Annotated in this window: 110 protein-coding genes, 1 pseudogene, 1 riboswitch and 1 other annotated feature (1 of these 113 running past the window's edge); of the genes and pseudogenes, 28 read left to right on the top strand and 83 right to left on the bottom strand. The window is 50.6% G+C overall.

Going from position 1 to position 115,343, the window contains the following annotated elements:
• The 3 genes in view from FFM82_RS03730 to pth are tightly spaced (at most 19 nt apart) and all read right to left on the bottom strand, a layout consistent with a single transcriptional unit that may run on beyond the window.
• On the bottom strand, positions 1–288 hold the 5' end (the start) of the coding sequence (locus FFM82_RS03730) for a polysaccharide biosynthesis protein (protein WP_137644528.1). It extends 1,317 nt beyond the left edge of the window; only the first 288 of its 1,605 coding nucleotides appear in the window; the start codon lies at positions 286–288; the stop codon falls past the left edge of the window.
• Between the two features lie 19 nt (positions 289–307).
• On the bottom strand, positions 308–3,844 hold the full coding sequence (mfd, locus tag FFM82_RS03725) for a transcription-repair coupling factor (RefSeq protein WP_137644527.1): 3,537 nt from the start codon (positions 3,842–3,844) through the stop codon (positions 308–310).
• A 13-nt stretch (positions 3,845–3,857) separates the two neighbouring features.
• Positions 3,858–4,415, bottom strand: coding sequence for an aminoacyl-tRNA hydrolase (pth, locus tag FFM82_RS03720; protein ID WP_137644526.1), 558 nt, complete (start codon positions 4,413–4,415; stop codon positions 3,858–3,860).
• 429 nt (positions 4,416–4,844) lie between these two features.
• Here pth and FFM82_RS03715 point away from each other — a divergent pair, with 429 nt between their 5' ends.
• The 5 genes from FFM82_RS03715 to FFM82_RS03695 all read left to right on the top strand — a co-directional run bounded on the left by FFM82_RS03715 (position 4,845) and on the right by FFM82_RS03695 (position 9,447).
• Entirely contained in the window at positions 4,845–5,807 is a 963-nt protein-coding gene (locus tag FFM82_RS03715) for an L-lactate dehydrogenase (protein ID WP_137644525.1), read from the top strand.
• A gap of 139 nt (positions 5,808–5,946) precedes the next feature.
• Positions 5,947–7,341: a L,D-transpeptidase family protein gene (locus tag FFM82_RS03710; protein ID WP_137644524.1), complete on the top strand. Its 1,395-nt coding sequence runs from the start codon at positions 5,947–5,949 to the stop codon at positions 7,339–7,341.
• Positions 7,342–7,497: 156 nt separating this feature from the next.
• Positions 7,498–8,136 carry a cyclic di-AMP binding protein CbpA gene (gene cbpA, locus FFM82_RS03705; RefSeq protein ID WP_137644523.1) on the top strand — a complete coding sequence of 213 codons (639 nt, stop codon included), beginning with the start codon at positions 7,498–7,500 and terminating at the stop codon, positions 8,134–8,136.
• A gap of 184 nt (positions 8,137–8,320) precedes the next feature.
• The gene (locus tag FFM82_RS03700; protein ID WP_017866964.1) at positions 8,321–8,578 is read left to right on the top strand and encodes a transposase; all 258 of its coding nucleotides are present in this window, start codon (positions 8,321–8,323) and stop codon (positions 8,576–8,578) included.
• A complete protein-coding gene (locus FFM82_RS03695; RefSeq protein ID WP_105782191.1) occupies positions 8,563–9,447 on the top strand; it encodes an IS3 family transposase in 885 nt (294 codons plus the stop codon). The genes FFM82_RS03700 and FFM82_RS03695 overlap by 16 nt, the downstream gene beginning before the upstream one ends.
• Before the next feature lie 1,610 nt (positions 9,448–11,057).
• Here the strand turns inward: FFM82_RS03695 and FFM82_RS03690 are convergent.
• The 20 genes and pseudogenes from FFM82_RS03690 to FFM82_RS03595 all read right to left on the bottom strand — a co-directional run bounded on the left by FFM82_RS03690 (position 11,058) and on the right by FFM82_RS03595 (position 32,493).
• Complete coding sequence (locus FFM82_RS03690) at positions 11,058–11,564, bottom strand: QueT transporter family protein (RefSeq protein WP_137644522.1); 507 nt, start codon at positions 11,562–11,564, stop codon at positions 11,058–11,060.
• Positions 11,565–11,572: 8 nt separating this feature from the next.
• A riboswitch (PreQ1 riboswitch) is annotated at positions 11,573–11,617 on the bottom strand.
• A gap of 180 nt (positions 11,618–11,797) precedes the next feature.
• Complete coding sequence (locus FFM82_RS03685; protein WP_137644521.1) at positions 11,798–12,193, bottom strand: type II toxin-antitoxin system PemK/MazF family toxin; 396 nt, start codon at positions 12,191–12,193, stop codon at positions 11,798–11,800.
• A 227-nt stretch (positions 12,194–12,420) separates the two neighbouring features.
• Positions 12,421–13,548 (bottom strand): alanine racemase, encoded by a 1,128-nt coding sequence (alr, locus tag FFM82_RS03680; RefSeq protein ID WP_137644520.1) that lies wholly within the window; start codon positions 13,546–13,548, stop codon positions 12,421–12,423.
• Positions 13,548–13,910, bottom strand: a complete 363-nt coding sequence (acpS, locus tag FFM82_RS03675; RefSeq protein WP_137644519.1) for a holo-ACP synthase — start codon at positions 13,908–13,910, stop codon at positions 13,548–13,550. The genes alr and acpS overlap by 1 nt, the downstream gene beginning before the upstream one ends.
• 229 nt (positions 13,911–14,139) lie before the next feature.
• A complete protein-coding gene (cshA, locus tag FFM82_RS03670; RefSeq protein WP_137644518.1) occupies positions 14,140–15,717 on the bottom strand; it encodes a degradosome RNA helicase CshA in 1,578 nt (525 codons plus the stop codon).
• A 253-nt stretch (positions 15,718–15,970) separates the two neighbouring features.
• Positions 15,971–17,359 carry a UDP-N-acetylmuramoyl-tripeptide--D-alanyl-D-alanine ligase gene (locus FFM82_RS03665; RefSeq protein WP_137644517.1) on the bottom strand — a complete coding sequence of 463 codons (1,389 nt, stop codon included), beginning with the start codon at positions 17,357–17,359 and terminating at the stop codon, positions 15,971–15,973.
• A gap of 612 nt (positions 17,360–17,971) precedes the next feature.
• Positions 17,972–18,760, bottom strand: coding sequence for a hypothetical protein (locus FFM82_RS03660; protein ID WP_170178193.1), 789 nt, complete (start codon positions 18,758–18,760; stop codon positions 17,972–17,974).
• Between the two features lie 60 nt (positions 18,761–18,820).
• Positions 18,821–19,720, bottom strand: coding sequence for a zinc metalloprotease HtpX (gene htpX / locus FFM82_RS03655; RefSeq protein ID WP_137644515.1), 900 nt, complete (start codon positions 19,718–19,720; stop codon positions 18,821–18,823).
• 11 nt (positions 19,721–19,731) lie between these two features.
• On the bottom strand, positions 19,732–20,292 hold the full coding sequence (locus tag FFM82_RS03650) for a LemA family protein (protein WP_137644514.1): 561 nt from the start codon (positions 20,290–20,292) through the stop codon (positions 19,732–19,734).
• Positions 20,293–20,397: 105 nt separating this feature from the next.
• Positions 20,398–21,102, bottom strand: a complete 705-nt coding sequence (locus FFM82_RS03645) for a class A sortase (RefSeq protein ID WP_137644513.1) — start codon at positions 21,100–21,102, stop codon at positions 20,398–20,400.
• A gap of 195 nt (positions 21,103–21,297) precedes the next feature.
• The gene (vprA, locus tag FFM82_RS03640) at positions 21,298–22,752 is read right to left on the bottom strand and encodes a vinyl phenol reductase (RefSeq protein ID WP_137644512.1); all 1,455 of its coding nucleotides are present in this window, start codon (positions 22,750–22,752) and stop codon (positions 21,298–21,300) included.
• A gap of 13 nt (positions 22,753–22,765) precedes the next feature.
• Complete coding sequence (locus FFM82_RS03635) at positions 22,766–23,500, bottom strand: SDR family NAD(P)-dependent oxidoreductase (RefSeq protein WP_137644511.1); 735 nt, start codon at positions 23,498–23,500, stop codon at positions 22,766–22,768.
• A gap of 2 nt (positions 23,501–23,502) precedes the next feature.
• Entirely contained in the window at positions 23,503–24,996 is a 1,494-nt protein-coding gene (locus FFM82_RS03630) for an FAD-binding protein (protein WP_137644510.1), read from the bottom strand.
• 84 nt (positions 24,997–25,080) lie between these two features.
• Positions 25,081–25,959: a LysR family transcriptional regulator gene (locus tag FFM82_RS03625; RefSeq protein ID WP_137644509.1), complete on the bottom strand. Its 879-nt coding sequence runs from the start codon at positions 25,957–25,959 to the stop codon at positions 25,081–25,083.
• A 462-nt stretch (positions 25,960–26,421) separates the two neighbouring features.
• Positions 26,422–26,667, bottom strand: coding sequence for a type B 50S ribosomal protein L31 (locus FFM82_RS03620; RefSeq protein ID WP_125072381.1), 246 nt, complete (start codon positions 26,665–26,667; stop codon positions 26,422–26,424).
• A gap of 108 nt (positions 26,668–26,775) precedes the next feature.
• Positions 26,776–28,068: pseudogene (gene rho / locus FFM82_RS03615) on the bottom strand (transcription termination factor Rho).
• A 30-nt stretch (positions 28,069–28,098) separates the two neighbouring features.
• Positions 28,099–29,379 (bottom strand): UDP-N-acetylglucosamine 1-carboxyvinyltransferase, encoded by a 1,281-nt coding sequence (murA, locus tag FFM82_RS03610; protein WP_137644508.1) that lies wholly within the window; start codon positions 29,377–29,379, stop codon positions 28,099–28,101.
• Positions 29,380–29,619: 240 nt separating this feature from the next.
• Positions 29,620–31,230: a CTP synthase gene (gene pyrG, locus FFM82_RS03605; protein ID WP_137644507.1), complete on the bottom strand. Its 1,611-nt coding sequence runs from the start codon at positions 31,228–31,230 to the stop codon at positions 29,620–29,622.
• 172 nt (positions 31,231–31,402) lie between these two features.
• Positions 31,403–32,008, bottom strand: a complete 606-nt coding sequence (gene rpoE, locus FFM82_RS03600; protein ID WP_137644506.1) for a DNA-directed RNA polymerase subunit delta — start codon at positions 32,006–32,008, stop codon at positions 31,403–31,405.
• Between the two features lie 44 nt (positions 32,009–32,052).
• Positions 32,053–32,493: a YwiB family protein gene (locus FFM82_RS03595; RefSeq protein ID WP_137644505.1), complete on the bottom strand. Its 441-nt coding sequence runs from the start codon at positions 32,491–32,493 to the stop codon at positions 32,053–32,055.
• Between the two features lie 220 nt (positions 32,494–32,713).
• On the opposite strand from FFM82_RS03595, the gene FFM82_RS03590 reads away from it, so the two are divergent.
• From FFM82_RS03590 to yidA, 3 genes are read left to right on the top strand one after another with little or no spacing between them, the layout of a single operon-like run.
• Positions 32,714–33,526: a lipoate--protein ligase family protein gene (locus tag FFM82_RS03590; RefSeq protein ID WP_225425607.1), complete on the top strand. Its 813-nt coding sequence runs from the start codon at positions 32,714–32,716 to the stop codon at positions 33,524–33,526.
• Between the two features lie 18 nt (positions 33,527–33,544).
• Positions 33,545–34,897: an HD domain-containing protein gene (locus FFM82_RS03585; protein ID WP_137644504.1), complete on the top strand. Its 1,353-nt coding sequence runs from the start codon at positions 33,545–33,547 to the stop codon at positions 34,895–34,897.
• Positions 34,898–34,916: 19 nt separating this feature from the next.
• Positions 34,917–35,726, top strand: a complete 810-nt coding sequence (yidA, locus tag FFM82_RS03580; protein ID WP_137644503.1) for a sugar-phosphatase — start codon at positions 34,917–34,919, stop codon at positions 35,724–35,726.
• Between the two features lie 77 nt (positions 35,727–35,803).
• On the opposite strand, the gene FFM82_RS03575 is transcribed toward yidA, so the two are convergent.
• From FFM82_RS03575 to FFM82_RS03385, 39 genes are all read right to left on the bottom strand, one after another.
• Positions 35,804–36,769: a hypothetical protein gene (locus FFM82_RS03575; protein ID WP_137644502.1), complete on the bottom strand. Its 966-nt coding sequence runs from the start codon at positions 36,767–36,769 to the stop codon at positions 35,804–35,806.
• A gap of 86 nt (positions 36,770–36,855) precedes the next feature.
• Positions 36,856–37,872 carry a YdcF family protein gene (locus tag FFM82_RS03570; RefSeq protein ID WP_137644501.1) on the bottom strand — a complete coding sequence of 339 codons (1,017 nt, stop codon included), beginning with the start codon at positions 37,870–37,872 and terminating at the stop codon, positions 36,856–36,858.
• A gap of 115 nt (positions 37,873–37,987) precedes the next feature.
• Positions 37,988–38,968, bottom strand: a complete 981-nt coding sequence (locus FFM82_RS03565) for a ribose-phosphate diphosphokinase (RefSeq protein ID WP_137644500.1) — start codon at positions 38,966–38,968, stop codon at positions 37,988–37,990.
• A gap of 621 nt (positions 38,969–39,589) precedes the next feature.
• On the bottom strand, positions 39,590–40,972 hold the full coding sequence (glmU, locus tag FFM82_RS03560) for a bifunctional UDP-N-acetylglucosamine diphosphorylase/glucosamine-1-phosphate N-acetyltransferase GlmU (protein ID WP_137644499.1): 1,383 nt from the start codon (positions 40,970–40,972) through the stop codon (positions 39,590–39,592).
• A 67-nt stretch (positions 40,973–41,039) separates the two neighbouring features.
• Positions 41,040–41,876 carry a pur operon repressor gene (gene purR / locus FFM82_RS03555; RefSeq protein WP_137644498.1) on the bottom strand — a complete coding sequence of 279 codons (837 nt, stop codon included), beginning with the start codon at positions 41,874–41,876 and terminating at the stop codon, positions 41,040–41,042.
• A 209-nt stretch (positions 41,877–42,085) separates the two neighbouring features.
• Positions 42,086–42,883 (bottom strand): metal ABC transporter permease, encoded by a 798-nt coding sequence (locus FFM82_RS03550; protein WP_170178195.1) that lies wholly within the window; start codon positions 42,881–42,883, stop codon positions 42,086–42,088.
• A complete protein-coding gene (locus FFM82_RS03545; RefSeq protein WP_137644496.1) occupies positions 42,876–43,577 on the bottom strand; it encodes a metal ABC transporter ATP-binding protein in 702 nt (233 codons plus the stop codon). The genes FFM82_RS03550 and FFM82_RS03545 overlap by 8 nt, the downstream gene beginning before the upstream one ends.
• 139 nt (positions 43,578–43,716) lie before the next feature.
• Positions 43,717–44,544, bottom strand: a complete 828-nt coding sequence (locus FFM82_RS03540; protein WP_137644495.1) for a glycosyltransferase family 8 protein — start codon at positions 44,542–44,544, stop codon at positions 43,717–43,719.
• Positions 44,545–44,569: 25 nt separating this feature from the next.
• Entirely contained in the window at positions 44,570–45,514 is a 945-nt protein-coding gene (locus FFM82_RS03535; RefSeq protein WP_137644494.1) for an alpha/beta hydrolase, read from the bottom strand.
• A gap of 141 nt (positions 45,515–45,655) precedes the next feature.
• Positions 45,656–46,522, bottom strand: coding sequence for a 4-(cytidine 5'-diphospho)-2-C-methyl-D-erythritol kinase (ispE, locus tag FFM82_RS03530; protein ID WP_137644493.1), 867 nt, complete (start codon positions 46,520–46,522; stop codon positions 45,656–45,658).
• Between the two features lie 131 nt (positions 46,523–46,653).
• Positions 46,654–46,905, bottom strand: coding sequence for a Veg family protein (locus FFM82_RS03525; protein WP_137644492.1), 252 nt, complete (start codon positions 46,903–46,905; stop codon positions 46,654–46,656).
• Positions 46,906–47,008: 103 nt separating this feature from the next.
• Positions 47,009–47,896, bottom strand: a complete 888-nt coding sequence (rsmA, locus tag FFM82_RS03520; protein WP_137644491.1) for a 16S rRNA (adenine(1518)-N(6)/adenine(1519)-N(6))-dimethyltransferase RsmA — start codon at positions 47,894–47,896, stop codon at positions 47,009–47,011.
• The gene (rnmV, locus tag FFM82_RS03515) at positions 47,893–48,459 is read right to left on the bottom strand and encodes a ribonuclease M5 (protein WP_137644490.1); all 567 of its coding nucleotides are present in this window, start codon (positions 48,457–48,459) and stop codon (positions 47,893–47,895) included. The genes rsmA and rnmV overlap by 4 nt, the downstream gene beginning before the upstream one ends.
• Positions 48,446–49,222: a TatD family hydrolase gene (locus FFM82_RS03510; protein WP_137644489.1), complete on the bottom strand. Its 777-nt coding sequence runs from the start codon at positions 49,220–49,222 to the stop codon at positions 48,446–48,448. The genes rnmV and FFM82_RS03510 overlap by 14 nt, the downstream gene beginning before the upstream one ends.
• Before the next feature lie 354 nt (positions 49,223–49,576).
• Complete coding sequence (locus FFM82_RS03505; RefSeq protein WP_137644488.1) at positions 49,577–50,767, bottom strand: multidrug effflux MFS transporter; 1,191 nt, start codon at positions 50,765–50,767, stop codon at positions 49,577–49,579.
• Between the two features lie 195 nt (positions 50,768–50,962).
• Positions 50,963–53,014, bottom strand: coding sequence for a methionine--tRNA ligase (metG, locus tag FFM82_RS03500; RefSeq protein ID WP_137644487.1), 2,052 nt, complete (start codon positions 53,012–53,014; stop codon positions 50,963–50,965).
• 187 nt (positions 53,015–53,201) lie between these two features.
• Positions 53,202–54,083, bottom strand: a complete 882-nt coding sequence (gene citG, locus FFM82_RS03495) for a triphosphoribosyl-dephospho-CoA synthase CitG (protein ID WP_137644539.1) — start codon at positions 54,081–54,083, stop codon at positions 53,202–53,204.
• Position 54,084: 1 nt separating this feature from the next.
• Positions 54,085–54,780 carry a GntR family transcriptional regulator gene (locus tag FFM82_RS03490; protein WP_137644486.1) on the bottom strand — a complete coding sequence of 232 codons (696 nt, stop codon included), beginning with the start codon at positions 54,778–54,780 and terminating at the stop codon, positions 54,085–54,087.
• 175 nt (positions 54,781–54,955) lie between these two features.
• Entirely contained in the window at positions 54,956–56,359 is a 1,404-nt protein-coding gene (locus FFM82_RS03485) for an oxaloacetate decarboxylase subunit alpha (RefSeq protein WP_137644485.1), read from the bottom strand.
• On the bottom strand, positions 56,356–56,904 hold the full coding sequence (gene citX, locus FFM82_RS03480; RefSeq protein WP_137644484.1) for a citrate lyase holo-[acyl-carrier protein] synthase: 549 nt from the start codon (positions 56,902–56,904) through the stop codon (positions 56,356–56,358). Before citX ends, FFM82_RS03485 begins: the two co-directional genes overlap by 4 nt.
• Entirely contained in the window at positions 56,897–58,429 is a 1,533-nt protein-coding gene (citF, locus tag FFM82_RS03475; protein ID WP_137644483.1) for a citrate lyase subunit alpha, read from the bottom strand. The genes citX and citF overlap by 8 nt, the downstream gene beginning before the upstream one ends.
• Before the next feature lie 2 nt (positions 58,430–58,431).
• Entirely contained in the window at positions 58,432–59,310 is an 879-nt protein-coding gene (gene citE / locus FFM82_RS03470; RefSeq protein ID WP_137644482.1) for a citrate (pro-3S)-lyase subunit beta, read from the bottom strand.
• Complete coding sequence (gene citD / locus FFM82_RS03465) at positions 59,298–59,603, bottom strand: citrate lyase acyl carrier protein (protein ID WP_137644481.1); 306 nt, start codon at positions 59,601–59,603, stop codon at positions 59,298–59,300. Before citD ends, citE begins: the two co-directional genes overlap by 13 nt.
• Positions 59,593–60,594: a [citrate (pro-3S)-lyase] ligase gene (citC, locus tag FFM82_RS03460; protein ID WP_137644480.1), complete on the bottom strand. Its 1,002-nt coding sequence runs from the start codon at positions 60,592–60,594 to the stop codon at positions 59,593–59,595. Before citC ends, citD begins: the two co-directional genes overlap by 11 nt.
• Positions 60,595–60,601: 7 nt before the next feature.
• Entirely contained in the window at positions 60,602–60,724 is a 123-nt protein-coding gene (locus FFM82_RS13845; RefSeq protein WP_137644479.1) for an OadG-related small transporter subunit, read from the bottom strand.
• Between the two features lie 15 nt (positions 60,725–60,739).
• The gene (locus tag FFM82_RS03450; RefSeq protein WP_137644478.1) at positions 60,740–61,861 is read right to left on the bottom strand and encodes a sodium ion-translocating decarboxylase subunit beta; all 1,122 of its coding nucleotides are present in this window, start codon (positions 61,859–61,861) and stop codon (positions 60,740–60,742) included.
• 13 nt (positions 61,862–61,874) lie between these two features.
• Positions 61,875–62,267, bottom strand: coding sequence for an acetyl-CoA carboxylase biotin carboxyl carrier protein subunit (locus tag FFM82_RS03445; RefSeq protein WP_137644477.1), 393 nt, complete (start codon positions 62,265–62,267; stop codon positions 61,875–61,877).
• Positions 62,268–62,269: 2 nt separating this feature from the next.
• A complete protein-coding gene (locus FFM82_RS03440) occupies positions 62,270–62,611 on the bottom strand; it encodes a hypothetical protein (protein ID WP_137644476.1) in 342 nt (113 codons plus the stop codon).
• Between the two features lie 34 nt (positions 62,612–62,645).
• The gene (locus FFM82_RS03435; protein ID WP_137644475.1) at positions 62,646–63,992 is read right to left on the bottom strand and encodes a CitMHS family transporter; all 1,347 of its coding nucleotides are present in this window, start codon (positions 63,990–63,992) and stop codon (positions 62,646–62,648) included.
• Between the two features lie 310 nt (positions 63,993–64,302).
• Positions 64,303–64,530: a hypothetical protein gene (locus FFM82_RS03430; RefSeq protein ID WP_137644474.1), complete on the bottom strand. Its 228-nt coding sequence runs from the start codon at positions 64,528–64,530 to the stop codon at positions 64,303–64,305.
• 143 nt (positions 64,531–64,673) lie between these two features.
• Complete coding sequence (locus FFM82_RS03425; RefSeq protein WP_137644473.1) at positions 64,674–65,516, bottom strand: DUF72 domain-containing protein; 843 nt, start codon at positions 65,514–65,516, stop codon at positions 64,674–64,676.
• Entirely contained in the window at positions 65,513–66,211 is a 699-nt protein-coding gene (locus tag FFM82_RS03420) for an NAD-dependent protein deacylase (RefSeq protein WP_137644472.1), read from the bottom strand. Before FFM82_RS03420 ends, FFM82_RS03425 begins: the two co-directional genes overlap by 4 nt.
• Positions 66,212–66,229: 18 nt before the next feature.
• Complete coding sequence (locus FFM82_RS03415; protein WP_137644471.1) at positions 66,230–67,189, bottom strand: IpaB/EvcA family protein; 960 nt, start codon at positions 67,187–67,189, stop codon at positions 66,230–66,232.
• Positions 67,182–68,456, bottom strand: coding sequence for a hydroxymethylglutaryl-CoA reductase, degradative (locus tag FFM82_RS03410; protein WP_137644470.1), 1,275 nt, complete (start codon positions 68,454–68,456; stop codon positions 67,182–67,184). The genes FFM82_RS03415 and FFM82_RS03410 overlap by 8 nt, the downstream gene beginning before the upstream one ends.
• Positions 68,457–68,478: 22 nt before the next feature.
• Positions 68,479–69,402: a Ppx/GppA family phosphatase gene (locus tag FFM82_RS03405; protein ID WP_137644469.1), complete on the bottom strand. Its 924-nt coding sequence runs from the start codon at positions 69,400–69,402 to the stop codon at positions 68,479–68,481.
• Between the two features lie 182 nt (positions 69,403–69,584).
• Positions 69,585–70,583, bottom strand: coding sequence for a tRNA dihydrouridine synthase (locus tag FFM82_RS03400; RefSeq protein ID WP_137644468.1), 999 nt, complete (start codon positions 70,581–70,583; stop codon positions 69,585–69,587).
• A 153-nt stretch (positions 70,584–70,736) separates the two neighbouring features.
• Entirely contained in the window at positions 70,737–71,753 is a 1,017-nt protein-coding gene (gene trpS / locus FFM82_RS03395; protein ID WP_137644467.1) for a tryptophan--tRNA ligase, read from the bottom strand.
• A 303-nt stretch (positions 71,754–72,056) separates the two neighbouring features.
• Complete coding sequence (locus tag FFM82_RS03390; RefSeq protein WP_137644466.1) at positions 72,057–73,226, bottom strand: pyridoxal phosphate-dependent aminotransferase; 1,170 nt, start codon at positions 73,224–73,226, stop codon at positions 72,057–72,059.
• A gap of 25 nt (positions 73,227–73,251) precedes the next feature.
• Complete coding sequence (locus tag FFM82_RS03385; RefSeq protein ID WP_137644465.1) at positions 73,252–74,028, bottom strand: carbon-nitrogen family hydrolase; 777 nt, start codon at positions 74,026–74,028, stop codon at positions 73,252–73,254.
• Between the two features lie 179 nt (positions 74,029–74,207).
• Between FFM82_RS03385 and helD the strand changes: the two genes are divergently transcribed.
• Complete coding sequence (gene helD / locus FFM82_RS03380) at positions 74,208–76,517, top strand: RNA polymerase recycling motor HelD (protein ID WP_137644464.1); 2,310 nt, start codon at positions 74,208–74,210, stop codon at positions 76,515–76,517.
• A 91-nt stretch (positions 76,518–76,608) separates the two neighbouring features.
• Here helD and FFM82_RS03375 read toward each other — a convergent pair whose 3' ends face one another.
• From FFM82_RS03375 to FFM82_RS03365, 3 genes are all read right to left on the bottom strand, one after another.
• A complete protein-coding gene (locus tag FFM82_RS03375) occupies positions 76,609–77,805 on the bottom strand; it encodes a cation:proton antiporter (RefSeq protein ID WP_371852232.1) in 1,197 nt (398 codons plus the stop codon).
• A gap of 71 nt (positions 77,806–77,876) precedes the next feature.
• Positions 77,877–79,247, bottom strand: a complete 1,371-nt coding sequence (gene brnQ, locus FFM82_RS03370; RefSeq protein ID WP_137644463.1) for a branched-chain amino acid transport system II carrier protein — start codon at positions 79,245–79,247, stop codon at positions 77,877–77,879.
• A 148-nt stretch (positions 79,248–79,395) separates the two neighbouring features.
• Positions 79,396–79,635 (bottom strand) — a binding site (T-box leader).
• A 71-nt stretch (positions 79,636–79,706) separates the two neighbouring features.
• Complete coding sequence (locus tag FFM82_RS03365; RefSeq protein ID WP_137644462.1) at positions 79,707–80,522, bottom strand: Cof-type HAD-IIB family hydrolase; 816 nt, start codon at positions 80,520–80,522, stop codon at positions 79,707–79,709.
• A gap of 146 nt (positions 80,523–80,668) precedes the next feature.
• Here FFM82_RS03365 and FFM82_RS13695 point away from each other — a divergent pair, with 146 nt between their 5' ends.
• From FFM82_RS13695 to FFM82_RS13680, 5 genes are all read left to right on the top strand, one after another.
• Complete coding sequence (locus FFM82_RS13695) at positions 80,669–81,136, top strand: cupin domain-containing protein (RefSeq protein WP_225425603.1); 468 nt, start codon at positions 80,669–80,671, stop codon at positions 81,134–81,136.
• 74 nt (positions 81,137–81,210) lie between these two features.
• Entirely contained in the window at positions 81,211–81,531 is a 321-nt protein-coding gene (locus FFM82_RS13690) for a helix-turn-helix transcriptional regulator (RefSeq protein WP_225425602.1), read from the top strand.
• A 70-nt stretch (positions 81,532–81,601) separates the two neighbouring features.
• Entirely contained in the window at positions 81,602–82,393 is a 792-nt protein-coding gene (locus FFM82_RS03355; protein WP_137644461.1) for a Cof-type HAD-IIB family hydrolase, read from the top strand.
• Positions 82,386–82,991 (top strand): MFS transporter, encoded by a 606-nt coding sequence (locus tag FFM82_RS13685; protein ID WP_225425600.1) that lies wholly within the window; start codon positions 82,386–82,388, stop codon positions 82,989–82,991. Before FFM82_RS03355 ends, FFM82_RS13685 begins: the two co-directional genes overlap by 8 nt.
• Positions 82,992–83,093: 102 nt before the next feature.
• Positions 83,094–83,528, top strand: coding sequence for an MFS transporter (locus FFM82_RS13680; protein WP_225425598.1), 435 nt, complete (start codon positions 83,094–83,096; stop codon positions 83,526–83,528).
• A gap of 198 nt (positions 83,529–83,726) precedes the next feature.
• Here the strand turns inward: FFM82_RS13680 and FFM82_RS03345 are convergent, their stop codons facing one another.
• Both FFM82_RS03345 and FFM82_RS03340 read right to left on the bottom strand, forming a co-directional pair.
• A complete protein-coding gene (locus FFM82_RS03345) occupies positions 83,727–84,593 on the bottom strand; it encodes an aldo/keto reductase (protein WP_137644460.1) in 867 nt (288 codons plus the stop codon).
• A gap of 12 nt (positions 84,594–84,605) precedes the next feature.
• A complete protein-coding gene (locus FFM82_RS03340; RefSeq protein WP_137644459.1) occupies positions 84,606–85,472 on the bottom strand; it encodes an aldo/keto reductase in 867 nt (288 codons plus the stop codon).
• A gap of 121 nt (positions 85,473–85,593) precedes the next feature.
• Here FFM82_RS03340 and FFM82_RS03335 point away from each other — a divergent pair, with 121 nt between their 5' ends.
• Positions 85,594–86,466 (top strand): LysR family transcriptional regulator, encoded by an 873-nt coding sequence (locus tag FFM82_RS03335; RefSeq protein ID WP_137644458.1) that lies wholly within the window; start codon positions 85,594–85,596, stop codon positions 86,464–86,466.
• Between the two features lie 235 nt (positions 86,467–86,701).
• Here FFM82_RS03335 and FFM82_RS03330 read toward each other — a convergent pair whose 3' ends face one another.
• The 3 genes from FFM82_RS03330 to FFM82_RS03320 all read right to left on the bottom strand — a co-directional run bounded on the left by FFM82_RS03330 (position 86,702) and on the right by FFM82_RS03320 (position 90,612).
• A complete protein-coding gene (locus FFM82_RS03330) occupies positions 86,702–88,036 on the bottom strand; it encodes a dihydrolipoyl dehydrogenase family protein (protein ID WP_137644457.1) in 1,335 nt (444 codons plus the stop codon).
• An 80-nt stretch (positions 88,037–88,116) separates the two neighbouring features.
• Positions 88,117–89,085, bottom strand: a complete 969-nt coding sequence (locus FFM82_RS03325; protein ID WP_137644456.1) for an ABC transporter ATP-binding protein — start codon at positions 89,083–89,085, stop codon at positions 88,117–88,119.
• A complete protein-coding gene (locus FFM82_RS03320; protein WP_137644455.1) occupies positions 89,086–90,612 on the bottom strand; it encodes an ABC transporter permease/substrate-binding protein in 1,527 nt (508 codons plus the stop codon).
• 549 nt (positions 90,613–91,161) lie between these two features.
• On the opposite strand from FFM82_RS03320, the gene FFM82_RS03315 reads away from it, so the two are divergent.
• From FFM82_RS03315 to FFM82_RS03290, 6 genes are read left to right on the top strand one after another with little or no spacing between them, the layout of a single operon-like run.
• Positions 91,162–92,832: a peptide ABC transporter substrate-binding protein gene (locus FFM82_RS03315; protein ID WP_137644454.1), complete on the top strand. Its 1,671-nt coding sequence runs from the start codon at positions 91,162–91,164 to the stop codon at positions 92,830–92,832.
• A 20-nt stretch (positions 92,833–92,852) separates the two neighbouring features.
• The gene (locus tag FFM82_RS03310; protein ID WP_137644453.1) at positions 92,853–93,803 is read left to right on the top strand and encodes an ABC transporter permease; all 951 of its coding nucleotides are present in this window, start codon (positions 92,853–92,855) and stop codon (positions 93,801–93,803) included.
• Between the two features lie 12 nt (positions 93,804–93,815).
• Entirely contained in the window at positions 93,816–94,751 is a 936-nt protein-coding gene (locus FFM82_RS03305; RefSeq protein WP_137644452.1) for an ABC transporter permease, read from the top strand.
• Entirely contained in the window at positions 94,720–94,986 is a 267-nt protein-coding gene (locus FFM82_RS03300; protein ID WP_137644451.1) for a hypothetical protein, read from the top strand. The genes FFM82_RS03305 and FFM82_RS03300 overlap by 32 nt, the downstream gene beginning before the upstream one ends.
• Positions 94,987–94,997: 11 nt before the next feature.
• Positions 94,998–96,050 (top strand): ABC transporter ATP-binding protein, encoded by a 1,053-nt coding sequence (locus FFM82_RS03295; RefSeq protein ID WP_137644450.1) that lies wholly within the window; start codon positions 94,998–95,000, stop codon positions 96,048–96,050.
• Entirely contained in the window at positions 96,043–96,912 is an 870-nt protein-coding gene (locus FFM82_RS03290; RefSeq protein ID WP_137644449.1) for an ABC transporter ATP-binding protein, read from the top strand. Before FFM82_RS03295 ends, FFM82_RS03290 begins: the two co-directional genes overlap by 8 nt.
• 64 nt (positions 96,913–96,976) lie before the next feature.
• Here the strand turns inward: FFM82_RS03290 and FFM82_RS03285 are convergent, their stop codons facing one another.
• Complete coding sequence (locus FFM82_RS03285) at positions 96,977–97,888, bottom strand: oxidoreductase (RefSeq protein WP_137644448.1); 912 nt, start codon at positions 97,886–97,888, stop codon at positions 96,977–96,979.
• A 133-nt stretch (positions 97,889–98,021) separates the two neighbouring features.
• Between FFM82_RS03285 and rihC the strand changes: the two genes are divergently transcribed.
• Complete coding sequence (rihC, locus tag FFM82_RS03280) at positions 98,022–98,933, top strand: ribonucleoside hydrolase RihC (RefSeq protein ID WP_137644447.1); 912 nt, start codon at positions 98,022–98,024, stop codon at positions 98,931–98,933.
• A 67-nt stretch (positions 98,934–99,000) separates the two neighbouring features.
• Here the strand turns inward: rihC and FFM82_RS13840 are convergent, their stop codons facing one another.
• From FFM82_RS13840 to FFM82_RS03265, 3 genes are all read right to left on the bottom strand, one after another.
• Entirely contained in the window at positions 99,001–99,534 is a 534-nt protein-coding gene (locus FFM82_RS13840; RefSeq protein WP_137644446.1) for an acetyl-CoA carboxylase biotin carboxyl carrier protein, read from the bottom strand.
• Positions 99,535–99,637: 103 nt separating this feature from the next.
• Positions 99,638–99,958, bottom strand: a complete 321-nt coding sequence (locus tag FFM82_RS03270; protein ID WP_225425596.1) for a hypothetical protein — start codon at positions 99,956–99,958, stop codon at positions 99,638–99,640.
• A 156-nt stretch (positions 99,959–100,114) separates the two neighbouring features.
• Positions 100,115–100,579, bottom strand: a complete 465-nt coding sequence (locus FFM82_RS03265; RefSeq protein ID WP_137644444.1) for an RrF2 family transcriptional regulator — start codon at positions 100,577–100,579, stop codon at positions 100,115–100,117.
• Positions 100,580–100,685: 106 nt separating this feature from the next.
• Between FFM82_RS03265 and FFM82_RS03260 the strand changes: the two genes are divergently transcribed.
• Positions 100,686–101,876, top strand: coding sequence for a DUF2075 domain-containing protein (locus tag FFM82_RS03260; protein ID WP_137644443.1), 1,191 nt, complete (start codon positions 100,686–100,688; stop codon positions 101,874–101,876).
• A gap of 30 nt (positions 101,877–101,906) precedes the next feature.
• On the top strand, positions 101,907–102,416 hold the full coding sequence (locus FFM82_RS03255) for a YbhB/YbcL family Raf kinase inhibitor-like protein (RefSeq protein WP_137644442.1): 510 nt from the start codon (positions 101,907–101,909) through the stop codon (positions 102,414–102,416).
• A 350-nt stretch (positions 102,417–102,766) separates the two neighbouring features.
• Here the strand turns inward: FFM82_RS03255 and FFM82_RS03250 are convergent, their stop codons facing one another.
• From FFM82_RS03250 to FFM82_RS03240, 3 genes are all read right to left on the bottom strand, one after another.
• Entirely contained in the window at positions 102,767–103,135 is a 369-nt protein-coding gene (locus FFM82_RS03250; protein ID WP_137644441.1) for a DUF1304 domain-containing protein, read from the bottom strand.
• A gap of 131 nt (positions 103,136–103,266) precedes the next feature.
• Positions 103,267–104,772: a multicopper oxidase family protein gene (locus tag FFM82_RS03245; protein ID WP_137644440.1), complete on the bottom strand. Its 1,506-nt coding sequence runs from the start codon at positions 104,770–104,772 to the stop codon at positions 103,267–103,269.
• A gap of 244 nt (positions 104,773–105,016) precedes the next feature.
• Entirely contained in the window at positions 105,017–105,580 is a 564-nt protein-coding gene (locus tag FFM82_RS03240; protein WP_137644439.1) for a M57 family metalloprotease, read from the bottom strand.
• Between the two features lie 174 nt (positions 105,581–105,754).
• On the opposite strand from FFM82_RS03240, the gene rpiA reads away from it, so the two are divergent.
• Positions 105,755–106,468 carry a ribose 5-phosphate isomerase A gene (rpiA, locus tag FFM82_RS03235; RefSeq protein ID WP_225425594.1) on the top strand — a complete coding sequence of 238 codons (714 nt, stop codon included), beginning with the start codon at positions 105,755–105,757 and terminating at the stop codon, positions 106,466–106,468.
• Positions 106,469–106,529: 61 nt separating this feature from the next.
• Here rpiA and FFM82_RS03230 read toward each other — a convergent pair whose 3' ends face one another.
• Complete coding sequence (locus FFM82_RS03230; protein ID WP_137644438.1) at positions 106,530–107,846, bottom strand: ammonium transporter; 1,317 nt, start codon at positions 107,844–107,846, stop codon at positions 106,530–106,532.
• A gap of 364 nt (positions 107,847–108,210) precedes the next feature.
• Here FFM82_RS03230 and FFM82_RS03225 point away from each other — a divergent pair, with 364 nt between their 5' ends.
• The 3 genes from FFM82_RS03225 to FFM82_RS03215 all read left to right on the top strand — a co-directional run bounded on the left by FFM82_RS03225 (position 108,211) and on the right by FFM82_RS03215 (position 110,925).
• Positions 108,211–109,167: an L-lactate dehydrogenase gene (locus FFM82_RS03225; protein WP_137644437.1), complete on the top strand. Its 957-nt coding sequence runs from the start codon at positions 108,211–108,213 to the stop codon at positions 109,165–109,167.
• 120 nt (positions 109,168–109,287) lie between these two features.
• Entirely contained in the window at positions 109,288–109,554 is a 267-nt protein-coding gene (locus FFM82_RS03220; protein WP_137644436.1) for a hypothetical protein, read from the top strand.
• Positions 109,555–109,758: 204 nt separating this feature from the next.
• Positions 109,759–110,925, top strand: a complete 1,167-nt coding sequence (locus tag FFM82_RS03215) for a hypothetical protein (RefSeq protein WP_137644435.1) — start codon at positions 109,759–109,761, stop codon at positions 110,923–110,925.
• Positions 110,926–111,011: 86 nt separating this feature from the next.
• On the opposite strand, the gene FFM82_RS03210 is transcribed toward FFM82_RS03215, so the two are convergent.
• From FFM82_RS03210 to FFM82_RS03190, 5 genes are all read right to left on the bottom strand, one after another.
• Positions 111,012–111,986, bottom strand: a complete 975-nt coding sequence (locus tag FFM82_RS03210) for a biotin--[acetyl-CoA-carboxylase] ligase (protein WP_137644434.1) — start codon at positions 111,984–111,986, stop codon at positions 111,012–111,014.
• An 11-nt stretch (positions 111,987–111,997) separates the two neighbouring features.
• Positions 111,998–112,561, bottom strand: a complete 564-nt coding sequence (locus FFM82_RS03205) for a biotin transporter BioY (protein WP_137644433.1) — start codon at positions 112,559–112,561, stop codon at positions 111,998–112,000.
• Between the two features lie 133 nt (positions 112,562–112,694).
• Complete coding sequence (locus tag FFM82_RS03200) at positions 112,695–112,943, bottom strand: hypothetical protein (protein WP_137644432.1); 249 nt, start codon at positions 112,941–112,943, stop codon at positions 112,695–112,697.
• Positions 112,944–113,003: 60 nt separating this feature from the next.
• Positions 113,004–114,431: a C69 family dipeptidase gene (locus FFM82_RS03195; protein ID WP_137644537.1), complete on the bottom strand. Its 1,428-nt coding sequence runs from the start codon at positions 114,429–114,431 to the stop codon at positions 113,004–113,006.
• A 471-nt stretch (positions 114,432–114,902) separates the two neighbouring features.
• A partial coding sequence (locus FFM82_RS03190) for a transposase (RefSeq protein WP_137644431.1) occupies positions 114,903–115,343 on the bottom strand: 441 nt, incomplete at its 5' end.

Raw genomic sequence — 115,343 nt, 5'->3', positions numbered from 1 at the left:
TGACAGTCCGCTTAAAATGTGAAAGGCCCGGCGCGTGACCAGTGACTTACTCGTCGCGTCCGGTTGTTCAGCAACTAGTTTTGAAATGAAGTTCGGAAAGCCGTTCAGTGCGAACGTCATCCCGATGCCATAAATCGGGTAAATTTGTTGGTAAACGTAAAAACCGGTGTTACCAACCATATTTTGCAGTGGAATCCGGTATACCGCACTCAAAATCTTGGCCACTAACGACGAAATCGAGAGAATTAGGGCACCCCGGAACACAGTGTTCAGGTGATCTTTTGGCATAGCAAATCCCTTCTACCGATCACTTGACCGGTGTACTGACGGTCGTGGCTGCCGGCGTTAAGATCTTACCAAGCTGGTCCACAAACTGAGTCAGTTGATCCAACCACTCCTGCGGCTGCATTTGTGGCTGAATCACTAATTTAACCTTCATTTTATCATCATCAATGCCGACTGTCGCTCGTAATTTCGTTTTTGCGAGGGCTTTAAAAATATCTTTAGTATCCAACTTAGCCGTTCCCTGCTTGGATAAAGTTAGGTTCAGATTGTCATCGTCGCGTTGAATCTTTTCAATCAGCGCATCGTCTGCCAACATCTTCAACTTACCAACCGCCAACAGACTGGCCACTTCTTGCGGGTAATCGCCGAAACGATCCATTAAATCATCCTGAACTTCGAGGTACTGGTCATTATTTTCTAACTGGCGAATCCGCTTATAAATTTCAATCTTTTGCCGTTCATCTTCAATATACTCGGACGGTAGGTAGGCTTCGATGCCCAGTTCAATCGTGGCATCCGTCTTGACCTTGGCCTGCTGCCCGCGTTTCTTAGCGACGGCTTCCGAAAGCATCTGAGTATACAGGTCGTAGCCGACCGAATCGATAAAGCCGTGTTGTTGTTTACCTAATAGGTTCCCGGCACCCCGAATTGATAAGTCGCGCATCGCGATTTTAAAACCGGAACCCAGTTCGGTAAAGTCCTTAATGGCTTGGAGCCGCTTTTCACCGACTTCGGTTAACACCTTGTTTTGTTGGTACGTAAAGTAGGCGTAGGCGACCCGACTGCTCCGACCGATCCGGCCCCGGAGTTGGTAAAGCTGGGACAGGCCCATTCGGTCCGCGTTTTCCACGAACAGGGTGTTCACGTTCGGAATATCGACCCCGGTTTCAATGATGGTCGTCGTCACCAACACGTCGTACTCACCACGAATGAAGTCGTATAAAATCCCCTCCAATTGTGATTCCGGCATTTGACCGTCAATGTGGGCGACCGCGGCGTCCGGTACCAGCGCCTTGATTTGGGCAACGACCTTATCAATGTCATGAACCCGGTTATGCAGGTAAAAGACCTGGCCGTTTCGCTGCATTTCGCGTTCGATACCTTCCTTGATCACGCCGTAGTTTTGCTCCATCACGTAAGTTTGGATCGGGTAACGGTTGGTCGGTGGCGTTTCAATGACGGAGAGGTCCCGTACCCCCAGCATTGACATGTGTAGCGTCCGTGGAATCGGCGTCGCCGTTAACGTCAACACATCAACGCTGGCCTTCAACGCTTTTAACCGTTCCTTATGTTTAACCCCAAAGCGTTGCTCTTCATCAATAATCAGTAAACCTAAATCAGCAAAGCTAACGTCCTTAGACAGCAGCCGGTGGGTACCGACCACGATATCTAGTTCGCCATCTTTCAACTGCTGAACGGTTTCCTTCATTTCTTTAGCCGTCCGAAAGCGTGATAACATACCGACGTTGACCGGGTAGCCTTCAAACCGGTTCAACATCGTTTCGTAATGTTGTTGGGCTAAAATCGTGGTCGGTACAAGGAAGGCAACCTGCTTGCCCGCTTCGATTGCCTTAAAAGCGGCACGCAACGCCACTTCCGTCTTACCATAACCCACGTCACCAACTAGTAAGCGATCCATTGGCTTTGGCCGCTCCATATCATGCTTAATTTCATTAATACTGCGCAGCTGATCCGGTGTTTCGGCGTACGGAAACTCGTTATCGAAATCATCCTGATAGCTGTCATCTTCCGGAAAGGCGTACCCCTTCTCAGCTTCACGCTTGGCATAAAGGTCGACTAACTCGTCAGCAATGTCTTCAATCTTCGCCGCAACTTTACGCTTGGCCTTCGTCCATTCCGTTCCACCAAGCTTGTTGATGTGGGGTGTTTTGGATTCCGACGAGACGTACTTCTGCACCAGGTTCAGTTGGGTGACCGGAATGAAAATCTTAGCGTTGTTTTGATACGCAATCGTAATGTAGTCTTGGTGCACACCATCGACTTCCAGCGTCTGCATACCAACGTACTTCCCAATCCCGTGGTTGACGTGCACAACAAAGTCGCCCGGTTTCAAGTCGGTATAACTCTTCAACCGTTCCGCGTTCGCTAACGTTTGACGGCGGGGGCGTTTCTTAGCTACCTTCTTAAACATTTCCTGTTCCGTAATCACCACGAGGTGGCCATCCGGGAACTCAAAACCGTTTTGTAAACTGCCCTGAACAATCTGTACGACCCCGGTCTGCAAATTTTCCGCCTTGGTCATCACGGCCTCAATTTCAAAGTCATCCAAGGTGTTGCTGACCTTCGTTAACCGTTCCGCTTCGGAAACCATCAAAACGACGGTTTGCTTTAGCTTCCGCCAGCGGTCCAGTTCAGTCTTCAGCGTCGGCAATTGCCCGAAGAATTCCTGCATCGGTCGGGTCCGCACGTTCGTTACCTGCGCGAAGCGAACGTTCCCGATTCCCTTTTGAAACAGCGCCATCAGGACCTGCGCGTGTTGGTCATCACGTAACAAGTCGCGCATTTCGTTTCCATAAGTCGCCGTGGATAAGACGCGGTGGTGACTGAGCTGGTCAGTCACCCAGTCGGCTTCCTGAGTCAGCAACTGCTGTTCGCTATCCAGAATTCGTGAATAATCGTCAAACACGACAACGCCGTCAGCCGCAACGTAATCAAAAATACTGGTTTTACGATCGTACAGGTAATTGCCGTACAAAAGCAAGTCGTTGCCGATAATCCCTTTTTCCATGTCTGCCAGCGGTTGCGCGAGGTTGTCGGCTAAGGTTTGCTTATCGGCCGCTTTCAATTTCTTGCTTTCGGTTGCCATGGCAGCCCTTAGGCGTTCAGCTCCCGCCCGTAACATGTCGGCCGTTAAAATAAAGTCAGTTGCCGGCAGCACCGTATAAGCGTCCAAATTTTGTACCGAACGCTGAGTCGCCGGATCAAAATACTTCAACGTATCAATTTCCGTATCAAATAGATCGAGCCGTAACGGGTAGTCCGCGTCTAACGGGTAAATATCCATGATTGACCCGCGGACCGCGTAGTCGCCCGGTCGCGCCACCAGCTGTTCCTTAACGTAGCCCATATCGTGCAGACGCACTTGTAAGTCGGCGAGATCAACGTCGCCACCAACTTTTAAGTCGATCCGAGCCGCTTTAAATTGCGCCACCGGTGGTAGGAACCGCCGGGCACCCGATACCGAGGTCACCACGATGGCCGGCGTATCGCGCAACAGTGCGTTAACCGCCTGAACCCGTTGTGCCCGGTATTCCGGTGAACTGGTGGCAATTTCCGACGCCATCATTTCTTCCGCCGGAAACAGGTAAACCTGGTCGTCGGCCAATAAGCTATTTAAGTCATCCACTAACTGACTGGCGTGAAACAGGTTATCCGTCACGATCAATAGTGAATGCGTTAGTTGATGAAATAAAGCCGTTAAATAAACCGTCCGTGCGGAGCCGTTTAGCCCCGTGATCAACTGGCGACTCTTCGGACTAATTCCCGCTAAAATCGTTTGAAAATCCGGCGTCTGTTCAATAATCGCCTCAATATTCATGTGACGTCCTCCCTTAGTTATATTGATTCATGACCGCCGCAAAGTCGTCGCCGGCTAGCCAAGCGGAGACCGCCGCAACCGCCGTCGTTTCTGCGTCCTCAAAGTGCGGCTTTTCGGTGGCTGAAAACTGTCCCAGCACGTAATTGACTACGCTCATCTTTTGGGGGTGATCAATGCCGACCTTGGCGCGCTTAAACTTTTGGTCGCCCACGTGGGCAATAATACTCTTAATACCATTATGACCGCCCGCGGACCCCTTTTGTTTTAGCCGAACTTTGCCCAGAGGTAAGTCCAGGTCGTCGTGGATGACTAGTAAGTCGCTTAAGTCGACGTCGTAATAAGCCATCAACGGACCAACCGCACGGCCTGATTCATTCATATAAGTTGACGGTTTGACCAGCATAACCTTTTCTCCGTCTTTAAAAACCGTTGCGACCTCCGCTTCAAACTTACTCGTTTGAAAAGTTGCGTTTAATTGTTCGGCAAGCTTATCAACAATCATAAAGCCCACGTTATGCCGGGTACCCGCGTATTTTTGTCCAATGTTTCCTAAACCCACGATCATTTTCATTCGTTCGTTAAACTCCCATAATTTGATTTTTGCATAGCAAACAGGCCGAACCGGGGGACTTCCCCGATTCGGCAACCTGCCGTAGCCTGTTCATCGCACCAAACACTGCTCGAAGTTGCACTACGGCGCATTCTGCAGCGTATTCGAAGTGCAATCAGTATACCACAATCACCGCCTTAACACTTACTATTTGAACGACCACCACCCTAGCAGCCTAACCGGTATTCAAACGGCCGATTCAAATATAACCAACGGTTTCAAGTCGTTGTCTTCGCCTTTTCAGAAAAGCTTTGAAATTACAACAATTTATTTCAGTCAATAATGAAAGCGCATTAAAAATCACCCAAAAACCCAAGACTAATTAACGTTGTTCATGATATAATGAGCATGTTGAATAAACAAATTTTCGTTACGAGAGGATGACTTATTTTGTCAAGCATGCCAAATCATCAAAAAGTTGTGTTAGTCGGCGACGGCGCCGTTGGTTCTAGCTACGCATTTGCCATGGCACAACAAGGAATTGCTGAAGAATTTGTAATTGTCGACGTTATTAAAGATCGGACGTTGGGTGACGCCCTCGACCTTGAAGACGCTCAAGCTTTCACCGCTCCCAAGAAGATTTATTCCGGTGAATATTCCGATTGCAAGGACGCCGACTTAGTTGTGATCACTGCCGGTGCACCACAAAAACCGGGTGAATCACGTTTAGACCTCGTAAACAAGAACTTAAACATTTTATCTTCCATCGTTAAGCCAATCGTGGACTCCGGCTTCGACGGTATTTTCTTAGTAGCCGCTAACCCAGTTGACATCTTGACTTACGCTACTTGGAAGTTCTCTGGCTTCCCTAAGGACCGCGTTATCGGTTCCGGGACTTCACTGGACAGCTCTCGTCTGCGGGTTGCTTTAGGTAAGAAGTTCAACGTTGACCCACGTTCCGTTGATGCTTACATCATGGGTGAACACGGGGACTCCGAATTTGCGGCTTACTCAACCGCCACTATCGGGACCCAGCCAATCGCTCAAATCGCTAAGGAAAACGGCGTAACCGACCAAGACTTAGCCGACCTAGAAGACGGCGTTCGTAACAAAGCTTACGACATCATCAACAAGAAGGGCGCAACGTTCTATGGTATCGGGACTGCCTTAATGCGGATCTCAAAGGCGATTTTACGTGATGAAAACGCCATTTTACCAGTTGGTGCCTACATGGACGGCCAATACGGCTTGAACGATATTTATATCGGGACACCAGCCGTTATTGGTGGTAAAGGCTTAACTAAGATTATCGAATCACCACTTTCAGCCGACGAATTGAAGAAGATGCAAGACTCCGCCGCAACCTTAAAGAAGGTCTTAAACGACGGTTTAGCAGCATTGGAAAACAAATAACGGTTTGAACGGAGGGCTCTCTTGCAGGGCCCTTTTATTTTACCCGAATTTCAATTATCTTCCCGTCCTTGCCGTTTGCACTTCATCCCATTCTGTTATAAGGTGAGAACATCAAAAACAAACGGAGGCCAACACTATCATGACACATAAACGCGGGCTCATTATCGGCGGCAGTATCGTCGGCGTTCTCGCTATCGCGTACGTTGCCACCAGCCTAATCTGGCAAGGCCAACGTACTTTCTTGCCAAACACCACGGTGGCCGGCGTTAATATCAGTGGTAAAACCGCTGATCAAGCCGCCACTTCAGTGAACCACGCCCTTGAGCACCGGACTTATCACGTGACCGAAAGTGGCCAAACGACCTATCAATTCACAAGTAAATCTGCGGGAATTTCCATCAACACCAAAAAAGAACTGAACCAACTCGCGCAACAGCAAAACTATTGGCGCTGGCCATTGTCGTTAGTTGCAACCGCCCAGGCTGATGAAACGGCTCCCGTCGGTCAATTAACGATTAATAAAACCAGCCTGAACAACTTACTGGCAACCATCACCAAGAAGGCTAACGCCACTAAGCGGACTAAGACGGTCAACGCTAAGTTAGTTTATAAAAATAACGGTGTCCAAATTCAAAAAGAAGTTCAGGGAACTGAACTCAGTCAACCCAAGCTCAAAAAGGTTGTGACCACCGCACTGAGCGAGGGTAAAAGCCAAATTCAACTTAAAGACGCTTACGTTACGCCGACCGTCACCAGTAAGAGCACCAGCTTAAAGACGGCCCGGACCCAGGCCCAGAAGTATGCGGGTGAAACCATCACCTACCACATCAACGGTCATAAGGTAAAGGTTCCGCACACGACGATTCTAAATTGGCTGACGGTCGCTAAAGACGGCGCCGTTTCCCTAAATCACGACCAAATCCTAAGTTACGTTAACAAACTTGATGCCAAGTACCGGACCTACCATACGACCCGGACGTTCAAAAGCACCAAGCGTGGGACCGTTAAAATTAGCGGTGGCTTCTACGGCTGGTCGATCAAAGCTAACGCCGAAGCCAAGGCCCTTGCTAAACAGATCAAGGCCGGCAAGGATTTCAACCGTACGCCACTAATTAGCGGCTCCGGCTACAACGATCACGGTACCGACATCGGCAACACCTACATCGAAGTTGACAAGGTCAACCAACACATGTGGGTCTACGTGGACGGTAAGGTCAAAGTTTCCACCGACGTTGTGACCGGTAAACCGGGTAAACATGCCACTACGACCGGCGTTTGGGACGTTTGGAGTAAACAACAAAACACGACCCTGAAAGGCCAAAACGACAACGGTTCAAACTACGCCCAACCCGTTTCCTACTGGATGCCGTTCGACGACACCGGCCAGGGTATCCACGATTCCTCTTGGCAACCGCGTTACGGTGGCACTTGGTACAAAACGCACGGCTCGCACGGTTGCGTTAACACGCCACCATCAGTCATGGCAAAAGTCTACGCGGCGGTACCAACCGGAACTCCCGTTGTTATTTTCTAATTAATTTTTAACCTTAACAAAAGCCAGTCCAAAGTCATTTGGACCGGCTTTTTTATTGACTTCATCGCGATTTACCACTCAAATCACTGCGAACTTTTAGCGGTTTTATGGTATCATTTATTAAAACAAACTAATAAGTCTGGGGGATTACTCGCCATGTTATTAAAAACAATTGTTAAACCCAAGGAACGCTTAACAACGGTCACGGCCGACTCAACCTTGGAAGAAGCCTTACAAGTCTTAGAAGATTCCGGCTTCCGGTGTGTCCCGATTTTAGATGAAACCGGTCATATTTTCCGCGGTAACATTTACAAAATGCATATTTATCGTCATAAATCGCGTGGTGGCGACATGTCACTACCCGTCACGTCGCTCCTCAAAAATGCCACTAAAACCATTCAATTAGACGCCGCCTTCTACAACGTCTTTTTCTCAATCAAGGACTTGCCTTACATCGCCGTCCTTGACGAACACGGCTACTTCTACGGGATCCTAACGCATACCCGCCTACTGGACATGCTCTCACAATCCTGGAACGTCAACGTCGGTAGCTACGTCCTCACCGTCGTCTCCATTGGTGAACGTGGCGACCTCGCCGCCATGGCCAAAATCATCACGAAATACACCTCGATTGCCGGTTGCCTAACGCTTGACGTTCAAGCCGGCACCCTCGGCCACCGAACATTATTCACCCTTCCGGAAGACGTTGACACCGAAAAACTCAAACGCATCACGGACAACCTCAACCGCAAACAATTCAAAGTCATCGAAGTTGAAGACTTACAAGCAGAATAGGTTCTTTTCTTAGTACGTTGCTTTAGCAACGTACTTTTTTATTGCCAGTGTCTAACCTTATTGATGAGAACCAGTGTGAAAACTCGCTGCCAACAACATTAAGTCATGTTTGGACATAGTGAAGGTAGTATGAAATCATGGACACGATTTAGTATAATTCCATAATAGGAAGGATTGTGTTTTTATGACCAAGAAAAAGTACTCAGTAGATTTTAGAAAAATGATTGTCAAGCTGTACCAGGATGGCGCCCCGGTAGCTGATCTTACAGACGAATATGGTGTATCAAATGTAACTATTTACAAATGGATTAATCTATATAAAGAAGACAAAGGAAGTGGAATTTCCAAATCAGATGTTTTAGCGTTGCAAAAACGTTTGAAACAGCTAGAAAGTGAGAATGACATCTTAAAAAAAGCCTTAACCATATTCGCCAAAAAGTAAACCCAGATGACTGGCAGACAGCCGTTGATATTAATTTGAAGCACCATAGTATCAAAGAAACCTGTAAAGTACTCTCAGTTCCACGCTCAACTTACTATGAACATCAGCAGAATCATGTATCGCCACAAGCCAAGCGTCGTAAGACACTTAGCCAGTCGATTAAACGCATTTACTTTAATTCTAGACGTATCTACGGGGCACCTAAAATTCTAAAAGCGTTACAAAAAGAAGGTAAGACTGCCAGTATTAAGCTAGTTCAACGATTAATGCGCCAAATGGGGTTAAAATCAATCACGCGCAAGAAGTGGCATTATCAACAAACTAATGATATTGATGCGACTGATTATTCAAATATACTCGCGCAAGATTTTCGTACAACCAGTCCAAATCAAAAGTGGTGTGCAGACATAACTTATATTCACACCAAAGCCAATGGCTGGTGTTATTTATCAAGCATTCAGGATTTATATTCACGTAAAATCATTGCCCATAAAATCAGCCGTCATATGACTGCTGATCTTGTGATCAGCACTTTTCAACAAGCCTTTGAAACTAGAAAGACGACTAATAACTTAATTGTGCATACCGATCTGGGTAGCCAGTACCGCAGTGCTGGCTTTGAACAGATCTTAGCGCAACACCATATTCGCCATTCTTATAGCAAGCGTGGCTGTCCCTATGACAATTCATGTTTGGAATCATTTCACGCCAGTTTGAAAAAAGAAGAGGTTTACCAACACCATTATCAGGATTTTGAAGAAGCAAATGCTGCAATATTCAGCTACATTGAGAGCTTTTATAACAGTGCTCGAATTCACAGTAGCATTGATTATTTAACTCCAAATGAAAAGGAAAAATTAGTCGCTTAAATTATACATAAAATGTGTCCAGATTCTTGACCTAAATCCATAGTGTTACTAAATTGAAGAAAAACAGAACTTAATTATTTAAGTTTAGCTCGATTCCGAGTTAGTTTTTCTTGCCAGCCCTCCGGTCAGCGGGAATCAGTCCGGAACGCGGTGGCCTCGGGGTCAAGCCCAAACTTCAGGTCTTAACCACTGGGCTTTCACTAACTCGCCAAAAACCGGCGACCAAGTGAAACTTCACCGCTGGGACCGTTTCCGCTTTCCCTGCAGGCTTTAATTAGTCGTTGGCGGGCGTTAGATTTCATTGATGAGAATTGGTGAAAAACTCGCTGTTAAATCTAGCTGTCAGGGACACAATATTAGACGTACTAAACAGATGGGTAACGTCACTTCATCCTAGTGGTTGGTAATCGCTTCGAAGTTAGTAAACACTTGTCAGCCTTCCAGTCAGCGGGAATCAGTCCGGAACGCGGTGGCCTCGGGGTTAAGCCCACAACCCAGGTCTTAACCACCGGGCTTTCACTAACTCGCCAAAAACCGGCGACCAAGTGAAACTTCACCGCTGGGACTGTTCCCGCTTTCCCTCCAAGCTTAAGTTGGTCGTTGGCAGGCATTAGTAAGTTAATTTGTATGAATAGATTGCGTTAGGTCGGTAATTGATTATTGAATGGGGGTCACTACTTAGAAAATCAAGAATTTTAGGATCTATCCGTTCAGAATTACTAATTCAAGTTATCTGTTAATGAACGACATCGCTAACTGAGCGACTGGTTCATTAAATCTAACGCGTTATTAGATATAATGCTGTAATTTAGGTCCCGGAGCCCTTCGAAACATGGCTGTGAAGTTGTTGTTGGTCGCCGTCTTTTGGCGACTTACAACAAAGCCGTCTTGGGAGACGATTCGGGGTGTGAATCGGCTTCCGAGCGTGCCCACAGCCTTGCTTTCGTGCAGGCGGAGCGGACCGGCATACTAAGACTATTTGTAATAATAATTTTATGATTGATTTGCATTAAGAAAAGCTTTTCAGCATATGTATGTTGTGTTTTTGAAACGAATGATTATCAAATCAGATGCTCTACTTAGGTCCCGGAGCCCTTCGAAACATGGCTGTGATATTGTTGTTAGTCGCCGTCTTTTGGGCGACTTACAACAAGGCCGTCTTGGGAGACGATTCGGGGTGTGAATCGGCTTCCGAGCGTGCCCACAGCCTTGCTTTCGTGACGGCGGAGCGGACCGGCATACTAAGACCATTTGTAAAAATAATTTTATTACCGATTTGCATTAAGAAAAGCTTTTCAGCATATGTATGTTGTGTCTTTGAAACAATTGGTTATCAAATTAGATGCTGTCCCGGAGCCCTTCGAAACATGGCTGTGAGGTTGTTGTTGGTCGCCGTTTTTGGGCGACTTACAACAAGGCCGTCTTGGGAGACGATTCGGGTTGTGAATCGGCTTCCGAGCGTGCCCACAGCCTTGCTTTCGTGACGGCGGAGCGGACCGATCTACTAATCAAATTTGATTTATGTCGTCAGCGTCTACCCGCTCAAGTAATAAAAAATCCTAACCTAAAAGTTAATAGGCTAGGATGCTTCTAAAACAATTTAAATTTGGTTAACCGATTCGGTCACTAAAGTGCATAACCCGGTCAAGCGCGTACATGATTGGCGCGGTAATCGTCATGATGATGAGTTCGGATAACGCGGTGGTTAAGTAGGTTGGCCAAAAGGCGACGCCGCTGCTCATTAAGGTGATCATAATGGCAATCATAAACATCGAAATGGTGAACAGGAAGATGTTCAGAACCATGCGTTGCCAAACGGTTTTTAACTTCGGGGCAATCCAAGTTAGGATTAATAGGGCTAATAATGATTGCCCGCCCCCGAATAAAACGTTAAGTAGGCTGGCACCGGGGCCAAACGCATCGAACAGGACGACTCCGCCGACGATTCCCCAGATATATTTTCGGTTAAACACCGCGAGATGGTTCAAGCCTTCCGAAACGCGAAACTGAATCGCGCCGGACGCTAGGCTGAACGCGGCTGGGCCGAGGCATAGGACTACGTACATCGCCGCCACGAGGGCGTTGATGATCCACGGCCGGATTTTTGATTGCGTCATGTTGTTAGTTCCTCCTAGTTTTTTAACGTGGGATGGTTACGAACCACGTTGTGAAAATACAAAACGGCTTTCATCGTAGCACGCCGCGTCCCAAACCACAAGCAAAAATCCGTTAAAAACGCGCCAAGTCGGTTGTCAATACAACTAACTTGGCGCGTTTGGCGTTATTGTGAATCGGCTATCACACCGAAATGATTTGATTTATGTAAATTGATTATTTCCCCATCAATTAACTATGGTTGCAACGTTCGTTGAGTGTGCCTGCGATTGGTCCGGTCAGCTAAACCGATACTGATCTGTAAAGCATTATCCACCCGGCGCATCGTTTGCTCATCTAGGTGAGTCACCCGGTCCTTTAAGCGTTGTTTGTCGATTGTCCGAACCTGCTCGAGTAACACGACTGAATTTTTTTCAATCCCCGTATGTGCCGCGTTAATGTTCACGTGCGTGGGCATTTTGGCTTTTTGAACCTTAGCCGTGATGGCCGCAACGATTACCGTTGGACTGTAATGGTTACCCACGTTGTTTTGAACGATTAACACCGGGCGCATGCCGCCCTGTTCAGACCCCACAACTGGTGATAAATCCGCGTAAAAGATATCACCACGCTTAATATCAGCTGCGGCCATCGCCTCATCTCCCTTTATACTGACACCCATAGTTACTCCTAGTTATCCCATCGTAACTGTGACTATGCTTGTCATTCATGATAGCATGAATTCTCCACTTTTAGCAACCGTTTACTAATTTTGGCTAATCAGTTGATTATTAACTTAAGCGAATTATTCCGTTTTTCTTAGAATGCGTTGACGATAATAAAAAACGACTCCCGTTACCGAGAGCCGTACTTTAAGTCTTAATCAAGGTAAACCCGCGGAACCCGCGGGGCTAACCCACACGCAATTTCATAGTGAATTGTGCCACAGTAGTCGGCGACGTCTTGTAAACTAATCGTCCGGTCACCGTCCGTGCCGACTAACGTCACTTTGGTGCCTACCGGGACTTCGTGTGGTAAGCGGACCATCAGTTGGTCCATGCAGACCCGACCAACGATTTCACAAAACTGACCGTTAACTAACACGTGAAATCCTTGCAACCGACGTTCATAACCGTCAGCGTAACCAATCGGTACCGTACCGATCCATTCATCCTGTGCTGCGGTATAGGTCGCGCCGTAACTAACCGACTGACCCTTCGCCAACCGTTTGACGAAGGTCAACTGGGCAGTCAATGACAAGGCTGGTTGCAACTTGTACGGGGCACTTAAGGCTGTGCCGGACGGATTTAGCCCGTACAGCGCCACCCCAAAGCGCACAACGTTGCCGTTGCAAGCCTGGTGCCACAAGCTCGTCGCCGAGTTTGAAACGTGGACGTAGCGCGGTAACTCGCCGATTACCGCGATCAACTTTTTCCAAACAGCCAGTTGGTGCATGAAATAAGTGTCATCGGACTGATCCGCGGTGGCAAAGTGAGTGAAGATGCCTTCAAAATCAAACAGCGTGTTGGCTTGTCGCAATTGCGCAACGGTTGCAGCTAAGTCGGCCGGCTGTTGGAATCCGATCCGGCCCATACCAGCATCCAGTGCCAGGTGGACCCGCAACGGAATTTTGACGTTATTCGCTGCCAAAACTGCGCTAGCTTGATTTAACCATTCCTGACTACCCACGGCAACCGAAATTCGTTTTTCGGCAATTAACGCGGCGTATTCCGGTTCGGTGATGCCCAAAACCAAAATCGGTTCGGTCAACCCGGCTGCCCGTAACGCTAAGGCTTCGTCCAAAATAGCAACGCAAAAGCCGGTAGCCCCAGCCTGCTTCGCTGCTTGCGCAACTTGAATGATCCCGTGACCGTAACCGTTGGCCTTAACGACCGCCCACAGTTCGGTCAGCGCATCTTTCCGTTGCATTTCCTGCTGAATATTATTCTTAATTGCCTGCAGGTCAACCGTGACCTGCGTGTGGCGGTGTTCCCCAATAACAACCATCACATTTTGCCTCTTTCCAAGATTACTTGTGTCATTACTAACTGGTCGGTGTGCGAAATCGACACCCAGCCCGGCCCATCGAACGGGTGGCGGGTTAACGCCGGCTTACCGAGCTGATCATCTAATATTTCAATGTCGTGAAAGCCGACCGCGGCGCCGATGCCGGTACCAAAGGCCTTACTGTACGCTTCCTTAGCTGAAAACCGGCCGGCTAAAAATTCAGCGCGCCGGCGACCTTGGTACCGATTGAACACCGCTAGTTCCGCCGGTGTTAAAACCTTTTGCGGTAATCGTAATCCCGCGGCTAACATTTCTTGAATACGATTGATTTCCGTTAAATCGATCCCGGTGCCATAAATCATGCTCGCGCCGCCTTTCATCGTGTCTGATATTTCCAATTTACCACAGCTTCCGGGGCGATAAAAGGAAAACCAGCACGCAATCTTTTCACGTTGGCGTGAAGGTTCGTTATCTTCGACCGGTGCCCCCATAGTTTACCATTTAACGGCAACAAAAAAGCCGAGCCAACGCTCGACTTTTTATTATCAACACACCATTTCTGGAGTTAATTTGTCATGTATCCGCTAAAACCTAGTCATTCGTCCGAATGGTGTAGCTCCGCTTACTGCTTTGCTTACGGCCTTCGTCATGATTACGGTTGTTGCTGCGGTTATCATCACGGGAACGACCCTTGTAACCGTTACTCTTACGGTCACCGCGACCATTGCGATCACGGCCATTCCGGTCACGGTTACGGCCGTGTGAATACCCGCCGCGTCCATGACTATTATTATTGCGGTTACGGTTACCACGGTAGCCACCGCGACGGTTACCGCCGCCCTTATGGCGTGGTAACGGCCGTTCTGGCGTAATTTTAACGGGAACGGCACTGGCGTCGTCCTTCGTCAATTCGTTCAGTAACGCTGCAACTAAGTCGGTGGCATCGTACTTACGTAAGAGTTCCGCCGCTTGGTCCGCGTACTTATCAGTTGAGGTCTTCGCAACTAACGTATCAACGTCTGATTCAGCAGCAGCCAACTGGCCCGCAAAGGCTTCGGCTTCTGTTGGTGGCTTCAATGGTAACATCCGCTTCTTGGTCAACTTTTCGATGACCCGCAAATATTCCATTTCGTTAGGCGTTACGAACGTTAAGGAAACCCCTTTATGTCCGGCACGCCCCGTCCGACCAATCCGGTGAACATAACTGTCCGGATCTTGCGGAATATCGTAGTTGTAAACGTGGGTCACACCGGAAACGTCCAGTCCCCGGGCAGCAACGTCGGTCGCAACTAGGATATCTAACTTACCAGCCTTGAATTGGCGCATGATTTGCGTCCGGCGTTGTTGACTTAAATCACCATGGATACCGGCAGCGTTATAACCACGCGCTTCCAGTCCCTTTGATAATTCGTCGACCCGCCGCTTCGTCCGACCAAAGACGATGGTTAATTCTGGCGCCTGAACGTCGAACAACCGAGTCATAATATCGAACTTTTCGTATTCTTTAGCTTTAACGTAATATTGATCAACCGTATCAGCGGTCATTTCTTTTGATTTAATTTTAACGTGGTGCGGTTCCTTCATGAACTGAACCCCGATGCGCTTGATTTCTGGCGGCATCGTTGCGGAGAACAGCATCGTTTGCCGTTCATTCGGCACCTGTTTGATAATGGATTCAATGTCTTCCAAGAATCCCATGTTAAGCATTTCGTCCGCTTCGTCTAAGACGAGCATTTGAACATGATCTAACTTAACGGTTCCACGCCGAATGTGGTCGAGTAACCGGCCCGGCGTCCCAACGATCACTTGGGGATTTTGTTTTAAGTTTCTAATTTGGCGGCGAATGTCAGCCCCGCCATAGACAACCTGTACCTTTGCCCGTTCGTCTTTACCCAAACGGAAGATTTCTTCCTGCGTTTGGATGGCTAATTCACGCGTTGGTGAAATAACGAGGGCCTGAATATTATGGTTGCTAAAATCCAACCGTTGTAGGATTGGCAATGCAAACGCGGCGGTCTTCCCGGTCCCGGTTTGAGCTTGGCCAATGACGTCTTTTCCGTCTAAAACCATCGGAATGGTTTCGGCTTGGATGGGCGTTGCTTCTTCGTAACCGGCCCGCTGAACTGCTTTAAGTAGGCTATCGGTTAAGCCTAGTTCTGTAAACTTCAAATATGTTTCCTCCTAAGGATGACACCATGGGATTACTGACAGCTAGGAAAAAATCCGTTCCCCGTAAGGCGCTATCATGTAAGCCAACGGTCTGACTTTCAAATGGTACAACTGGATTATCATACACCGGTTATTATAAATAAGCAAGAAAGACCCCGGGCGCAACTGGTCGATTCTAGTGATCCGCTCCGTTTTGTGAGCGTCACCAATACCGACTTAGCGCACGGCGTCTTCCGTGAAAAGCCTTTAAAATTTATTTTTCATCGTTTGCTTGTAACGCTTGTAAAACGTTCTCGAGGTGAATGCCGTGGCTCCCCTTCAAAAGAACCTGATCGTCCGCTTGAACCTCAGCCCGTAAATCCGTGATCAACTGTTCTTGTTGATCAGTTGGGTAGTAATGGATCGCGTCCGCTGGGTATTGCGATTGCAACGCGGTTGCTAGGGCCTGCATGTGTTGCCCATTCAGGTAAACACTTTGAATCGTTTCTGGATGCAATTCACTGGCTAAACTGACGTGTAACGTGTCAGATTGTTCACCCAGTTCCAGCATATCCCCCAGTACGACGATTCGATGACCCTTGGTTGGAACGGCGGCGAAGGCCGCCAACACACGGCGAGCCGCCGTCGGGTTAGAGTTATACACGTCGCTCAGAATGGCCTCACCCTGCGCACCGGTCAACCACTCCGTCCGGTTTTCCGTCGGCACGAAGCTTGCCAACGCAGTCCGCGCCGGAGTTGAACGAACGTGGAACGTATCGGCAACCAGCAAAGCTGCCAAAGCGTTATTCACGTTATACGCACCCATCATCGGAATCGTGTAGGCTTCTTCCGGCCACAAACTAGCTTTGAATTGTGTTTGCGCCCGACTCGTCGTTACTTCACTACCCGTTAACGTATCATCGTCAGTCATTCCGAACGTCCGTTGCCGTTGACTAACTTTTTCAGCCCGTTCACGCAACAATGGTTCGTCGCCGTTATAGATGAAGGTCCCGTCAGCTTTTAAGCCGTGCACAATTTCCATCTTTGCATCGGCAATTTTATCGCGGGTGCCGAAAAATTCAATGTGGGCTTCACCGATCATGGTAATCACCGCAATATCCGGTTCAACCAAGCGGCTTAAGAAGTCCAGTTCGCCGAAGTGGTCCATGCCCATTTCAACAACGACGACTTCCGTATTCGGTTCCATGCTCAATAGCGTAATCGGCACCCCGATTTGGTTATTAAAATTAGCGTGCGTCTTCGTCACGTTGAACTGGGTGCTAAGCAAACTAGCAATCATATCCTTAGTCGTCGTCTTACCGTTACTACCGGTAACCGCTACGACCTTCGGGTTAATCTTCTGCAAATAATATTTACCAAGCGCTTGCAACGCCTTTAACGTATCCGCGACCATGATCACCGGTAAATCACTGGGAGCACTCTCCGCATGGTCGTCCGCCCATAAGGTTGCAACCGCACCGTGGTCAATCGCACTTTGGATAAATTGGTGGCCGTCGTGTTCGCCGGCAAGCGGGACAAATAAATCGCCCGCCTGCAACTTACGACTATCAAAAGCCACCCCCGTCACGTTGACATCGGGCCAAGCCTGTTCAGCATTACTTGCCTGAACCGCCTTGGCAATTTCGGTAACCTGCATCTTCATATTGATTTATACGCTCCATTCGCGGTTCCCGTTTCGGGTAACCCAATTTTGACTATGGTCTATTTTCTCAAATCATAGCAACTTACTTTTTGCTACGCGCATAAAAATTATACCACTTTACCCGCTTGGGGGCACTAGGCCGAACAAATCGCGGCCGATCACCACCGCTCATCGCTGCGCTGACTTGTCAGTTCAACTTTGAAACTACAGCGCGTGCCAAAAGTCGGGAAGTCGATACGCGTAGCGGGCTGACTTTCGGTGCCTGTTTCGACGATGCCTGTTTGGAAATGAAAGGGAGCCGTGACTTTTGCCACGGCCCCATGTACTTTTATTGATTGATGGTTGAAACGTGTTCAGGACGACTGACACCTGCGCCTGCTACGCTAACCCAACAACGCAAAGCCCGCGTCATTGCAAGCGAGCCGAAACGTGTTCCCCGAAGCAACCCCCTGCGCTTGCTACGCGGGTCATTGCACAAGCCACAACCTCTGTTTGCCGAAACGTGTTCAGGACGACTGACACCTGTGCCTGCTACGCTAACCCAACAACGCAAAGCCCGCGTCATTGGGTTAGCTAGGCAGTGCTCGGTATCAACCCGTCGCCCTTCACACTCTACAACTTTTCCTCAAACGCCGCCTTATCTTGGACCCGCAACGCCCACTTGCCGGTGGACAGGTTGAACGCCAGGGTGCCCACGTTATGCGTGCAGCGCATCTCTTCGTGGCGACCCGGATCAAAGACCTCAATGTCGTCATTAACCAATTCCGTATGAACCGGCACCAATAACTGTCGCTGGCGGACCATCGCTTGATCAAAATAGATGAACAAGCCATCCGCCATCAACTTAACTAACTGCTTTAAAATCGCTTCCGGTACCCGCGGCACGCTTAACGAGCGCATGAACATCCGCCGGCCGCGGTAAGCCGCTAACGTATGGCGGATAATCGCCGCGTTTAACACGTGGCTAAACGCCGAGATGTAGTAAAAGTAAACTTTAATGCCACCGTTACGCTGTTGCAAAAAGACGTAGTGGTTGCGCAACTTATAATTGAACGGCGAGCGAATCGGCCGGTTCATGTGTCCCAAATATAACAGTTCCGCAATTTCCGTCGCCGTTAGAAAATCCAAATCGCCAACCTCATCGTAATCCAGCCACTTAATTGGTAACGGGTGACTTTGTAACAGATAACGCCGAATCTCATTTTCTTCGTTGATAACGTTCAAACCGGTATGGGCGTTAACGGCGTGTTCATCGTCATCCACCCCCACGAGTGACACAATGTTGGCGGGTAACCGCTTGATGCCGTGCACAAAATCACTCTGGTCAATGCCGTAAGCGAAGACCAGATTATCAAGTTTTTCTAAATTGGCGTAAATATATCTGCGTTGCAACCGTCTCACTCTTTCAACTGTCTATTTAGTTCCATTATAAGCTGTTATTAAACAATTCACAGTTTTTTATTACATCTTTTTTAACCGCGCGATTCGATCGGCCATCGGCGGGTGGGTATCAAATAAATGGGTCCACGATTTCTTAGCCTTAAAGGGATCCGAGATGTACAGCGCCGCGCTACTCGGGTCGGCGGCCTTCATCGGCTGACTATCATCGATTTTTTCGAGTGCGTTGATCAACCCCAGCGGATTACGGGTCAGTTCAACGGCACTAGCATCCGCTAAGTACTCGCGGTTCCGCGACAGTGCGAGCTGCACGAGACTGCCAGCTAACGGTGCGAGCACGATCACAACGACGGCTAACACCATTAACAACGCTTGAACCCCGTTGCCATCGCGGTCATCATCGTCGCGACCACGGCCACCGCCCCACCAAAAGGCGTTCATGCCCCAGTTGACCAAAAGACTAATGGCGGCGGTCAGCGCTAGCGCGACCGTTTGGAGGCGGATGTCGTAGTTACGAACGTGACTCATTTCGTGACCGATCACGCCCTCCATTTCTTCACGGTTTAAGCGGGCCTGAATCCCCGTCGTGACCGCAACGGCCGCGTGCTTGGGGTTATTCCCAGTCGCAAAGGCGTTGGGACTGTCATCATCAATGATAAAGACCCGCGGCATCGGCACTTTGGCCACTAACGCCATGTCTTCAACGGTGTGCCAAAGTTCCGGGTCGTCTTCCGCTGAGTGCAGTTCGCGGGCGTGGTTCATGTTCATCACTAAGTCGGTCGCCTGGCCAAGCATGATGATCATGTAAAACGCGGCGGTCAGAATTGCAACGAACAGTCCGGCCAGCACGCTGTTAAAAAAAACGTACCCGAGTGCCATCCCAATTATGGCAATTAATACGACAAAAGCGGCCATCACGACTAGCGTGTGCCGCTTGTTGCGGGCAATTTGCTCAAATAACATGGGCGTAACCTCTAATCTTCAAAAGAAACGTTCGGTGCGGCTTTTTCCGCTTCCGGTACCGTTAAAAATTCAACGGCTTGGAAATGATGGATATTGGCAATTAAGTTGGACGGAAATTGCTGTAACTTCATGTTGTAACTAGCCGCACTGGAATTGAATAACTGCCGTGAATAGGCAATCTTATTTTCCGTATTAGTTAGTTCTTCCATTAATTTACCGAATTCCTGGTTTGCCTTTAAATCCGGGTAGCTTTCCGCCAGTGCAAAAATCGATTTCAACGAATTGGTCAGCTGGTCGGAAACGGCCATTGCTTGTTGGTGGTCACCACTCGGAACGTCAACTAACTGGTTCCGTAGCGCGACTACCTGTGCCAAAGTACTCTTTTCATGTTTCGCGTATCCCTTGACCGTATTGACTAAGTTCGGAATTAAATCCGTCCGTCGTTTCAGCTGAACGTCAATCTGACTCCAAGCTTCCTGAGTATACATCCGGGCTTTTACCAACCCGTTATAAATAACGACGTAGATCGCAACGATAACTAAGATGACCGCGACAATAATTAAGCCAATCATCAAGTAGACCCCCTCATATTGTTAACCTTGGGTATAAACACCAATTACATCCATTGTACCGTGAACGGTAGTCATAATACACCGTTAGCGGTAAATGTAACATTGTTAATATTTGTTATTAAAATGACTCGAAAAGGCCTTTTGAACCTTCTTGGGCGCCTGTTTAAACGACCATTTTTCCACGTAAGTCCCGCGAATCATTAAGCGACCGGCACCGGTCTTATCGCAGGTAATCAGCGTTAACAACTTTTTACCCGGAACGTCGTTAATGACTTGCACGGCGGTCGCCTCAATAAATTTACGTTCAGTCGTTTTATATGCATAAATTGACTTGGCGTCCGACAGGTACATCATCTGGCCGACCTTACTCTTATAGTACAGTGGGCTGAACAACGCCCCGTGCTTGATCATGTGGTGGCCCGCTAAGGTGTAGTTGCCGCTCCCCATCTTTTGATCCTGCTTCATCGTCCCGGCGGCCAGCGCTAACGTTTCGTTGCTAACGCCGTTACCGATTGGTAAGTACAGGTCGATACTTGGAATTGCAATCGACCCGATCACGTGAATCGAATTCTTATTCATCCGGGCCTTTGCGACCGTTTGAAAGTCCAGTGATTTAACTTTAGAGAAGTTAAAGTCACCCTTCTTCTTGGCATTTTGTTTGACCGTCTTTTCGGTCACTGTTGGCGAATAGGAACTCACCAGCCAACTCTTGATCTGTTCATTAAAAATCAATGCTAACGATAGTGCAATTAGCAGTACAAATAATATCCGGCCCAACCATTTTAGCCCGGAACGCTTCTTTGCCGGCATGAACCCGCCTCCCATAACGTTTACCGTCCGCACTCACGAACGTCTACCGTAAATATACCTTAATTCGCCGGCCGTGGAAAGTCCAAAACTCGGAAAGTTGATTAATTTATCCGCTATAACGGTTAACCCCTTGCTGCGTTTAGCGCACAAAAAAACGGGTGCCGTTGCCAGCTCCCGTTTTTTCTCAAATTCAACTTAATTAGTAACTGCTTGCTTGGTCAATAAACTGGCCACCGCGTTACGGCCCGAATAAACCGCGTAGCCCGCGGTACTCCCAGGCAGCGTGACCGCGTAAGTGTCGCCGACCAGCATACCAGCCGCGTCGTTACCGGCGGCGAACAAGCCGCTAACCGGGTAACCGTGATCATTTAGCACGGCGTTTTGGTGATCGACCCGTAAGCCACCAAGGGCGCAGGCCATCCCGACTCCCAGTTCGACCGCGTAAAACGGTCCGGTCGTGACCGGTGTTAGGTAGGCCGCAGCCTTGCCAAAGTCACTGTCAACTCCGGCCGCCACCAACTGATTATAGTGGGCCACCGTTGCGGGCAAGTCTGCTAAGTGCAATTGTCTTGCTAAGGCATCCAGACTGTCGGCTTTGGTCAGGTACTTCGCACCCGCGGCTAACTTATCCGTCAGTTCGTCCTTTAACTGGTCGAACTTATCCGGCGAAACTGGCGAGTTACCGACTTCTTTATAAAGACCAACGTCCGTTAGGTGGTCAACGGCGGCTTGGTCCAAGATTGAATAGACCCGGGACTGCGTCAGAATCGCACCACCGGCATGGCACATGTTGTCGTTCACGTCCTCGTTAATGAAGCGTTCCCCGCGCTCGTTGACCCAGAGAATGGCTTCCTGGGTTGCCGCGGCGGCCACTTGTGACGCCATGTGAACGAACGGCGGGTTAATGCGGTCGTAAATCGCGCCACCGCCGTACTGAATCGCACCCATTTGATAGTGGGCGGCCCCGGCTTGCCAGGCCAATTGCATCCCATCACCGGTCGACTTACCGTCACTCACTGACAATAGTCGGTTCGAAAACGGGGTCCGTTGCTTGATTAGGTCTGGGTTATCAACGTAGCCCCCGGTTGCTAATAGGACGGCCGAAGTACTCAGGTCGCGTTGCTGACCGGTCGCTTCACTCTTAACGACTAAGCCGCTGACGTGGCCATCGGTCATCAGAACCCGTTGGGCGCTCAGACTGGTGACGATTTCAGTACCGTGCGTTGTCGCTTGATCGATCAAGGCTTGTACGGCCGCGTGCCCACCGCCTTCAAAGGTGTGGATCGTTGGCCAACTCTTTCCTTGAGCGCCGACTTTACTGAATTTGATGCCCAATCCTTGTAGCCAATCAATGGTCTCACCGGAATGGTCAATGAACTGTTTTAAATGTGGTGCACTGGCTTCGTAGTGTGAATAGTTCAATTCGTCTTGCAATAACTGCGTTTTATCGACGCGAATGTCAGCCGCTCGTTGCAACTGACTGTCAACGCCCATCGCTCCTTCAACGTAGTTCCCGTCACCACCAAGCGACCGGCCCTTTTCGATGACCAGGGTCGTTAGCCCATTTTCACGAGCACTGACCGCCGCGGCGAACCCGGATAAGCCGGCCCCGACAATGATCAAATCATACTGTTTATTTGCTGGAAACATGCGCTCACCCCGCTTATTTCAAACCGACGGAAACCCCGCCATCACTAAGGATCGTTTGTCCAGTCATGAACGTGGCCTCGCTAGCCACGAAGACGAAGACTTTCGCCACTTCGTCTGCCGTTTCGTACCGCTTCATTGGGACGGTCGGTAAAATCTTATCGAGGAACCCACCTTCGTTGAGCGGTGTCTTGGTCAGGCCCGGAGCGACACAGTTAACGCGAATGTTCTTATCGGCGTAATCAACGGCGGCCGCCTGAGTCATCCCCATAATTCCGTTCTTAGCGGCGTTATAAGCACCCATGCCACCAGGATTATAAATACTGCCGAGGGCGCCGGTATTAACGATCGAGCCAAAGCCCTGCTTTAAGAACACCTTAATTTCAGCACGCATGCACTTAAAGGTGCCGCGCAGATCCAAGTTAATAGTGTCGTCGAAGTCCTTGTCCGACAGTTCGGCAAACGGCTTTAAAACGCCGCCACCGGCATTATTGACCACGTAATCGATGCGGCCAAAGTCGGTCATAATTTGGTCTAAGCCGCTTTGAATGCTGTCGTTATCCATGACGTTCAATACCAAGCCCTTGATTTTACCCGGGTACTTGGCTGCCAAACCAGCCGCGGCGTCACTGACTTTCGGATTATAATCGGTCAACGCGACGTCGGCCCCCTGCTTAGCAAAAGCTTCACTGATGGCAAAACCGATTCCCTGTGCGGCACCCGTAACAACTGCAACTTTATCCTTTAACATCATTATGCCTCCACGCTTTCTTGTTTCAAACTCTTAACGGCTTCCTTGGCCGCAATCCAACCGGATACGAACGCGAACCCGTTCGCGATTCCTTCGTAACTCGGATAACCGTCCGAGTACAAGCCGTTGACGTTATTACCCACTAGGTAAATGTCCTTGATTGGCAACCCGGTTTTACCGACCGCCTGACAATTTCGGTCAACGTTGACCCCGTCTAGGGTCCCCAGAATGGCACAGTGTTCAACGATGGCGTAAATCGGTCCGTCGTCTACGGTGAATTGCAAAGCGTCCGCCGCCTTCAAGAAGACCGCGTCGTCCTTGGATTCGACCGCTTGGTTATAAACCTTCAGGCTCCGCCGTAACGCGGCCAATGGCAACCCGAGCTTAGCGGCTAAGTCAGCCACCGACGTCCCCTTAACGACTTCGCCGCTCGTCATCGCCGCATCAAAGTCTTTTTGAATATTCGGCAACGGGCCAACGGTCGTCTTCGGGGTCTCACCGACGTCGCAAAACTGGCGTTCGAAGGTGTCTTCCATCGCGACCTCTTGGGTCCTGAACTGGTCCAGCGTCTTCTGGTCGACTAAAACGTAGTACTGACCACCAACGTTGTGCGCCGCGTTCGCCCACATCGCAAAATCGTACACGACGTTTTCGTCAACGAAACGGTTGGCCGTTTGATCGACCCACAGTAACGGTAAGTTGGTGAGCGTTTCAACGCTGCTATCACGCCGCATCGGGTTAATTGAGAGACTCGGCGCACAACCGTGGGCAAAGAGCACCGGGTTATGGTCAGTGTTGGCACCCAGCTTAGCGGCTAACCGGATTCCGGTACCGTCGGCCTTACGTTCACCTAAGTTCAACAACGCCGCGTTATCCGCGTACTTCGCCGCCATCATTTCCGGACTACCACAGTAACCACCGTCCGCAAAGATTACCTTCTTAGCGGCGATGCGGGTCCGGTTGCCATCCGCATCTTCGTCAATCACGGCCTTGAGCCCGTCGTCGTATTCAACGTCGACGGCGGCCATCCCGGTCAGGACCTGGTTACCGGCAGCGCGAAACTTATCCGGTAACTTATCCCAGTTGGTCATTTTTTTCTTAAAATCGTTGAACTTATGGTAAACCAGCGGATCATTCAAGTGCGCTTTCTGTTCACTTTGTTCAACCGTAACGGGAAGCCCCATCTCCGCTAACCGGTCAATATTTTCACCAGATTCCTTTAAGAACCGGGCTAACAACTCTCCGTTAACGAAGAAATGGTTATAGTCCGTTAAGCCTTTAAAGGCGTCCGCGTATCCGTACGCCACGTGCTTGGCCCTTTGCTGCTTGGAATTAATGGCAAACACGCCGTGGGCACCGAACTTACCGGCACCGCCGACCTGTTCCCCACGTTCGAGTAAAATAAACGGGGTCCCCTGTTGATAAAGTTCAAAACCAGCGGAAATTCCGGCTGACCCGGACCCGACGATCACAACCGTTGTTGATAGCGCTTTCATGTTTATGTCCACCTTTCCGTAATCCAATTCGCTTCTACACTTACATTGTATGATGAATCACAAATTGGTGCTAACACATAAAAGTTATGACCGATAAGTTTTAGTTATCGTCCGGGTCGCAATCCGTTCTAAATCGCGTGAATTGGCGCTGGATAAAGCTAAGACTACTAAAAATGCGTCTTTTAAGTGACGTGGCGAGTATCTGTATATCCGTTCACAACCGGCCGGGATTTGAAAGTTCTCCGGTACCATCGTGACGCCACCCTTAAAATTAACGCTCAGGCAGGCCGCCGCAAAGCTGTTGACGCCTTCGATTTGGTGGTAGTCCCACTGATCTTGACGGTACGTTTTGAGCATCGCCGTCTGAATGTCCGAAATGCCGGTCGATTGCCAGTATTGCAAGTACAGCGAGCTTTGCTTGGCTAGCGTCTTCAAGTCGTCGGCGGCCGCCACTTGGTCAGCGTTAAAGAGCAGGTCAAAGCTAATTCGGTGGAGCGGTAATACCTTGACCTTTGCGTTATTCAAAAAGGCTAGTTCAAAGCCCACCAATAAATCGTAGTAGCCCTTCACTAAGCGACTCACACTGTTATCCAGCGTTTCTTCGTCAAAACTAACCTGGTATTCAGTAGGTAACCCACTGGCAAAGGTTGCCGCGTCACTACCCAACCCTTGTAAAAAATGGATCCGCAGTAACCGGTCCGGGTTGATGTCCGGGTGGCGCCAAATTTCAGAGTAAGCAGTTAAAATTTCAACCGCACGTTTATAAAACTCCCGGCCGACCGGCGTTAAGTCAAACTGCCCCGCCGAGCGGACTAACAACCGCTGTCCCAGTTCGCCTTCCAGCTTACTAATGGCGGTACTAACGGCCGTTTCCGAGACGTAATTCTTCTTGGCGGCCGAAATAAAGCCACGCGTCTGAACAACATCAATAAAGTATTTAACCGGCATTAAGTTATAATTCATTGATCAAGCTCCCCCCTAAACTGCAATGTTCATTTAGTATTACCTTTAGTGTCGCATAATTTCAGGTCCCCCGAAAGCGCCAATTGGGGGCCACCACTTAAATAACTGGCTGGGATACTTTGCGGAACTAAATTTACGAGTTCTATCAATATACGAAATAGATGATTTAGGTATATATTTAATGGGGGTACGCATCTTGCGGGGGAGCTACTCAAAAAAAATTAAAAAGGGGGGGCATAATTGTGTTGGATAAACTCGGAGAATTCTTTGAGCTAATTGGTTCAATTTTTCAGCTTATTTTTTACTTACTAATTGCCGCCGTGTGTTTTGGCGTCGCCGGTGTTTTCATGTGGCTACTCGTCACCATCTTACATAGTTTATAAGTTAAGACAACTATCGAGCCGCACGAAGCGCACAAAAAAAGTCGCCCAGTCAACCTGGACGACTTTTTGAATCGTATGCTTATTTGAGACCGTATTTCTTGTTGAAACGATCGACCGCACCATCGGCTTTGGTAAACTTTTGCTTACCAGTGTAGAATGGATGTGAGTCTGAAGTAATTTCAACCCGGATCAATGGGTAAGTGTTACCGTCTTCCCATTCAACAGTTTCGTCAGACGTTGCCGTTGAACCAGAGAGGAACTTGAAACCAGTCGTTGAGTCTTGGAACACAACTTCGTGGTAATCTGGATGGATTCCTTTTTGCATTGTATTACGCTCCTTTGCCCTGAATCATTTGCTGAAACAGAGATTATCATTGTTTTAATCAACGGGTAACATCTTATCATGAACCCACTTTACTAGTCAAGCTGAATTCTAGCGGTGCCCGCGCCGAACGGACTGACCGGCAAGCTTGAGCGTCGCTAATCGCTTTAAAAAATCGGCATTGGTTTTGGTGGCGTTCAACAAGTTCAAAAGCTGCTCGGTATAGTCCAGTGCGGAACCGGTCATCGAGCGGCGAACTTGCCAGACGGGTGCTAACTGCGCCTTTGGAATCAGCAACTCTTCCTTGCGGGTACCGGACTGCTTAAGGTCCAGTGCCGGGAAGACCCGCCGTTCAGCCAGTTCACGGGATAATTGTAACTCGGAGTTCCCGGTCCCCTTAAATTCTTCGTAAATCATGTCATCCATCCGGCTGCCGGTATCGACTAAGGCGGTTCCTAAAATTGTCAGGCTCCCACCCTCTTCAATATTGCGGGCCGAACCGAAGAACCGTTTGGGTTTATAAAACGCGGCGGGATCGACCCCACCGGATAACGTCCGGCCACTCGATGGAATCACTAAGTTATACGCCCGGGTCAACCGGGTAATTGAATCCAGTAGGATAATGACGTCCTGCTTATCCTCAACAAGCCGCCGCGCGCGTTCCAAAACCAGTTCGGCAACCCGGACATGATTTTGCGGTTGCTGATCGAACGTCGAGCTGACCACTTCGCCCTTGATCGAGCGTTCCAAGTCAGTCACCTCTTCCGGCCGTTCATCAATCAATAACATAATTAACTTCGCGTCCGGATAATTGGTCATGATACCGTTGGCAATATTTTTGAGTAAGGTCGTCTTCCCGGCTTTCGGTGGTGCCACGATCAGGCCCCGTTGACCAAAGCCAATCGGGACGAAGGTGTCAATCAAGCGGGTCGCCGCTACTGACCGCGTCGTGGTCAGCTTGATTTGGCGTTCTGGGTATAACGGTGTTAAGGCCGGAAAGTGCGGCCGTTGCTTGGCCTCGTTGGGGTCCTTACCATTGACCGTCCCGACCCGCATCAGACCGTAATAGCGTTCCTTAGGTTTCGGCGGTCGCGCCTGACCAACCACAAAATCACCGTTCCGTAACCCGAAGCGGTGAATCTGTGACTGTTAGATGTAAACGTCTTCCTGCGACGGCCCGTAGTTAATTGGCCGCAGAAAACCGAAGCCCTCTTGGCTGACAATTTCCAAGACGCCTTCCATCTGCACGAAACCACGTTTTTTATCCTGGGCGCGTAAAACGGCCAGTGACAATTCCTTCTTATTCATCTGTGAATAGTAAGCAATTTTATAATCACGAGCGAACGCGTAAATCTCCTTTAGCGTCTTACGCTCAAGGTCGTGCATGGTTAAAATTTTTTCCATAAATACAGTTCTTTCTCACTAGTGTTCAGACTAGCTTTCAGGAATTTCTTCGTCGGCAGCAATTTCAACGTCGGCGCCAAGGGTGTGCAACTTATCGATCACCCGGTCGTACCCCCGTAAAATGTTGTCGGCGCGTGAAATTTCAGTCGTTCCGGTTGCGGACAGCCCGGCAATCATCAGGGCGGCGCCGGACCGGATTTCTCCCGCCTCAACGTGGGTGCCCTGCAAATGCGCGGAATGGCCCACTACGATCAGGTTGTCCTGGACGTGGATGTCGGCGCCCATTTTGCGTAACTGATCAATGTGCTGGGTCCGTTGCGGGTAAATCGTATCGATGACGATACTGTTGCCAGTCGCCCGTAAGAGTAACGGCGTGATGGGCTGTTGCAGGTCGGTCGCAAAACCGGGGTAAGTCCCCGTTTTGATCCGAACCGGTCCCAATTCATTGGACTTCGGCACAAAGATACTATCTTCGTTAATTTGTAAGTCGACGCCCATTTCAATCATTTTAGCCGTAAAGGATTCCATGTGTTCGGGAATCACGTTCTTCAACAGCACGCCGTCACCGACCGAAGCGGCTAACGATAAGTAGGTTCCGGTTTCGATTCGATCCGGAATGATCGTGTGGGTCGCCCGTGAATGTAACGCCGGCACCCCTTCGATTCGAATCACGTCGGTGCCGGCACCGCGAATTTTAGCCCCCATGTTGTTCAAGAAAGTGGCTAAATCAATAATTTCGGGTTCCTTTGCGGCGTTTTCAATCGTGGTATTACCGTGGGCCTTGACCGCAGCCAAGATAATGTTGATCGTCGCCCCAACGGAAACGACGTCTAAAAAGATACGGGCGCCGTGCAGGCCTTCCGTCCCCGTTGAAATAAAAACGGAGTCGTTTTCTTCAACCACGTTAGCACCTAAGGCCTTAAAGCCCTTAATGTGTTGGTCGATCGGCCGGGGCCCAATGTTATCCCCACCGGGGAAGGTCACGGTCGCGCGGTTGAAGCGCCCTAGTAATGCGCCCATAAAGTAGTAGGAAGCCCGCAAGCTTTTAATTGCGTGGCTTGGTAATTCGGATTCTTTAATATGCGTTGGATCAATTGTTAAAACATCATTTTCAAAAGTGGAAGGGACGTTCATCGATTCAAGGATAATTCTCAGGTTGTGAACGTCGAGAATGTGCGGAACGGTGTCAAATCGGACCGGAGTGTCTGCGAGAATCGCAGCAGGAATCAGTGCGACGGTACTATTTTTTGCGCCACCGATCGTTAATTCCCCAGAAAGTCGTTTTCCGCCATGGATAATCATTTTTTTCATAACATAACTTTCCTCGCTAAATAAGTGTCACACTGTATCATACAATCATTAACCATAATAAAGAATGTCATGCAAAAAAACAACCGAAATCAGGAAACTGTAATCTTTTTGCGCCATAAAATCATGAACTTAATCCATTAAACCGCTTTCAAGAAGAAAGTGCACGGATTTACACATATTTTCGACTAAAAAAAGGACCTTCGTTACAAAACGAAGGTCCCTCACTTTACTTACAGTTGCTTATTTTTCTTTACCAGTTGCGTTGGCCGCGTCGATGAAGGCTTTGAACAACCCTTCCGGACGGTTCGGCCGTGACAAGAACTCTGGGTGGTATTGGGAAGCTACGAAGAACCGCTTCTTCGGTAATTCGATAACTTCGACCAACCGGTTGTCCGGTGACGTCCCGGAGAAGACCATGCCCTTAGCGGCAAAGGCTTCACGGTACTTGTTGTTGAACTCGTAACGGTGACGGTGCCGTTCCATGACAACTTCTTCGTTGTTATAGGCCGCAGCGGCTACCGAACCCGGCTTCAACTTGCAAGGGTAGGCCCCCAACCGTTGGGTGCCGCCCATGTCTTCAACGTCTTCTTGATCAGCCATCAAGTCAATGATGTTGTCCGGCGTATCCGGATCGATTTCAGCCGAGTTGGCGTCCTTCAATCCAAGCACGTTACGGGCAAATTCCACGCTGGCCATTTGCATCCCTAGGCAGATCCCTAAGAACGGCACGTCGTTTTCACGGGCATAGCGGATCGCCGTAATCTTACCTTCGATCCCACGGTCACCAAAGCCACCCGGTACCAAGATTCCGTCGGCGTCGCCTAACAAGTCCTGCACGTTTTCCGGCGTGACGTCTTCGGCGGAGATCTTCTTCAAGTCGATTTCCGCATCGTCGGTGTAGCCGGCGTGCTTCAACGCTTCGGTCACGGAAATGTAGGCATCTTGCAAGGCCACGTACTTCCCGACCAGGGCAATCTTGATGACCCGCTTGAGGTGTTGCACGTGGTGTTCTAATTCAACCCAGTCGCTCATGTCGGCCTTTGGCGCTTCGATTTCGAAGTGGTCCAACACGATTTGGTCCATGTGTTGCTTTTGAACGTTCAACGGAATCGAGTAAATCGTCTTAACGTCTAAGGATTCAATGACCGCTTCCGGTTCAACGTCACAGAAGGACGCGATCTTGTTCCGCATTTCGCGGGTGATTGGCATTTCAGTCCGCACAACTAGCATGTTCGGCTGAATCCCGTAACTCCGCAATTCCTTAACTGAGTGTTGGGTCGGTTTCGTCTTCATTTCACCGGCAGCCCGTAAGTACGGGATCAAGGTCGTGTGAATGTAGAACACGTTGTCGGAACCTAAGTCACTCTTCATTTGGCGTAAGGCTTCGATGAATGGTAGCGATTCGATATCGCCGACCGTCCCGCCGATTTCAGTGATCACGATGTCGGAGTCGGTCGTTGTCCCGGCCCGCATGATTTTTTCCTTAATGGCGTTGGTGATGTGTGGAATGACTTGCACCGTTGCGCCTAAGTAGTCTCCCCGTCGTTCCTTTTGTAGAACTTCTGAATAAATCTTCCCCGTCGTAACGTTTGAGTATTTGTTCAAGTTGATGTCAATAAACCGTTCGTAGTGTCCTAAGTCCAAATCGGTTTCCGTACCATCATCCGTTACGAAGACTTCACCGTGCTGATAAGGACTCATCGTACCAGGATCAACGTTGATGTATGGATCAAACTTTTGAATGGTGACTTTCAAGCCCCGGTTCTTCAATAAACGTCCTAACGAAGCTGCGACGATACCCTTACCAATTGACGAAACAACGCCACCAGTTACAAAAATATATTTGGTCATGTGATAACTCCTTAAAGATTTATTTCGTGGGGTTTTACTAAATAAAGAAAGCTCCCTATTCATTAAGAATAGGGAGCGAATTACGTTCGTTTGTCTCGGATATTTCTACCAGAGAGCCCAAATAAGATAATACAAGGAGATTGGCCGTTCGTCAAGCTAAAATCTCGCGAGCTTACTTATTTTCGTCTTCGTCATCGTCGTCGTAATCGTCATCATCATCGTTTAATTCTGATAACTGGCCTTCGATGCCGTCTGGTAATGATTCGTCAGCGGCGTCATCGTCACTGTCATCGACCCCGGCTAATTCGTCGTACTTGTTAGAAGCTTCCGAATCGTCATCGTCGTCGTTTTGATCATCATCTTCATAATTATCATCATCTTCGGGATCATCGTCGTCGTAATCGATCACGTCGTCGTCATCCCCAGCGTCAGCCAAGAAGGCGTTAACTTTCTTACGCTTCTTACGCTTTGGCCGGTCTTCGTCTTCATCATCATCGGTATGAATAACGGCTTCGTCAATGGATTCGAATGGGTACCATGCACGCAGGCCCCACATATTGTCACCGAGCGAAATGAAACTACCGTCGATGTTCAGATCGGTATAAAATTGTGATAAACGCTCCCGAATTTCTTCGTCGCTTTTACCTAAATATGATTGCACAGCGTTGGTTAGATCGGCGAAAGCCATCACGTCACCATGTTGTGATAAGATCGCGTGCGCAACCTCGATTAAAGATAATTCGGACTTCTTTTGTCCATCAAATTGTTTAAGTTCCAAACTGGTGCACGTCCTTTCCACAGTTTACAGTTCATCATACCAAATCAGGCAGTGAATTGCAATCGCAACTTGTAGTTACCAATTAGTTGCTCGCCCGCGTATAAATCGTAGTTAACGTTTACTTCACCAGAGAATGGCCGTTCGCGTAACCGTACCTGTAACATTGGCGTCACCGTTTCGACCGGTAAGATGCCCATCGGGGTCTGGTAGTGGGCGCGGACGCGTTTACCGTTTGAAAAATGCAAGCGTAAGCGATTCTCCGCACTCCGGGTCAACACCACGTCACCGTTGCGGGCCAGTTTAATCGTGACCGGCACCGGGTCGGTCGTCTCATCATTAACTTCTTTATACCGTAAGTAAAAGGCGCCCCCCATCTGCACGAGTTGGCCGTCCACGTCCAGCGCGTAATTTGCCGTATCACCGTCTTGACGCGCCTGCGTTTCCAAGTGAATGGCAACGGGTACGCCGGTTGTTAAATCATCCATGAATTTTTCCTCCTACCGCACGGTCAGGTGAACACCGCACGTTCAATTCCCAAGTTGTTCACCGGATGGACCGCAACGGTTCCACCCGTCAACTTCCCTTCAATTATAAGCCATTCGCCTTAAAATAACTAAAAAATCCCCCATCCCCGCCAAAACCTGCGCAGCGCCCGCTTTTCGAGTATAATTAGCAGTGAAATTGAGTTTGAACGGGGTGAATCACTTGTCGCAACCAACCATTGCTACACTAAGTCAACATTACGAACCAGCAGCGATGCTGGATAGCTTCGCCTATACGAACGCCTTACTCTGGCTGACGGCCAAGCGTCAACAACCGATCGTCCACTTCTGGCAGTTGGACCAAACCGTCATTTTAGGCTTACTTGATCAGCAACTACCGCAGTTAGCAAGCGGCTTAACAACGCTCCACCAAGCCGGCTACCAGTCGCTCCTGCGCAACTCCGGCGGGCTCGCGGTGGTCGCCGACGCCGGTGTTTTGAACGTCTCACTATTCTTACCGGCTAGTCGGAATGATTACGCCATCACCGAGGCCTACCAATTAATGGTCGATTACGTCCAGGCGGTCTGGCCACAACTGCCGATCATCACCGGTGAAATCAAACGATCGTACTGCCCCGGTGATTACGACCTCAGTATCAACGGTCAAAAAATCGCCGGGATGTCACAGCGTCGCACCGAAAACGCGCTCGTCATTATGTTATACGTCAGCGTGAACGGTGATCAGGCCGACCGTAGCCGGTTAATTCACGACTTTTACCAAACCGGCTTGAACGGTACCACCGACGACCGCTTTCCGGTTGTCGACCCGGCCGTCATGACGACCGTGGCCGCACAACTCGACCAACCAGTGAGCGTGCGCGCGACCGAGCAAGCTTTCATGACCGCGTTAGCCCGCCACGGGGCCGTCGATACGCGTAGCTTACCGCTAGTGACCGAGGAACCCGAATTTCAGGCGCACTTAAAGCGCGCTTACCAACAAATGCAACGCCGCCAAGAACGGCTTCCTAAACCATAACGGAACGGAGGACTTTGATTGACTTACCAACAACAACTTTTACCCATGGAAAAGGTCTTTCGTGACCCGGTCCACGACTACGTCTACGTCCAACACCAAGTTATTTTAGACTTGATCAACACGTCTGAATTCCAACGGTTGCGCCGAATCAAACAACTCGGAACGACCTCCTTGACCTTTCATGGCGCGGAACACTCCCGCTTCGGCCACTGCTTAGGCGTTTACGAAATCACCCGCCGGATTTGCGATAATTTCGAACGCAACTACCCGTCTAAAGTAACCGGCGACGGTGGTTGGGACGATCACGAACGGCTCGTCGCGTTATGTGCCGCGCTACTGCACGACATTGGTCACGGCCCGTATTCACATACTTTTGAACACATTTTTCACACCGACCACGAAGCGCTGACCGCGCAGATTATCACCTCGCCGGCGACCGAAGTCAACCAGGTGCTGCGTAAGGTAGCTCCCGACTTCCCGCAACAAGTTGCCGCGGTCATTCAAAAAACGTACCCGAACCCGCAAGTCGTTCAGATGATTTCTAGTCAAATTGATGCCGACCGGATGGACTACCTGCTCCGCGACTCCTACTTTACCGGGACCAACTACGGGAATTTCGATTTAACCCGAATTTTGCGGGTGATGCGTCCTTACAAGGGCGGTATCACCTTCGCCATGGAAGGCATGCACGCGGTCGAGGACTACATCGTTAGCCGGTTTCAAATGTACATGCAGGTTTACTTCCACCCGGTCTCCCGCTCAATGGAGGTCATCTTAGACCACCTGCTCGAACGGGCGAACGTCCTGTACCAGAGTCACGCGGCCGATGCCGAAGCCACGCCGCACATGCTACTGCCATTCTTCAATAACAACTTTACGTTACAGGACTACCTGCGACTCGACGACGGCGTGCTGAACACCTACTTCAACCACTGGCGCGATAGTCGTGACCAGATTCTAGCCGACCTTGCGACCCGCTTCCTAGACCGGCGGCCGCTGAAGTCCGCCCGCGTCGACCAGCTGACCCAACCGTTACTGCCGGACCTACGCCGGTTAATCGAACAAGCCGGTTTTGACAGCCACTACTATACCGACACCAACGACAGCTACGACTTGCCGTACGACGCCTACGATCCGAAAATGAAGAAACCGCGGACCCAGATCGAGTTGATGCAAAAGGACGGTTCACTACTCGAGTTGTCGACCGTTAGTGACCTCGTTCGCGCAATCACCGGTAAGGTGTCCGGTGACCAACGATTCTTCTTCCCGAAGGAAATGTTGAGTACCCAGGCCGAAAACGACCTTTTCAAACCGGTTTATCAAGATTTCCAACGTTACATTTTAAACGACCGCCTCATTTTACCAAAATAAATTTGGAGGAATTTTTAACATGTCAATCAAGCTCATTGCCATCGACATGGATGGCACCCTACTTAACGAACATAGTGAACTGAACCCGGCCACCATTGCGGCCATCCACGAAGCGCAACGCCAAGGCATCTACGTCGTTATCTGTACCGGTCGGCCGCTCAGCGGCGTCACGCCGTTCTTAGACCAGCTTAAGCTCAGTGGCGACGACAGTTACGTCATCACCTTTAACGGCGCCATGGCCCAAACCGTGACTGGTAAAGTGGTCACCAGCCTACCGCTATCCCACGAAGACTACATCGATATCGAGTCGTTGACCCGGAAGCTCAACGTGCACTGCCACGTCGAAAGCGAAAACCACATTTACACGGCTAACCGCAACATCAGCCCGTACACGATTAACGAAAGCTCGTTAGTCAACATGGCGATTCGTTACCGGACACCGGAAGAAATGCGTCCCGACCGACCACTGGTCAAAGCCATGATCATCGACCACCCGGACATCTTGGAAGCGGCGATTGCCAAGATTCCAGCTGCTTTCCACGACCGCTTCCACATCGTGCGTTCAGCCCCCTACTACTTAGAAGTCCTCAATAAGCAGGCAAGCAAGGGCCGCACGCTGGCCGACCTCGCCAAGCTGCTGAACATCAGCGCCGACGAAACCATGGCGATCGGCGATCAGGGGAACGACTTGAGCATGATCGAATACGCCACTAACAGCGTTGCAATGGGCAACGCCATTCCCGAAGTGAAGCAAAAGGCCAAATACGAAACTAGGACCAACGTTGAAGACGGGGTTGCGTACGCGATCCGAACGTGGGCGTTGAACTAGTTGAAAGGTCAAAAAAGAGCCGTTCTGCAATCCACACTGGATTCACAGAACGACTCTTTTAATTTTTGAATAACCGGTTATTCAAACGCACCGGTCTTACTGTTTTGCTTGGTAACCTTGCCACTATTCGGATAGTAGCGGTACTGCGTCGCATTCTGGTCAGTCGCGGTGGCCGAAATTTGGTAATAGTCTTCGGTCTGACCGGTTAAGTTAAACAACGTGTCACTGGCAAATTGTTTACCGGAGGCCGCTTGAAAATCACGGATAACGCTAGCGGTCGACGGGGCCGATTCACTTTCGACACTACTACTTGCTGAACTAGTTGCGGTCGAACTCGATGACGAGGACGACGCTGACGAACTAGCTGAACTCGAAGTTGATGATTGACTCGCAGAACTAGTACTAGTTGACGATGAAGCGGCCGGACTGTCAACCGTTGAACCGGTCTCCGAAGAACTCGTCGATTGCGACGCTTCGTAGTTCATAATCGCCTGTTTCATCGTGGTCGACTTCTTTTGCAACTGTTTAATAACCGGGTGACTGGCGGCCAACCCGTCCAACTTATCAATCGCCGTCTTGGCGGCGTTCAAGTCGTGCACGCTTAACGCATCGCGGGCGCTATTATAGTACCCGTTTGCGACTTTAACCGCTTGGTACTGTTGATCAAGTTTACGCCGGGCGTTGATAAACGCCGCGCCGGTCGTTCCCTGATAGTTGCGTAATGTTTGAAAATAAGTTTTCGCAACGCTCAGTTCGTTTCGATTTAAAGCCTGTTCGGCCTGCCGGTAATACTTCAATCCGGTGACTAAATTCTTCGTATCATTATTCGGTTTCGCTGCTTGGGCAAGCGTCTTTTGCGCTGCCGAGATTTTTTGTTGCGAAATTTGCTGATCAGCTTTTGCTAGAACGCCGGCCGAAGTCTTGGCCGTCGTTATGGAACTCGGCGACCCACTGGCAGCGCTATTCGCACAGCCGGATAACGTAGCCAAGCCGAATAAGAGAACCAACAGCAAGGCCCAAGGTGCTCGATAGGCATGATCCACGGCAAATCCCTCCTTTTACTCCGTCCATTATAACATTATTACGGGTAAAACTAAGCGATATTCCCGGAGCCCCAATCGAACGCTACTCACCGAACTAACAGCCAGCCGTACAAGCCGGTCAGGACGATCACCGCTATGAAATTCGTCCAGCGATACATGACGATTAAGGCTAAGTATTCCCGAAACATGGCAAACGGTAGGTAGTAGAACGGCGTCCGCGCACCAATCCCCGTTAAGTTTAAATGTAACTGCCGCGCAAAGATGTTCGCCCGCAAAACGTGGTAGCCATTCGTCACAAAAACGGCGCGGTATAGTGGCTGCCGTTGAACAAGTAACCGGTGGCTAAAGATCAAGTTTTCGCGGGTCGTGGTCGACTGATTTTCTTCTAAAATCGCGTCGCGTGGGACCCCGATGGCCATCAAGTACCGGCGCATCGCGGTACTTTCCGCAACCACTTCGTCGGCCCCCTGACCACCTGACACAACAATAACAAGTCGTTGATGATATTTCGTTCGCTGGCGGTGATAGAGTTTCGCCGCCGCTTTTAACCGGTAACTCAAACTACGAGTCGGGCGCCCGTCCGGCATTAGGCCGGCTCCTAACACAATGATGGCATCGAGTTGGTGTCGCCAGCCGAGCCGGGTCGTAACGCAAACCACCAAGTAGGCCAAAAAACTAAAGACAAAAAAGGCCGTTAACAAAAAGGCTAGTCCCAATAATTGCCATAAACGCTCATCTTGCCAACTGGAAAAATTAAGGGCCGCTAACGTTAACATACCAATTAGCAGGATTCCAACAATAGCCAACAAACTATAATGAAAGTGCCAGCCCTCTTTACGAATCAGGCGGTAACTATAACGCACAAAGCTAATCGCAACGATTAGCGTCACTAGTGGTAACAAACCGTACGCCAAAATTTTTAGTCCAACAATCAGCAGCTGCCAGAGCGGGTCCGCCTGGGCACTAAACGCTCGGTAAGCCGCAATCAACAGGCCCACGACCGCCACAATGCCAAGGTGTCCAATTACCCAATGACGGCGGTCACTTAGTTGCAAAGTTAACATGCTAGCCAGTGCCAGACTACCGATATAAAACCAATCCAACGCATCACCCCACTTTCTTCGTTAACTTTATTGTACCCATTTTGATGCCATTCGGCACCTACTGCATACCAAAAAAGTCGCGTGAGCAACCCCACGCGACACTTGAATAACTTGTTTAGTTTTCTTCGTTATGGAAACGGTTCTTGAATAACGGACTAACTGGTTTATTTTCGTGGATGAATTTAATGGCTTGACCCATCAATTGCCCAACGGAAACTTGGTCGATCTTCGCAATTTGCTTTTCAGCTGGTAACGCAATCGAGTCGGTCACGATTAACTTCTTGATCGGTGACTTTTCGATTCGTTCAATCGCTGGACCAGAAAGAACTGGGTGGGTACAACTTGCGTAGACTTCGGTAGCACCAGCGTCAACTAAGGCTTGCGCCCCTAACGTAATGGTACCGGCCGTATCAATCATGTCATCAATCATGATCGCCCGTTTGCCCTTAACGTCCCCAATAATGTTCATCACTTCGGCAACGTTCGCCCGCGGACGACGCTTATCAATGATGGCAATTGGTGCCTTCAAGAATTCCGCTAACTTACGTGCTCGCGTCACACCACCATGGTCAGGCGAAACGACAACCGCGTCTTCGTCCAAATGGTGATTTAAGAAGTAGTCAGCCAGTAGTGGCGCACCCATTAAGTGGTCTAATGGAATGTCGAAGAAACCTTGGATTTGGGCCGCGTGTAAATCAAGCGCTAAGATTCGGGTCGCGCCGGCTGTTTCCAGCATATTCGCAACTAACTTAGCGGTGATTGGTTCGCGGGAACGCGCTTTACGGTCTTGACGAGCATAACCGTAGTACGGAATAACCACGTTAATGGTTTTCGCACTTGCACGCCGTAACGCATCAATCATGATCAACAATTCCATCAAATTATCATTAACCGGAGCGGAAGTTGATTGAATGATGTACACTTGGTCACCACGAATACTTTCCTCAATGTTAATGCGAATTTCGCCATCACTAAAGCGATCGACCGAAGTTTTACCTAACTTAACCCCAACGGCGTCCGCAATTTTTTCTGCCAATGGTTTATTTGAATTCAAAGCAAAAATCTTTAACTTTGGATCAAAATACTGTTCTGACATAATTTCCTCCATTCGAAAATTTATTACTTACTAAATAATAGGCATTTTAGCGCCGAAAATCAAGCCCCATAGCGGTTATAAAATGCATCAGACTGGGCTGGAAGCACGACCGATAGCGCCAAGGCGCATATTCCGGTAAAAAAATTAAAGTTTCGTGAGTCCGACCGTTTTAAAATTCGGGTTTAACGTAAAAGCAGTCATTCTAGGCCTGTTAGCGCTCCCAGTCCCAATCTGGCTAAAACACCCGTCTAACCCAGCGGAGACACTTTCAATGTCACAATTCAGAAAAATGAACCCGAACTTTCAAGCCGATTTCAGCAAAAAACAGCGTTCCGAGTTGGGAACGCCGTTTTGAAGTAGTATTTTTAACCGATTCAGTTGTCTGCGCTTGCTTGGCTGTTGTGCCGAAACGTGTTCGCCCAAGCTAATACCTGCGCTTGCTACGCTAAGTAGCCATTGCAAAAACCGCAATAACTACTTAGCTGCATAGCCGAAACGTGTTCGTGCCAGCCATGCCCTTCCGGTTAGCTACGCCACCAGCACCATGCACACCCCGCATAATGCTGATGGCTAGGCTAATCCTCAGGGCAAAACCGGCCGGAGCTCACACTCTTTTATCCTCTACTCATTTTCCTTCTCATGCAGCAGCTTTTTCCAGTAATCCGGCTTATTAGTCTGACGCGCACGGGCGATTGCCATGTCGTGGAAGTCGACGTCGTCGGTAATCGTCGAGCCCGCAGCGATGAACGAGTGGTCCGCCACCTCAACCGGCGCAATAATGTTAGAGTTACTGCCGACAAAGGCCGAATCGCCAACGTTGGTGTGGTGCTTGTTAACGCCGTCGTAGTTAACGAAGACGACCCCACAACCGACGTTGATATCCTTACCCAAGGTTGCGTCACCAACGTAAGTCAGGTGACCAACCTTGGTGCGGGCACCAATTTGAGCCTTCTTAACTTCCACAAAGTTCCCTAAGTGGACGTGTTCGCCAATTTCAGCTTGTGGCCGCAAATGACTGTACGGACCAATGTTACTGTCCGCGTGCATGATCGAGTCTTCCAAGAAGGAGGCCGTCACACGAACCCGGTCTTCAATCACCATGTCATGAATTTCCGAGTGGGCTCCGATAAAACAATCTTCACCAATCGTGGTGTTGCCCTTAATCAGGACACCGGGTTCGATGATGGTATCGGCCCCAATCTTAATGCCGGCATCAATGTACGTACTATCCGGGTCAATGATTGAAACCCCGTTCTCCATGTGGGCGTCGTTGATCCGCTTTTGCATCACCTTAGTGGCTTGCGCTAACGCCGCCCGGGTGTTTACGCCCATTGATTCGTCAAAGTCGGCCATCTTGTAAGCTGCCACGACGTCGCCCTGGTCCTTCATAATTTGAATAACGTCGGTCAGGTAATATTCACCCTGGGCGTTATCGTTGGTGACTTCGTGTAAGGCAGCGAATAACTTTTGGTTATCGAAGCAGTAAACCCCGGTGTTAATTTCGTGGATTTCCTGTTCTTCCTTAGTGGCATCCTTTTGTTCAACGATTTTTTCAACGATTCCCAAGTGGTTACGAACGACCCGTCCGTAGCCCTGTGGGTCCGGGGCAACCGACGTCAAAATCGTACCGGCCGCGCCCTTTGCTTGATGATATTCAAATAATTCTTCGAACGTTTCCGCGCGGAACAACGGGGTGTCACCACTGACGATCAACGTCATGCCGTCAGCGTCCTTTAACAGGGGTTCTGCTTGGAGTACGGCGTGGCCGGTCCCCAGCTGTTCTTTTTGTTCCGCGTACTTAGTGCGGTCACCGAGTGCCGCTTCAACGTCGGCGGCACCGTGGCCAACCACCGTCACGATGTTGTTCATGTTCGTTGCTTCAACCTGGGTCAACACGTGGTCGACCATCGATTTACCACAAACCTTGTGCAATACCTTAACTAGCTTCGATTTCATCCGGGTCCCTTTACCAGCGGCCATGATGATTGCGTTCTTAGTTGTCATTACGATTTATCCCCTTAGCTATCAGATACTCCCATGATACCAAAAAATTGGTATGGTTTACACTAACCTAAAGTTCCGCACCGAAAACTTTTTCTAAATAGTTCCCAGCAACGACTTTAATCGCCTTATCACTATCGTTAACGTTGGTGACCCGGAGTAAAGAGGTATAGTCGTCAATCAAGCGGTTGCCCGTGAAGGCGGCTTCGGCAAAGACGGTAATACCGATTAAGTTGGCGTCGAATTCCTCGATCAGGGTCTTCATCCCGTTGATTGTTCCGCCGCCCTTCATGAAGTCGTCCACGATCAACACGTTGGCGCCTTCCGTCAAACTACGTTTAGAAAGCTCCATTTTCTTAATGCGTTCCGAAGAGCCGGAAACGTAGTTCACACTAACGGTCGAACCTTCGGTAATTTTGGAGTCGTTGCGCACGATCACGAACGGCACGTCCAAGTAGGTCGCCACGCTTTGCGCAATCGGGATTCCCTTAGTTGCGACCGTCATCACGGCATCGATCCGTTGGTTCAAATACTGGGTCGCGATTACCCGACCAACTTGGCGTAAAATGTCCGGTTGACCTAAAATGTCAGACAAGTAAACGTAACCTCCAGGTAGGACCCGGCTCTTATCGGCCACTTTTTCCGCCATTTCTTCGATGAAGGCCTGGGCCTCTTCCTTTAAGATGTACGGAATAAACCGGGCCCCACCGGCAGCACCGGGAATGGTTTCCAAAATCCCAGTTCCCCGCGACTGGAAGACCTTTTTCAGAATTGTTAAATCTTCGCTGATCGAAGACTTCGCCGATTGGTAACGATCCGCAAAAAACGTTAATGAGACTAACGTATGGGGACGTTCCAACAAATAACGGGTCATATCGATTAAACGTTCGCTTCTACGTACTTTCATGTTTCCACCTCAACCTAAATCATCTTTAATAAAGTCTATGCAAAATGATAACACAAACGTTCGGAAATAAGGTAACTATTTAACATCTTTTTCCGAAATAGTCGGAATTTCTTAATATTTGGTCAAAAAACACGCTAGCAAACGACGAATCAGCTTTAAAATGAGAACAATAAAAAAAGTGTTAGGAATTTAATCCCAACACTTATTTTTTAACTACCAACGTGTACCCGTTGATACGTTAACGCCGCAAAGTAGAACAGGCACTCGATCGACGCAATGAAGAAGCTGACGGGCAGGTTCGTTAGGTAGCTCAGGTATAAGCCAATCCACACCCCGGCGAGTGCAAAGCCGATAGCGAGAAAAATCATCTTACTAACGGTATGCACGAAGTAGCGGGCAGCCGCAGCCGGTAAGGTCAGTAAGATAAAAATCAGTAAGGACCCCACAATTTGAGCCGCCACACTGACACTCATCGCGACTAACACTAAGAAAACGACCGAAATGGCCGTTGTCCACAAGCCACTGACCCGCGCACCGATGGCGTCAAACGAATCGAATTTTAACGGTCGGTAAAGTCCGAGCATTACGAGTAACACGATTCCGGATAACACGGCGACCCGCACCACGTCAGCGGCCGCGATCCCGATGACGCTCCCGAACAAGATGCTCGTCGCGTAACTGGACGTCTGGTTCGATAGTGAGAGAAATAGGATGCCTAGGCCGATAAACAGCGCGGAAATTGCCGAAATCGATGCTTCTCGCCGCGACTGTTTCACACTCATTTGGCCAACAATCACCGAACTAATAACGGTAAAGATCAGCATCCCACTGAGCGCCGTCCAACCCATGAAAATCCCGAAGGCGGCGCCGGCAAAGCCAATTTCGGATAACGTATGGGTTAGAAACGATAAGTTACGGGCAATTACGAAGACCCCGATCGTTCCACAAATAATGGCGATAAACGTTCCGGCAAGGTAGGCGTTGCGCATGAACGCCAGACTAAACATTGCTAACATTGCTAGCCTCCTTCAACTGTTCAACCGACATGTCCGCGACTTGGCCAAATTCCTGTTGACCTGGTCGCAAAGCGAGGTAATGCTTAGCGTAACGCTTCGCTAATGGCAAGTCATGGGTTACAAAGAAGACCGTAATGGCACTGGTTTGGTTCAAATTCTCAACTAAGTCGAGCAACTCGTACTTCATCTCGTTATCCAAACTGGCGGTGGATTCATCCAAAATTAGCAGTTGTGGTTCTTGAACAATGGCCTGGGCCAGGTAAGCGCGCTGCTTTTCACCACCGGACGCCATGCCGAGCGGCCGCTGCCGAATTTTTTTCAGATTCGTCACCGCTAAGGCCGTGTCGACCTGGCGCCGTTCCGCTTTAGACAACCACGGCCGCCAGCCCCGTAAATTAAGGCTAACGAAGTCTTCAATCGTCAACGGATATTCCTGATCCAAGTTACGAAATTGCGGGACGTAGCCCACTTTAATGGCTTTTTTATTCGGATAATAGCGAATTTGACCGGCAACCGGTTTGACCAACCCGAGTAAGGCCCGAATAAGGGTGGTCTTACCAACACCGTTTTCTCCGATCACAGCGAGAAAATCGCCCCGCTGCATGTCAAAATTCAAATCTTTAAACACCTGGTTATTCGGAAATGCGATCCCAAGGTGTTGGACGGCAATTAAGGGTTCCGTCATTTTTCTACCCCCATCTTTTCAAGTAAATAGTAATGATTACTGTTTTAGTTTACCTGAAAGTCACTATTTGTCAATAGCCGCGCCGTTAACCATGAAAAAACGCCGCTCCAAAACGAATCGTTTTAGAACGGCGAACAACCTAAGCTAAAAAGCGGTCAACTTGTTGCTGGTAATTCAAAAATAGGCTAGTGAACTTACTATCACTCGTGGCATCCCACGGCTTCGGCGTACCACAGTAATGCAGGATTACGGTGTGCGCCATCACCCAGTGAATGTCGTGCTGGGTCAAATTACGGGTCTGATAAATCAGGTACTTACGGGTATCATAATTCCAAACTTCCTCGTCAATTTCCATAATGGCTTCGCCATACAGGAAGTTTAAGATGTCCTGATCCGGCAAAATCAACGAATCGTGGTAAGTTTCAATCGCTTCCGTAATGTCCGCCAAGCGAATTTTTTCTCTGGCCTGGTCAACGTCAATCACCAACACACCGGAGTTAAAATAGCTCGTGTTCGTCCCTAAGCGCAGTTGATTAACACTGTCGACTAGCTTGGTCACGCCGCGGTGCGCCGAAGCGGCCAACATCTTCCCCTGAAGGTCCAGTTGCCACAGCGGCGTAATGTCGTTGATAACGATAATATCCGGATCAAGGTAAATCACCCGGTGAACGTCCTTTGGCAACACCTGTCCGCAAAGTAAACGGAAATACATTGCCGGTGGGTAGCGCTTGATCAACGCCGGCTGGTCGGTCAAATCAATCTTGACCGGCAACGCGGTCAGTTGCCAACCGAGGCCGTCGGTTAAAGCCCGTACCGACGCAATTTGAGCGTCCGTCAACTTTTCGTGGACTAGCCAGACGTGTACGACTTGCCGCCGGTTATTGGCGTATAACGACCACAGCATCACCTTTAGCGGCGGTAAGTAGCCCGCGTCCAGCGTGACTAACAAATTAATTGGTTCCGTCATTATTTCATCCCCCACTTCTCCATACTTATCCCAGCCCAACTTCGTCACTTAAGAACTCGGTCACGACGTCGCGGTAACGATCCGGATGGGTCCGAATCGCTTGAACGTGGGCGGCGTCCGGGTCAACGTAGAGTTCCTTTTGTTGCGGCAACTGGTCGTACAGTTGGCGCGCATTCCGCACCGGCACGGTTTGATCACGCGCCCCGTGAATCATTAGAATCGGCAGGCCGCCCGTCGCCACCTGGCGTAACATCAAGCCGTCCTTGAACCCGTACCCGGCGCGCCGCTGCGCAATTTGGTTGGCGACCGGCATGATCGGGTACGCCGGTAAGTGGAACCGGTGGCGGACCCGGTACTTCGCTTCATCGTAAAGGTCGGCGTAGCCACTATCTTCAATAACGGCTTTAATGTTGGCCGGCAGGGCCTCACCACTCGTCGCCATCACCGTTGCCGCCCCCATGGAAATCCCCATCAGGACAATGTCCACGTTGGTACCCAGACGGTCAACGGCGAGGTTCAGCCACTGCTGATAATCGTGGCGGTCTAGCCAGCCGTAGCCGATGGTCGTCCCCTCACTTTCACCAAATGAGCGGGCGTCCGGCATCAAGACGTCGTAACCTAAGTCCATAAATAACCGCGCGTACGGCACCATCTGCTCACGCGAGTGGCCGAGCCCGTGCGCTAAAATTGCTAACCGACCGTGCGCCTGCGGGTTGGGTAAGTAGCTGGCAACCAACCTCAAGCCGTCAAACGAGCGGACGGTCCACCGTTCCTGCTCATGATGGTCATACCAGAAATTTTCTAATTCCGTATTTTCCTCACGCGACCGTTGCCGCCCGCGCAGTTTCTGGTCAGGGCTAACGTGCATCGCCGCGTGGTAGGCTACCAGCCCACCAATCAACGTCCCGGCATAGGCGGTCACGCCCGCCACGCCAGCTAATCCTAACCCTAACTTCGTTGTTCGTTTCACACTGACCACCCCATTTCAACTCAATTTAAGCATAACCGCACGCTAAAAGCGCGTAAAGGTGCTTCCCGTTTCATTTTACCAAATAATGTAACCGCTTTAAAATCCAACTAAAAAAGAAGCCAGCCGCGTGCCAGCTTCAGGTTAGTGATCAGCCAAGTTGACCGGCCGAACCAGGTAGACTTCCCGGCAAAATCCCTTCAACGAGTTATAGACCCGCTGCGCCCGCGATTGCTTGCGACAGACCCCAAAGACGGTCGGGCCGGTCCCACTCATCTGGGCGGCGTCCGCGCCGAAGTTCAGGAGTTGTTGCTTAATCTGGGTAATCTCCGGGTGGCGCTTGGCCGTAATCGGCTCCAACACGTTCCCCATGTGGGCGAAAATTTCACCGGCGTCCCCGTGCTGAATACCAGCCAGTAGCTGGTCAATATCGGGATGCGCCGTCAACTGCGCGTAGTTGACCTGCCGTAAAATATTGGGTGTCGAAACACTGATTTTGGGTTTGGCCAGCACAATCCACATTGGTGGTAGCTTGGGTAACGGCGTCACAATCTCACCCTTACCAGTTACGTGGGCCGTCTGACTATAAACGCAGTACGGCACGTCCGAATCGATTTTCAGCCCTAAACGTGCCAGGGTCGCTAAGTCTAAATCCAGGTGCCACATCAGGTTCAATCCGCGCAAGACCGCGGCGGCGTCGGACGAGCCCCCACCCAATCCGGCGGCAACCGGAATCACTTTTTTAATGGTGATGCGAACCCCCCGTTCAACGTGACAGTACCGTTTTAACACGCTCACCGCTTGAAAAGCCAGGTTGCGCCGGTCATTCGGTAAAAAGCCGCTGTCGGTGACGACTTCAATGCGGTTGGTCGCCAAGTCTTCCAACTGAACGTAATCCGCCAAATCGACCGAAGTCATAACTATGTTCCATTCCTTGTCACCGTTGCGGTGTTCAAATAAAGTGTCCAGCCCCAAATTAATTTTTGCCGGAGCTTTTTCAACGATTTGCACGCGTTCGCACCCTCTTCCATGACCGCGATAAACCGGGTCGTAAGCTTACTTTGATACAATTATACTAATATCAAGGCAAAATAAAAAGACCTTGCTGGGGGTCTTAATATTATGTGTTCACGTGGTGCGAACTATGCTTCTGTTTTTTCGTCTTCAAAGGCGATTTGAACGTTCTTTGTCAACACGTCAGTATAACTATAGGAGACCCGTTCAAATGCGTTTTCCTGTTGATCTAAATCCACAACGAATACGGAACGGTAGGTTTCTTTTAAGACACCGTGGCGTTCCGTCGTTTTCTTGCGACCCGCTTGGGCGACGACCTTCATTCGTTGGCCGATCCGGGAGTCGAGTTTGTCTTTAATTGCAGCTAGTGAAATTGGCATTCAGAATCCTCCTCATGAAAGACATGATACTAGCTTTTCACAAAAAAGTCAATATTATATCACAAGGTTTTCCGATGTGCAACAATTTTATAGCTTTGTCACTCTAAAGTAAGTCCGCCTGGTGGAGCGCATCCGTTAAGGTAATAAATTCGTCGACGGTCAGCCGTTCCGCACGAATTTTAGGATCAATCCCGGCAGTGTCCAATGCCGTTTGAATCGCGTTTTTAGTTTCCGCTTGCTTACCAAAAAGGCTTTGCAAATTATTCCATAAATTCTTCCGGCGGTGCGCAAAGCCCGCCTTGACCACTTTAAAGAAGGCGGCTTCGTCAAACGGAACGTGGGTCCGTGGTGGCAATGCCGTTAACTTCACGATTGCGGAATCGACGTTCGGGGCCGGCACGAAAACGCTACGCGGCACGACCATCGCCAACTCGGCAGCCATCCGGTACTGAACGGCAATCGTTAACGCACCGTACGCCTTGGTACCCGGTTCAGCGGATAAGCGGTCGGCCACTTCTTTTTGCATCATTACCACGATGTTTTCAAAGGCCACGTCCCCCGCTAATAAGTTCATTAAAATCGGCGTCGTAATGTAATATGGTAGGTTTGCGACCAACTTAAGCGGACGTTCATTGTCTAAATGTTCAGCGACCATCGCGGTTAAGTCGGTCTTCAAAATATCCTGGTTGATAATTTCAACGTTATCGTAGTCGGCTAGGGTCTCATCCAAAATCGGTAGTAAGCGGTCATCGATTTCAAACGCTAATACCTGGTGGGCGGCGCGGGCTAAATATTCGGTTAGGGCACCGATTCCGGGGCCGATTTCAATCACGTTATCGTCCTGACTAATGTCGGCCGTAAACACGATGTTGTGGAGCACGTTTTGGTCGGTCAGGAAGTTCTGCCCGAGGCTCTTCTTCACTTGCAGGCCGTACGTGTTCATAATGGCCCGGGTGCGGGCGGGGTTTGCAATGTCTAATTCTTTGCTCATTTGTTCTCCTCTGTTGTTAACTGGTCCACGGCCCGCCAAAAATCAGCCGGTTGAACCTGAAACAATTGTAGTCGTTTCGGTAACTGCTTACCGTTCACGTAGCCGATTTTTAGCAATTCGCCCAACTGTTCGCGTCGTTGTCGGGCTTGGGGGCCGGCCAATAGGCCCGCCTTGATCAGGTCAGCGCGGCTGATTAAGGTGGCCGGTTCGTCCACCCGCTCCGTATACAGATTGGCTAAGGCCGTACGCAGTGCTTCCGGGCTGGCGTGTTCGACTCCTAGGCTACCACCGGCCTTGGTCGGTACACCGGCCTGGCGTGGTAGGAAGGCGTGTTTGACGCCCGGTACCCGGGCAGAAATGATTTTGCGAATCCGTTCGCCGGAAAAGTCCGGGTCGGTAAAGACGATCACGCCACGACTTGCTTGGAGCTGTTGGATATGGTTCAGGGTTTCTTCAGAAATCGCTGAGCCGTTGGTTTCTAGCGTATCGGCATCCACGGCCAACGCGAGGCGTTTCGTGTCGTCCTTGCCTTCAACAACGATTACTTCCTTAATTTTCTTCAATCTTAAATAAGTCCTCTGCATTTTGATAAGTTTGCGTCGCAATTGCGTCCGGAGTGGTTCCGCGTAGTTTCGCCACGGCTTCCACCACGTAACGGGTGTAGGCCGGCTGGTTTTGCTTGCCACGGTACGGTTCCGGCGTTAAGTACGGTGCGTCAGTTTCGACTAATAGGCGGTCTAACGGGGTCGCACGTACGGAATCGTGCACCTCGTGGGCGTTCTTAAACGAGGCCACACCGCTGTACGAAATGTGCATTCCGAGGTCCAAGAAACGCTTCAACCATTCGGGATCACCGTTAAAGCTATGCATGACCCCGCCGGTATCGCGAATATCGGCCGCCTTTAAAATCTTGTAAGTGTCTTCGAAGGCGTCGCGGTTATGCACCGAAATCGGTATCCCCATTTCCTTGGCAATCGCCACCTGGCGGGCAAACACCCGCCGCTGAGTATCTTGCGGTGACGTATCCCAATGGTAGTCTAATCCGATCTCACCGAGCGCGACCACTTTTGGTCGTTGAAGTTGCTCAACTAATACCTTTTCGGTTTCTTTCGTATAATTCTTAGAATCTTCCGGGTGCCAGCCGACGATGGCGACCAACTCGGGATACGTTTCGGCCAACTTGATGGCGTCGGCGTTAAGTTGGGTATTCGAGCCGACGATGGCCATCCGGACAACGTCGAGGTCGCGGGCTTGCTCGAGGAAGCGCGGGACCGCTTGGATAAACTCTTCACTATTTAAATGGGTATGGGAATCAAAAATGCGCATAATGGAACCCCTTTTCGACTTTTGTTATCTTAGTTGATTTTAACATGAGAAGCAAGAGTGGGACAGTGAGCGGTTAGGTACCGAGCATAGCCTAGCTTTCTGTTTCATGCGAATTGTGCATGGGGCAGAAAGCGTAGCTAGGCACAGGGACCTGCTCACTGGCCCACGTTTCGGCTATTCAAAACAGGCGAATTGTGCATGGGGCTGGTGGCGTCCCTACGCGCAGGACTTTGCTGGCTGCCCCACGTTTCGACCATTCCGCAACGGACGAACTATGATGTACGGAGCCACCTTGGTTTTCCCAAAGAAAAAAACCGGTCGCTAACAAAACAACCAGTTTTTCATTTTACTCATTTAACCTTCATGAGCCAAGCTTTTCAAATACAGCCACCCATAAACCGCGCTCATCGTTAAGCAAATTCCAAGGATATAGGCTGGTAACGTCACAATGCTACCGTTGTGTAACCAACTCATCAAATAAGTTAAACCGCTGACCAATAAATAGTAGCCGAGGCTAAACCAACCGCTAGCACTGCCCATCACCGCTTCATACCCGACCAACGCTCGGTTCAGCGCGTTCGGTAAGGTAATATTTAAGCCTAAAAACACCATGAATAGGCTAACTAGCATCGGCCCCACTAACCCGAAATACGCCGCTACGATTAAACCACCAGCTGACAAACTACTGAGTAGCAAACCGTCAAACATAATTCTCATCGGGTCCCAAAAGCTGGCTAGCCAGCTCACCAACAACGCACCACCCAAACTGGCCGCCGCCAAGAGCAACCCAAGGCTACCATATTGAACAGCGCTAAAGCCAAACCGCGCTTCAAAAATAAACGGCGCTTCAGCGTAATAACTAAACAAGATACCATTGATACCACTAATAAGTAAGCCGTAAGTCCATACAACCGGATCGCATACTAGTCGGCCAATCACCCGCTTTTGTTGCCCCCAATCCGCAACCCTAACCGTTTCTGGTCGGGTTTCGGGTAAGCACACGGTTGCGTAGCCTAAACAGGCTAGCGCCATTAAAACTAGCACCGTAAATACGTGATGATAACCAAGATAACTTTCAACACTACCACCAATTAGCGGGCCAAGCGCAGGCGCGAGTGCCATCGCAGCACTCACCCTAGCGAACACTTGCGTCCCCCTCACGCCGGAAAAGCTTTCCCGCATAATCGTTTGCGTCACCACTGACCCGGCACTGGCACCAAAGGCTTGAATCAACCGGCAACCCAGCAACCAGGTGAAGTTAGGGCTCACTAACAGTCCGATATTACCCGCTAAATAAATAAGTAGTCCCGCCAACATTGCTGGTCGCCGGCCACGGTAATCAGCCAACTGTCCCCAAAACAGTACGCCAATCGCGAAAGCACCGAAGTAACTACTCATGGTTAACTGACTACGTCCCGCGCTAACTTGCAACGACCGACTCAGGGCCGGTAAGATCGGCGTAAAAATCGACTCACTGATTTGCGGAAACCCAACTAAAGTGACTAATAATGGTAAAGATGGAACTTGTTTTTGGACGTTTTTCATTTAATTAATACTCCTAAATCAAATTAATTTGCGGAAAAACGTCCTTTTCCTTCTACGGCCACACACACTAATATTTGTTCATAAATCACGTGCCGTCACCCCATTTCTGTTCTCTCAACTCTACGAGAATTCCCGCTACTTGTCAAAAGACAAAAAAGAGCAACTCAATCCTGAGCTGCCCCTCAACCATTTCAATTATGAAATCAACGAACCGTTCGCCATGCTTTCTGGAACGGTAATCAATTGAACCTTACCGTCGTGTTCCGCAGAAAGTAACATGCCTTGGCTCATTTCGCCGCGCATCTTGCGGGGTTTCAAGTTACCAACGATAATGACTTTCTTACCGATCAGGTTTTCCGGTTCCGGATACCATTCGGCAATTCCCGAAAGGATCTGGCGGTGATCGGAGTCACCCGCGTCTAACCGGAATTGTAAGAGTTTGTCGGCACCTTTAACCTTTTGAACCGTTACAACTTCGGCAACTTTCAGTTCGACCTTGTCAAAATCATCGATTGAAATCTCTGACTTGGTTAAATTGAGGTCCGTTTGGGCCGGATCCCAACCATGTTCAACTTCTGCTTCGTGCTTGGCCTCTGCCATTGCTTTACGTCCTTTCTGCTTATCTGACTTCGTCATTTTTGCTTTTAAGAAACTAACTTCTTCGTCCATGTCGACCCGTGGGAAAATTGGCGTTCCCTTGGCAACCACTTGGGCACCAGCCGGTAAATCACTCATCTTCAAACCGGCAATGGCCAAGTCGTTAACGTCCAACCCAAGTTGGTTGAAGATTTCCTTTGGTGCGTGGGTCATGATCGGGCTGATCAAGCTGGCGATGACCCGTAAACTAGCGGCCAGGTGCGCCATGACGCTGGCTAACTTCGCCACGTCTTCGGCAGCGTCGCTCTTGGCTAATTGCCACGGGGCCGTTTCGTCAATGTACTTGTTCGTCCGACTGACTAATTTCCAAACTTCACCCAGTGCGTTGGATAAGTGTAACGCGTCCATGTCGGCGTTGTAAGCGTCGATTGTGGCCGCTGCCGTTTGTTCTAAGTCGGCATCAAAGTCGGTCACCCCGGACTTGAAAGCCGGAAGCTTGCCGTCTTCGTACTTATTGATCATGGCGACCGTCCGGTTCAATAAGTTCCCCAGGTCGTTAGCCAGGTCGTAGTTGACCCGTGCCACGAAGTCTTCGGGGGTGAACGAACCGTCGTTTCCGTAAGGCATCGCCTTAATCAAGTAGTAGCGCATGGCGTCTAAGCCGTAACGTTCAACCAGCGTTTCCGGATAGATGACGTTGCCCTTCGACTTCGACATTTTATCATCACTCATCAACAGCCAGCCGTGACCGAAGACCTTCTTCGGCAACGGTAACCCGAGGGCGTGTAAAATAATCGGCCAGTAAATCGTGTGGAAACGCACGATTTCCTTACCGACCATTTGAACGTCGGCCGGCCAGAACTTGTTGAAGAGCGCTTCGCTATCGCCGGTCGCATAACCGAGCGCGGTGATATAGTTGATCAACGCGTCGATCCAGACGTAGATCACGTGCTTCGGATCATCCTTGACCGGGACCCCCCAAGTAAAGCTGGTCCGGGTCACGGCCAGGTCTTCCAAGCCCGGCTTGATGAAGTTATTGATCATTTCGTTCATCCGGTTAGCAGGTTCGATAAAGTCCGGGTGCTGCTTATAATAGTCTAGCAGCCAGTCGGCGTACTTACTCATTTTAAAGAAGTACGATTGTTCCTTAACCAGTTCGACCTCGTGCCCACTTGGCGCCTTGCCACCGATTACCTTACCGTTATCATCACGGTAAACTTCGGCTAACTGGGTTTCGGTAAAGTACTCTTCGTCGTCAACTGAATACCAACCTTCGTATTCGCCTAGATAAATGTCACCGCTCTTTAATAAGCGGTCAAAGATTTCTTGGACGGCCCGTTCGTGGTAATCATCGGTCGTGCGGATAAACTTATCGTTGGAAATTTCCAGTAACTTCCATAAGTCCTTAATCTGCTTGGCCATCCCGTCCACGTAGGACTTCGGGTCGGTGCCGAGCTTTTCAGCCTTTTCTTCAATTTTCAAGCCGTGTTCATCCGTCCCGGTCAGGAAGAAGACATCGTAACCCATCGCCCGTTTGTAACGTGCCAGCGTATCACACGCAATCGTGGTGTAGGAGTTACCGATGTGGAGTTTCCCCGAAGGATAGTAAATCGGCGTCGTAATGTAAAATGTTGGTTTCGTTTCTGCCATGACGTAAATTCCCTTCAAACTTGTTTATCGTTCAATCACGAATCAATCGATATGCCATATTGACTCCAGACGCCGTAACATCCGGCTACTATGGTCATATTTACACACTAAGTGCAGTGTATAAACTCTTTTTCATTGTATCATACTTCCCCCGGTGATTAGGAACAGATGAGAGCAAAAAACTTGCCTAGAACGCAACTTTTCTAAGCAAGTTTAAATCTAACTGCTGGAGGTGGTCAAAGAAGACGCTGAGGGCGAGCAAGTCGGCGGTCCCGCCCGGACTAAGGTGCCAGTCGATCAGTTGGTGGTCAAAGTGGACCAACGCCGCGCGTAACTGGTCACCGTCGGCTAATTGCCGCTCTAGCAACTCCTGGGCGACCCGTTGCACCCGCAGGAGGCCTTCGCGACCGCCGCGGTGCAGTAAGTTGCCGTCTTCTAAGTTAGCGATTAAATAGACCATTAAACGTAAGTAACGGTCGCTTTCCGGCAACTGCTGGTGGCGCGCTAAAAACGGTAGCGCTAACTGGCGTAACGCCGGGTACCCAGCCTCGGCTTCACCGCGAACGCCTAACACCCCGTACTTCATGTAGAGTTGTTCGCCGTAGGATAAGTGGACCTTCTGCTTGATTTTTGCGAAATCCTGACTGGCGAAGCCGCGGGTCATGGTCTGAACGGTCTCAAAGACCGGCGCAAAGTTAGTTTGTTGCAGGGTCGCTAACGATTGGCGCTGGCTGCACCATCCGAGTGCTCCCAACAACACCGCGTAAGAAAAGTTGGCGCCCTTGTGCGTGTTCACCTGGTCAGTCGCCCGCATCATTGCCCGTTCGCCCTCGGCACCGACTTGCCGTAAGGCCTTAAATAACGGCTTAACGGCCGTCGCTTGTTGACCAAGAGCAACGTACTGGTGTAAGTACGGCGTCAACGCCGACACGCTGGTTAAAAATAACGGGTAGTCCATGTCGTCGTGCGCACCGTTCGAAAACGGGTCGACGAGTCCCGGCTTCGGTGCCAGCGCGACTTCGGTTAGTAGCGACTGCCGAGCTAAACCGGCAATGTCAATCGTAGTCAAACTAGTCAAGGTCGTGGGCCCTCATTTCTTTAATAATAAATTGCAGTGATTGGCCGAGGTGTTCACGAATAATAAGGTTGATCTGCACTTCATCGTGATTGACCATCGCCTGGTAGATGCGCCAGTGTTCTTGCAGCGCTAACGCCCGCCGTTCCCGCGACGTAATCGCAATATCGCGGAAATAAACCAAGTAGGCTTGTAACTTGAACACAATCGTGACCAGGTGCGGCATGTCACAGTGTTGATAGATGAACTGGTTAAAGTCTGAAAAGTACTCGACCACCGTCGTATCGGGAACCTGGCCCAACTCGGCCTGGGTCCGCTCCAGTAAATTCTTTAAAGTTTCAAAATCATCCTCGCTCATCCGCGCCATCGCCTTGCGCGTTGCCAAGGTATCCAACTCCTTACGAATGTCGTAAATCTCGTAGGCGTCCTTGATGGTAATCCCCTTCACGATGGTGCTAGCTCCCGGCATACTCTCCACTAAGTTCTCCGCCGCTAACCGTTGAATCGCGTAACGAATTGGTGTCCGGCTAACGTTAAGTTCTTCCGCAAACTTCTTCTCGTTAATCCGGCTCCCCGCGGGAATCTCGCCTAGGATGATGGTCTTGCGAAAGGCCTCTAACACTAGTTCTTTAAGCGGCTTATTCTGTTTGAGATCTAAATTATTCGCAACTGCTTTGACAATCCCATCCATGCTTCTCACTCCCGTTTTTCCCTATTTCTCCTATTATAACAAATATGTATGCGGTACCAGTAATTTTAATGATAAATTACTGAGAACCGTTAAAAAATTTGACCCAATCACTCGACACAAAGCAGCCGCCCGGAACGACGGTTCCGCGCGGCTACTTGACTATGATTAACTTAAATTACTTGGTATCCGCCGCAAAACTTAAATCAATGTTTTGAACGGGAACGTCGTAGAAACGGTCTTCACGCCGGCCTAAGAAGTCAAGTCCCTGATCCGGGAACAACCCGTAAATCAAGACGTCTTCCATGCTGTGCGCGTACTGCTTAATGTCCGCTTCAAATTGTGGTAACTGCGGTGCGATCGAGTCGGCTGGTCGACTGGTAATCGGCTTTTCGTCGCCGATAATCTTCTTGACCATTTCCGGTGCGATGGCTACCGGTGGTCGACCGTATAGGCCGCGAACGTAATCCTTAATTTCGTTAGGAATCAACTTGTAACGTTCACCACTCATCACGTTCATCAACGCCTGGGTCCCAACCATTTGTGACAACGGCGTTACAAGTGGTGGGAAGCCGAGGTCGGCCCGAACCTTTGGCACTTCGTCCAAGACTTGTTCGTATAAGTCTTCCTGACCCGCGTCTTTTAATTGGGCTAGCAGGTTGGATAACATTCCGCCCGGCACTTGGTACCGAAGTGACTTCGGTTGAACGTCCATCACTTTCGGATTCAAGCCGCCGTCTTCACGGAAGCGGTCACGAATTGGCGCGAAGTATTCGGCGATTTCAGCCGCCAAAGTTGCGTCAACGTCCACGTCGTAGCCTAAGTCGCGTAACGCCACCAGCATTGATTCAGTAGCTGGTTGACTAGTCCCACCAGCGAATGGTGAGCTAGCCGTGTCAATAATGTCGGCACCGGCTTCGACCGCCTTAATGTAGGTCATGTCGGCGATCCCACTCGTGGCGTGGGTGTGGACTTCAATCGGAATACTCAAACTAGCTTTAAGCTCGCTGACCAGGTCAAAGGCCCGTTGGGGAGTCAAAATCCCGGCCATATCCTTAATACATAGTGAGTCGGCCCCCATCGTTTCCATTTCCTTAGCTAACTTCACGTAGTAAGGAATCGTGTGGAACTCACTAGTCGTGTATGAAATGGTCATTTGGGCGTGACCACCGTACTTCTTAGTTGCCGCCAAGGCGGTCTCTAAATTTCGGGTATCGTTCAACGCGTCGAACATCCGAATGATGTCGATTCCGTTTTCAATTGACTTCTTAACGAAGGTTTCTACCACGTCATCGGCGTAGTTCTTATACCCTAAAATATTTTGACCGCGGAGCAACATTTGTAACTTCGTGTGTTTAACGTGTTTACGGATGGTTCTCAACCGTTCCCACGGATCCTCGTTCAAGTACCGTAAGCATGAATCGAAGGTTGCCCCGCCCCATACTTCCATGGAGTGGTACCCCGCATGATCCATCTTATCTAAAATCGGTAACATATCACTAATCGGCATCCGCGTTGCGATCAAACTTTGCTGACCATCCCGTAGGACCGTTTCCATAATGCCTACTTTTTGCTTACTCATACTTTCCGCCACCCTTCAGCAATAATTTCGTCCACAACGCGCTGCATTTCTTCTAAGCTATGCGCTCGCGAGCGACTGCAGACCTTCGCGTCGCCACCACAGACGATGCACTTCCGCCGTGGTAACCCGAGTCCTTCACGACTGACGTGGTGCAGGTCATCATCGACCCAGGTCATCACGTCTAAATCACAGAGTGGGCCGAACTTACTACTTTGTTCGAACGCCACCAAGTCGCGCTTAACCGTTTCAGCCGGTGCGTCAACGACGACGTAAAATTCAAAGCCGGTATCACGTGGAAAGCTCGCCGCTGCGAGGACTGCGCTATCGTACTGATTGATAATCCCGTTGGCAACCGCTTGATACTTCAACGTCAAGTGGGTCCCGGTCTTAATTGGACCAGGAATCCGAGTTGACGACCAAATCAAAGTGGCGTTGGGATACGCACTCAGGATGGTCCGTTGCTGATTGGCGCGCCAATCCCGCGTCTGCAGCATCGCCATCAACTCAATTTCGGGACCATCTAAATTTTCAAATTGGCTAGACATTCTTAACAACGTCGATCAGGGAGCCATCCCGGTATTCGATCAACGCAACGACTTTATCACCGTAATGAATCTTTGCGGGGGTACCGGTGATGGCATAGGCCTTTTCTTTTAATTCTTCAATGGTAAATTGTGGGACCTTCATGTCCTTGAACATTTCAATTAAGTCTGGCCGGTTCGGGTTAATCGCAACCCCGAGTTCGGTAACGACAACGTCGACACTTTCACCAGGCGTAACGACCGTTTGGACGTCATCCACGATGGTTGGGATGCGGCCACGGACAATCGGTGCGACCACGATGCTCATCTTGCAGGCAGCACTGGTGTCGGAGTGACCACCGGAAGCACCCCGTAAGACACCGTCGGAACCGGTAATAACGTTAACGTTGAAGTTGGTATCAACTTCCAATGCAGACAGGATGGCAACGTCTAATTGGTTAATGAACGAGCCCTTGCTGAGTGGCGAAGCGTAACTTTCAGCGTCGATTTCGTAATGGTCCGGATTTTCAGCCATGGAAACGGCGGACGGGTGGTCGAAGTCTTGCACGTCGATCAACTTGTCAACTAAGCCTTCTTTTTGTAATTCAACCATCGCGTTCGTAATCCCACCGAGAGCGAAGCTGGCCTTAACGTCTTCGTCGATCATCGCTTTACGTAAGAACCGGCTAACGGCTAAGGCCGCACCACCACTACCCGTTTGGAACGAGAAGCCGTTCTTGAAGTAGCTGGATTCCGTAATCACTTTAGCGGCGTATTCGGCAATCAATAATTCCTTCGGGTTCTTCGTAAAGCGGGTCGCACCCTTGGCAATCCCACTAGGATCACCAATCGCATCAACCTTAACCACGTAGTCCACGTCAGTTTGTGGAATACTGATTGGCGTGTTCGGGTAAGGGACCAGCGTATCGGTTACGGCAACCACTTGGTCAGCGTACTTGGCGTCGATCATGGCGTAACCGAGAGAACCACAAGTGGCGTTCCCCTTAGTCCCGTTGATGTTCCCGTATTCGTCCGAACTTGGCGCACCAATGAAGGCCACGTCAATGTGGATGTCACCCCGGGCAATCGCACGAGCCCGACCACCGTGGGAGCGGATCACAACCGGGTTGTCCATAATCCCTTCGGAAATGGCCGCCCCGACTTTGTCTCGCAACCCACTGGACGTAATGTTGGTAACAACGCCGTTTTTAATGTGGTCGATCAATGGTGCGTGCACGTTGGCAATTGAACTAGGTGCGATTGAAATGTTCTTGATGCCCATCTTAGCGATTTCATCAAGAACCATGTTCATGACGTAGTCCCCTTCACGGAAGTGGTGGTGGAACGAAATCGTCATGCCGTCCTTTAAGCCGGTCTTAACAATGGCGTCGTGAATGCTGTCAACCATCTTACTGTCATGCGGCGTAATTGGTTTAATCGGCCGTTTAACAGCTTCGTAAGGTTTAACGTTAGTGAATTCACCAGCGTAAACGCCGTATTGTTTTGCGTACTTATCAGGAATTTCCCGTTTTACTTGATTAACACTCATTTCTAATCGACCTCCATGTTCGTTGCTTTGGCCAACGCTAAGACCCGTTGTGCCCGTTCTACGATTGGTTTGTCAACCATTTGTCCGTTGACCGCGATAACCCCGGAGCCCTTAGCTTCGGCTTCGCGAATTCCGGCCATCATTTCTTGTGCCTTTTGCACTTCTTCAACTGATGGGGCGTAGATGCCGTTAATAACTGGAATTTGACGCGGGTTGATCACCGACTTACCGTCAAAACCAAGTTGCTTGATCAAGTTAGTTTCGTGGCGTAAGCCTTCTTCGTTATCCACGTCGGAGTAAACCGTATCAATGGCGGCAATCCCGGCTGCCCGGGCTGAATGTAAGATGTAGTTACGGGCGAACGATAATTCGGCGCCGTCCGGGTAACGCTTCGTCTTTTGACTCGTGACGTAGTCTTCGGCCCCGAGGGCGATCCCGATCATCCGTGACGATGCCTTGGCAATTTCACGGGCATTCAGCACCCCTTCAGCGGATTCGATGGCGGCCATCATGTGGGTCGTCCCAACCGGAATATCGTACTTCTTTTCAACCGCGGTAATGACTTCATCGACGTCGACAATGTCTTGGGCGGTTTCGGTCTTTGGTAACCGAACGACGTTGATGCCACCGAGTACCATGGCTTCAATATCTTGCTTCCCGCCAGCGCTCAGCGCGTTGACCCGGACCACCGTTTCAACACTAGAGTAGTCGAAGGTCTTCAGTGCGGAGTAAACTAAGATCCGCGCCGTGTCCTTTTCCTTCAGTGAAACGGCATCTTCCAAGTCAAACATAATTGAGTCGGCACCGTATAAAACGGCATCCCGCAACATTGCTGGGTTAGCACCCGGCACAAACATCATCGTTCTTCTTAATCGTTCCATGAGTTGATGGCCTCCCATTCGTAGTCTGATTCGCCCCGAAGCCGGTAAGCAGCCGCAATCGTGCGGGCCTTGATCGTGCAGTCAAGCGCACCCTTGTCAACGGCTTCAACTTTAACGTTATCAATTGATAGCTTTTGCAAGATATCCTTGATCAACGCGTTGATGTGGTCGCCAAATTGTTTTTTGACGTTACTGTCTAATTCAACTTCAATCCCACTGTCGTTAGGCTTCAACGTAATCATAATGTCGCTTGATTCCGTCGTCCCAGCCGTGGCCGTTTGTTTAACTGTCATGGTTAACACTCCTTAAATTTTTAAAAGTTGATGTTGGTACTAATTGTTGGACGGTTTCCCAATCGTCCCGTTTGAGCGCCTGACGCACCGTAGTGGCACTGACCGGCTGCTGATTTTCAGTTAGTCGATCAATGACGGTCAACTGTAAGTGCCCGGCAAACGCTTGGGCCATCTGGTCGTTATAAACCGCCGTGACCGCCGAGTTCGGTTCCGAACCGACAAAGCGGTGTTTTAAGTCCAATACCGGCGCGACCCGTTGCAAGAAGACTTGCGCGTCCAGTTGGGCCTGTTCCGCCGCCACCTTCAAGTCCGCCTGATCCTTCAGGAAGTAGGACGGGAAGGTCGCGTTGGAAACCAGGTAATGGTCGGTGGTCAAAACGACCACGTTCTTAAGGTCCGCCACTCCGGCTTGCACCATTTTCAAGCGCGCGGCCGTATCGAATAACGAGCGGTCTTCGGAAACGACTAGCACGTACAACACGTCACAAGTTTGCAACGCCTGCTGTACTAAGTAACGGTGCCCGTTGGTGAACGGGTTGGCGTTCATCACGATGGCCCCGGCTTGCTGACTGGGACGCTTGGCCCGCTTAAGCTTTGCTTGGAAAGTCTCAATGTCCGGGTACCCCCGTTCCAGTAAGCAAATGTGCGTCGTTTCAGCGATAGCTTTAAACCCGAGCGCCTTGAAATAGGTGGCGGTGCACGGTTTGGTGTAAACGTAAGCTTGTTCAAAACGGTCGGCCGTTAAGCGTTCTAACAGCGCACCGGTAATTTTAGCTAATAAATTGTTATGCTTGGCGGTATCCGCAACGGCAACCAGCTTAATAATGTTTTGGTACGTCGAGCCGGTCGCAATCAACTGTCCCTGGTCATAGATCCCAACGGTGTAATCTACCTGTTCGTCGGCAACCAGGCCAGCCTGAGTTAGTAGCGCTTGCCACGCCTTCTTTGCCGAAGCGTTAATGTCCAGCCACAGTCGTGTTACTTCCATTATCTCCGCCTCACTTTGCAGGTAATAACTTCAATAGTAGCTTTGCTACCAGGTAAATGATGAAGAGGACCAGGAAGACGCCGCCCATCCCAAACCCCATCAATTCAAACGCAACTTCTAGATTGTTCAGCATGTGTCTGTCTCCCTTCTACATGAAGAATGATAACAAGAGGCCACCGGCAATAACCGAACCGATTTGCCCAGAAACGTTGGCACCAACCGCGTACATTAAGACGAAGTTCTTAGGATCTTCATCCGATGCCATCTTTTGAATCACCCGACTAGACATTGGGAAGGCTGAAATCCCAGCCGCCCCAATCATTGGGTTGATCTTTTCTTTCCGGAATAAGTTCAGTAACTTGGCGAAGAGCACCCCACCAATTGAGTCCATCACGAAGGCAACTAACCCAAAGGCGATGATCATCAAGGTCTGGAGGTTCAAGAATTGGTCAGCTTGCAACTTAACGGAAATCGTTAACCCTAACAGGATGCTGACAATGTTGACTAATTCGTTTTGCGCCGTAGCCGATAAGCGGTCCAGCACTCCACATTCACGCAGTAAGTTCCCGAACATCAGGAACCCAACCAACGGTAACGAAATTGGGGCAATAAACCCGGCTAAAATCGTGACAATAATTGGGAACAAGATCTTGGTCGTCTTCGAAACACTTTCGGCTTTGTAAGTCATCCGAATTTGACGTTCCTTCTTGGTCGTGACGGCCTTGATGGCAGCTGGTTGAATAATTGGAACCAGCGCCATGTAGGAGTACGCCGCGACGGTGATCGGCCCCAGTAAGTTTTGCGCTAACTGGTTCGAAACGAAGATGGCGGTTGGACCATCGGCCGCCCCGATAATCCCGATTGAAGCGGCTTCCTTGATATCAAAGCCAAAGAGTACCGCAACAATAATAACGAAGAAGATCCCGAATTGAGCGGCCGCCCCGAACAGTAACATGAACGGGTTCTGCAGCAACGGTCCGAAGTCGATCATCGCCCCGATCCCGATAAAAATCAGGAGCGGGAACAGTTCCGTGTTGATCCCGGCTTTGAATAAGATATCCAAAACCCCTTCGGCCTTCGTACCGCCGACCATTTGCGTTAAGACCCCGGTTTGCGGGAAGTTAACGAGGATCGAGCCTAACCCCATTGGAATCAGCAGGGTCGGTTCGTATTCCTTTTTAATCCCCAGATAAATCAAGATACCGCCAATTAGCATCATGACAATCTGGCCAAAGGTAATCGATGTAATTCCTTGAATCAGCGTTTCCACATTGCTACCCCTTTCAGCTAATTGTAATTAGCGCGTCACCCGCGTTAACGGTGTCATTTTTATTGACGAATAATTCCTTAACGGTCCCGGCCTTGTTAGCCACGATTTCATTTTCCATCTTCATCGCTTCAAGCACTAACAATGGTTGGTTTTCCTTAACTTGGTCACCAGGTGCCACCAAAATCTTGATGATTGTCCCAGGCATTGGGGCGCTCATTGCGTTGGCCGTGTCCCCGGTTGGTTGTGGGGCCGCAGCTGGTTGTGGTGCGGCTGCCGGCGCTTCAGAAGCGGGTGCTGGCGCTGCTGCTACGGCTGGTGCCGGGGCTGGCGCTGGGGTTCCCCCGATTTCTTCCATTTCAACTTGGTATTCCTTACCATCAATGGTAATTTTAAATTTCCGTAACATTATTACTGGTCAACTCGCTTTCTGATTGATTTAACGACGAACTTTCCGTCGCCGACCGTGGTGGCACAACTGCTAGCAATCACGCTAACTAACTGCGCTTCCGGATTTTGCACGTACAGATGCTTTAACACTAACTGGCTGTCCGTGGCTTGCGTGGCGGTAACACTAGCGGCAATTAACGCCGGCACCACGTTTTGCTTCGGATCAACTTCAACGTATAACGGCACGTCTTCCCACTGCGGGGTCGCCGGCGTCGCCGTTTGCGCTGTGGTTGCGGGTTGCGCCGCTACTTCGGGCTCGGCCGCAGCCGACTTGTGAAAGAGCCGTTGCCAAAAACTAGCCATGGGTATTCACTTCCTCTTCAAATTAATGCGTGGCTCATTGTGGAATGTAGAACGGCATGTGACCGGTCAAGAGAATCGTCACAACGAAGATGGCGAAGACCCCGAGCGCGTACTTAGCCGTTTCCTTTTGCCAAGCACCCATGTCCAAACCAGTTAAACGGAGTAACAGGTAAATGAAGGCAACTAACGGACTTAACAAGTGGAACGCTTGACCCATTAAGGAAGCTAAGGCCATTTCCATATTAGTAAAGCCGTATGCGTGACCCGCTTGTGCCAAGACTGGCAATACCCCGAAGTAGAACCCGTCGTTTGACAGGAAGAACGTCCCGGGTGCGGAAATCACGGCAATCACGAGTCCCCAGAAACCAGCTAATTGGTGTGGGATGATTTGAGTAAAGCTCTTTGCCAGTGCGGTGGCCATCCCAGTTCCTTGGAAGAGTCCCATGAAGACCCCGGCAGCGAAAACTAAGATAACAACTTGCACGGCGTCCCCACCGTTAGCACCAATTCGTTTGGATTGGTCCTTCAGCTTTGGGTAGTTGACCATCAACGCGATACAAGTACCAACTAAGAAAAGCAACAATGGTGGCATTTCCAACGCTTTAACGAAGGAGCCGGCAACTAACCATGCAATTAAGATGATCGTTAAGATCCCGTTGAACGCGAAGTTCTTCGGCCGCCGCATTGCAGCGGTTTCGGGGTCGGTCACTTCGATCATGGCGTCAATTTCATCCTTGGTTAAGTTCTTAATCCCAAGGCGTTTCCGTTCACGCTTACCCATTGACCGGGCAACGACGAAGATAACGTAGAGTAACGCTAAGATCATCCCTGGTAAAACGTAAGCTAAGATGCTGGCATCAACGTGTAACACGGCCATTGCCCGGGCGGTTGGACCACCCCATGGCAGTAAATTCATGATCGTGTTTTGTAAGATAACCAAAACCCCTAAGTCCATCATCCGCATGTGCAACTTCTTGTAGATCGGAATGAAGGCTGAACAACAAATCAAGGTGGTCGTGGTCCCATCACCGTTCAAAGAAACGGCGGCGGCTACGACGGCGGTTGCCATCAGCACCTTCATTGGGTCACCCTTGGCGAAGTAAATCATCCGCTTGGTGATCGGGTCAAATAACCCGGCGTCCAACATAATGGAGAAATAAAGAATGGCAAATAATAACATGATCCCGGTGTTGGCCGTCGTCTTAATACCCTCTAAGACAAAGTCCCCAATGGTTCCTTTATTGGCAACTCCCGCAACCATCGCAATAATTCCGAATACGAGTGGTACGAGTACTAAGGCCGTAAACGGTGACATGATCTTCTTCATGATGATAAACATGAAGACGATGATCATTGCGTAGGCAATTATTGTTAATAGCATGGTTTCAACTCCTTTAAATTTATGATTCCATGATAACGTGGTGAAACCGCTTTTTCTAGGCGTTTTGTGCAGAAGAACACAGAAAGAACACTTTTACAACCAATTACACTTAAGAGATGTTCGTTGCTTAAACAGCGTTATAACACTGTTTATCAAACCATTATCTAAAACTTAATAATTATATATCCGCTTTCATTGCTCATTTATACACATTAGTCGTCAAAAAAAGGATCCGGTCCCCTGACCGAATCCTTTTTAAGTTTGATAATATGGTGGTTTACCAATCACCAAATTTATCATCCTTTAATTGTTAGAGCAATTTCTGATAATGATCATCCGTTATCTTGCCCTGAAAGTGAGCGTCTTCTAACTTGTTAAACTTTTCTGCTAAATAATAAGCCGTCAAGTACAGTGTCAACTTACGTTTGACAATTGCTTCGGGATCCAGGTCATCCGAGACCTGGTGCGATTTTACAATCATGTCAGCGAATTTACGTTGGTCTAGCTTTAAATTATGATTATCATGGTCCTTTGCCATGTTAATAACCCCCTCTGCTTAAGCGACTGTGCACAGTTCAAGATTAACATATTTTGGCGAATTTTCGGGTTTTAAGATTGTTCTTTTCCTGTTTTTATATAAAAAACACACATAAAAAACATTATATTTTTTATATCGAAATCCTAAAATAAATCAAGTTGTTGCGGACCTAAATCACCGAACGAAATTCCCAGCAAAGCTTTTAATTGTAACGCGTTATCGGCGGCGTCCCCGCCCGAGTTATTATTAAAAATCACACAAACTTCTTCGGTCTGGGGTGCCAACTGCTCAACCACGGTTTTAAAGTCGTTCAGTTCCTGGTCGCTATAACGGTAGAGGGTTCGCTGACCGCGCCAGTCCGGTCCCTTATTCGACCAGCCCTTCTGGTTGCGACCGTGTAGCCGTAGCAACGCGAGTTTCGGGCTGGTCACGACCGGTTCGAAGGTCACGCCGTCATTTAGCGCGTGCGGTTCATCCACAACCACGTGGGCAACGCCCAAATCACGCAAGAAGTCGAACACCGCGTCCTTCACGCCCGGCTGGTACCAGCTTTGATTCCGGAACTCAACGGCAATCGGGACCCCCGGCAACCAATCGACCATTCGCTGTAAATAATGAAAATTGCGGTTCGACCGCTCAAAGAACGGTGGAAACTGAAACAGCACCGCTTTTAACTGCTGGTGTTGAATCAACGGTTTCAACATTGCCCGGTACTCGCGGTAGGCGGTCTTCAGCGCGTCCATTGAAAGCCCCTCGTCCTGCGTATTATGCAGGGTCATCACCTGATTGGCCTTTAAGATGAATTGAAAACGAGCGGGTACGGCCTTCTGCCACTTTGCAACCGTCGTCACCCGCGGGATGCCGTAAAACGGCGTGTCGACTTCCACGACCGGCAACACCCCCGAATACTCGGTCAGCGTCAGCTTATCGGTTCCGCCCAATAAGCTCGGGTGTTCACTCCACGTTGTTAACCCGATCGTAATCATGATAAGGTCACGTTTTCGAAGAACTCAACCGCGTTTTGTTGGACCATCGTGAAGTCGAACGGCAGTTGGAGCGGTTCCTCGTTGATGGCCATCACCCGCGCCTGCGGGTTCCGGTAGTCGATCAAGCCGGCAAACGGGTAGACCCGAAACGAGGTCCCACAGATGACAACTAGGTCGGCCGCCTGTAAGAACGCTAATGACCGTTGAATGCTTTCCTGAGCAATCCCTTCGTCGTACAGGACAACGTTGGGTCGCAAGTAACCGTGGTCAGTCGCGTGGTACGGTGATTTTAAATAATCCGCCCACGGTACTGACTGACCGCAAGCCGTACAATAGATGTGATACAGGTTACCGTGAAATTCGACCAAGTTTTTGGTGCCGGCAACGTTATACAAATTGTCAATATTTTGGGTGATCACGCTGGCACGTCCCTGCTGAGTAAGGGCCGCCATTTTCTCGTGGATCACGTTGGGTTTTGCGTCCGGATAATATAAATTATCTTGTAAATACTGGTAAAAATCTTGGGGATGTTCCGCCAAAAAAGCGTGGCTTAAATAGTATTCCGCGTTATGGTGCTGCGTATACAAGCCGTTTTTGGAACGGTAATCCGGAATACCGGACGGGGTCGAAACCCCCGCACCGGTCATAAAAACAATGTGTTGGCTCTGATTTAGTAATTCTTGTGCATCAACCATCTGCCAAGCCCCCTAACCTTAACGTAACGTGTATGGTAAGTTCATTTCTTCAAATAATTGTTTAACCGTCTTAGCGTAAGTTTCCTTGAAAAAGGCGTCGCTATGCTTCTGGGCCGGTGCTGATAAGACAAAGGCGTTCTGACGGTCGCCCTTGTTCAAGCCGATGTAAGCGCGGGTGTGTTTCTTCTTATCCAACATGTCCGAATGATAAATATCGAACAGTTGGCGCACTTCTAAACGCTGTTGGCGTTCACTAAAGACGTTCTGCACGGTCACAAATTCGCTGCCGTGTAACATTGGTAAGTGCCAAGCGGTCATTTGCTCATCGAACGCTTTGAACAACTTCACCACGGCCCGACGCATTGCGAACGGCGTATCGACCGCCTTTTCACAAATTACCGCGAACAAGTCCTGGGCAGCTGGAAAGGCCTTCGGGTAATTATCGGCTAACTTCGCCGTTAACTGTGGCGTTAACTGACCGTCAAAGAAAACCAGGAGGTCGGTCAGGGTCAGTAACCGTAACGTCATCATGGCGTCATCCTTACCAGCTTCTTCGGGGTCGATGGTTGCCTCGACCCCCTTAACGTATAACTCGGCGATGTTATCATCAATTAGGTCGTGTTGCCGCTGCTTTTTCACAACTAGCACGTGGCTAACCATGTCGTACAGTTCGGTGGCGATTGCCATCAACTGTTCGTCTAACCGTTGATCACGGGTGGTTAAATTAAAGGTGATCTGCGGAAAACCTTGTAATAACAACAATAAGTGGAGTAACTCGTGGGACGCCGTGTAGTTAGGCGCCGTAACGTCGTTGACCATCACCGTCAGATCACCGTCGTGCAACGCTTGTTGGGCCTGGTCGTGGCGGACGTACCCCGCCTTGTCCGTCCCAAACTTCACGGTAATGTTCCCTGGAAACAGGCTGTTGGCGGTCGCTAATAAATCGGTTACGGTTGCGTTTAATTGTGGTTCAGTCATTGGTCTCTTCCTTTGTTTGGCGCAGCGCGGTGATCAGCCGTTGGGTGGTCGCTAAGTCTTGCTGCGGTGCTAATTCAAGCTGCTGCAACACGGCTGGCAGTTCCGCCGGAGTGGCGCCCGCTGCTAACGCTAATGATTTTAATTGTAAGTGCATGTGGCCCTGCTGAATACCGGTCGTAACTAGCGCACGCAGCGCCGCCAAGTTTTGGGCGAGGCCGACCGCGGCAATAATTCTAGCTAAGTCACCAGCCTGGTCCACTTGCAGTAGACGCTGATTCAACTGGGCTAATTCGTTAATTTTGATGGAGCCACCCACGATGCCGACCGGTAACGGGATTGACAGCGTCCCACGCAAGGTCTGACCATCGCTGGTCCAGCTACTCATGCCGCGGTAATGACCGTCCTTGGCCGCGTAGGCGTGCGCGCCGCTCTCTAAGGCCCGCCAATCGTTACCGGTCGCAATCGCCACGGCGTCAATGCCGTTCATGATGCCCTTATTATGGGTCGTCGCCCGGTACGGATCAATTTGGGCAACGGTACTAGCCGCGGCGATTTTTGCCGCGACCAATTTACCCGAATAGCGGCCCGCCTGGAGTAACGCGACCGGAATCGCGCACTCGGCCTTGACCAGACTAGCCGTCGCAAAGTTCGATAAAATACTCATCAGCGGATCGGTTTTGGTTAGTACCCCAATCGACTTAGCGACGGCCTCCAACATCGTATTCAACATGTTAGCGCCCATCGCCGCCTGAACATCAACGAACAGGTCAACCGACAAGTAGCCCTGCCCCAGTACGCGGGTCCGAATCCGGCGGGCCCCGCCACCCCGCTTTTTAAGACTGGGGTGGGCGGCATCGGCTACCCGCAACAGCTCGGCCTGGTGCGCTTCGATCACGGCCGCCGTTTCTGCCGGCGCGGTTAGTTGTTCCAAGACGATCTGCCCGATCATTTCACGCTGGTTCAGCGTCGTCTTAAACCCGCCGGCGCGTTTGACGATCTTAGCACCGTTACTAGCAGCCGCGATTACCGAGGGCTCCTCGGTCACCATCGGCACGACCTTGGCCTGGCCGTCGACCACGAAGTTAACGGCCAACCCCATCGGTAATGGGTAATCCGTTAAGTAGTTTTCAATAATCTGGTGGTGTTCCGGTAAGTAGTACTTCTTAAAAAGGGCCCGTTCAGCCGGCGTCAACTGAGCCTGCTCCGCAACGATGGCGGTGCGTTCGGCCCAAGTCTTTTGATAAAAATGGCGAAAATCAGCTGTCATAATATCCTTCCAATCCCAACCTTCAGTTTTCTGAATTCAAGTATTCCGAGATAATGCCTTCACGCACACCGCTTTCCGAAAAGACGACCCGGTCACTATCCAACATCTGTAACAAGGTCACTAGGGGTAACATCCCACCGACGATGATGTCGGCCCGGTCGTACTCCATCCCGGAAATACTTTGACGGCCCTTTTTCGAGCGCGCCAGTAAGTCGATGAACGTGTGAAAGACGGTCTCGGTTTTTAAGCGGTAGCCGTGAATGTCTTCCACCTTTAACTTTTGCTGCCGGCGCCGGTTGATGCGTGCCAACGTTCGGTTAGCCCCGCCCAGTAAAATGATCGGGTAGTGGCGCGCCTCACTCAACCACCAAATATCGGCTAGCCGGTTACGCAAAAACATCTGTGCCCGAAACAACTGGTCAGCGGCAATAACGTCGTCCAAGCCAAACTGTTCCGATAGCGTCACCGCGCCAAACGGGACGCTGATCAACTGTTGTTTACGACCATCCTTCACCAGGATCAGTTCGCAACTGGCCCCACCGGTGTCTAAAATCAGGCAGTCACTCACCACCAGCGAGTTAACCACCCCAAGGTAGTCGTAATACGCCTCATCATCACCGGATAAGACCCGTAAATCCAACCCGACCGATTGACGAACCCGGTCTAAAAACTCGCGCTGGTTCTGGGCCATCCGGACCGCCGCGGTCGTAATCCCAATAACGGCGGTATGCGGCATGGCCGAGTAAAGGCACCGAAAGCCTTGTAACGCCCGAATCGTCCGTTCAATTGCTTCCGGTTGCAGGACGTGCTGAGCACCCATTCCTTGCGATAACCGGGTATCTTCCTTAACCCGTTTGATTTCCGACGCGGTCCCGTTCTCGTGGATGCGACTAACGGCCATCCGCGCTGAATTCGACCCTAAATCGACAATTGCTAAGTTCTTCATCCACACCACGCTCACTTTTCTATAAATTAACGCTTTAACTAGTTACAGTTTACCATTAATTCGCGTTTGACTGGGACTTGCCGGTCACGCTGAGAATGGGGCAAAAGTCGCGCCCCATCATTTAGCCACACCCTTGTAAAAAAACAACCAGTAGTCACCGACCACTGGTTGTCATCCGGTCCTTACTTGGTAGGGGCCAAGTAGGGCGCTAATAATTTTCGCACGTCGGCGGTTGACTTGGCGTCCATCATCCGGTTACGTAACGCGGTCGCGCCGAGTTCCGGACGGGCGTAAATCTTGAAGAAGCGCTTCAACGACGGGAAGCGGGGAACGTCGTAACGGGTCGCAAAGTCGTCAAATAAGTCTAGTTGCATCGCCAACAACCGTAACAGTTCCGGTAGCGAGTGCGGTTGAGGCTGCGATTCGAAGGCGAACGGGTTAGCAAACACCCCGCGACCGATCATAATCGCGTCCAGTCCGGGGTGGGCCTTAGCTAATGCCAGCCCCGCTTGGTAGTCCGCAATGTCACCGTTAATTTGTAACAACGTCTGCGGAGCAATTTCGTCGCGCATCTTGATCAGCTCGTCAATCACTTCAAGGTGGGCCGGCACCTTGCTCATTTCCTGCTTCGTCCGCAAGTGGACCGTTAATACGGCGACATTTTGCCGGAGTAGCGTCGGAATCCAAGTCCGAAATTCGGCTAGCTTACTATAACCCAGCCGGGTCTTGGCACTCACTGCCAAGCCGGACGTCTTGGCCGCCGCGATGACGTTAGCCGCCCATTCGGGATTCCGAATCAGGTCGCTACCACCGTGGTTTTTAATAACGGTCCCGTCCGGGCAACCCATGTTGATATCAACGGCTTGAAAGCCGCGCTCCCGCAACACGGCGGTGGCCGCCGCAAAATCGGCCGCTTCGTTACCCCAAAGCTGGACGACCGGTCGCTGTTGTTCCTGCGGTGCCACGTACAGGCGGCCGTGAACCGGGAACTTCGTATTAGGGTCCGTAATCGCCTTAGCGTAAACGAACTCACTGAAAAAGGCATCCGGCGCTGCGGCCTGCGTAATCACCTGACGAAAAACGGTGTTACTGACGGCTTCCATCGGTGCCATGGTAAATATCGGACGGTGCGCTTGCCGGGCTTGATCGGCAAGCTGCGTCCAAAACGGGGTTTCTGTCACGATCAGTTACTTCCTATCTATTTTTGAATGGTTCTCATTTTAGCATGAATACCGCGGGAATGCAGGTCTCGACTTTGCGGGACTAAGAAATCCGGCAGGCGCACTAGTTGTGTGCCTGCCGGATTTCTTGGCAATTATGCCGAAAACTACGGCTTACTTGAAATAGTTAATGCCGATAGCATCCTTCATTTCACTCCAAGTTTGGTCGGCCACCACGTTAGCTTTGGCGGTCCCGTCCTTCAAAATTTGGAGTACTTGGGCCGGGTCAGCTTCGTAAATCGCCCGCCGTTCGCGAATTGGCCGTAAGACCCCGTCCAAGACGTCCATTAAGTAGCGTTTGATCTTAACGTCACCCAAGCCACCGTGTTGGTACTGGGCCTTTAAGTCGGCAACTTTGGCCTTATCGTCATCAAAAATGTCGAGGTAGGTAAAGACGACGTTACCGTCAACCTTACCCGGATCTTCAATGTGAATGTGATCCGGATCAGTATACATCGACATGACCTTCTTCTTTAACGTGTCGGCGTCGTCGGACAAGTAAATCGCGTTACCCAGCGACTTACTCATCTTCGCGTTACCGTCTAGCCCCGGAATCCGACCCAGTCCCTTTGGTGGGAAGTAGCCTTCCGGTTCGACCAACGTATCGGTGTTATAAGTCTTATTGAAGCTACGGACCAGTTCACGAGTTTGTTCGAGCATCGGTTCCTGATCGTCACCCACCGGAACGGTCGTCGCCTTGAAGGCCGTGATGTCGGCAGCTTGACTAACTGGGTAAACAAAGAAGCCGGCCGGCACACTTTCACCAAAGGCCTTCTGTTTAATTTCGGTCTTCACGGTTGGGTTACGGTTCAACCGCGAAACCGTCACTAAATTCAAGTATTGGTTCATCATGTCGGTCAACGCCGTGATTTGTGATTGCACTAAAATTGTGGTCTTCTTAGGGTCGATGCCGACCGCTAAGTAGTCCATGGCAACTTGTAACAAACTCTTACGAATCTTTTCCGGATCATGGGCGTTGTCGGTTAACGCCTGGTTATCCGCGATCATAATGTACGTATCGTAGTCGCCGGTATTTTGTAGTTCAACGCGGTTACGTAACGAACCGACGTAGTGGCCAATGTGCAACTTACCGGTTGGGCGGTCACCCGTTAAAATTACTTTTTTTGTCATGCTAAACATCCTTTCATCGTGTCGCTTTAGTTTTAAAATAGGACGAAAAAACGTCCTAATCGACTTTGATAGTCAATTAGGACGCATCACCGTGGTACCACCTAAATTGCAGAAACCTGTTTCTGCCACTCGTCACCGATAAGGGTGGGGTCCCCGGTTTGCACCGAATCTCCAAAAAGCCAATTCGGTTGTCCGTTCCGGCTCTCAGCACTGGCCGAATCTCTGTTGGTGGACTTCCTACTGTTCTTTTCTTCAACGATTAATTAGCTCTAGTTTAAGCGTTATCGTACGGCCTGTCAAAGGTTAGAAAAGCTTTAATTGACCGACCCGTTCCACCGCTTCGGTTAACCGTTCTTCCGAAACTAGCAGGCCGATCCGGACGTAGCCCTCACCGTGGGGGCCAAAGCCGTTGCACGGCGCCACCGCTACGCTGGCTTTATCCAGTAACAGGTCGGCAAATTGCTCGCTGGTATAGCCCGCCGGCACCTTCATTAACGTATAGAAGGCACCACCCGGTTTGTAAGCCGGCCAGTTGATCTTGGCCGCGGCCGCGAGCAACGCGTTGCGCCGCGACTCGTAGCGGTCGCTGATTGCCTGAGCCGCCCGTTGGTCACTATTAAGGGCCGCCATCCCCGCCCGTTGAATTGCCGGGAAGACGCTCACAAATAAGTGGTCCTGAATTAAATTAATGGCTTCGATCATATCGGGATTACCAACCGCAAAGCCTAACCGCCAACCGGCCATGTTATAAGTCTTGGAGAAAGAATACATTTCAATCCCCACGTCCTTAGCCCCCGGTGTTTGTAAGAAACTGATCGGACGCTTGCCGTCGTAGCCAATCGCACCGTAGGCAAAGTCACTAACGATGCCAATCTGGTGGCGTTGCGCATACGCCACCGTTTGGCGGTAAAATTCCGGCGTCGCAACCGCTCCAGTCGGGTTGTTCGGGTAGTTCATGTAGAGCAGCTTAGCCGCGTCGGCGACTTGTGGATCTAAGCGGTCGAAGTCTAATAGGAAGTTATTTTCTTCCAGCAGCGGGTAGGTTGCCAGCTTAACTTGGGCCAGTGCCACCCCCGAAAAGTAATCCGGGTAACCCGGGTCGGGCATTAAAATCGTTTCACCGGGGTTCATTAACGCGTAGGGTAACTCGACTAAGCCGATTTTCGTGCCCCCCAGCACAGCCACTTCGGTTTCAGGGTCAAGCTTGACCCCGTACTCGCGTTCGTAAAAGTCGGCGCAGGCCTGCTTAAAGTCCGGTTGGCCGCGGAACTGGGCGTATTTATGGGTTGCCGGGTCCTGGGCCGCCGTTGAGAGGGCTTCGACGATGAACGGCGGCGTTGGCTGGTCGGGGTTTCCCTGACCGAGGTTGATCACGTCGGCACCGCTAGCAACTTTCGCGTTGACCCGTTGCACTAGGCTGGCAAAAAACTGTTTCGGTAAATGTTGTAAAATTTCTGATTCTGAAAAACGCATGAAGGCACCACTTTCTCTTATCAATTTAATAAAGTTCGGGACGCCGGTCATCAAAGACCGGGATTTGGCCGCGCACCGCGGTGACTTGCTCAAGGTCGAGCGTCGCCGTAATGAGCTGAGCATGGGCCCCGGCAATCGCCACGATTTTCCCCAACGGGTCGATGACGAGTGACTGACCGCCAAAGTCGTTGTCGGGGTCACTACCGACCCGGTTAACGGCCACCACGAACGCCTGGTTCTCAATGGCGCGGGCCTGTAACAATAGGCGCCACTGCGGCAGGCGGACGGTTGGCCATTCGGCACTCACGAAAATCACCCGCGGCCCCTGCGCCGCCTGCTTACGTAACCATTCCGGGAAGCGAATGTCGTAGCAGATGACGCCCATTGCCGGTACGTCGTCGATTGGAAATAGATTTTCCGTCTGCCCTGCGGTAATGTAGCGGTCCTCGGCCATTAAGCCGAAGCGGTGGACCTTATCGTAACGGCTCAGCAACTGGCCCTGGCGGTTCACAACCAACATTTCATTATAATAGTGCCCGTCACGCGCCACCGCGACCGACCCACCCACGATGTTGACCTTGAACTGGCGGGCCAACCGTCCCAGCAGCTTAAGCGTCCGCTCACCGTTATCGTCCGCCAAGACGTTTAAGCGTTTCAAGGCGTAGCCGGTATTCCACATTTCGGGTAACACCACCACGTCGACGGTTTCTTCCGCCGCTTTTTGAACCGCGGTCTCAACCTGCGCAAAGTTCGCGTCCGGATCACCAAAATGAATATTTAATTGTGCTAAGGCGACTCGCAAAATCCCACCCCATTAATTAGAATTATTAAAATCATATTAGAATATTTTAGGATGGCTTGCAAGTCTAACTCCCGAATATTTCGCAGGTCACGCTAGGCACTTTCATTGACAGCGCCCCTAAATCCGCCTAGAATTATTCAAGCAATTTAGCCGATTTAACAGACGGGAGGCCCTATTTAGTGGCAATATCAGCAGATGAACAACAACAGGAACAGCACCGGGTCGATCGGGTCATTGCGCAAGTTAAAGCCCGCGCACAACAAACGGACCAGTTACTCGCCAAGGCCCACCACGAAACCGATGTAATTCAGAAGAACTATGGTGATAATAACTCCGTCAACACGTTCGAAGTCGACGACCGGATCGAAACCAACGCCGAACTTCAACAACAAAAACAAATGGTCGAACGGGCGGTCGAATCCGAATCGATTTTAAAACGCCAGGTCGGCGTCTTAAAGGATTTAAGTAACTCACCCTACTTTGGCCGCATCGATATTCAGGATTCGCCGAGTGACGCGCCCGAAAAGCTCTACATTGGGACCGCTTCATTCGTTGATGCCGATCAAAACTTCTTAGTCTACGATTGGCGGGCCCCGATTTCGTCGGTTTACTATAATGGCACCCTCGGGCAGGTCAAGTACCGGACCCCGGCTGGCGAGCAAACCACCGATTTAATGAAGAAACGCCAATTTCAGATTGACCAGGGTCAAATCAAAAACGTCTTCGACACCAACGAAACCGTCGGCGACGAAATCTTACAATCGGTCCTGGGCCAACAAAACGACGCCTACATGCAAAACATTGTGGCCACGATTCAAAAGGAACAAAACGACATCATCCGTGACACTTACAGCGACTTGTTGGTCGTTCAGGGGGTCGCTGGTTCCGGTAAAACCTCGGCCATCTTACAACGGATCGCCTTCTTGCTATACCATTCGCGGGCATCGCTTGAAGCCGATCAGATGGTGCTCTTTTCACCGAACCGCCTCTTTAGCCATTACATTTCGGAAGTTCTCCCGAGCTTGGGCGAACGCAACATGCGTCAGGTCACCCTGGCCGAATTTTTAAGTGCCCGCTTCCAGGGGCTGACGGTTGAAAGCTTATTTGAACGCTACGAAAGCGACCGCAAGCAAACGGCGCTCACGCCGGCCATCCGTAATTTCCAAGAAAGTGCCGCCTTTATGCAACAAGTTGACCAGTACTGTCACACGTTGACCGCCGATCAGCTCCGCTTCACCAACATCGTCTTTAACGGTGAAATCTTTTTCCATAAGACCGCCATCGAACGGATTGCGGCGAGCCTACCGGCGGCCATGCAGCCGGCCGACCGCTTCTTAGCCATCAAGAACACGCTGATCAAGCGGTTAAAGCACCGCATCGACGACGAAGCCCAGGCCGACTGGGTCAATGAGATCATTGACCAGTTATCCGACGAAGCTTACCACGACCTCCTTGGTAGCAAGCGCCGCGGCGCGTTTCAGTCGTTAGACGACGAAGTCTTTTATATTGGTAAACAAATTGTGACTAAGCGGCTCCGCCAAGTTTACGACGCGATTTACAACGGCTACTTTTTGGACACTTACGAACAATATAACGACTTTTTGACCCAGGTCGAGCGGCCTACCGACGTCACCGCACAGCAGTGGCAGGAACGGCTCAAAGCGTTCCGTAACGGCATCGAGTACCACCAAATTGGCCTAGTCGACTGTGCGCCGCTCTTGTTGCTACGCGACATTTTAACCGGGAGCGGTCAGAACCGGCGGATGCAGTACATCTTCGTCGATGAAATGCAGGACTATTCACTGGCCCAGCTGCTTTACATCAAGCACGCTTTCCCGTTAGCCAAGTTCACGCTACTGGGGGATAGTGAGCAGGCGCTCTTCAAGGACATCGAACGGCCACAGCAATTACTGGAACGCTTACGTGACGCCTTCGACGTGCGGCGGGCGAACTTGATCACCCTCAATAAGAGTTACCGTTCGACCAAGCAAATCACCAACTTTGCCAAGGCGTTACTACCGGACGGTGACCAAATTCAGGCCTTCACCCGTGAAGGCGACCTCCCTAAGGTGATGATCCGCTACGGCACCGACGCCGCGTTTGCCGGTCTCCTGACCGAAGTAAACCGGCAGCTTACAACCACCCACACGGTCGCCGTGCTGACCCGCGACCTAGCGGAAAGTAAGCAAGTTTACCAATTTCTAAAGCACCACACCGTCACCACTCTGATGGCCGACAGTGACCGGACTATGCCGGAAGGGGTCATCGTGATGCCGATTTACCTAGCAAAGGGGTTGGAATTTGACGCCGTGATTGCCTACGACGTCTCGGCAACCAACTACCCTGATCAGCAATCGGTCGGCATCCTGTACACGATTGCCTCACGGGCGATGCACCATTTGACGTTACTCAGTATCGGCGACATCTCCCCACTAATTACCCACCTCGACCCGCAACTGTTCATGATTGAACACCAGGTCCGGGTTTAACAAAAAAATAGCACTAGGTTTTCGACCAAATCGAAAGCCTAGTGCTATTTTGTTATTTACGCTATGTGTTAGAAAATAGATTGTTCTATGTTTAAGTTAATTTTGTTCGGCTGGTTTGGGCGTATCCGGTGCGCGGTGAATCGCGTCCTTCAAAACAAACGGGGCGATCATCGTAACTAAAATGATGACCAAAATGATATCCGAGTAGTAATCCCCCGACAATAAGTGCCCCCGACAATAAGTGCGCGGAAAAACCGATTTGAGCCGTAATCAACGCCATTTCGCCGCGAGAAATCATCCCGGCTCCAACTAAGTAATTGCTGTGCCCACTAAAGCCGTTCAACTTGGCTCCCAAGCCGCAACCAAATAGTTTGGTGGCCACCCCGAGGAGCGTCATCACCACGATAAACGGCAACGATTGCCAAAAGCCGGCGAAGGTCATGTTCAAGCCAACGCTGACGAAGAACAGCGGAATGAACATCGTGTAGCCGACCGGTTCAACCGACACGTCGACCACGTGTTGATAGTCGGTCTGAGCAATCGCGACGCCCGCAAAGAACGCCCCGATTGCACCGCTTAAACCGACTAAGTCTGCCAACCACGCCATCGCTAAGCAAATCGTAATCGCCACAACGGTTGGTCCGGCCGCCATTAGCAAGTGGTCACTCAAACGCATCAGGTACGGGGCGACCCACTTGATCACCACGAACACGCCGGCAAAGAACGCCACTTGTTCCAATAGCACGATGGCCAAGTTCGTTTGCTGGGTGCCACCCTGGTCGCCCATCATCGAAATCATCACACTCAGTAAGATCACCCCGATGATGTCGTCGGCCACCGCGGCTCCAAGAATCGTGGCGCCTTCTTTAGTATCTAACGCCTTAAATTCCTTCAACACTTCCACTGAAATTGAGACCGAAGTAGCGGAAAAAATGACCCCGATAAAGAGCGACTCGAACCAACTAAAGTGAAACAGGCGGCTGGTCACTCCCATGACGATGACTGGGAACAAAACGCCAATGATTGCGACGACTACGGCCGGGCGTAAGTATTTTCGTAGCAGCGCCAAGTTGCTTTCCAGACCACCGATGAACATCAGGACGACCACCCCAATGTCCGAAAACGTCTGAACCAGCGTGCTTAAGTGGACCCAGTTCAAAATCGCCGGGCCGAGCACCACCCCCACCAAAATTTCGCCGATAACCGCCGGAATCCCCGCACGGTGCGCGAAGTGGCCGGCTAAGGTCGTTGCAAAGATCAATAAACAAAGTGTTCCCAAGAAACTCATCAAGTCACCATCCATCCGTTAATATTCAAGCCAGGTCTTTAACCTCACCTTCTATCATAACACCCCGCTTGTTAATTGACGTTATACGTCCGGGCACCCATGAATGCTCGTACCAGGTGCCAACTTAAGCCAATTAGTAGGCCAACCAGTGCCGGTACCGCCCAGTCCAAGCCAAGCTTTGCGAACGGCAAATAAGTATCATCCAGGGCTAACAACCGTTGAACCCAGTCCGTATTCGCAATGACGGCCGGTGCGGACCGCAGCGCATCTAAGACCGCCGGAATCAGCGTCAACGCGGTCGTCCACCGGTAAACGATCGGGTCATTATGAAAGAGCGGCGAACCGATTGCCAAAATAATGAGGGTAATCGCTAACGGGTATAAGAACATCAGCATCGGTGTCGACCAGGCAATGATCTGATCCAGGCCGATATTCGCAATTAGAAAGGACGCCCCGCAGGATAACCGGTTCCACGTCCGGTAACTGACCGTTGGAAACTTAGCGTGCAGCGCTTCGGAAAACGACGTCGCTAAGCCGACCGCGGTCGTTAAACAGGTCAACGTCGCCATGATGGCCAAAATAATTTCACCCGGTACGCCCATGAACGCGTTGGCGATTTGGGAAAAGGCAATGCCACCATCCGCAGATAGTTTAAATTGGGATAACGAGGTCGCCCCGATCCAAATCAGGCCAAGGTAGATCAACGCTTCCAAACTGATGCTTAGTAAGCTGGACTTGGCAGCCGTCTTGGCAATTGCCGCCGGTTGTCGTTGACCCATGCCGCGAATCGCCGTAACCACGGCAATGCCGAACAGTAGCGCTGCTAGGGCGTCCATGGTGTTGTAACCTTGTAAAAAGCCGTTTAAAAAGGCGTCCTGCTGGTAAGCCACCGTCGGGTTCGCAGTGGCCGCGGTACCCAGTGGATGGGTAAAGGCGAGACCAAAGATTAAGGCGAGTAAAATCAAGAATAACGGGTTGAGTAGTTTGCCAATCGTATCCACGATTCCGGTCGGTTTGCGGGCGGCCCAGTACGTCACGCTAAAGAAAATCAGCGAATAAATTAATAAGAACAGTGGTGCCTGCCCCGCGCTAACGTGACTGGCAATGCCGATTTGAAACGGCGTCGTCGCGGTCCGCGGTGTTGCGAACAACGGCCCCAACGTCGCGCAGGTCAAAATCATAAAACCGGTCGCGTACCGCTGTCCAATCGGCCGGGCAAGGTCGTAAATCCCGCTACTGTGCGTCACGCTAATCGCAATGATTCCCAGTAGCGGCAACAGGGTCCCAGTCAGCAAAAAGCCGCCCCCCGCAGTTAACCAGTGTGCGCCGGCTAACTGTCCTAAGTGGATTGGAAAAATCAAGTTGCCGGCCCCAAAGAACATACCGAATAACATGGAACCGATAATAATGTAATGCTTAATTGACAATCGTTGTGTTTGCATGGAATATCCCTCCGTTGCTTAACGTCAAGTGACTAAAATTAACAACTCAGCACACTCGGGCTAGGCCCCCAAAATTTGAAAATTGCACTTGCATGGCGAACACCCTTTCTGAGACTAAAAAAAGCGTCCCTACTGCTCCCAGGGAGCTAGTAAGGACGCTTGCGCGCGGTACCACCTTATCTTCGTGCTTAAGTTACCCTAAGCACCTCATCGCGTACGGCCACCAAACTGGTAGCGATACGGTCGTCCGGTAATGGGGACCACCAGTTAGCACTCGTCGCACTAACAGTTCACAGGCTACTTTCACGTTGACTTCGGCACCACTTCACAACCCCCAGTGGCTTTCTTAAGCACGGCATCACGTTACTCCCCTGCTCTTCACAATTAATCTCATTTATTTTTAATGCTTGCAATCTTATACTCATTTTACAGAACTGTCAAGCGGGTTTCTAAATTAAGCTAGTTAGCTAACACAAACTTTTCAATCGCCGCGGCGACCCCGCCCTCATCCTGACTAGTCGTTACGGCCGTAGCAGCGGCTTTGGCGGCGGGAACCGCGTTGCCCATCGCCACCGCCGTTTCTGCAAAGGCAAACATCGGCAGGTCGTTTTGCCCGTCACCGATTGCCATCACGGCTGCCGGTGCCAAGTCTAAGATCGTGGCTAAGTCTTTAAGTGCCTGCCCCTTATTCACACCAGCGGGCATGCATTCTAGGAAGTTGGCATCGGCCCGTACCACGTATAAGTCGTCACTAAACGCTTGTTTAACTTGAGTTTCGACCGCGTCCAACTGCGGCGCATCGCCGACAAAGGCGCCCTTAGCAATTTGAAAATCAGTGGGAAGCTCGTCTGGCTGCCGGACCAATACGCCAGCCTTGTTTTCCCACGCTTGGATCACCGTCACCCAGTTAACGTCGCGGTCGGCCGTGTAGACGGTACTGTGTTCATCCAGGACGTGAAACGGGACGTGCCGGGCTTGCCCGAACGCCGTTAACTTCCGGTAATCGGCGTTATCGATTAAGTGCTTGGCAACGACCCGGCCAGCCACGCTTTCAGTCACGGCGCCGTTATAGGTGATCACGTACTGGTCGTCACCGGTGATTCCGAGTTGCGTTAAAAACGGCTGGACGCCGGCTAGTGGGCGTCCGGTGCAGAGGACCACTTTCACCCCGCGAGCCACGGCCCGTTGCACGGCCGTAATCGTACTAGCTAACAAGTGCCCCCGCGAACTTAGCAGCGTATCATCAATGTCAATTGCAATCAGTTGGATGGTCATAAAAACGTTCCTTTCGTATGCGAATGCGGTTACAATTAACCCTAGCACCGCTATTGGGATTAAGACTAATATACCATGTTACCGCCATGAATACGGTTTCTTTTTGCAAACTAGCGGTCCGACTTTAGACAAACCGAGGCACCCTAATGAAAATTTTACACGAAACGGTTCAGCCGCTTGCCCGGCTGCCATTTAAATTTTACGAACACGATCCCGAAACCCCAATTAACGTCGCGCCACACTGGCACCAAGGGATTGAGCTGAACTACCTCGTCCGTGGTGAAACACTAACTTTCGTTGTTAACGGCACAACTACGATTTATCATCCCGGCGACTTATGGACGGTCAACCGACGCAGGGTCCACAGTGCCAGTGGACGTCAAGGCGCTGACTGGCAAGAATTCGGTCTGATTATCGACGACCACTTTTTACGTGACCGGGTCCCCAGCAGTCAATATTGGCAGTTGACGCTTGGCCAGGACGCACAGGCCACCCAAGCCGGCGCTTACGCCACGGTTCGCGACCACCTACTCGCCATCCGGACACTCGTCCACCAGCCCGCTGGTGAGTTACAACGACCAAAGTTCTCAGCCATTTTTACGACCTACTCGTAACGCTTGGAACCAGCTTTAATCACCCGCTGGCACCAAGTGCAGTCAACCCCAACCTGTCCCTTGTCGACAGCGTCATGCGGGCAATTGACCAGCACTACGCGAACCCAATCAGTGGCACGACCCTCGCCCGCCAGTTCCACGTGTCGCTAACGACGTTGAATCAACAATTTAACCAAACCGTTCAGTTATCGGTCAACCGCTACTTGCGACTGGTTCGCCTAATGAACGCCCGCCAACTACTTCTAGAAACCGACTTGAAAGTCACCTACATTGCGATCCAGTACGGATTTGGCAATGCTAAAACGCTGAACCGGAACTTTAAAGCCTGGAAGGGCGTTACGCCGAGTGACTACCGGCAAGCCGCCCGCCACGAAATTGACACCCGCTGCTTCTAAAAATGTCCCCTAAGTTGTCCGCGGCCGTGCTAAACTACGACCACTAATTCAACCAAGGGAGCGTTTTTTTATGCTAAAACTCATTGCCACCGACATGGACGGTACCTTTCTCAAAGACGATATGACCTATAACGAAGCCCAATTTGCGCTGCTATACCAACAGTTACAGCTGCGCGGCATCCGCTTCGTTATCGCTAGTGGGAACCAGTACGCCCAATTAAAATCCTTCTTCAAAGACTACCCTGACATGCTTTACCTAGCCGAAAACGGCGCCTATTGCCGCGACGCCAACCAGGTCTACGTCCAGCAAACGTTCACTCCGGCGAGCGTGCACGCCATTTTACAGCAGTTGCGTGCCATCGCCGACCTACAACTGATTGTTTGTGGCGTGAAAGGCGCCTACGCACTAACCAGTATGCCGGCCGAGCACGTTGCCACGATGCGCCACTACTACCACCAACTCACACTGGTCCCCGACTTTGCCACCGTAGATGACGCCATCCTTAAATTTTCAATCAGTTGCCCACCAGCCAAAACAACCGCCATCGTCAACAGCTTACGCACCGCCTTAACCGGGTTAGGCGAACCGACTAGCAGTGGCCACGGCGACATTGACATCATCCAACCCGGCATGAATAAAGCGGCCGGTCTCAAAGCGCTCGGCCAGCAATTAGGAATCGACCTCACCGAAATGGCCGCCTTCGGTGACGGCGGTAACGACCTTGAAATGTTACGCGAAGTCGGTCAGGGCATCGCCATGGCAAACGCCACGCCGGCCGTGCGCGCAGTTGCGGATCAGATCACCACGAGTAACCAACAACAGGGCGTGTTGACCGCAATGGCGGCGATGCTCAATGACTAAAGCAAGTTCCACTGCCATGACGATCAGCATTCTGAGTCTTTCGACCGTTAGCAACGCATCAACGGCGATTACCGGAATTATTCCACAACTGCGACGGGCATACCCGCAAGTGCCAACGACCGTGATCGAATGGCTGGTAACCATTGCTAATCTGAGTGCGCTAATCACCCTAGTCCTCAACCCACGCGTGGTTCGCCGTTGGGGGCTTCGCCGCGTCGTCATCAGTGGCCTGCTACTCAGCGCCTTCAGCGGCTGGTTACCCGCGCTAACGACCAATTTTACCGCCGTCATGCTAAGCCGCTTCGTCCTCGGACTTGGCATCGGCCTGTTCGCCCCGCACGCTATCAGTCTGATCAGTCACAGTTTCACCGGCGAGAAGCGGGCCCGACTATTAGGGTTTCAAACCGGGCTAACCGCCCTTGGAAATGCCGTTTTATTGGGTTTAGCCGGCATGCTGGTCAACTTGGGTTGGCAACCCGTTTTTTGGCTTTACCTCACGTTAGCCGGTGTCGCCGGCTTAGTTGCCCGCTACGTTCCGGAGCCCCGGCTACCTGACGGACCGCAACTCCCGGCTGCCCGGCTCCCCCGGCGGCAATAGGCCTTAGTCGGCCTGACGTTCATCACCTACTGCTTGATTTGGGGAGTTCAATTAAAATTACCCAGTTACTTTGCGGAACGGCAACTCGGGAGCGCCCAAACTTTGGCCTTCACCCTAGCCGCCATGAACGTGGGCGGTTTTCTCGCCGGTCTCAGTTTTGGTCCCGTTCACCGTTACTGCCAACGGCTCACCCTGACCCTGGGGTATGCCGGCGCGGCCGGCGCCGTTTGGGTGCTATGGCTCACTCACAGCGCCCCGATTGCCATAATCGCGGCCATCGGCTTCAACTGGATTTACTCTTACACCGGCCCGTACTTGGTATTTACCAGCAACGCCAACTTGGCCCCGACCCAAATCAATACTTTAAGCAGCGCGCTAACGATAGCAACTATCCTAAGCGCCTTCGTGGCCCCACTACTTTGGAACCAGGTGGGGCGCTTGGGTGGCGGTACGCTCACGACCAACGTTTTCTTCTGGATTGGCCTTAGTTTAGCCGTTTTAACCGGCGGCACGCTCTGGCTGGCGAAACGGTACTAACACAAAACCAGCGGCTGTAACATTAGTCACAGCCGCTTGTGTTTCTCCGAATATTGATAGTCGAAACGTGCGCCAAAAGTCAGCTGGCTCCGCTTAACCCCGTAAGTCCAACAATCCAAGCCCGGGATTATTCGCCTTACGCCGTTATGCTCACCAGCTAACCGACTTTTGTCACACTCTGTTTTAATTTATGCTCATTTAATCATCCGCGTACACGTCAAAAGCGGACAGTAACATTTCCTTAACCCCGGCCGCGTCGGGATCGTGCTGACCCTTACCGGTATCCAACTGACGCAATTGAGTCATCTCGCTATCGCTCAAAGCAAAGTCAAAGATCTCACGGTTACTCTTAATCCGGGCTTCATGGACCGACTTAGGGAAGACGATGATGCCTTCCTGATGCTCAAAGCGTAAGATAATCTGGCCGGCATCCTTATGGTACTTCGTCGCCAATTGCTGAATCACCGGTTCGTTGAATAACGCTTGGTTACCCTGGCCTAACGGTGCCCAGGCTTCCAACTTAACGTCATTTGCTGACAGTAACTGACGTAACGGCCGCTGCTGGAAATACGGGTTGAATTCGACCTGGTTAACAGCCGGCAGCGTTGCAAATTGCGGCACGAACCGTTGCCAAATTTTCGGCGTCATGTTGGATACGCCAATCGACTTCAGCTTACCGGCCTTTTTTGCGGCTTCCATTGCCCGCCAAGCACCGGGGACGTCACCGTATGGTTGGTGAATCAAATAGAGGTCGAGGTAGTCTAAGCCGGACTTTTCAAGTGAGCGGTCAATCGCCTTAGTGGCGGCTTCGTAACCGAAATCTTGTAACCATAACTTACTGGTTACCCAAATTTGATCGCGGGGAATACCGCTATCGCGAACCGCGCGGCCAACTTCATCTTCATTAAAGTAAGCGACCGCGGTGTCAATGTGGCGGTAGCCCGCCGCCAGCGCGTCAGTTACGGCTTGATAAGTGGACCCGTCGTCCGGAATTTGGAAAGTCCCAAAACCGATTGCGGGAATTTCATTGCCATCATTTAATTTAATCGTTGGATCTGTTGCCATTTAAAACCACTCCTATTCGTGTAATTGTTGCAAACTGGAACCAAAAATTTGTTCAATCGTGACTGGGTCGCGGTGATCAAAAAATTGACTCTCCTGCCGGTCTAAGTTAGCAATCGTCGCCATTTCCGTATCAGTCAACTCAAAATCAAAAACGGCAATGTTTTCGGCCATCCGGTTAGCGTGAACGGTCTTCGGAATCACCGTGATGCCCCGTTGAAGTAACCAGCGTAAAATCACTTGACCAGTCGTTTTACCGTGGCTGGCCGCAATTTTTTGCAGCGTTGGATTGCTGAATAAAGCGTGCTTACCCTCCGCAAACGGCGCCCAGGCTTCAACTCGGACCCCTTCACGCTGATTAAAGCGCACTTCGTCGGGTTGTTGGTACCACGGATTGACTTCAATCTGGTTAACGGCCGGTTGAACCTTCATCGTTAATTCCAGATTTTTAAGTTGGTCGGCATAAAAATTAGAAACGCCGATTGCCCGAATTTTACCAGCTTGGTAAGCTTCTTCCATGGCTTGCCAAGCTCCCATCACGTCGCCGTATGGTTGGTGTAATAAGTAGAGGTCCAGGTAGTCCAACCCCAACCGGGATAGCGACGCGTCAATGCCTTGCCGTGCCCGCTCGTAAGTGAATTCTGATACCCACAATTTCGAGGTCACAAACAGGTCTTCACGGGCCACCCCACTTTTTTGAATCGCCGCGCCGACCGCCGTTTCGTTTTGGTAAGCCGTGGCGGTGTCGATCAGCCGGTAACCGGCTTGAATGGCCGCACTGACGGCCGCTTCACACTGATCCAGGTCGGTCACTTGAAAAACGCCGAACCCGAGCTGGGGCATCGTCACCCCGTTATTCAATTTCACAATTGGTACTGTCATCGTTGCAACACCCTTCCTGATTGTTTTCGATGACTAGCTTACCGCGGAACCGAATACTTGAAAATTACCACTTATCAATACTAGTATACAAGTAACGTATACTACGACTGGAGGCACCGCAATGCTTGATAATTACCTACTGACTGAACTGGTTACCTTTGCAAAAACCGGGACGCTGGCAAAAACGGCCGCTGAACTAAACGTGACCCAACCAACCGTCACCCGCGGGATGCAAAAATTAGAAGCCGACCTCAACGTGCGCTTATTTGAGCGCCAACCCAACCGGATCACGTTAACGGCAACTGGTCGCTTAGCCGCGCAGCAGGCAGAAAAATTGCTGGCTCAACAACAAACCTTCGTTGCGCAAGTTCAAAATTTCGACCGCCGGCAAACGCGCCTTCAAATCGAAACGACCTTACCAGGGCCATTGCTTTTAGTCGATCGCCTAAAACCGCAATTATCACAGCCACTGCAAATTGACCGGTCATTAATTAGCAACAACGCGATTATTCAACACCTCGAAAGCTACCGGGCGTCACTCGTCTTCTCCAATCAGGAACTTCTAACTAGCACGGTCAGTTCCCAATTTTTAGGCACCGAGAACCTGATCGTGCACTTGCAAAAATTTATGTACCAGGCGAATCAGACGAGTATTACCTTTGATGAACTTCACGGATTGAGTTTCATCGTCCTCGATGACATTGGTAGTTGGAAACAAATCAGTCAACAAGCGATTCCCGACGCCAAGTTTCTCTATCAACAGCAACAATCCGCCTTTCAAGAAATTACCGCCTATTCAGCCTTTCCGTTCTTTAGCACCAACTTATCCCCGTTGCGGCCAGACAACGCCGCCCAATTAGCCGATGACGACCGGGTCGCGATCCCAATCAGTGATACCAGCGCCCACATGCCGATTTACGTAAACTACCTGACTAGTCAGCGAACGACCTTACAGCCGCTGATTACGATGCTTAGGGAGCACTGGCCAAATTAAAAAGACCCCATCCCAAACAGGATAAGGTCGTCGTGATGGTCTACATGAATAGGACGGTCAAATGGCTTTTAGCCATGGTGAAAGCTACCCTGGGGTGCTTGGCTTAAAATCGTATCCACCACGCTCCAGCCGCATTGAGACCAACCGGCAAGGCAGAAAGTTGCCACTATTCACGCTTGAATAATCGTTAAAACGTGCGCCAAAACTCAGCCGACTTTTGGCGCGCGTTCATTTTCTAATACAAATATTGTAAATCACTGGCCGGCGTCGGGTAAGCTAAAATCGTGCGTTGTAGCTTATTCAAAGTAACCTGCTGGTCGATCAACAACGTTAAATAGTTGATCATTTCATCGGCAATCGTACTTAACACGGTCGCGCCGACCACGGTCCCGGTCGTTTGGTCAACGATCACCTTCGCGCGGGCTACGTTAGCACCGAAACGGTAGTAGGAGAACCACTTGGTCATATCGAGATCGTTAACTTGGTAACGGTCACTGTCAGCTGCGGCGGTGGCCGCACTCATCCCCACTTGGGCCAATTTAGGTGCGGCGTACACCTGAGTCGGTACCGCCGGATAGGTAATCGGTGCCCCCGGCCGATCCAATTGACCAGCTAAGTAACGGGCTTCGTACCCCGCTAGCGGCGTCAACTTCGGGACCGGCGTTGCGCTAACGTCACCGATGGCATAAATATGCTCGTTGGCCGTTTGTAAATGGTCGTTAACCGCAATACCGTGCCGGTCAAACTTGACGCCAACGTTTTCTAACCCGAGATGGTCGGCGTTAGGTTGGCGGCCCGCCGAACAAATCACCAGGTCGCTGACCCGTTCAAAACCGTCGGCAGCCTTTAAGTGTAAGCCGTCCGCCTTCTTCTCGATGGCCTGAATATCTTCGTTTAAGTCAATCGTGACACCGGCCGTGGTTAATTCGGCCATTAGGTCACGAACTAGTTGCGGATCAAATTCCTTTAACGGGCGGTCATTATGGTGAATCAGGTGGACGTCGGCACCGGCCGCGTTGGCGATGGTTGCCAACTCAAAGCCGACGTAGCCGCCACCGACAAAGGTGACCCGTTTTGGCATGACGTCCAAGTCTAAAAAGTCGGTACTGGTTTTGAAGTATTCGTGACCCTTAATTGGTAAAATCACCGGGCGTTGGCCGGTCGCAATCACCACGTCGCGGGCCTGGATGACCGTCCCGTCGACCGTCAGCTGGCCATCACCTTGAAAGTACGCTTCGCCGTGCCGGGTCGCAATCCCCCGTTGCGTCAGACTGTTCAACGTACCGTCACTAATCCCATCCGTATAGCCGCGCTTATGGGCCATCAACGCCGGCCAGTCAACTTGGGGGCCACCGGTCAGCCCCTTAGCGTGCAAGGTGGTCGCGGCATCCTTAGCCTCAACGGCACTCAGTAAAATCTTCTTCGGATCACAACCGCGGTTGGGACAGGTGCCGCCCCACAAATCGCTTTCAATAATCACAACTTGTTTACCCTGAGCCTTTAAAGCACCGGCCATCGCCGTACCAGCGGGACCGCCACCGATTACCGCCACGTCATAACTTGTTGTCATACTTGATTCACCCTTTCTTTCGCATTAAAACTATCGAATTCGACTTTAAAATGCCAAAATTTACGCTCATGAATTTAGCGTCACAGTTCCTCGTGCGCGCCAAGATACGCCAGAACCGTCTGGCGGTCGAGGTACCCTTGCAGTTGTCCCTCTTCCGTAACTGCCAAGTAGTCATGATCACTCAGTGCCTGAAAGGCGGTGCGCAACGTTGCCTGCCTGTCTAAAGTTGCAATTTTACCCGCAGCGACGTTCGGCGCACTCGCCAGGTAGCCCTGTACCAGTCCGACCCGACCAACGTAAACGTCGTACACGTTCTTCGCCCGACTAGCCCCAAAAAAGTCGCGAACAAAGTCATTTTTCGGGTGCTGGGCTAGTTCCGTCGGCGTATCGACTTGAATCAGTTGGCCGTGACGCATGATGCCGATTCGGTCACCTAGTTTGAGGGCCTCGTTCATGTCGTGGGTCACGAAAACGATCGTATTATGGTAGCGAGCGTGTAACTTTAAGACTAAATCTTGTAACTGTTGTCGTGACAGCGGGTCGAGGGCGCTAAACGGTTCGTCCATCAAAACCGTTTCCGGTTTGGCCGCAATCGCCCGTAAGATCCCGATGCGTTGTTGCTCCCCACCCGACAATTCGTGGGACAACCGGTTGCGATAAACGGTGGGGTCGAGCCCCACTTCCGTCAGTAAATCGTCAACGGTTTGGTTGATAGTTTTGCGGGGAGTACCCTTCATCTCGGGAATCACCGCGATGTTTTGCGCGACCGTCATGGTTGGAAACAACGCAATTTGTTGGAGTACGTAGCCCATTTGCCAACGTAAATCGCGTACCGGCACGCTGGCGGCGTCGGTACCGTTCACCAAAATTTGCCCCTTGGTCGGTGCTTCTAGCCGGTTGATCATTTTTAGCGAGGTCGTTTTCCCAGAACCAGACGTCCCGACCAACACAAAGAGCTCACCCTGCGCAACCGTTAGATTAAAATCGGGAATGACCGTTTGACCGTTAAAATCTTTTTGAACGTGTCGAAATTCAATTGCACTCGTCATTTACTTGGCCCCCTTTAACAAACCGTGTTGTACTAAGTAGCGGTGCGCGACCGTGGCGGCCGACTGCTTCTTCACGTTAACGTCGTAGTTCATTTCCTGCATATCAGTTTCGGAAATCTGCCCCGCTAGCCGATTCAAGGCCCGCACGATTTGGGGATGGCGCTTAGCAAAATCGGCCTTCATCAGTGGTGCACCCTGATAAGTCGGGAAAAAGTGCTGGTTATCCGTTAGTAATGCCAAGTTGTACTGCCGCAACTCGCTGTCAGTCGAGTAGGCGTCGACCAGGTTGACCCGGCCGTCGTTAATCGCCTGGTACCGTAAAGCCGGTTCCATCGATTTGGCGGTCGTATTCAAATGGTACGCCTTTTTCAGGCCCTTCATCCCGTCATTACGATCAATGAATTCCAGCGTCATCCCCGGTTTAAGGACGCCTTCAATGCGGGTCAGGTCACCAATTGTTTTCAAGTGGTGTTGCTGCTTAAATTGCTTCGTGACCGCTAACGCGTAGGTGTTGTTATACTTCATCGGCTTCAGCAACGTCATTTGTTCCTGCTTGGCCAACCGCTGTTTCGCTAACGCGTACGTTTGTTTGGCGGTCATGCCCTTTGGGTTAGTGCCCTTCACCAGCGTTTCCAAGACTGAGCCGGTAAATTCGGGGTAAATGTCGATTTGGTCGTGTTGTAGCGCACTAAACAGGAAGGTGGTCTTGCCGAAGTTGGGTTTCAAGGTGACCTTGACGTGACTATCGTTCGCTTCAATCAGATCCTTATACATATTGATCAAAATTTCCGGTTCCGACCCTAACTTGCCCGCAATCGTCACCGTTTCAACCCGGTTGGCGTAGGCACTGTAAGCGCCGCCACCTGCCAGCAGGACAAGGATCACCCCAAAGACCGTCAGTGCCCGCTTCGGCTTAGCCGTTTGAAACCACCGGACCAGCGCACTCAGTAAGATTGCCAGTAGCGCCGATGAAATTGCACCGATCAGCAATAGCGGGGTGTTATTCCGGTCAATCCCTAACATAATGAAGGTCCCCAGCCCACCGGCACCAATCAGCGCCGCCAGCGTTGCCGTCCCGATAATCAAGACGAGCGCCGTTCGGATTCCCGAAATGATTTGAGGCATCGCAATCGGTAATTCGACTTTAAAAAGCTTGCGCATCCGCGACATTCCGAAGGCGTCGGCGGCTTCTTCGATCGAAGCGTCGATTTCTGAAATTCCTAAGTAAGTATTTTGGAAAATTGGTAGCAACGCGTAAATCACCAGCGCAATTACGGCCGGTACCGTCCCGATACCGACCAGTGGAATCAACAGTCCCAGTAAGGCCAGTGACGGAATCGTCTGCAACACACTGGTTAATTGGAGTAGTCCTTCCGCCCACTTTGGTCGCCGCGCGGCCCAAATGGCGAGGGGAATCGCCAGCATCATTGCAATGACTAACGATGCCATTGAAATCCCCAGGTGCTGCCACAGCGCCGTTAACAGGTCGCCGCGGCGTTCCATAAACGTCTGTACTAAGGTTTGCATAGTTTTCTCCATTTCCGACTCATTTTTTCTATCGTAGCATAGCTTGTAAATATTTCTAGCAATCCGCATGGTCCTAGATTATGTTGTAACTTAATTAGTTACAACTATTAGCATAATCATTTTCACGGGTCCTGTCAAACTCAAGGTAAGGTACTTCAAAAAATTTGTAAAATTTCATCATAAACTCATTGACATTTAATTTAGTGCTAACTATAATGATTGGCATTAGGACAGCTGAGAAAAGATAAGTAAGCGTGCGACGGTCCCTAGCGAGTCGGGTCTGGTGAAAGCCGATGACGAGTCAACGCCGAAAATGGTCTTGGAGCTGCTGATCAGCGAGCCAATTTGGTAAGCTCATCACGGGTGCGCCCGGTATCGCGTGCGGGTATCTTAATCACAAGATTGACGTACCCTTAAGCGCTTAACAGTAATGTTGGGCGGAATTCGTGGTGGTAACGCGGCTCTGTCGTCCCCGGAATCTGCAAATGTAGATTCCGGGGATTTTTTGGTTGTTTTAAAAATTAAGGCCTTACTTTGGAGGGATTGTAGATGAAAAAGCACTTACTAGTAACCACGGGGCTGACTGCCTTAGCACTGACGACACTCTTGGCGGGGTGTGGGGGTAAAAAAGCCTCGGCAACGGCCAACCAAACCTTAAATTTAGTCCAAGTCAGCGACCCGACGACCGTCGACGTCAACGACGTCCGCAACGCTAATGAATTCAATATTTTAAACGCCACTCAGGAAGGGTTGTTTCGGGTCACGTCCAAAAACGGCCATGACGACTTAAAGCTGGCTCAAGCCAAGTCGTATAAAGTGTCGGACGATGGCAAAGTTTATACGTTTAAGTTACGTAACAGCAAGTGGTCCGATGGTAAAGACGTGACCGCCCAACAATTCGTCGATTCGATTCTTCGCGAATTGAACCCGAAAAACGCCTTCGCCTATGCGTCCATGGCCTACGACATTAAGGGTGCCGAAGCCTACAACACCAAAAAGGGATCGGCCGATGCGGTCGGTGCTAAGGCGCTCGACAAGCACACTTTACAATTAACGCTAACCAACAAGACGCCCTACTTCCTGAAAAAACTCGCGTCGGTCGTCTTTTACCCGGTACGCCTCGACAAAATTAATAAGGTCGGCACCAAGAAGTGGAAGACCGACTGGAAGGATCAAGTTTACAACGGTGCCTACACCATGAAATCGTGGAAAACCAACGGCAAAATCGTGTTGACTAAGAACCCGAAATTCTGGAACGCTAAGAAAGTTAACTTCAAAACGGTCAACGTGACGACCACCGAAAAGGACGCGACCATCACGTCGTTACTCCAATCCGGACAGCTAGACGCCGTATTGACTTCCGGTGCCAACGCCGCCGACTTCAACAAGTTGACCGCCAACAAAAAAATCACGAAGCGGACGCAGGCGGGCGGCAGTACCAGTTTTGTCGTCTTCAACCAACACACCGGCGGCACTTCCAAACTATTAAAGAACGCTAAGATTCGTCAAGCACTGTCCCTAGCCATTAACCGGTCCGCGTACAACAAGGCAATTAACGGCGGACAAGGCGAGGCCGTTTACAGCTTCGTACCCGACAGCATCGACGTGAATACCACTAACTATCACGACTACGCGGGTAACCTCCTCACGCCGGCGCTCAAGAAGTTCAATACTAATGCCAAACTGCAACAACTGTTCCAAACCGGGTTGAAGCAGCTCGGACGCGACACCAATCTAAGCAAGGTCACCTTAACCTACCTGTCGTCTTCTAACGATGATACCGGTACCTTCTTAAAACAACAATTTGAATCCAAATTAGGGATTAAGCTCAAGGTCAAAACCGCCCCCGATGACGCCTCCTTTATCGCCGACCGTAACGATAATCAGTACGACCTATTGTCGAACGGCTGGACCGGCGACTACGACGACCCGTCGACCTTCCTAAATCTCTGGGTATCGACCGGCGGCTTCCAGAAATTCTTTGGCGGTTACGACAGCCCGGATTACGACAAACTTTACGCGTCGTTAGCCACCGTTTCGAACACGAAGCAACGGTTAAAGATTTACCGGCAACTAGAGCAACGGCTGTTGACTGAAGATTACGGGGTCGCACCGGTCACCGGCGAAAAGACCCAGATTTTTACCAACAAGCAGCTAAAGAACTTCCAGACACCGGTTTTTGGGCCAAACTACGACTACGTTTACGCGTCTAAGGATTAAGCAAAGAAAGGTGAGTGCGCATGCTAAAAGTGATTCTGAGGCGCCTAATCGCCTTATTAATTAGCCTTTTTCTGATTGCCAGCGCCACGTTTTTCCTGTTAGCCGCCGTACCGGGGGACGCCCTTTCCGCCCAGACGGATAAGCTCCCCGCCGCAACCCGGAAACAGGTTTATCAAAATACCGGGCTGGATCAGCCGGTCCTCAAGCGCTACGGCATCACCATGACCAACATGTTACACGGGGATTTTGGCACGTCGATTGCCGACCCGGGCATGACGATGAAAACCGTGATTGAAGAAAAGTTACCACCATCGGCACGCCTCGGTCTCCAACAAATCTTATTCGGCGTACCGCTGGGACTGCTACTCGGCGTGTTGGCGGCAGTTTATAAAAACCGCTGGGTCGACCGCGGCGTAACGGTGGTCTCACTGCTATTGATGTCGGTTCCCAGCCTGATTTTAGGTCTACTGCTACAAAGCTACTTTGGTGGCAAACTAGGGCTCTTCCCAATCATCGGCTGGCCCGAGGGAAGTGATTTATGGTTCGGCGGCTGGGCGTATACCATCCTGCCCACCTTGGCGGGCGGCCTCGGCTACATCGCCAGTTACGCACGCCTACTTAAAAATTCAATGCTCGACGTTTTAAGCAGCGACTACGTTTTAACCGCCCGAACTAAGGGTTTGCCCGGTTGGCGGGTCGTCAGCGAACACGTCATCCGTAACGCGGCCATTCCGATCATCACGTCGCTACCAGTGACGGTGGCGTTCAGTATTACCGGATCGGTATTCGTCGAAAGCATTTTTGTCATTCCTGGCGTCGGTCAATACTTCGTCCAAGCGCTAACCAACCGCGACGTTCCAATCATTATGGGCGAAACGGTCTTGTTAGCCGCCCTGTACATTGTGACGCTCTTTATCACCGACCTGCTTTACATGGCGGTCGATCCGCGCATTAAACTTTATCAAAGTTAGGAGCTGCCGTTGATGGATATTAAAACTAAACCATTCAGTTTTGTGAATCACCGCTCGATAACCATCCAACCGGAACTTTCGGTGATTCCGGGAACGACCACCCGCAGTATCGGTTACTGGCGCGCCAGTGGTCGTAAATTTCTCCGCGACCGCCTCGCCCTTGCTTGCGCGGTCGTCCTAGTCACCCTCGTTTTCATTGCTCTCTTAGGCCCACTACTTAGCGCCGCCGACCCCAACCAACTGCACGTTAACTTGCAAAACCTGGCACCGAGTGCTGAGCACTGGTTCGGGACTGACCGGCTGGGCCGGGACTTATTCACCCGTACCTGCTTGGGCATCCGGGTCTCGCTAGCCGTCGCCCTGGTTGCCACCACGCTCGCCATCGTTTTTGGGACCGTCTACGGGATGGTAATGGCCTTCTTTGGCGGGTGGCTGGATAGTTTACTGATGCGGGTCATTGAGATTTTTAATTCACTTCCCAGCCTGCTCGTGACGATGATCATCATGACGGTCCTCGGTAACGGCATCAACACGATGCTGTTCGCCCTGACAATCACCAGCTGGTCGGGAACCGCGCGGCAAGCGCGCGGGCTGGTCTTACAACTCCGGAAAAGTGACTACGTGACGGCGGCCATCATGCTAAACACCCCGTTATGGAAAATCATGCTCAAACACTTCGTGCCCAACATCATGAGTATTCTAATTCTTGACATTGGTCAAAGTATTCCGGCCAACATTTTTGCCGAAGCCAGCCTCAGCTTTCTGGGACTCGGGATTCAAGCCCCGAATACCAGCCTCGGCATTCTGATCCAAGCCGGTCAGGACCAGATGTTACAGCACCCCTCACAGCTTTACATTCCGGTAATTGTCCTGACCATTATCGTTTTAGCCTTCAACATTTTAGGAGATGGTTTACGTGACGCCCTTGATCCAAAGTTTAAAAAGTAGCCCCCGTCGCCTGCTCGTCAGCTTGATCGGTGGTTTAACCCTCGTCATCGTAATGGTGGCATTGCCACGGGTTACCCACCTTCTGAGTTGGGGTACCGCGGGCATTAGTTGCGCCCTCTTAGCTTGGCGCCTGATGTACCCGGTCAAGGCGGCCGCCGTATCGCTGCGGGGCTTAAGCATCAGTTTAAGTCTCAGCCTGGTAATCGGAACCATTGTTGACGCATGGTTCTTGTAAGGAGGGTAACCATGACGACTATTATTGAAATTAAGAACTTACAAGTCACCTTTCCGGATGACGGCGGTCCGGTACACGCCGTTCGCGGGGTCGATCTAACCCTAAATCAGGGCGAAACGCTCGCACTGGTCGGTGAGTCCGGTTCCGGCAAATCGGTCACGACCCACGCCCTACTGAACATTCTGCCAAAAGACGCCCAGGTGTCGGCGGATAAACTACAATTCAACGGTCAAGACTTATTAGGACTGAGTCAGCGCGACATCAATCAAATTCGCGGCTCCAAAATTTCACTGATTTTCCAAGATCCCCTGAGCGCGCTCAACCCGACGATGCGCATCGGCAAGCAAATCGGTGAAGCGCTCCGTTTTCACGCCCACGTCCGTGGTACGGCGCTCAAGCAGGCCGTCCACGCTGAAATCGAAGCGGTCGGGCTCCCCGACCCGCAATTAATTGCCCGCAAGTATCCGCACGAACTTTCGGGTGGACAACGTCAACGGGTCATGATTGCGATAGCGTTGATTGCCCACCCACAAGTGCTAATTGCCGACGAACCCACCACCGCGCTGGACGTTACCTTGCAAGCCAAAATCATTGCCCTGATCAAGGCCCAAAAGCAGCAACGCGACTTATCAATCATTTTTATTACCCACGACTTGGGGGTCGTTGCCAACATCGCCGACCGGGTCGCCATCATGTACGCCGGTCAAATCGTGGAAGTCGGGACGGCCGAAGAAATCTTCTACAACCCGCAGCACCCCTATACTTGGGGCTTACTCGATTCGGTCCCAGACCCGGACAGTCAACGGGAAACGCTGTTCACGCTACCCGGCAACCCGCCCGACCCCCATGAGGAATTGGTGGGCGACGCCTTCGCACCACGTAACCCGTACGCCTTAGCGATTGATTTTCAAGAAGAGCCGCCACTGACGCAGGTCAGCACGACCCACTTCGTCCGTTCCTGGCTGCTTGACCCGCAGGCGCCGGCCTACGAACCACCGGCAAGCATCCGGGAACGCTGGGCGATTTACCAACAAGATCAGCGGGAGGTGCCGACGCATGGCTAACCTATTCGAAATTCAAGATTTAAGCGTGACGTTCCGTAAAGACCACCAGACCATTCACGCCGTCGACCACGTCAGCTTCAACATCCCTAAGGGGCAAACCGTTGGGGTCGTCGGTGAGTCCGGTAGTGGCAAAACTACCACCGGTCGGGCAATTGCCAACATCGGCCCAATTACGGCCGGCACCGTCCGCTATAACGGTACCGACATTACTAGCTTTAGCCGCGCACAGGTCCGCGACTTTCGTTCCAAGGTCCAAATGGTATTTCAAGACCCCTTCGCCGCGCTCAACCCGCGCCAAAAAGTCGGTGCCATTATTAGTGAGGGGCTGGAAAATTTCCACATTGCGACCGGCCAACAGCGCCAAGCCCGCGTTGAAGCACTACTGGAAGAAGTCGGGTTGCCGGCGACAAGTCTCAATCGTTTTCCTCACGAATTCTCCGGCGGCCAGCGTCAACGCATCGGGATTGCTCGCGCCCTCGCCGTCCAGCCACAGTTTCTAGTCTTAGACGAGCCAATTTCCGCGCTGGACGTTTCGATTCAGGCCCAAATCGTTAATTTACTGCACGACATTCAGCAGCGTCAGCAGTTAACCTACTTATTTATTGCCCACGACTTATCGATGGTTCGCCACATTAGCGACCAGGTCATCGTGATGTATCAGGGGCGCGTCATGGAGTCCGGCCCGACCGACCTAGTTTACCAGCACCCGCTCCACCCTTACACCCAAGCGTTACTTTCAGCGGTCCCGCACGCCGACCCGCACTTCGAACACCAAAAGCAGATTCAGTATTATCACCAGCAGGAAGCAACCGGCCGACTGATCGAACGCGAACCGGCCCACTTCGTTTTAACCGCGTCATAACTAAATAAGGTCTGGGCGTCAGCAACGTCGCTGACACCCAGACCTTTACTTTAAATTCGTTAACTTAATCCTTAACTGGTTTCTTCGCCCCGCGTTGGTAATGGCGACTACCGACGCGCCGATCCGGTCGACCGATGACCCGCGCAAGTTTAGCGGAACCGTTAATCGCCTTATTCATGGCGTAATCGAACTGGCGGTCACTCAACCACTTTCTGGCCGTCAGCGATAGCCCGGCTGCGGCCCCGGCGTGGTAGCGGGGCTTAGGTTTAACGTCGTTAACCGCGCGCGCCATTAGCTTGGCAATCACGCCCGGATTCGACGCAAACTGATCAAACAGGGATAACATCGCCCCGACCTTGACCGCCTGCTGCCGGTAAGCCGTATCACCGGAAACGTCCAGCAGTTTTTGCTCGGCGATGCCGGCCCACTCGGTCTTGATACCAGCGGGTTCCACCAGGATCACGTCAATCCCGAACGGCGCTACTTCCATCCGTAACGAATCGCTCATGCCTTCAATGGCGTGCTTAGTGCCCATGTACCAAGCACTTAACGGCTGATAAATTTTACCGCCAATTGACGAAGTGTTGATGATGCGGCCGCGGTGTTGCTTGCGCATCATCGGCAAGACTAGCTGGGTCAAGCGCATGACACCAAACACGTTGACTTTGAACTGGTACTCGCCTTCAGCCAGCGGGACGTCTTCGACCGCACCGTATGAGCCGTAACCGGCATTATTGATCAACACGTCCAGGCGCCCCTGTTCAACCTGAATGGTCTTAACGGCGGCTTCAATGGTTGCTTCGTCGGTCACGTCCAACTTCAAGACGTGCACTCCGGCGGCAGCTAGGTCCGTCATCTTGTCGACCCGCCGCGCCGCACCGTACACGACGTTACCCTGTGCCTGTAACTTTAAAGCCGTGGCCTTACCGATTCCGGACGACGCACCGGTCACTAAAATCACCCGTGGTTGATTCATAATTGTTTCCTCCATCGTTTCTTTATTTAATGCCATGCTACGTCAATCATGGCGGAAATGCAATCGAATTCATAAGGGCAGGTATGCTAAAATAAAGGTAACTTAAAACTGCCATTAATTGGAGGGAATCACCATGTCAACCAAGATAATTATGGATACCGACCCGGGAATCGACGACGCTGCGGCCATCACCATTGCGCTGAACCATCCCGACCTGGACTTACAACTGCTCACTACCGTTGCGGGTAACGTGACCGTCGATAAAACGACGCTCAACGCCTTAAAACTGACCCGCTTTTTCAATAGCACCGTCCCAGTGGCGGCCGGTGCACCACAACCGCTGATCAAACCGTTTGAAGACGCCGTTCGGGTTCACGGTGTTTCGGGTATGCCGGGCTACGACTTTCCGAGCGACTTAGCCGACCCGCTTCCGCAAACGGCCGTCGAAGCGTTACGCAACCATATTCTAGCAGCCGACGAACCAATCACGCTGGTCCCAACTGGGGCTTACACGAACGTTGCGTTGCTCTTTAAGACGTATCCCGAAGTGCTACCGCACATCAAAGAAATTATCGCCATGGGCGGGACCCTCGGTAAGGGTAACATGACGAGTGCCGCGGAATTCAACGTCTTCACCGACCCGCACGCCGCGGCCATCATGTATCAGTCCGGTGTTCCCATTACGATGGTTGGCCTGGACGTGACCATGAAGGCCCTGCTCACACCGGCTACCATGGCGAAGTTACCAACGGTGGGCCGGGCTGGCGAAATGCTCTCGGCATTATTCGGCCACTACCACGATGGCAATCAGGGCGGCATTCCAATGCACGATGTAAATACGCTCTACTACTTACTACACCCCGAAGCGTTTACCACCGAAAAAATGTGGATCGACGTTCAAACCGACGGCCCGGCTAACGGTGAGACCGTCGGCGACATCCGTGGCGCCTACCACGATGGTCAAACCAACGCGACGGTCTGCGTCGACATCGACGCACCGGCCTTCAACCAATGGTTCCTGGAAACGGTCGCTGCAATCGGCTAACTAAAAAAGCCACTGACTCTGCGGACAAAATTGTCGCAAAGTCAGTGGTTTTTAATTATCACAAAAATTAAATGTCATCCGGCGTATCCGGAATTAATTGAATCAATGGTTGCCCAAAGTTGACTTCTTCGCCGTTATGCACTAACAGGGCCTTAACCTGGCCAGCCTGCTTAGCCACGACCGGTCGCATCATTTGCATGGCTTGAATCAAGCCAACCTGCTGACCGACGCTAACGTGGTCGCCAACTTGAACGTACGGCGCTTCCTCGGAAGAATGGGCCTGGTAATAAATCCCTACGACCGGGGCCGTGACGCACTGCTTTGGATCAACCGTTACGGCTGGTTTCGGTGCCGGAGCTGCCGGTTGACTCGGCGCACTGGCACTGACCGGTGTCGGTGTAACCGGCGCTTCACTCGGTGCTGGTTCGGCCGGTAACGGCCGTGGTTGTGGCTGTGCTTTCGGTGTCGCCGGCGTAGTTTCCACCTGACCGTCAGCATTCTTAGTCATCTTAATTTCAAATTCCTGGTCGTGATAACTAAAACTCGTTAGCTGACCCTGTTCAAACTTATCCATTAACTGGTATATTTTTTCTAATTCCATCAGTCGACCCTCCAATAATTTACGCATCGATTATAACGCATAGTTTACCGCGGGATTATGGTGGAAGTATGAATGCTTGTTTAAGAATCCGTTTAATTTTACCCTAAGCCGACGCCAAGGCCCCGTTGGCCGGTAACACCTTGAACAAAAATAACGGTGCCGGTGACTTACCTGCCTTGGCATAAGCCAGGACCGCGTCGACGTGGTCCAACTGCAGTAACCGGTTATCTAGCTGCCACAGGTCCCGTTGATAATAATCGTGGCAATACTGAACGAGGTTGGTCAAAAAATTACCAATGGCTTCGTTAACGGTATCGCCGCGCCCATCAACGCCCCAAAAATCGGCAGACTCGACCCAGTACCGTTGATCGGATAATTCGCGGTAACGTCCTTCTTCGTGAACACATACTAATCGTGGTTGCATGGCCCCGGCCCCTTTCACTACTATCAACTTCAACCATGGTCTCAAGATAGCATCGATGCCGTCACTTGACAATGCAAATCGCACAACCCGTTTTAAATTAAGGTTATTAATCGTTGGTGACTTACTTTCCAAATAAGTCCGGTGTTTTTATTAAGATTATAAACCGGCCTCTTTCGCTAAAAACGTGCCGTGATGGTGCAAGTCCTCCTTCAAGTCCGCCATTGTGTAGCGGTGGTAATAAGCTCGGTACTGGCGGTCCGCAACCGTGAAGAGGTCGGTTAACGTTTCACTGATGTTAGCGGCGATTGCCGACTTATTCACCTGTTCGTCATTTTTCGACGGCCCGGTGATGAACCGTGCGTAACTTAGCGACGGTGGAATCGTTAAATCGTACAGGTCGCCCAGGTTAATATCTCCCAGCAGTTTTTCCAATTGATAACCCCCGTTTTTACCGACCGTCCCGATCAAGTAACCCTGCTTATGTAAGACCGATAAAATATTGCGAATCATGACCGGGTTCAGGTGTAACGACTGCGCCAACTCACGACTGGCCACCTTATTAGGTCGATGGGCGTCTAAATAAAGCAGACTGTGCACCGCGACCGAAAAATCAAGTTTCATTCTAAGACCTCCCACCATTCAAGTACCCTTATTTTACCACCAACTGTAACCATTCTCATTTCAATTACGGGGAACTTTCGTTATAATGACGCTCGGAGGGATTTAGATGCAACCCACAATTGATCACGCAACCTTTAGACTCGGGGAAAAGGACGCCCTTTCCCCCGCGCAACAACGTTTGGAAAAACAGCTCTTTAACTTCATCGACAATCAGATTGACCAGCCGCAGACCGGATTATTCGTCATCCACGGTGATGCCGGTAGCGGCAAGAGTGCGGTATTGGAAGCCGCCTTTCACCGCTTACAGGCGGAAAATCGCCAGCACTCGGCCCGGGGTACCCAACAAAACTACCTCGTCGTGAACCATAACGAAATGCTCAAGATTTATAAACAGTTGGCCGGCGCCGACCCGGTTCTTCGAAAAAAGGACTTTCAGAAGCCAACCCCGTTGATCAACCGCTTGGCGAAAACCCAGCAACGCGCCGACGTCGTCTTCATCGACGAGGCCCACCTATTGCTCACACAACCCGACCGCTATAATCGCTTTACCGGCCAGAACCAGTTACAAGCCATCATTGATCATAGTCGGGTGGTCGTCTTGGTGTTCGACCCGCGCCAAGTCTTAAAATTAAAAAGCTACTGGGCTAGCGACGGCCTGACCCCGTTTTTGAACCGTTACCCGCACGCCAGTTTCAACCTCGACGAACAGTTTCGGGTCAGCGGTAATCAAAGCGTTGTTGATTGGATCAACGCTTTTACCCGTGGACACCTCCGGCCGTTACCGCACGACCCGCAATTCGACTTACAAATCTTTGCGGACGGCCAACCGTTGTACGACCGTATCCGTCAACGTGACCAACGGGGCGGGCTGGCACGGATGGTGGCAACCGCCGACTTTCCGTACGTCGTTAATCACGGCACCTGGTACGTGACCGCCGGCAGCTTAAAACTGCCGTGGGATAAAGTCAACCTGACCGCCGACCCGTGGGCGCTGCGGCCGGAGACCCTCAACGAAGTTGGCTCAATTTACACGATTCAGGGTTTCGACCTCAACTACGCCGGGGTGATCTTAGGTCCATCCATCGGTTACGACCCGGTACACGACCGCGTCGTTGCTAACCCGGCGGCCTATGAAGATCAGGAAGCTTTCAAACAACGCACCGACCTTGGGAATTTAACCCCACTCAAACAACAAATCATCTTGAATTCCGTCAACGTTTTAATGAAGCGGGGCCGCTACGGTCTATACCTTTACGCGGTTGACCCAGCACTACGCCGGCGCTTATTAGCGTTATAATGAAGGTAATTATCTAAGGAGGGATTTCCAATGCAAGTTTCGATTCCGACTATCGACGGCGCACTGGCCGACTTGTACTCAAAACAGGCGGCGCCGGCTCAAACTTATCTGGGCCACCCGATTATTTCGTTCCCCATTAACATCAGTGACGTGCCGGCGGGGACCCACTCGTTAGCGTTCACCTTCGTCGACCACGACGCGATTCCGGTCGGGGGCTTTACTTGGATTCACTGGACGGCCGCTAACATTCCGGCCAACACCACCGTCATTCCGGAAAACGCCAGCCAGACCGGCGCCATTCCGATGATTCAGGGTAACAATTCAACGGCCGGCGCTTACGTTGGTGAAACCGACCCAAAAGTCACCCAGCATTACGTGGGGCCGTACCCGCCCGACAAGGATCACCGCTATTCATTCAAGCTCTTTGCACTCGACACAGAGTTACCATTGGAATCCGGCTACTGGCTAAACGACTTTCACGACGCCATTGCCGGCCACGTGCTCGCAACGGCGAAGACCGCGGTCATCGGCCGGGTCTAATACGACCCTAATAATACTTATCAACCATGCGACCCGAACGATTCGGGTCGCATTTTAGCTTGTCCCGTTTAATTGAGGCCATTTTCACCTTTCACATCGCTATTATTAAGCATATAATTATTTTTGTTATAAAAATAACACTTAAGGCGGGGGGATCATCTAGTGGAAGGCTTCACGGACCTAGTCAAGGGAATCTTGATACTCATCGGTTGCGCAATTGGACTCTTCTTTTTAGGCATCTTTTTATTTATCTGCTTTGAAATCTTATTTGACACATTTTTCGGCTAACGATGCCTTATGTAATAGTCAGGGCCCGCGAAATCAATCGATTTCGCGGGCCCTGACTATTACTACACTAAGTAAACCAAAATAAAGGCAATCAACGCCGGTAAGCCCTGCACAACAATAATCGAACGGCTCGCCGTGACACTACCATAGACGGCGGCAACTAGGATGCAGGCAAGGAAGAACAACGTCGCCCCGACCCAGGCGACTGCGGGCATTACGAACAGGCTGTAAAGTAGGCCCACGGCTAAAAAGCCGTTATACAGCCCCTGATTTTTAAATAACGTTTGCACGACCGGGTCCTTCAAGGCTTCACGCGGCATGTTAAAGGACTTGGCTGCGAGGTCACTGTCGGCGTTAAACATTTCTAACCACGTAATCAAGAGGTGCTCTATGGCGACTAAGACCACCATAATCGTTGCGATAAGTTGCATTTTTATTCCCCCATCAAAAATGACCGGTCAGCAAGTGCCAACCGGTCATTAAATTTAAAATTAATTTTACCAATTAGCTAGTTTAAGTATACCGTTAATCGGTCATTAACCTAACTAATCGCACCCTTTGATTAGCAACCGGGCATCCATACGTCTTCCGGCTTAACGCCCTTTTCCTTAGCGAAAGCGTTACGCAAGGTGTCCATATCCATCAAATGGTAAGTTTGTGGGTGGTCCGGATCATAAGATTCGATTTGCGCCATCATGCCGCCATCTTCGTGTTCGATGATGTGACAATGGTACATGTAGACCCCGGTCAAGTCGAACTTCACCTTAATGCGGACAGTTTCACCCGGGTTAACGCCAACGGTATCCTTTAATCCGTGTTCGTTCGGGTAAACCGGACCGTCATTGCGGGCCAGTACTTGGAATTGCGTCCCGTGAACGTGGAACGGGTGAACCATCCCGTTCTTAGTACTGTTCGTATTGCGGATTTCCCAGATAGCAACGTCGCCAACTTTTTGCCGGGCGTCGATTCGTTGCATATCGAACTTCTTACCGTTCATCGCAACTTCTTCGTCCATCCCGTCCATGGTGATCTTCCGAACGGGTAAGCCAGGGGTCGGTGCCTCGTCCTTAATATCAACCAAGTGGTCTGGTAACTGGGTATTATCCGGTGCGTAGTCCTTGATACGGAACGTCACTAATGGCGTATCGTCCGTCATTAACGTCACTTCGTCGCCGGCATGGTACTGACCAAAGTCAACCACGATTTCATCGCGTTCCGCACAGGTCAGCATGACCTTGGTCATGTAGACGGGTTCTGGTAAGATACCGCCATCGGAACCAACTTGGGCAAAGGCCAAATCGTCGTTGAAGTGTAAGCGCCATTCACGCCGGTTGGACCCGTTCAAGATCCGGAAACGCACGCGTTGGGTCGTGACATCAAAGTACGGGTTGACCGTCCCGTTGATCAGTGCCGTATGCCCCTGAACTCCGTCCGGATCATAGTCAGCCTTGTAGTCGAACTGGTTATCTTCGTGGAATTCACGGTCTTGCAAAACCAACGGAATATCGTCGACCCCGTAATTACGTGGTAACGGTAATTGGTCTTCGACGTCGTCTTTAATAATGACCAGTGCGGCTAAGCCCTTCCAAACTTGGGTCGCCGTTGATGGGCACGGGTGCGCGTGTAACCAAGTCGTTGCGGCTGGCTGCATGACTTTAAAGTCAATGTGGTTGGTTTCACCAGGATAAACTGGTGCGTGGCAACCACCATCCGTAATCGGACCCGGAACGTCCAAACCATGCCAGTGGAAGGTCGTCAGTTCGGGTAAGTCGTTCTTCAAATCAATGTGGGTCTTTTTGCCGTTGCGAAAAACGAGCGTTTGACCTAAGAAACCGGCGTTATAGCCCCAAGTTTTGGTCTTCTTGCCCGGTAAGAACTGGGTTTCACTTGCTTGGGCGGTCACGGTATAGTAATCATCCGTAGCCGTTTGCTTATCTGGCTTCAACAGTGGTGGAACCGCTAATGGTTGCGGATCCGTCTTTGGTGTAACTAGCGGGATGTAACCCCCGTCGTGAGTATTGTAAGCAGGTTCATCAAAAAAATAATCAGTATAGACTTTCTTTGTCATTCAGACATCCCCTTAAAATTCTAAACCGTAAATACAACACGCGGACGTGTTAGCGCTTTTATACGCTAATTTCAGTTTAGAATTACTTTAATTCAATGTCAATCTCTCTTGGTCAATAAAATTGTTAACAAGTTAATCCAGTCAAATAAAGCCGTAACGATTTCCGTCACGGCCCTAACCCAGCCAAGCTGAACTTAGCGCGGGCTTATTTAATGGCAACCCCCACGTTGCAACTAACAAACTTTTAAAGTTCGCCAACTGGCAATTGATAGCGTAACTTAACCGCAGCAACGTCCGCCTTACTGATACCGTAATAACGGTCATCTTTATTCATGACGCTGTTCTTGGCCTTACTATGCTTCAATCCAATCACGTGACCCAGTTCGTGCTCAGCCACGTGGATCCGGTTGGAGTAAGAGTAGTGGTACCTGGATAAGTTGCGCGTCAACAGTAGGACCCGTGCTTTGGTGTAGTACCCATTCGGGTAACCCGTCATGTACGTGATTCCCGATAAATGGTAATAGGCACCCCGCGTCCCCGTGCTCGTTGACAACGTCACTTGGTGGTGGGCCTTTGTCCCCGCAACAAATTTAAACCGACTCTTCGCATTCCAAGACTTAATGGCGGCCTTGTAAACGTTCTGATAATAACGAGACCCCTTAATAACGTAGGTGACCCGCGGTTTTGGCCAGCGACTCCGTGTAATCGGTGTCGTCGTTGCATTCGCATTTAGCATCGGTGTTAACCCTAACCCGATCAGTACTGCTAAAAATGACAAACCCAATCTCTTAATTCTCTCTCTACTCATTGCCGTAACCTTCTTCCGTTACAACGAAGGTTGCCATCAATACCCCCATTTTAACGGGTCGCCGTCACCGCTGCCGGTTTGAATGTCGCGTTTTCCGATAGTCAGGCCCTCACTTTACGTTCCACAAGTTAGTTAAATACGTTTTCCGGACGTGGTATGATGGGACTAAATCCAGTGCAGAAAGGAGTAGGTGCAGTTTTCACCGCACCACAACTCAACATGACCCTTAAACAAGCAATCGTGACTCAGGCCCTACCATTGATCAAGCCCGGCATGGTGGTTGGCTTTGGCGGCGGAACCACCGTTGGTGAACTCGTCCGTCAAGCCGCCAACTTAGTTAACGACATCACCGTCGTTACACCATCGCCAACGACCCGCCAATTAGCGACCGTCCTCGGTTATACCGTCGTCAGCCCGCAGTATTGCGATCGTGTCGACCTGGCCTTTGACGGCTGTGACCAACTCGACCACCACGGTAACGCGCTAAAAAGTGGTGGTGGCATTCATACTGACGAAAAGATCATTGCCAGTCTCGCCGACGAATACTGGCTGCTGGCACCGAAACAACGTTTAGTTGACGAATTTGATACGGCGACCCCGCTAGTCCTAGAAGTCTTGCCGGCAGCCCTCGCCCTGACGATGCGCGCCATCAGCGACCTTGGCGGGCAAGCCACGTTACGGACCGCTACCAACCGCGACGGCTTTACTCTCAGTGACCGCGGTAACCTCCTAATCGACTGTCACTTCGCTAGTTACGCCCACTTAGGCGCCCTCAACCAGGAACTGGCCACCCTTGCCGGGGTGGTCGAAACGTCCTACTTCGACCAATTAGTGACCAACGCGTTGCTTGGCGATGAGGAGACCGGCAAAGTGACCACCTTATTTTAGACGCAAACGACCGGCTGACGGGATCCCGCCAACCGGTCGCTTTATTAACTGCTATGTGTGGTCACCGGAAGCGTTCCCGGTGACGCATCAGTTGTGATAACTGTCCGCGAAATTCATCGCTATGTTGTTGAATAGCATTCAATTCCTTACTCATTGGAATGGTGTAATCCGCAACCTCACCGTGTTCACCCTGGTCAAGCCCCAGTGCCTCTTCGTCCTTGTCAACCCGCATCTTAACGACCCGGCGTAAGACAACAATGATCAGCGCGCACATGACCGTGGTGAAAATAATTGTGAAGACCGTTGCCAGTAATTGTAACCCGACTAATTTAAAGCCACCGCCGTAAAATAGCCCATTCAAGGCAATCGACGGGTTGATCGTCTTCGTGGCGAACACCCCGGTCAAAATGCTACCAACGATTCCAGAAACGCCGTGACAGCCGAACGCGTCCAGCGCGTCGTCGATTCCTAAGCGCGGCTTGAGTAACGTAATGAACGCATAGCTCGTCAAGGTCGCCAATAGACCGATCCAAAACGCGCCGGATACCGTTACGTACCCACAGGCCGGCGTTATTCCGACCAAGCCGCAAAGCGTCCCGGTACAAACGCCAACCAACGTTGGTTTACCCTTCGTCAGCATATCGACGACCATCCAAGTCATCATGGACGTCGCGGTCGCCACCGTGGTCGTCAAAAAGGCCTGTACCGCCACGTGGTCCATCGCGAGTGCCGAACCGGCGTTAAAGCCGTACCAGCCGATCCACAAAATCGTCGTTCCTAGTAAGACCCAGGACACGTTGTAATGTTCCTGTGGCTGCTTACCATAATTACGCCGCGGGCCCAGAAAAATCGAGAGGACTAACGCGGTAATCCCGGCGTTAATGTGAACGACCGTCCCGCCGGCGAAGTCGATCACGCCGAGCTTAGCTAACAGCCCGCCGGCCCAAACCATGTGAACCATTGGGTAATAAATCAGCAATGACCAACAGATGATAAACGTCAGTAAAAACTTGAAGCGAATCCGGCCGACCACCGCGCCAACGAACAGCGCCGGCGTAATGATGGCAAACATCATTTGGAAAATCAAATACAGCCCGTTCGGAATTTTCGTTGCGGTTAGCGCGGTTAAGTCAATTCCGTGCAACCAAAGTGCTTTCAAGTTCCCAACAAAACCACCGACGTCCCCGGAAAATGAAAGTGAGTAACCAAAAAGCAACCATAGAATGATTGCCAACCCGCAAATCATAAAGACGGAGAGAAGCGTGTTCACAACATTCCGTTTGGAAACCAGTCCCCCATAGAAGAAAGCCAACCCCGGCGTCATAAATAGCACCAGAATACTCGACAAAACTAAAAACGTTGAATTTGCAGCGTTCATACTGCCACCCCAATCTTGGTATACGTGATGTCAGGAAGTATAACATCATTCTGCGGAAACGCCGTCGATTTAGGCGATTTTTTTACAGTCTAAGCCGACAATTTAGACCAGTTAACGTTAATTCACTGAATTTCCACAATCCATGTGAGAATTGCTAACAAGCGCTCAAAAATTAATTATCTTAATCGGCAGTGCCGTCACGCCGCTCAACCATGAAAACCAGCTTAAGATAATGAAAATCTCTAAAATTTCCCGCCAAGCTTGATTGACGCTACTAGTCCCACGCTGTAAACTGAGTTGCATAAAATTAAGTTTTAGTTAGAACATTAGTTTGAATCTTAATAATTAAATGGAGGTTTTGTTTATGCGTAAATATGCCATTATTGGGGTTGGTCACGTGGGTGCCACAATTGCCTACACTTTGGTCTGTAAAGGAATTGCTGACGAGTTAATCTTAATCGATACGAATGTCGGCAAAGCACGCGCCGAACAATTAGATTTGCAGGACGCCCAAGCACGGCTCGATAGCCGAACGATTATTAAAATTAACGATTACAATGAACTGGACGATACCGACATCCTCTTCGTCACCAGTGGTAACATCCACGCCCTCGACCACGCGTCTGGTAACCGCTGGGCAGAATTTGAATACACGAAACAAATCGTGCAGGACATTGCGCCAAAGGTGAAGGCGACCCGCTTCAACGGGGTCGTCATCGATACGATGAATCCCTGTGACGCCATTACATATTATTTCCAACAAGCGACCGGTTTATCCAAACAACAAGTTTTCGGTACCGGAACGTTTCTTGACACGGCGCGGATGCAAAAGGTCGTCGCCGACGTCTTCGACTGTGATCCTAAAAACATTAGTGGTTACGTCTATGGTGAACACGGTGAATCACAATTCAGCGCCTGGTCGACCGTTCAAGTCAACGGTATTCCGATTACAAAGTTAGTTGCGTCGCACCACCTCGACCTAGACGCGTTGGAAGCCGAAGCTCGGCACGGTGGCTGGGCCGTCCATTCCGGCAAGGGCTACACCAGCTTTGCAATTGCGACCTGTGCTGTTAAACTTAGTGAAGCGGTGCTTGCCAACGCCCGCTTAGCTTGCCCGGTATCCGCCTATAGCGAACGCTTCGGCACCTACGTGGGTCAGCCGGCCATTATTGGCAAAGACGGTGTTGAAACCGTCACGACCCTTGAGCTAACCGCAGCGGAAGACGCGAAGTTCCAAAATTCCGCCAACACGATCATCGAAAAGTTCCACGCGTTCGACGACGTCTTACCGACTGCTCAACTCAAGCGCCAGCAAGCGTAAAAATTCGTTTAAAATTTAATGGAATTTCTCGTCTGCCGCTAGTAAAGCCCCGCTATCAATGCTAAAATTTTACTTAGACGAAACGTTTAGCATATTAATGATTAGATGGTGGGATTAAACATGCAACGACAGCTTACTAGACGTCAACGTTGGCTAGCCGTTATTATTTTGACACTCATCGGCATCGGTAGCGCCCTGTTAGGTAAATGGGGCCGCCTGCTGAGTGTCGTCATCGTTGGCGTGACGCTAATGATTTTACTGAGCGGCTGCTTAAAATTTTGTCAGTCCCGCGGGATCAAGCAAGGTAGTGGCATGTTATTGTCACTGGTCATCGCGGTCGGCTACGTCTTAATGATTCTTGGCAGCTATGGCTATTTACGAGGATGACTCTGAACGGGAGCCAAAATCCGGCTGATAGCTGGCGCAAATTTTAACAATTATCGTACCGAGACGGAAATGAAGGGGTGACTTTGGTCACGCCTTCATTTTTTTGTCGCGGTAAACGCTCAGTTTCCAAACGTGACTTTAATTACCGACGACCCGTTAAAAAGTGCTATCATGAACCAATAACAACTAAGGGGGTCAGTGACGATGAGTACGATTATGGAAGACCTACAATTGGCAGCGAAACAGGCTAACCTGATTAACGTCTATCAGGCCAATAGCGAAGTGGTCTACACGGGGTTTATCGACAGTCTGGCACCGGACGGCGTAGTCATGGACACTTACGACGACGCCGGCATTCAAGATGGTGCCGTCTTTATGCGCTACGCCGCCATTGACGACGTTGAAATGATGAGCGAAGACCTGGACAACATGGCTTTTCGGGTCGACAACGCTACCGCCGAGCAGTTAAGTGCGGTACCGCAAGAAGCGCTGCACCTCGATGACCACCGCAACGCCTTACCACAAATTATGGCCAAGGCCGCCACAAGCCAGCAAGTCATTTTACTAGTACTAGCAAATAATGATAAGTATATCGAGGGTCAGGTCAGTGACCTGACCGCCCACGAATTCAGTTTTACCACTTTCGACAAGTTCAATTACCGCCACCACGGCAAGCAGACGTTAGATTTAAAAACCGTTGAAATCATCGAATTTCAGGGTAACGAATTACTACTCGAAAGCGCCTTTGTACGAACGGACTACCATCACGAAGCGCCGGTCAAGGTCACGGGGAAACTTGCAACCCAAGCCACCCTTAAGCGCGCCCAGGACGAACACGAATTAATTGCGATCCGGTCCGCAGATGGCAGCGACATGTTCTTCGTTGGTTTCGTCAACGCGCTTAACCGCGACAGCGTTTTACTAAACCTAATTGATATGACCGGCCAGTTCGGTGGCTACACGCTTTGCCGGCAATCATTAATTGAATCGATCACGGTCCAATCCGATTACCTGCAAACGATGCGCGCCTTCATTGAGTTAAACCGGCAATACGAATTGAACGTACAACCCGTGCTCAACGACGAGCGGTTATTCGACCCAACGACCAACTTATTTGAGAGTATCCTGCGCCAAGCAGCCGCCTTCAGTAACTTGGTCCACCTAACGTCTAGTAATCCGGTGTTGCCGGACATGACCGGTTACCCGGGCACGATCAATAACGGCCACTTCATTTTTTACAGTATCGATGACACCAACCAAGTCAACCACGTCGGTACTTTGATCGACTTAGACCAAGTCGTCGAATTATCGTTCGGATACATGGACGCTTATTTATTGGAAAAACGGTTAAAAAGCACTGGTAATCTCTAATATAATCAACAAGGAACCGCTTTGCGGGCCTTAATATCAAATACGGCAGTTATTCCTCAACCGGGAGTAACTGCCGTATTTGATATTTAGTCCATCACGACCCGGGTTACTTCACCGCTCATCAGGTGCCGGCGTTCGCCCGACGGTAACGCCACCACTAGGGCGCCGTTTTCGTCGATGGTCTCCGCACAACCACTGATGTTCTGACCAGCAACCCGCACCGTCACCGGTTTCCCCAAAATCAACGAATGAGTCCGGTAGAACGGCAACCAGGCCGTCGTAGGATAAGCTTGGTAATCCTGACTAATGGCGGCAATTAGGGTGGCGGCCAAGCGGTTACGGTCAACCGTTGTGCCGGGGGCGATTCCGCCCGCTAGTGAGCTTAACGGTGCCGGAAAATCGGCCGTCGTCAGGTTCAAGCCAATCCCCACAATGAAGGCGGCCGCCGACGTTGATTCCAATTCTAAGCTGGCCTCGGTAATAATACCACCAACCTTACGCTGATTGAGATACAGGTCGTTGACCCACTTTAGTCCAAACGGCTGCGCCGGAAAGGTCGCCTGGAGCACCCGTAACACGCTAACCGCCACGCTGGTCGTCAGTAACCCGACCTTCGTTAGGTCGTTAGTCGGGTTCGGCAAAATCAAACTAAAATAGAGCCCGGTTTGGGCTGGTGAATAGAATGACCGGCCCAGCCGACCGTAACCGGCCGTTTGCTCATCAGCAAAAAAGGCTGCCAGCTGTGGTGGATTCGTTTGGCTGACCGCCCGTTTCGCCAACTCCTGGGTCGACGCCACCGTTTGCTCAACGGTAATCGGTCCGGAAAATCGGGAGCCAGCCATTAGCCGAATCGCTAGTTCATCTAGGGCCGTACTCCCCTGATACCGGTAACCGCGGTTTTTACGACTCTCGATTTGATACCCGCGCTTGCGCAAGCCGTTAATTGCTTTCCAGACACTTTCGCGACTAACCCCGATCTGACCAGCTAACTGATCACCAGAATGCCACGCCCGTTCATCCGCTAAAAAAGCCGTTAGTAATTGTGCTTGTGTTGAATTCAAACCATTACCCCCTAAACCGGAACACCAAAGTCAATAATTGCCCGGACGCGCCGTGCAATCACCACCGCAAGGCTCGCTTTAAGAACGTCACCCGGAATAAACGCTAAGTTGGACAACAGCGCCGCTGGCAACGCTAAGTTCGATTGAAGTGCGAGCCAAACCGCCCCAACCGTATCGATAAAGGCAATCCCGCCGATGGTCACGATCAACCATTCCCGCCACCAATTCGCACTTGAACGGGCGTGGGTCGCATTTAATAGGGTGCCAATCACAACTGGTGCCAATAAGTACCCAACCAGGTAACCCCCGGTCGGCCCGACGAAGGTTGCCAGACCGCCACGTCCGCCAGCTAATACCGGTACCCCCAAGGCGGCGAGCGCCAAAAAGAGGCCGACTGCGACCGTCCCGTACTTACGTCCGAGCAGTTCTGCCGCTAAAAAGATGCCCATATTCTGAATAATGATTGGAACCGGAATAATACCAACCGGAATCCCGGGAAAAAAGCCTAAAACAATAATTAAGGCCGTGACCATTGCAGTTTGTGTTAAGTGTTTACTCATATTTGGTGCCGTCATGTGAAGCGCCCCCTTTAATAATTGAATTAAGTATAAAGTAACAGTAACCCAATTACAATACTATGGGTTACTATTATGCAAAAAAGCCACCCGTACGGGATCACCGTCCGGGTGGCACACTTTAAATTAGCCGCTAGTCCTCACTAGGTAGCCGTTTTTCAACGTGATATTTACGGGTATTGGGTTTCGGACCATCCGCAGCAATTAAATCATCCGCGTAAAACACCGAGTAACCGTCGTCTTGTTCTAGCGGGCGGGCAATCAGTAACCCGCGTTTACGACCGTGCTTAGCATTGTAAATATCCGCACTCCGCAACGCTTCGTTATAGTCGTGGGATTCTGAGATGGCATCGCCTGGATTAAAAAGAACATTTTCATCCATGTTGATCAACTCCTTAGAATTGGTACCTTAATTATACCCGTTTTCGTACAAAGTCGTTAATTAAAGGTTAATGTCCACGTTATAAGTTAATTTCGAAAGCGTTAAGCCCTTCGTTACCAGTTCGCCTAAGTAGGCCTGAGCTTTGTCACGCATATTCGCAACCATTTGCTTATCCCGTTCCGTTAAGAACTTAGTTAAGGCTTCGCCAGAAAGTTTGGCCGCTTTTTGATCCGTTTCGGCAACAAATTGTGCTAATTCAATCCGGCATTCCTTTAAGTAATCCACGTTATCTTGAACGAAGTCGGCGTAATGGGTTTCAGTCATCATTGACACCGTCCGGTATAACCAGTAAGCACTCTTGATGTCATACTTCAGTGGCGTATTGGCAAAGCTTGGGTCAGTTTCACTCACGTTCGCGTGGAATGGTAGGAACGGTGCAAACGCCGGTGTCCCAAAGGTCATCCACATAATCGCGCTTTGTTCTTCGGGCACGTCGTTACGAACTTGCATCACGTGTGAATTTTGGGTCCGGTTCATCGAAATTGGCCGGAACTTCTTGGCTTCCGGTGAATTGGTAAACGGATCGTATTCGGTTTCGTTATAGTGCGAACCCAGTACAAATTCCACGTCAGCGACCGAAATCTTCTTCGCCGCGTGGCAAATAAATGGTAAGTCGCTGGATTGTGGGTCCTGTTCAATTTCTGGGTTAAAGTAGCGTTGGCCGTACCAAACCCGGGGGGTATTATAGTGGCGATCCTTTTCGTTATCGGTCCCGAAGATGTGCCGGAAATTAAAACCGGTCTTGTCCGGGTTTAAGTGGTGACTTTCAACAAATTCTTGAATGCCGTCCGACCACATAAAGTTATCGGGATCGTCAAAGTCGACCCATTGAATGGCAACTTGGTTGGCAACCACCGCGTAAGCATCGTCCGGAATCCGTTGGGCAACCCAGTGATGGCCCGTTACGATTTCCATGTACCACACGTCGTTCTTATCATTGAACAAGACACCGTTACCTTCTGGTGAACCGTACTTGGCAATCAATTTGCCCAAATACTGAACCCCTTCACGGGCTGAGTTGATAAATGGTGTCAGCATCGTTGGTAACGAGTCTTCCGCCAACCCATTCTTAACAAACGGGTCGAACGTTAATGTATGTTCATTCCCATAAACACTCTCAGTGGAAGAAACGCCAACGTTTTTTTCGTTAAAGCCGTTTTCTTCAAAAACGCCCTTTTCCGCAACTTCAATGTTCGGAACCGCCTGATAGCGGTAACCGTCAGCCGGCAACGGGGCGCTAAACCCATTCTTACCCGAAGTCAACGTCTCATTGCGCCCGTGGACTGCAGGGTGAACAATGAACTTTTGTGGGGTAATCGGCATAAAGGTATCGTCATTGCGGGCAATGATCGTAGAACCGTCAACCGTGGCTTTTTTACCAACTAAAACGCTCGTACAAGCTTGTTCGTACCTATTCAACACTCCCATTAATTTAATAATGTATCCGTTCTCACTATTTATGATACTCGTCATCTTAAAAATTGCCACCACTGCTCAAAACCCTAATTATGATTCTAATTTATTTTTAATCATTAGTCCGTCGACATTCTTTTATAAATCACTTAATGAATAATTCTTAATTTTGAAAAACCCTCGCCACACTTTCTTCACATTTCGTTGCTAATATGTACTCATAGCAATTAAGGATCCCCCTCCAAGATTGCTACTATAATAATTAACATTCTTTTCATTTACTCCTCCAAAGTAATGAAATCCGTTAAAGCCCAAGCGCTTTAACAGCCCGGTGGGTGGCATGTGAACGTCCCCCCGCTTATATGAATAAACGCCCACCGGGTTTCAACATACGATTCCCCGTCGTATGTTGACCTACTCCTTTTGACCTTCGTATTTAGGCTCTTTGTCAACCGGTGTTGATGAGGACTAATTTGAGAATCCAATTCATTTACGAATTGGGTTCTTTTTTGTAATTTTGATTTTAAATGAGACTTGAATGCGATAGATAAAGTTTTGCCAGTTTCGATAACCATATGCAGTTCGTTTAATTTGTTTGATTTTTCGATTAACCCCTTCAATGGGGCCATTTGACAGGTTCCCACTAGCCATGTTTGCTATTAATTGTTTGTTATGAATAAAGGTTTTGATGGTGGTCATGAGCTGTGGACTAACGTTTTCTACCTTGCCAAGAATCGTGATAAAGGCCGAATAGTCGCGGCTTTGAAAGGCTTTGACTAAGTCATGAGCGATAAGGTAGGTTTGAGTAAATTGCTGATTTAAATCCAGGCCTTCATGCACGAGCTGTTCTTGAGTCAAACGGTCTTTAAGATGGCTAAACCATTGTGGTTTAGCCTTTTCTAGGTTGTCATAACTCATTAAATATAA

Origin of the sequence: Lactiplantibacillus plajomi (assembly GCF_005405405.1) — a bacterium.
Lineage (GTDB): Bacteria > Bacillota > Bacilli > Lactobacillales > Lactobacillaceae > Lactiplantibacillus > Lactiplantibacillus plajomi.
This window is presented reverse-complemented; position numbering and strand designations above follow the sequence as displayed.

What these genes read in the sequence shown, in the direction of transcription:
- mfd (WP_137644527.1), bottom strand. Translation starts at nt 3,844, where the DNA reads ATGAATATTGAGGCGATTATTGAACAGACGCCGGATTTTCAAACGATT.
- pth (WP_137644526.1), bottom strand. Translation starts at nt 4,415, where the DNA reads ATGAAAATGATCGTGGGTTTAGGAAACATTGGACAAAAATACGCGGGT.
- FFM82_RS03710 (WP_137644524.1), top strand. Translation starts at nt 5,947, where the DNA reads ATGACACATAAACGCGGGCTCATTATCGGCGGCAGTATCGTCGGCGTT.
- cbpA (WP_137644523.1), top strand. Translation starts at nt 7,498, where the DNA reads ATGTTATTAAAAACAATTGTTAAACCCAAGGAACGCTTAACAACGGTC.
- FFM82_RS03700 (WP_017866964.1), top strand. Translation starts at nt 8,321, where the DNA reads ATGACCAAGAAAAAGTACTCAGTAGATTTTAGAAAAATGATTGTCAAG.
- FFM82_RS03690 (WP_137644522.1), bottom strand. Translation starts at nt 11,564, where the DNA reads ATGACGCAATCAAAAATCCGGCCGTGGATCATCAACGCCCTCGTGGCG.
- FFM82_RS03685 (WP_137644521.1), bottom strand. Translation starts at nt 12,193, where the DNA reads ATGGCCGCAGCTGATATTAAGCGTGGTGATATCTTTTACGCGGATTTA.
- alr (WP_137644520.1), bottom strand. Translation starts at nt 13,548, where the DNA reads ATGGTTGTTATTGGGGAACACCGCCACACGCAGGTCACGGTTGACCTG.
- acpS (WP_137644519.1), bottom strand. Translation starts at nt 13,910, where the DNA reads ATGATTTATGGCACCGGGATCGATTTAACGGAAATCAATCGTATTCAA.
- FFM82_RS03665 (WP_137644517.1), bottom strand. Translation starts at nt 17,359, where the DNA reads ATGAAGATGCAGGTTACCGAAATTGCCAAGGCGGTTCAGGCAAGTAAT.
- htpX (WP_137644515.1), bottom strand. Translation starts at nt 19,720, where the DNA reads ATGTTATTTGAGCAAATTGCCCGCAACAAGCGGCACACGCTAGTCGTG.
- FFM82_RS03650 (WP_137644514.1), bottom strand. Translation starts at nt 20,292, where the DNA reads ATGATTGGCTTAATTATTGTCGCGGTCATCTTAGTTATCGTTGCGATC.
- FFM82_RS03645 (WP_137644513.1), bottom strand. Translation starts at nt 21,102, where the DNA reads ATGCCGGCAAAGAAGCGTTCCGGGCTAAAATGGTTGGGCCGGATATTA.
- vprA (WP_137644512.1), bottom strand. Translation starts at nt 22,752, where the DNA reads ATGTTTCCAGCAAATAAACAGTATGATTTGATCATTGTCGGGGCCGGC.
- FFM82_RS03635 (WP_137644511.1), bottom strand. Translation starts at nt 23,500, where the DNA reads ATGTTAAAGGATAAAGTTGCAGTTGTTACGGGTGCCGCACAGGGAATC.
- FFM82_RS03630 (WP_137644510.1), bottom strand. Translation starts at nt 24,996, where the DNA reads ATGAAAGCGCTATCAACAACGGTTGTGATCGTCGGGTCCGGGTCAGCC.
- FFM82_RS03625 (WP_137644509.1), bottom strand. Translation starts at nt 25,959, where the DNA reads ATGAATTATAACTTAATGCCGGTTAAATACTTTATTGATGTTGTTCAG.
- FFM82_RS03620 (WP_125072381.1), bottom strand. Translation starts at nt 26,667, where the DNA reads ATGCAAAAAGGAATCCATCCAGATTACCACGAAGTTGTGTTCCAAGAC.
- murA (WP_137644508.1), bottom strand. Translation starts at nt 29,379, where the DNA reads ATGAAAAAAATGATTATCCATGGCGGAAAACGACTTTCTGGGGAATTA.
- pyrG (WP_137644507.1), bottom strand. Translation starts at nt 31,230, where the DNA reads ATGACCAAATATATTTTTGTAACTGGTGGCGTTGTTTCGTCAATTGGT.
- FFM82_RS03595 (WP_137644505.1), bottom strand. Translation starts at nt 32,493, where the DNA reads ATGGATGATTTAACAACCGGCGTACCCGTTGCCATTCACTTGGAAACG.
- yidA (WP_137644503.1), top strand. Translation starts at nt 34,917, where the DNA reads ATGTCAATCAAGCTCATTGCCATCGACATGGATGGCACCCTACTTAAC.
- FFM82_RS03565 (WP_137644500.1), bottom strand. Translation starts at nt 38,968, where the DNA reads ATGTCAGAACAGTATTTTGATCCAAAGTTAAAGATTTTTGCTTTGAAT.
- glmU (WP_137644499.1), bottom strand. Translation starts at nt 40,972, where the DNA reads ATGACAACTAAGAACGCAATCATCATGGCCGCTGGTAAAGGGACCCGG.
- purR (WP_137644498.1), bottom strand. Translation starts at nt 41,876, where the DNA reads ATGAAAGTACGTAGAAGCGAACGTTTAATCGATATGACCCGTTATTTG.
- FFM82_RS03550 (WP_170178195.1), bottom strand. Translation starts at nt 42,883, where the DNA reads ATGTTTAGTCTGGCGTTCATGCGCAACGCCTACCTTGCCGGAACGTTT.
- FFM82_RS03545 (WP_137644496.1), bottom strand. Translation starts at nt 43,577, where the DNA reads ATGACGGAACCCTTAATTGCCGTCCAACACCTTGGGATCGCATTTCCG.
- FFM82_RS03540 (WP_137644495.1), bottom strand. Translation starts at nt 44,544, where the DNA reads ATGACGGAACCAATTAATTTGTTAGTCACGCTGGACGCGGGCTACTTA.
- FFM82_RS03525 (WP_137644492.1), bottom strand. Translation starts at nt 46,905, where the DNA reads ATGCCAATTTCACTAGCTGCAATTAAAGACAAACTCGACTCCCGGATC.
- rsmA (WP_137644491.1), bottom strand. Translation starts at nt 47,896, where the DNA reads ATGAGCAAAGAATTAGACATTGCAAACCCCGCCCGCACCCGGGCCATT.
- FFM82_RS03510 (WP_137644489.1), bottom strand. Translation starts at nt 49,222, where the DNA reads ATGCGCATTTTTGATTCCCATACCCATTTAAATAGTGAAGAGTTTATC.
- FFM82_RS03505 (WP_137644488.1), bottom strand. Translation starts at nt 50,767, where the DNA reads ATGAAAAACGTCCAAAAACAAGTTCCATCTTTACCATTATTAGTCACT.
- metG (WP_137644487.1), bottom strand. Translation starts at nt 53,014, where the DNA reads ATGGCAGAAACGAAACCAACATTTTACATTACGACGCCGATTTACTAT.
- FFM82_RS03490 (WP_137644486.1), bottom strand. Translation starts at nt 54,780, where the DNA reads ATGGATGGGATTGTCAAAGCAGTTGCGAATAATTTAGATCTCAAACAG.
- FFM82_RS03485 (WP_137644485.1), bottom strand. Translation starts at nt 56,359, where the DNA reads ATGAGTAAGCAAAAAGTAGGCATTATGGAAACGGTCCTACGGGATGGT.
- citX (WP_137644484.1), bottom strand. Translation starts at nt 56,904, where the DNA reads ATGTCTAGCCAATTTGAAAATTTAGATGGTCCCGAAATTGAGTTGATG.
- citF (WP_137644483.1), bottom strand. Translation starts at nt 58,429, where the DNA reads ATGAGTGTTAATCAAGTAAAACGGGAAATTCCTGATAAGTACGCAAAA.
- citE (WP_137644482.1), bottom strand. Translation starts at nt 59,310, where the DNA reads ATGGAACGATTAAGAAGAACGATGATGTTTGTGCCGGGTGCTAACCCA.
- citD (WP_137644481.1), bottom strand. Translation starts at nt 59,603, where the DNA reads ATGACAGTTAAACAAACGGCCACGGCTGGGACGACGGAATCAAGCGAC.
- FFM82_RS13845 (WP_137644479.1), bottom strand. Translation starts at nt 60,724, where the DNA reads ATGCTGAACAATCTAGAAGTTGCGTTTGAATTGATGGGGTTTGGGATG.
- FFM82_RS03445 (WP_137644477.1), bottom strand. Translation starts at nt 62,267, where the DNA reads ATGTTACGGAAATTTAAAATTACCATTGATGGTAAGGAATACCAAGTT.
- FFM82_RS03440 (WP_137644476.1), bottom strand. Translation starts at nt 62,611, where the DNA reads ATGGCTAGTTTTTGGCAACGGCTCTTTCACAAGTCGGCTGCGGCCGAG.
- FFM82_RS03435 (WP_137644475.1), bottom strand. Translation starts at nt 63,992, where the DNA reads ATGCTATTAACAATAATTGCCTACGCAATGATCATCGTCTTCATGTTT.
- FFM82_RS03430 (WP_137644474.1), bottom strand. Translation starts at nt 64,530, where the DNA reads ATGGCAAAGGACCATGATAATCATAATTTAAAGCTAGACCAACGTAAA.
- FFM82_RS03425 (WP_137644473.1), bottom strand. Translation starts at nt 65,516, where the DNA reads ATGATTACGATCGGGTTAACAACGTGGAGTGAACACCCGAGCTTATTG.
- FFM82_RS03420 (WP_137644472.1), bottom strand. Translation starts at nt 66,211, where the DNA reads ATGGTTGATGCACAAGAATTACTAAATCAGAGCCAACACATTGTTTTT.
- FFM82_RS03415 (WP_137644471.1), bottom strand. Translation starts at nt 67,189, where the DNA reads ATGACTGAACCACAATTAAACGCAACCGTAACCGATTTATTAGCGACC.
- FFM82_RS03410 (WP_137644470.1), bottom strand. Translation starts at nt 68,456, where the DNA reads ATGACAGCTGATTTTCGCCATTTTTATCAAAAGACTTGGGCCGAACGC.
- FFM82_RS03405 (WP_137644469.1), bottom strand. Translation starts at nt 69,402, where the DNA reads ATGAAGAACTTAGCAATTGTCGATTTAGGGTCGAATTCAGCGCGGATG.
- trpS (WP_137644467.1), bottom strand. Translation starts at nt 71,753, where the DNA reads ATGACAAAAAAAGTAATTTTAACGGGTGACCGCCCAACCGGTAAGTTG.
- FFM82_RS03390 (WP_137644466.1), bottom strand. Translation starts at nt 73,226, where the DNA reads ATGCGTTTTTCAGAATCAGAAATTTTACAACATTTACCGAAACAGTTT.
- FFM82_RS03375 (WP_371852232.1), bottom strand. Translation starts at nt 77,805, where the DNA reads ATGAGTTTCTTGGGAACACTTTGTTTATTGATCTTTGCAACGACCTTA.
- brnQ (WP_137644463.1), bottom strand. Translation starts at nt 79,247, where the DNA reads ATGCAAACACAACGATTGTCAATTAAGCATTACATTATTATCGGTTCC.
- FFM82_RS03365 (WP_137644462.1), bottom strand. Translation starts at nt 80,522, where the DNA reads ATGACCATCCAACTGATTGCAATTGACATTGATGATACGCTGCTAAGT.
- FFM82_RS13695 (WP_225425603.1), top strand. Translation starts at nt 80,669, where the DNA reads ATGAAAATTTTACACGAAACGGTTCAGCCGCTTGCCCGGCTGCCATTT.
- FFM82_RS13690 (WP_225425602.1), top strand. Translation starts at nt 81,211, where the DNA reads ATGCGGGCAATTGACCAGCACTACGCGAACCCAATCAGTGGCACGACC.
- FFM82_RS03355 (WP_137644461.1), top strand. Translation starts at nt 81,602, where the DNA reads ATGCTAAAACTCATTGCCACCGACATGGACGGTACCTTTCTCAAAGAC.
- FFM82_RS13685 (WP_225425600.1), top strand. Translation starts at nt 82,386, where the DNA reads ATGACTAAAGCAAGTTCCACTGCCATGACGATCAGCATTCTGAGTCTT.
- FFM82_RS03345 (WP_137644460.1), bottom strand. Translation starts at nt 84,593, where the DNA reads ATGGCAACAGATCCAACGATTAAATTAAATGATGGCAATGAAATTCCC.
- FFM82_RS03340 (WP_137644459.1), bottom strand. Translation starts at nt 85,472, where the DNA reads ATGACAGTACCAATTGTGAAATTGAATAACGGGGTGACGATGCCCCAG.
- FFM82_RS03335 (WP_137644458.1), top strand. Translation starts at nt 85,594, where the DNA reads ATGCTTGATAATTACCTACTGACTGAACTGGTTACCTTTGCAAAAACC.
- FFM82_RS03330 (WP_137644457.1), bottom strand. Translation starts at nt 88,036, where the DNA reads ATGACAACAAGTTATGACGTGGCGGTAATCGGTGGCGGTCCCGCTGGT.
- FFM82_RS03325 (WP_137644456.1), bottom strand. Translation starts at nt 89,085, where the DNA reads ATGACGAGTGCAATTGAATTTCGACACGTTCAAAAAGATTTTAACGGT.
- FFM82_RS03320 (WP_137644455.1), bottom strand. Translation starts at nt 90,612, where the DNA reads ATGCAAACCTTAGTACAGACGTTTATGGAACGCCGCGGCGACCTGTTA.
- FFM82_RS03315 (WP_137644454.1), top strand. Translation starts at nt 91,162, where the DNA reads ATGAAAAAGCACTTACTAGTAACCACGGGGCTGACTGCCTTAGCACTG.
- FFM82_RS03310 (WP_137644453.1), top strand. Translation starts at nt 92,853, where the DNA reads ATGCTAAAAGTGATTCTGAGGCGCCTAATCGCCTTATTAATTAGCCTT.
- FFM82_RS03305 (WP_137644452.1), top strand. Translation starts at nt 93,816, where the DNA reads ATGGATATTAAAACTAAACCATTCAGTTTTGTGAATCACCGCTCGATA.
- FFM82_RS03295 (WP_137644450.1), top strand. Translation starts at nt 94,998, where the DNA reads ATGACGACTATTATTGAAATTAAGAACTTACAAGTCACCTTTCCGGAT.
- FFM82_RS03290 (WP_137644449.1), top strand. Translation starts at nt 96,043, where the DNA reads ATGGCTAACCTATTCGAAATTCAAGATTTAAGCGTGACGTTCCGTAAA.
- FFM82_RS03285 (WP_137644448.1), bottom strand. Translation starts at nt 97,888, where the DNA reads ATGAATCAACCACGGGTGATTTTAGTGACCGGTGCGTCGTCCGGAATC.
- rihC (WP_137644447.1), top strand. Translation starts at nt 98,022, where the DNA reads ATGTCAACCAAGATAATTATGGATACCGACCCGGGAATCGACGACGCT.
- FFM82_RS13840 (WP_137644446.1), bottom strand. Translation starts at nt 99,534, where the DNA reads ATGGAATTAGAAAAAATATACCAGTTAATGGATAAGTTTGAACAGGGT.
- FFM82_RS03270 (WP_225425596.1), bottom strand. Translation starts at nt 99,958, where the DNA reads ATGCAACCACGATTAGTATGTGTTCACGAAGAAGGACGTTACCGCGAA.
- FFM82_RS03265 (WP_137644444.1), bottom strand. Translation starts at nt 100,579, where the DNA reads ATGAAACTTGATTTTTCGGTCGCGGTGCACAGTCTGCTTTATTTAGAC.
- FFM82_RS03260 (WP_137644443.1), top strand. Translation starts at nt 100,686, where the DNA reads ATGCAACCCACAATTGATCACGCAACCTTTAGACTCGGGGAAAAGGAC.
- FFM82_RS03255 (WP_137644442.1), top strand. Translation starts at nt 101,907, where the DNA reads ATGCAAGTTTCGATTCCGACTATCGACGGCGCACTGGCCGACTTGTAC.
- FFM82_RS03250 (WP_137644441.1), bottom strand. Translation starts at nt 103,135, where the DNA reads ATGCAACTTATCGCAACGATTATGGTGGTCTTAGTCGCCATAGAGCAC.
- FFM82_RS03245 (WP_137644440.1), bottom strand. Translation starts at nt 104,772, where the DNA reads ATGACAAAGAAAGTCTATACTGATTATTTTTTTGATGAACCTGCTTAC.
- FFM82_RS03240 (WP_137644439.1), bottom strand. Translation starts at nt 105,580, where the DNA reads ATGAGTAGAGAGAGAATTAAGAGATTGGGTTTGTCATTTTTAGCAGTA.
- FFM82_RS03230 (WP_137644438.1), bottom strand. Translation starts at nt 107,846, where the DNA reads ATGAACGCTGCAAATTCAACGTTTTTAGTTTTGTCGAGTATTCTGGTG.
- FFM82_RS03225 (WP_137644437.1), top strand. Translation starts at nt 108,211, where the DNA reads ATGCGTAAATATGCCATTATTGGGGTTGGTCACGTGGGTGCCACAATT.
- FFM82_RS03220 (WP_137644436.1), top strand. Translation starts at nt 109,288, where the DNA reads ATGCAACGACAGCTTACTAGACGTCAACGTTGGCTAGCCGTTATTATT.
- FFM82_RS03215 (WP_137644435.1), top strand. Translation starts at nt 109,759, where the DNA reads ATGAGTACGATTATGGAAGACCTACAATTGGCAGCGAAACAGGCTAAC.
- FFM82_RS03205 (WP_137644433.1), bottom strand. Translation starts at nt 112,561, where the DNA reads ATGACGGCACCAAATATGAGTAAACACTTAACACAAACTGCAATGGTC.
- FFM82_RS03200 (WP_137644432.1), bottom strand. Translation starts at nt 112,943, where the DNA reads ATGGATGAAAATGTTCTTTTTAATCCAGGCGATGCCATCTCAGAATCC.
- FFM82_RS03195 (WP_137644537.1), bottom strand. Translation starts at nt 114,431, where the DNA reads ATGGGAGTGTTGAATAGGTACGAACAAGCTTGTACGAGCGTTTTAGTT.